The organism is Bilifractor sp. LCP21S3_A7 (genome assembly GCF_052118825.1).
In the GTDB taxonomy this organism is placed as follows: Bacteria; Bacillota; Clostridia; order Lachnospirales; family Lachnospiraceae; genus Bilifractor.
Map to the genome: position 1 here is coordinate 172,881 of NZ_JBQKGL010000001.1, position 115,343 is coordinate 288,223.

Consider the following 115,343-nt stretch of genomic DNA (forward strand, 5'->3'; position numbering starts at 1 on the left):
CAATCCTGCATCATCTGCCGTATCCGGAGTACCTGCTCCACTTCCATATCCGGGTTTGCAGTCAGATAAGGCGCACTTCCCTTATTCTCATAAGGGAAAAGAAGAAATGACGCGAAATCGGGAACGCAATGACCCTCCACACATTTTCCGTAAAATTCAGTATTAAACGCGATATCGTTGTCAATGACCGAGGAGATGCCTCCGATCTCAGCCTCCGGTATGGATGATCTGATGAGCCCATACAGGGTTTTCCATGCCTCGAAAAAATCATAATGCAAATCCTGATACAGCGCAGATCTTTCCTGATGAAAGCCATCGTATGAAAGCTCAAAAATCCACTTTGAAACCTCCTGCTGGCCGTACCGGTTTACAATATTATCGATAAATGAGGACAGAATATCCTCCCAGATCTCTCTCGATTCAAAAAGAATATATTCCTCATTATAATAGACCGTTTCTCCGCCGGTTCGGATAGCGGTATCCGGTCTTCTGCCAAAATCCAGAAACGGACGCAGATGATTCTTTACCAGAAAATCAAGGGCCTGATTGATAATATCAAAATTATACTGTCCAAGACTTTTTCCGTCAGACACCTGTGTCTTTACCGAGAAAATATTCCACAGCCGTATGATCGAAAAGTGAAGATGTTCCTGAAGATACAGGACATGAAACTGGATATTCGCATTTGTCATGCTGTACAGGGATCCTATGTTGACAGCCTTATCCCATACCCGTTCATACTCTTCCGGAATCACCTCCGTCTGGTCCAACGAAATATGGCACTTCCGTTCCCCGCTGCTCTCCTGATATCCCTTTTCCAGAAGCTTCTGCCGGATTTCCTGTTCTTCCTCTATCTGATGCTTTTCATCTTTTCTGGCGTTCTCTCTGTTTCTGTCACGATATTCCGAAGGTGACATATGCATGATCTTTCGAAAAGCCCTGCTGAAGGATGCAGAATTGGAAAAGCCGCAGTTCATGGCAATCTGCGTCAGATTCTGATCCGAATAATTCAGCAGTCTCAGAGACGACCTCACCCGCAGCTGCATGACATAATCCGCAAAATAGACACCCGTCTTTTTCCTGAATATTCTCGACAGGGTAGACGCTGAAACATACATCTGCTCCGCAAGCGCGGACAGGTTAACCTCCTCATTGATGTGGCTGATGATATACTGCATCATCTGCTGCATCCTTACATCTGACTCTCCTTCCTTCAGACCGTCATTGCTCTGGCGGACAGAATAGTTCTCAATCAGATGATCCAGCAGCTTAAGCAGAAGGCTTGCCTTCCGGGCATCTGTCTGGTGTCTGCGGTAAGTATAATCAGCCGTAAGGTCAATAAGAATCTCACGAATGTCCTGGTAGGAATGAAGGGTGTCATTGACCGAATCCGCGTACAGGCTCAGTGTTCTGCCTCCCATGATCTGTGCGGTAAGAGAAGCAGAGTAGGAAGCCACACCATACAGCGCGCTGTGCGCATGATCCATTACATATTCTGTGCCGGGATTTATCAGCAGAATATCATCCCGGCACATGTGAATTTCCTCTCCATAATACCGTACCGTCATTTCCCCATCCAGGAGAAACAGAATCAGCAGATCCGTCTGAAGATCCTCCTCTCCCTCCCGGGCTTTCCGTACAGTATAATCAAGATAGTTCAATTGATCTTATTCTCCATATCCGTCGGGATTTTTCACCTGCCAGTTCCAGGAATCCCGGCACATATCCTCAATATTCTTCTCGGCTGTCCATCCGAGAATTTCCTTTGCCTTTGTCGGATCCGAATAACAGGTCGCGATATCTCCGGGACGTCTCGGATCAATGACATACGGGATTTCCTTGCCGCAGGCCTTGGAAAACGCTTTGATGATGTCGAGAACAGAATACCCCACACCGGTACCAAGATTGAAGATCTGAACATCATCAAGCTTCTGGAATCCTTCGATAGCCTTCACATGTCCCTTCGCCAGATCTACGACATGGATATAATCACGAACACCGGTACCATCCGGTGTATCGTAGTCGTTGCCGAAGACATGAACCTTCTCAAGCTTTCCCGAAGCAACCTGTGCGACATAGGGCAGAAGGTTGTTCGGAATTCCCTTCGGATCCTCTCCGATAAGACCGCTTTCGTGCGCGCCGATCGGATTGAAATAACGAAGCAGCATGATCTTCCAGCTGTGATCCGCCTTCCAGATATCGGTCAGGATTCTCTCCTGCATGGCTTTCGTCTCTCCGTACGGATTCGTCGTAGTGCCGAGCGGGCACTTTTCAGTGATCGGAATTTCAGCCGGGTCTCCGTACACCGTGGCGGAGGATGAGAAAACAAACTGTTTGCAGCCGTGATTTCTCATAACATCGGTAAGCGTAAGCGTACTCAGCAGATTGTTTGTATAATATTCAATCGGTTTTCTCGTGGACTCTCCGACCGCCTTGTAACCGGCAAAATGAATTACCGCATCAATCTTCTCGGCGTCAAACAGAGCATCCAGTGCCTTGCGGTCACATACGTCAATCTTGTAGAACTTTGGTCTTTTTCCGGTGATTGTCTCGATCCGGTCCACCACAAGTTCCTTTGAATTGTAAAGATTGTCTGCAATCACCACATCATAGCCTGCGTTCAGAAGCTCCACACAGGTATGACTTCCGATAAATCCAGTTCCGCCTGTAACTAAAATCTGCATTGCTTTCTCCTTCCTGTCATCCTGAAGATGATGCATGACGCAACCCGCCCGCGGGTCACGCGATCTCCTGTTTCTGTCTCATTTTCATTCTTCGAAGTCTGTTTCTTCGAAATCTGTATCCCGCACTTTGTCTGTGCTGCGCGGTCACCATCCTGTGCTGTCTCAATTCTGTGTTCTTTCTGCAGCAGGCAATCTCTGCCCTGCGCGGTTCCTCTGCTGCGGCGTCTCAAAACGGTGCTTTCCCTCTGCAACGGCATCTCTATGCTCCGACGCTTCCGAGCCACGCTGCTCCTGATTTCAGCATATCTCCGACGGGCCGTCTCCGATGGATACAATATAGAAGGACGGCACAAGACCGGTCCTGTCCGTATAATTTCTGCCGACCTGATCGACAAATGTATCAATGGCATCATCCTTCACAATATTAACCGTACATCCGCCGAATCCGCCTCCTGTCATCCGGGCGCCAATCACCCCCGGAATCTTCCAGGCTTCTTCCGCCAGCACGTCCAGCTCTCTGCAGGAGACCTCGAAATCATCCCGGAGAGAGACATGAGATGCATTCATCAGCTTTCCGAAAGCCTGAATGTCTCCCTGATTGAGCTTTTCCACTGCCTCCGTGGTGCGGGCGTCTTCATAGACCGCGTGTTTCGCACGTTTCCTGCACACAGGATCCGCAATTGCGCTGCTCAGCTCTTCAAACTCTGCGGGCTTGAGCTCACAAAGCGCCTTGAGTTCCGGACGAACTTTCTGCAGATCCTTCAGCGCGGTTTCACACTCCCGGCGGCGGTCGTTGTACGCGGAATTTGCCAGCTCATGCGGCTTATTCGTATTCACAATCACAAGCTTCGCATCGCCGATCGGAAGGGGCGCGTACTGGTATTCCAGCGTCGCCGCATTCAGGAAAATAGCCATATCCTTCCGTCCCATAGCGGAAGCGAACTGATCCATGATTCCGCAGTTCATTCCGACAAAGCGATTCTCGGCGATCTGCCCGAGCTTTGCGTTTCGGATCTGATTCTCCTCAAAACCGTACAGCCGCATCAGTGCCTCCCCGGTAAGCACCTCAAGAGACGCGCTTGAGGAGAGCCCGGACTTCGGCGGAATGGTTCCGCTGCATACGAAGTCAAATCCTGTCGGTATATCCATACCCGCCTGACGGTAAGCCCACACGACGCCCTTGGCGTAGTTCGTCCATCCGTCTTCCTTTTTGTAGGTGAGATCGTCCAGATCCGCCTCAATCACGCCGTCCTCTGCGAGGTTCACGGAATAAAACCTCAGCTTCCGGTCATCTCTCTTCCGGACAGCCGCATAGGTGCCGAGAGTGAGCGCGCACGGAAATACGTGCCCGCCATTATAATCGATATGCTCCCCGATCAGGTTCACACGCCCCGGCGCAAAAAATACCCGTTCTCCGCTTCCGCCAAACTTTTCTTCAAATGTTTTTCTCAATTCTTCGATTACTTTCTGATCTGTCATACTTACCTTCCCCTGTATAATCCGCAGCTTGTTCAGTAAATCGTCATACTCCGCATGCGGGGCACCACAATATGATTCATCGTGCCACACACTATATCGCATGACCATCTGCTACCATCTCTATTGTGCACCATTCCCCATAACAGTACAATAGCATTTCGTACTATCCATATGTAATTTTGTTGCAGAAGAGCTTCATCCGGCATATACTGAACTCAGCAGTCACGGCAGCTGCATGTCAATGCCTGCTTCCGCGGAATCCTGCAGCCGGTCTGTAAGAAACGCATCTGAACCGGATATATTTTACCACATATTCCATGATTTTCCAAAGAGAGGTGCGGAAGAAATGAGTGAGCTTCCCATGGGATTCAAGCAGAGCAACAAGGTATCGGAAAAACAGAACATGATTTCTCTGTCCGTCTATAACGTCGGCAGACAGAAGTGCACTCCCGGATATAAATGGGGCCCCGGTGTCCGGGATCATTTTCTGATTCATTACATCAGCTCTGGTTCCGGGACGTACACCGCCGCCGGTCATACTTTCCGCCTTCATTCCGGAGATATGTTTCTGGCTATGCCGGAGACGGAAATTTTCTATCAGGCAGATGAAAGAGATCCCTGGACCTATGAATGGGTTGGCTTTGCGGGTGCAGATGCTGCCGCTCTCGTGAGCAGAACAGATTTTTCCAGCAGTCAGCTAGTCCTTCGCCAGCTTCCGTACGGAGCTGAGGTAAGAAAGCACCTCCGGCGGATTGACGAAGCTTTCGGGAATACATTCTGCGACGCTGTGCGAATGACAGGAGAGCTCTATCTGCTGCTCGGAATTCTGATCTCCAATGCGGCGCGTCAGATACGTCTTCCGGGAACCGCAGAGGATAATATCTCCCGCGCCATCGAATATATTGCCTCACGTTATTCCTACTCTCTTACCATCGGCGACATTGCATCCTACGTAGGCGTAAGCCGGAGTACTCTGTTCCGGGAATTCCGGGAAGGCATGAACATCTCTCCAAAGGAATACCTGGACCGCTACCGCATCCGCCGCGCCTGTCTTCTGCTGAAAGACACCAATCTCACAATCGCTTCTGTTGCGGCTTCCGTCGGTTACGACAATGGGCTTTATTTTTCGAAGGCATTCCGTCGTATGACAGGAATGACGCCCTCCGATTTCAGAAATCAGAGAGCGCCAGCGCATGGTTCCGGCTGAACGCCGGAACCGGATTCTAATTACATCTCATTGCATCTCATTCATTCAATTCCCACGAATTCGTATCCGGCATCCTTGACAGCTTTCCGGATCTCATCCTCAGGCACTTCCCTGCTGAGCTTCAGAATGGCCTGTTTCTTCTCATGGGACGCCTCCGCGCTCTCCACCCCGTCGAGTGCCTCAAGTGCCTTCTTTACATGCATTTCACAATGATTGCACATCATTCCATCAATTTTTACAGTTTCTGTCATCCTTTTGTCCTCCTTATTCATTTCCAGGGTATCATTCTTATCTTCAGCTGCGTTGCAGCAGAGATTCGTACCGGCAGCCGCATCCATCTCAGTCGCTGACGTTCCCGCATACATTTCCGTATGTGTCCCGGGCAGTGCTCTCTTCTTCATCGCTCTGTCGCGGGATGCGTTATGTACCTTGAACAGATTCAGACGGAGCGCATTCATGCATACCGTGAAGCTTGAAAGAGACATCGCAGCTGCTCCCCACATCGGGTTCATCTCAATGCCCGGGTAGAGTCCCGCCGCCATGGGAATCAGCAGCGCATTATAAGCAAACGCCCAGAACAGGTTCTCATGAATGTTGCGAAGAGTCGCGCGGCTCAGACGAACCGCCGCGGATACATCGGTCAGACGGGAATTCATCAGCACAATATCTGCCGAATCGATAGCGACGTCCGTGCCTGCTCCGATCGCAATTCCCGTATCTGCTCTTGTGAGCGCCGGCGCATCATTGATGCCGTCTCCGACCATTGCCACCTTGCCGCGCTTCTGGAGCTCGCGGATCACAGCCTCCTTACCGTCCGGGAGAACGCCCGCAATCACACGGTCCACTCCCGCCTGCGCACCGATCGACTTTGCGGTCGCTTCATTATCTCCAGTAAGCATAACAACCTCAATCCCCATATTCCGCAGTTCCTGTACGGCCTGTGCGGAATCCTCCTTAATAATATCCGCTACGGCAATAATCCCGAGAAGCTTCCCCTCCCGTTCAAAATAAAGCGGGGTTTTTCCATCCTTTGCAAGGGAATCTGCCTTTTTCAGCAGATTCTCAGGGACCGCGGCAAGCGTGGAGATAAAGCTTCCGGAACCTCCGTGAAGAACCTGCCCGTCTATCCGTCCGGTCAGACCGCTTCCGGTCAGTGCAGCAAAATCTGTCACTTCAGCCGCCTGCAGTCCCTCCTTCTCTCCCTCGGCCACAATTGCTCTCGCGAGAGGATGCTCACTCTTCTGCTCGAGCGCGTAAGCCACGCTCATCAGCTCAGTCTTACCGACTCCGTCAGCAGGGATGATATCGGTAACCGCAGGTTTGCCTTCGGTGATGGTTCCGGTCTTGTCAAGAGCCACAATCTGTACTCTTCCCGCGTTCTCAAGGGCCTCCGAGGTCTTGAACAGTACTCCGTTTCTCGCGCCCATCCCGTTTCCGACCATGATCGCCACAGGAGTGGCAAGTCCAAGCGCGCAGGGGCAGGAAATGACGAGAACGCTGATGGCCCGCTCAAGGGCAAATGCCGGTGTCTGTCCGAGAAGCAGCCAGATCACCATCACCGCAGTAGCGATCAGAATAACCGCCGGCACAAAAATTCCGGAAACTCTGTCGGCGATTCTGGCAATCGGAGCCTTTGTCGACGCAGCGTTGCTGACCATCTGAATGATCTGTGAGAACGTGGTGTCCTCTCCGATCCTCGTCGCTCTCGCACGAATATATCCGGAACGGTTTATCGTTGCGGCGCTGACCGGATCATCTGCCCCCTTATCGACCGGAACGGACTCGCCGGTGAGCGCAGATTCATCAACAGCTGTTGTACCTTCGATGATCACGCCGTCAACCGGAATGGATTCACCGGGTTTCACAACAAAAATGTCCCCGGGATGCACCTCATCAATCGATATCTCGACCTGCTGTCCGTCTCTCTCCACGACTGCCGTCTTCGGAGCCATCTTCATCAGATTTTTCAGAGCATCTGTTGTTTTTCCCTTGGAGAGAGACTCCAGTGTCTTTCCCACGGTGATCAGTGCCGGTATCATCGCCGCCGACTCAAAATACAGCTGATTATGATACAGCGGCATCAGGTCCATGTTCGATGTGCCGGCTGTCAGCAGATATGTCATCCGAAACAGGATGAACAGGGACCAGCCGAAGGATACGCCGGAGCCCAGAGCCACCAGTGTATCCATATTGGGAGAGCCGTGAAAGAGCGACTTGAAGCCGGAGATAAAAAATGCCCGGTTGATGATCATCACCACGATCGTAAGCAGCATCTGAAGAATCGCAAGACCGATGTGGTTATGTACCAGAAATTCCGGTACCGGCCAGTTCCACATATTATGCCCCATTGTGATATACATCAGCGCTATCAGAAATCCGACAGACAGAATCAGCCGCCGGACAAGCTTCGGCGTCTCGCGGTCCTTCAGTGCGTCCTCCTCTGCCGCAAGCTTTGCGGCAGAACTCTGCTTCTGAGCGGCAGCATTCTTCGGCTCGGCACCGTATCCGGCATCCTCCACCGCTTTTATGATTTCAGCCGGTCCTGCTGTACCGTCAACAGCCATCGAATTGGTCAGAAGAGAAACCGATACCGATTTCACTCCCGGAACCTTTGAAACCGCTTTTTCCACATGGGCCTGGCATGAAGCACATGTCATACCTGTTACAATATACTGATTCATTGTGACTTTGACCTTCTTTCCTCATGTTAAATCCTTCGATTTCCGCAATTCTTACTCAAAATGCATCCATCTCTGTATTCGTTTCTCAAAATACTTCCCTTTCCGCATTTCACGCCCGAAACGCTTTCCTTTCCGTATTCCACTTATTTCATAAGCTTCTGAAGCACACTGCACAACTCATCAATCGTCTCATCATTGCCCTGACGGATATCATTTGCCACGCAGCCGCGGATATGACAGCCGAGAACCACCTTGTTGAAGCTGTTCAGCGCACTTGTTGCGGCTGAAACCTGAATCAAAATGTCCGGACAGTAGGCATTATTCTCCACCATCTTTTCAATGCCTCGGATCTGCCCCTCCACCCTTTTCAGACGGGTCAGCAAAGCCTTCTGCTCCTCCGGCGTCCTCGCCTTATGCTTCCCCGATCCGCATCCGCAGGTCTTTTCTCCCGCCAGTACTGCTTCTTCGAGCGTTTCAGCGTCCTTGTCCGCCTGCCAATCTTCACCGTCCGAAGCGTGATCCGAACAACATGCAGGTATCTTTGTTTTCTTCTCTTCTAAATCTTTCATAACCGCCTCCCGTAATACCCCGGCCGGGTATCTCATCTGCTGTTAGCATATACCCTTACGGGGTATATGTCAACCATATTTTATCATTGGTGACTGGAAACATAGTTTATCCTTTGTAACTGGCAATCATCTGAAATATACTTCGCATTCGGCTGCGGCTCACTGTTCGTGTAAAAAAGGCTGCCGCACCTTTCATGCAGCAGCCTCCTCTTCATTTTCTTTTTCGGTTTTGTATCTGAAACAGAACACCCAGGATGACGAGCAGAAGGATTCCTGCAGCATCTGCTGCAGCGGCAGCCCGATAATCAAAGACTTCCCCTGTGAGCGAGAGATCTCCGCTCTCTGCCTCTGTAATCGTCCGAATCTCTCTTCCATTTTCATCGGTCCAGAATCCGAATGACGTCAGGAATGGCATTGCCGGATTTTTCAGCCGGAGCGGCAGATCCTCCACGATGTACGTCTCCGGAAGCCCTGCGGTACTGTATACCCCCGGAGTGTACCGGATATGATAGATGACAGGCACGGCACTGAGGGTGATTTCCACATCATGATCGGGCATCCGGAAGTCGGTGACGCCCGCCTCTTTGCCCGACAGCGCATCCGGCAGATCTCCGGTAATTATCAGATCTTTGTATCCCCTCTCCTCCGATGCGAGAAGACTGACCTCATCGCCGAACGTGCAGCGGATCGTAAAACTCCGCTCCCGATCGCCGGATTTTTGACTTCCCGGCACCGATCCCCCGTTGAGACTGACTCCCTTTCCGGCATGGATCGTAAGGCTGTATGTCAGCGGAGTATAATGGAAATCAAATTTTGTGGTGCCGTCAGCGGAAATGACGCCGGTCTGCGCATCGGGAGTCTTGTATCCGTCTTTTGCCGGCGCATTCACCGTTACCTTTTCCCCGGTCGTCCCATATCTCGTCTCCACATCATCCGCTTCGCTCCCGCAGTGAAAAATCACCTGATACGGTGTGTGATCCGATGCCTTCCACGATGCCGTAAGGGTGATATTCTCAGACGGCATATCTGTCTGATCCGTCATCCCGTTCCCATTCAGACTCCATCCGGAAAAAACATACCCTTCTTTTTCAGGCACAGGCAGATCCGTCAGGGATTCACCCTCCCGGATCTTTTTCTCTTTTACAGGGCAGGTGCCGCCCGCCGCGTCGAAGACAGCCGTATATTCTCTCTTTTCCGCCTCCGACACCGCATTCCGGATGTAATCATGAATGGCCTGATACGTGCCGCCGTCATAATGAATTCCATCCACTGTGGCGTAGCCTCCCGACAGAAGGCTGCTGTAGGAATCGATCCAGGTAACCTTGTCACTCAGCGCGTTCCTCAGCGTATCATTGAACGGCGCGCAGGTGCCATCATTGGAATAAACCGATGAGGACGTCTCCGCTCCTCCGTTCCGGTGGCCGACCGGATTCACGGAATCAAAGAACACACGGTTGCCGTCCCTGCTCCAGCTGTCTGCGTTCGCATTCACATATTCCGCATAACGGTTCGCACTGCTCACAGGGGATCCCATATCATTGCAGCCCATAAGAATGACAAGATCTGTATTCCCCTGTTCCATCCATGGCTCTGCCTCTGCCATGCCTGTTCCGGCAAACCAGTCAAATCCCATGGCTACACGTCCGATATAAACCTCATTTCCCAGAGATGCGTTAATGTCCTCACTGTAGCCGGCCCCGGAAAGTGTGATGTACATGCCGACCGTTCTGGAATCGCCTACAAAGACAATTCTTCGGTTCTCATCTGCCGCCCCTGCAGCCGCGCCATCCGTTTTAACCGTACGCACTGTCCCGGTGTTTTCCGCTCCGGAACTCTTTCCTGCGGTATTCACCGCCCCGGAATTTTCCGCTCCGGCGGCAGGAAGTGCAGGAAACAGGAACATGGCGGCACAGAGGCTGACAAATATGCTGGCAAACCGCAGATGTGGATAAGATCGTCTGTGACCGGATCCGTCATTTGAGTTTTGTCCGAATGTATGATTTCTCATCAATCCCTTGTCTCCATGACGATCAGAATTCCTTCCCTGCACTCGATGATACCCTCATCTGCGACAATCTCATTGCTTGTCGTAAGCCCTCCGTCGCCCTGGATAATGTCCGCGTCCGTCAGCGGATATCGGAATCCTGTGAGGCTGACCCCGTGAGCCTCTCCGCGAAACGGATAGACCGAGACATACTTTCCGTACTGCTCCGATTTTGGGATCACGATTTTCCGTCCCACCGGCATGGAGATCCGGTTCGTTCCATCGATGATACTGCCCTCAATCCCTCGCGCATAGAGCTTATACAGGTCAAACACACTGCTGAAGACATGATCCAGCCTCGAACCCGTAGCCCCGAAAAAGCAGACGGCATCCGCACCGGCTGATACAGCCTTTTCGAGAGCGATGTCGGTATCCGTCATATCCTTTTCCGGACGGTATTCATCGATCGGGACACCTGCCCTCCGGAATGCGGCAAGCTCCGGGGAAGCCTCCGCTCTCTCCTTCGATGACAGTGCCGTTCCACCCGCGGAAAGGCTGTCAAAGTCTCCCACGATATAATCCGGCGTGATCTGGTTCTGATAGCAGAACCGTACGCCACGGTCCGCCGCGATGCAGATCTCCGGTTTTTCCTTATCCAGATACTCCAGGGCAGCCCTTTTATCGATGCTTCCCCCGGAAAAAACAACCACTTTCCGCACGTTTTTCTTCTTTCCTCTCGCTCGTTCTTGTCCCCGCGTATTGTTCCGCTCTCATCGTCCCCTGCCGTATCACTGCAGGATTATTCCGGCTTCTTACCTTAAAAATTTATACCCGCAAGCCTCCTGCATTCGGTGCGCGTTTCAGCCCGCGATTCACCTGCCGGACATTTCCCTCTCATGAATCCGTTTCATCAGATCAGATGCATTTTTCGCGATATCACCGCGGAAAACAGCCGAGCCGGCCACAATCACAGACGCGCCGGCGTCCAGAACAGTATCAATCGTGGAAGCATTGATACCGCCGTCAACCTCAATGGGAAGATCCGGATATCCGGCTTCGTCCAGCTTCCGCCGCAGATCACGGATCTTCGCGGTCATCGTCGGAATATATTTCTGTCCGCCGTATCCCGGATTCACGGTCATGATCAGAACCATATCCACCTTATCCAGCACATAATCAAGCGCCTGCAGCGGTGTCGCCGGATTCAGAGCAACCCCGGCCTTCATTCCGCTCTCATGGATATGCTGAAGCGTCCGGTCCAGGTGCGCACAGGCCTCTGCGTGAACGGTAAACATATCTGCGCCCGCCTTCGCGTAATCGTCCACGAACCGGTCCGGCTCGGTCACCATCAGGTGAACATCAAAGAACATTTTCGAAACAGGCCGGACCGAACGGATCACGACATCGCCGAAGGAAACCGGCGGCACAAACTGACCGTCCATCACGTCAATGTGAAGCCATGATGCTCCGGCGTCTTCCAGGATGCGTACCTGTTCGCCGAGTTTTGAAAAATCCGCAGATAAAATAGAGGGGCTAAGTCGGTAAATTCTAGTCATGTCAGTATCTCCTTTTCTTCATCTCACGCAGTTCTTCATAAAACCTGCAGTAATTGTCATATCTCTCCTGAAAAATTTTTCCATTCTTCACCGCTTCCCGGACACCGCAGTCCGGCTCACGTATATGAGAACATCCCTGAAAACGGCAGTTTGGCTCATATTGTGCAAATTCCGGGAAATACTTCTGGAGCTCCTCCGGTTCCATCTCCGGAAGATCCAGCGAGGTAAATCCGGGTGTGTCACAGAAGTAGGTGTCCTCCCCCAGAGCAATGAGTTGCGAATGCCGGGTGGTATTTTTTCCTCTTCCGAGCTTCCGGCTGAGTTCCCCGGTCTCCATATGGACCTCACTCTGCATAAGATTGGTGAGCGTTGATTTTCCGGCTCCTGAGGGGCCTGCCACAACGGTCGTCCTCCCCTTCAGACGGCGGATCACCTCCTCCGTCCCCTCCTGCCTCTCCGCACTGATCAGAAGAACCTCATACCCGCAGGACACATAGATATCCCGCCAGTGAGACGCCTCCCTGCTGTCCGCAATGTCCTTCTTGTTGAAGCAGATGAGTACCGGAATATGCTGCCTCTCCATCGAGATCAGAAAACGGTCCAGCAGCCCGGATTCCGGATCCGGACTTTTCAGTGCAAAAAAAACCAGAGCCTGGTCCACACCCGCCACCGCCGGACGGATCAGCGAATTCTTACGCGGAAGGATCCTCACTACATTTGCCGTCCGCTTCGTCTCATCGAGCACCTCTATCTCCACCCGGTCCCCGACCAGCGGCTTCATCTTCTCTTTTCGAAATATTCCCTTCGCCTTGCATTCGTATTCGCCTTTTTCGGTTTCTACATAATAAAAACCGGCGATTCCTTTAATGATTCTCCCTGTCATTCCTCACATCCTGCCGATTCTCTGATTACCGGAAACAGAAAAAGGCTGTACACCGCCCGGGATCTCTCCCGGTCAGCGCATCAGCCTGTATCTTTTTCCTGTCAGTCAGCTCTCCTCCTGGAAGGTCACATTCGGATACTTCGCGATCAGCGTCCCATCCTCATACACATTGATCACACCGGTCTCACCGGATGTGCTCTCGATCGGAGTACTGTACGTTCCGCCATTCCATGGGTCCGAGCCCTCGTAAATTGTTGTGGTCTGGTCGCCCTGTACCAGCTCGAGCTTAACGGTTCCGCCATTGTATCCGGACGGCTGGGACAGCGGGCTGTAGCACACATACTTCTTCGCGGAAGTGCTGCTGGTGCTGCTCAGCTTATTGATCATCAGTGTCACACTCGATCCTGCGTCCACAGATGTGCCGACATCCGGGCTCACGGCAAGAACAACACCGTCCGCCTGTGTCTTATCCTCAGATTCCTTTTCCTTGTAAGAAAGCCCCATGGAATCCAATGTAGATTCCGCATCTTCCTTCGACCATCCGACAACAGAAGGAACCTGAACCTTGTTCGAGTCGTCCTCACCCTTGCTGACGGTCAGTGTCACCGTGCTTCCTGCAGCGACGCTGGTTCCCTCTGCGGGATCACATGAGATGACATAGCCCACATCAACGGAATCGCTGTAGTCAAGAGAAACCTCTACCTGAAGGCCTACCCCCGTCAGCAGATCGGTTGCCTGCTGCTGTGTAGCTCCGGTAATGCCGCTCGGTACCGTGACATCTGCCTTTCCTGTGCTGACCGTGACATTAATCGTTGTTCCGGGGTCAACCTTCGTACCCGCCTCAATCGACTGGGCCATGATCTGACCCTCGGAGTAATCCTCCGATGTCTGCTCATCGGTCTCACTCACGCCGATTCCAAGCTTATTTGTCGCCTGCTGTGCCTCCTCCAGTGTCATACCGAGAAGCTTCGGAACCTCCACCTGAGAATCCGAGGACGAAGAGGAGCTCTCCTCTGACGTACCCGCTGAGGTTGCCGCCGCAGAACTGCTGCTCTTGGAGGAAGATCCTCCGAAATGGAATACCCCTGCCATATTGCCGATGACAAGAATCAGAATCACGATAATGATCGCGCCGACGATAAATCCGCCGATCGTGATTGCCTTCTCCAGCTTCGTGCTTCCGGCATCCTCCTCATCGTCCTCATCGTCATCATCGTTATAATGATCCAGGTATTTCTTGCGGCGCTCATATCTGTCGTCGTCATCATCGTCGTCATCGCCGCGAAGCGTTCCATTGTTCATGCCGCGCCGTATCTCATTCATTTCATGGTCGGTCATCTTCACGGTTTCCGCGTGAGAAGCCAGCGGGGCGATCTGCACAAAATTGCCCTGCGGGTCGATCAGTGAACGCTTCAGATCATCGATCAGCTCACCGACATTCTGATAGCGGCGCTCCGGATTCTTCTGGGTGCACTTCAGGATGATCTGCTCCAGAGAATACGGAAGATCCGGCGTATAAATCGACGGCGGTACAATCTCCTCCTGAAGATGCTTGATCGCGATCGCAACTGTCGTATCGCCGTCAAACGGAACCCTTCCGGTGACCATCTCATACATCGTGATGCCAAGCGAATAGATATCGCTCTTAGCGTCAGAGTAACCTCCGCGGACCTGCTCCGGAGAGCTGTAATGCACCGATCCCATCACATTGGCCGTGATGGTATTCGAATTGATGGCCTTGGCAATACCGAAATCGGAGAGCTTCACCTTTCCGTCGGTTGAAATCATGATATTCTGGGGCTTGACATCCCTGTGGACGATTCCCACATTATGGGCAGCCTCCAGACCCAGAGAAACCTGAATCGCGATACTGGTTGCTTCCTTTACGCTCAGTTTTCCCTTCTTTGCGATGTAATTCTTGAGCGTGATCCCCTCGATCAGCTCCATGACGATATACTGAAGGCCCCTGTCCTCACCGACATCATATACATTTACAACATTCGGATGGGAAAGCTTGGCAGCCGCCTGAGCCTCCTTCTGGAATTTCGCTACAAAACTGCTGTCCTCACGGAACTCCGCCTTCATGACTTTGACCGCGACGAGACGATTCAGTTTTCTGTCCTGAGCTTTATAAACATCCGCCATACCGCCATATCCGATTCTGGACATGATCTCATAGCGTTCGCCCAGTATAACTCCCTCTTTTAACATAACACTCTCACCTCGTTTGCTCTGTTCATGCCTCTACCACAATGACAGCGATATTATCCCGTCCGCCGTTCGCGTTAGCCTCATCAACCAGAACCTGCGCCTTATCTGCTTCTGTATCTTCACCCTTCAAAATTTCGAAGATTCTCTGATCCTCGACCATATTGGATAAGCCGTCTGAACACATCAGGATCTGGTCCCCCGTATCCAGTTTTACATCGAAGAAGTCGATCTTGACATCCTCATTTGTTCCGACCGCTCTTGTAATTATATTCTTGTCCGGATGATTTCTGCCCTCCTCCGGTGTCAGTTCTCCAAGGCGAACCATTTCAGCAATCAGAGAATGGTCCTGCGTGATCTGTGTCATGGAATCGCTTCCCGCCAGATATAGCCTGGAGTCCCCTACATTTGCGATGTACGCATATCCGCCGACCACGGTGCATACCACCATCGTCGTTCCCATGCCAGCCATAGACGGATCATTTCTGGACTGAGAAAAAACCTCACGGTTTGCTGCCTCGATCGCATTCCTCATGACCTTTACCGGATTGAAATTCTTATCCTTGCGAACGGTCTCGACCAGCACCGACACCCCATATCGTGATGCAAAGTCGCCGGCATTATGTCCGCCCATTCCATCCGCAACCACAAAAAGATTCGGCAGATTGCCCACCGACTCCTCTGAGGTAAAGATAAAATCCTGATTCATATGTCTTTTCTGGCCGATATCGGTTGCAGAAAATACCTTCATGCCTAATTCTCCTGGTTACTGTCAATATAACTTTTTCGTAATTGTCCACAGGCACCGTCGATATCAGCGCCCATTTCCCTTCTTATAGTAACATTAATCCCGTAATTTTCAAGTTTATTTTGAAAATTCAAAACCGCCTGACGGCCGGAGCGCGCGAAATGGCGTTCTTTTACCGGGTTGACCGGGATGAGGTTCACATGACAATTGAGTCCTGTAAGCAAGCCTGCCAGCTCAGCGGCATCCTCCTCCGAATCGTTCTGTCCCTTCGCAAGCGCGTACTCAAACGTCAGCCTGCGTCCTGTTTCCGCAAAATAATAACGGCATGCGTCCATCAGCTCCCGGATGCTGTACTTGTTCGCAACCGGCATCAGCTTCCTTCTCTTCTCATCGTTCGGAGCATGGAGGGAAATCGCGAGGGTAATCTGAAGATCTTCCTTCGCCAGCTGACGGATTCTCGGAACAATTCCGCAGGTCGACACCGTGATGTTCCGCTGGCTCAGGTTCAGCCCCGCCTCTGCGCTTGCGAGACGTACAAAACGAACCACGCTGTCGTAATTCTCCATGGGCTCACCGCTTCCCATGATGACGACATTGGAAACCCTTTCTCCGGTAATCCTCTGGATCTGATAGACCTGCTCGAGCATTTCCGACGCTGTAAGCGACCGCACCAGGCCGTCCAGTGTGGATGCGCAGAAACGGCAGCCCATCCTGCATCCGACCTGGGAAGAAATGCAGACGGAATTTCCGTGATGATATTTCATCCAGACGCTCTCGATCACATTCCCGTCGTTTAATGCGAACAGGTACTTTCTCGTCCCGTCAATCGCCGAAACCTGCTCCTGGACCGCTCTCAGTCTCGTCAGCGGATACTCCTGTCCCAGTTTCTCACGGAGCTTCAGAGAAAGGCTGGTCATCTCGTCATAGCTCTCCGCCCGCTTCTGATGCATCCAGGAAAAAAGCTGCGCCGCACGGAACTTTTTCTCACCGAGGCACTGCATGCATTCCTCCAATTCCCCCGGAAGCATTGATTTAATATCTGTCACGCCCTGCAATTTTTCCTCACTGCTGATCATTTAAATCCTCCCGACCCTTATCTCTCCGCCGGCACAACAGGTCTCCCGGTTGCTATCTTCTCCGCCGGCACAACAGGTCCCCCGGTCACTGTCTTCTCCGCCGGCTGCAAATGTCTTCCCGGCACCTGCTTCGTTTGCGGCATTCGCAGCGTTCTGCTTCTTCTCCTGCTTCCGGCTTCCCTCCAGTTTGCGGAACCTCGCGAAGAAGAATCCGTCGCAGTGATGAATGCCCGGAAGCAGCTGCACAAAGCCTTTTTCTGCCGTTTTTCTCAAGCTCTCGTCTGCGAGCAGCTCGTTCGGCAGAATATCCGTAAGTCCGACGCTCTCCAGAGGAAAGCTGTCCAGAAGCCATCTTACATTGTCCTCGTTCTCGGTCCTGGCGATGGTGCAGGTGCTGAACAGCAGAATTCCTCCCGGACGCACATACGACACAGCGTTTGTCAGAATTTTTCTCTGAAGAGCAGCGAGCTCCATTTCCTTCTTATGAGAAGCACGGTATTTGATATCCGGTTTCTTGCCGATGACACCGTAGCCGGAGCAGGGCACATCCGCGATGACCACATCGGCTGTCCCGAAGCGCCCCGGAAGTGGAACGGAAGCATCCTGCACCTCAATTTCAATATTTTTTACCTGACAGCGATCCACATTCTCCCGTATGAGAGCTGCCTTCGCTTCCGTGAGATCACCAGAGATCACCTTCCCCGTGCCTTCCATCAGATCAGCCGCGAGCAGGCTTTTCCCTCCCGGAGCTGCACAGAGATCGAAAACCAGATCCCCCGGACGGATTCCTGCGCAGCGGACCGCAAGCTGTGAGCTCACATCCTGCATGAGAAACCCGCCATCTTCAAATGGTAAAAGCTCCGCGGGATTTCCCGCATTCTTGAGATACCAGGCATCCGGCACATAAGGAGCCTTCTCCAGCTCCACCCCCTCTGTCTTCAGTTCTCTCACGACATCTTCTGCCCCGGCATATAATCCGTCTTCCTTCTGTTTCCGGACACGGATAGTTACCTCGTTCTGCTCAAGAAATCCGCGGCAGATGTCCTCCGTTTTTTCAATGCCGAACGCATTGATCCAGTCTGACACCAGCAGCTCCGGCATCGAATACCGCACTGACAGACACCGGACCGGCTCTTCCATCGGGGGATAAACGACCCTCTCCGGATGCCTCGAAATATTCCGCAGCACCCCGTTCACGAATCCCTTCAGACCGGAAAATCCCTTTCTTCCCGCAAGGCGGACACTCTCGTTTACCGCAGCGGAATCCGGCACCGAATCCATGAACTGCAGCTGATACACGCCCATCCGCAGGATCTCCCGGATCACCGGCTTCATGCGCTCTGTCTTTGTTTTTGAAAAGAGATTCAGAATATAATCAAGACGGATCTGATATTCCAGCGTTCCCTCCGTCAGACGAAGATAAAAGGCACGCTCCTGATCCGACAGCCACCCGTAGCGCTGCAGAACGTCCCGGATGACGAAATGGCTCTGCCGGCCATCCTCCCGGATGGCGAGCAGAGTCTCAAGCGCCAGTTCTCTGATATTGATTCTCTCAGTCACGTCTCCGGCTTCCTCCTGACAAAATGATCATCCTCAGCAGATACAAAAGGGATGCGCATACTGCAGCAACATAGGTCATCGCAGCCGCGATGAGAACCTTTCTCGTATCGGAGAGTTCCCGTCCCTCTTCCATTCCCATTGTTTTCAGCTTCTGCATAGCCCGGTGAGACGCGTTGAATTCTACCGGAAGCGTCACAAGCTGGAACAGCAGTGCGAGGCAGAACAAAAGGATGCCAATCTCCGTCAGAATGCCGGACTGAAATACAAGGCCGATGAAAAACAGGATCCACGAAAAACGCGAGCCGAAATCAGCAGCCGGAACAAGTGCCGATCGGATACGCAGCGGTGCGTAGTCTCTCGCATCCTGAATCGCATGACCACATTCATGTGCGGCGACGCCAAGCGCCGCTACCGATGTACTTCCATAAATCGATTCCGACAGATTCACCGTTTTCGACCTCGGATCATAATGATCCGTCAGACTTCCTCTGACGCGGCGCACCTGAACTCCGTAAATACCCTCGCTTTCAAGAATTCTCTGCGCCACTTCCGCCCCTGTCATGCCATATGAGCTTCGAACCCTGCTGTATTTCCGGAACGTGCTTTGCATGGACGTCTGAACAATCAGCGAGAGTACAAACGCAAGAATGACAAGAATATAGGTCCAGTCAAAATACAATCCGTATCCGCCGTAGTACATAGGAGAGCCTCCTCTCTTGATGCGAATGAATCCCGGCTGTCTTCCGGGAATCGTCTCGTAAATAGGAATCCCGGCAGTTTTCCGGGAACCGTCTGTATCTGTATGAAACCCGGTTATTCCCCGGGAAAATCTGTCTCTGTATTATACCCGGTTATTCCCGGAAAATCTGTGTTTATAACACCCGGTTATTCCCCGAGAACGGTTCCCGTCTTCACACTGTGTCCGCGCAGAAAATCCGAAGCCTTCATGCGCTTCTTTCCTTCCAGCTGAAGTTCCGTGATCCGCAGTGCATTTTCACCGGTCTGAACGAGCAGGCCGCTCTCATCCGCGGCAAGTACTGTGCCGGGCTTTTCCCCGGATTCTCCTGTTTCAACCCGGGTCTTCCAGATTTTCAGCCCTTTTCCCTGCAGGGAGGTGTACGCGGCTGGCCAGGGATTCATTCCTCTGATGAAGCATTCCAGCTTCCTGGCCGGAAGCGACCAGTCAATCCTTCCGTCCGCCTTACTGATCATACGCGCGTATGCGGTCGGGCTTTCCGCCGGCTGTTTCAACGGATGAAGGTCACCCTTCTCCAGCTTCGCAAGCGTTTCCACCAGAAGCTCCGCGCCTGCCTTCGCGAGTTTGTCAAACAACGAGCCTCCTGTCTCCTCTTTCGAGATCGCCACCTCGACCGACGCCAGCATGTCACCGGTATCCAGTCCCTCGTTCATCTGCATAATCGTTACTCCGGACTTTTCTTCGCCGTCGATGACCGCCCACTGAATCGGCGCCGCTCCACGGTATTTGGGAAGCAGAGACGCGTGTACATTCAGACATCCGTATTTCGGCAGTTCCAGGATCTCCTTTGGAATAATCTTTCCGTATGCTGCCACCACGATGACATCCGGCGCAAGCTGCCTCAGCGTCTCCAGAAACTCCGGATTGTTCCGCAGCCTGCGCGGCTGGAACACCGCCAATCCACGCTTCAGAGCAGCTGCCTTGACGGCGGTAGGCTTCAGCTCCTGCTTCCTTCCCACCGGCTTGTCCGTCTGGGTGACAACACCCGCGATCTCGTAGCCCGCATCCGCGATCGCATTCAGTGTACCGACCGCAAAATCCGGCGTGCCCATAAATACAACTCTCATAAATCACCTCATCACTTTCTGTCTGCGTCATACACAGCGCAGATTGCAATTTCTCAATCCGCCGGCAGCCTGTTTAAAGCTCATCCTCCGGTGCTTCCTCTTCATCCTCTTCATCCTCTCCCTGATCCACCGGGTGAATCGGCTCGAGTGCGCGTGACGGATACATAATGCCGTCAAGATGATCAAACTCGTGACAGCAGGCGCGGGCGAGGAGGCCGTCAGCCTCCAGCTCAAACGGCTCCATATTGATGTCGAGCGCCCTTACCTTTACATGTTCGGGTCTCGTAACGAGCGCGCACATCCCGGGAATGCTCAGGCAGCCCTCCTCACCGGTCTGCTCACCGGACTGCTCAATGATCTCAGGGTTAATGAACACGTAGGGATGCTCACCGTCCACGTCGATGACACACAGCCGTCGCAGCACCCCGACCTGCGGGCCGGCAAGGCCGACGCCGTACGCGTGATACATCGTCTCAAACATATCCTGAATCAGAATCTTTGTCCTGAGATTCATCTTCTCAACCGGTCTGCATTTCTTTGTGAGAATCGGATCTCCCTCTTCTCTGATCTTTCTGATACCCATAATCTATTTCTCCTTCATATATATAAATCTGCTGTACTCCTGCCTCCCGCCGGCAGCCAGTTCATACATAAAAGCCAGCCCGGCTCCTGCCTCCCGACGGTGCGCAGTCAACGCATGATTACCGGAAAACGTGGTCAGATGCCCTGCGCCTACGCATTCAGATCATACTGAAACATCATCCGGTTAAAGCCGGAATTGATTTCAATGAACTTCTCCGCCAGTCTTCTGAGCCGGATAATCCGCTCCTCATCCGGTTCCTTTACGTAAAGCACCTGCCGGTAAATGTCCTGTATCTTCCGGATATTCTCGGGAGCAGGTCCGATAATCACCGTATCCCTGCTCTGATTGCGAATCAGATACCTCTTAAGGTGCCCCATCGCGACAACGAGTCTCTGCTCGTCCGCACAGGACCCGTGAATCGCCAGAAGATTGCATGCCGGCGGATAATGCATCATCTCCCTCGCGAGCATTTCTTCGTCATAGAACGCATCGTAGTCCTGCTTCGCCGCTGCCCGGATGCTGTAGTGATCCGGATGGTAGGTCTGGATATAAGCCTCTCCCGGAAGATCGCCTCTTCCGGCGCGGCCCACCGCCTGTACCAGAAGCTGGTACGTCCGCTCCGCCGCTCTGTAATCACTGACAAACAGCGAGAGATCGGCTGCGAGAACACCCACCAGAGTTACCCTTGGAAAATCATGGCCTTTCACAATCATCTGGGTTCCGACCAGAATATCCGCCTCGCCTGAGGCAAAGGAACGCAGTATTCTGGCATAGCCGTCCTTTTTTCTGGTGGTATCCGCATCCATACGAATGATACCCGCCTCCGGGAAAAAACGATGAAGCTCCGCCTCGACCTTCTCTGTTCCTGCCCGAAAGCCCCCGATATACGGAGATCCACAGGAAGGGCACCGGCTCACCTGGCTGATTTCATAGCCGCAATAATGGCACACCAGCTTACCGTTTGTGTGAAATGTCAGGGAGACATCACAGTGCGGACATTTGATCACCTCCCCGCAGGATCTGCAGGAAATAAAACCGGAATATCCTCTCCGGTTCAGGAACAGAATCGTCTGCTCCTTTCTCTCGAGACGCTCTTTGACCGCCTCGCGAAGAGCCTCACTCAATATGGAACGGTTCCCGTGCCTGAGTTCCTCTCGCATATCTTCTACATGGACCGCCGGCAGATCAGCATTTCCGTAACGGCTTTCCAGAAGAAACCCGGCGTAACGGCCCTCTCTGCACCGGAAGACAGAATCGACCGAAGGGGTCGCGGATCCGAATACCACATGGGCGTTCTCGATCCTCGCTCTCTCCAGCGCCGTCTCCCTCGCGTCATACCTTGGCGCATTCTCGCTGCGGTAAGAAGACTCCTGCTCTTCATCGATGATGATCAGGCCAAGCTTCGGGAATGGAGTAAAAAGGGCAGACCTCGGACCGATCACGATCTGCGCCTCCCCCTTCTTCAACCGTTCGAACTGGTCATACCGTTCCCCTTTTGACATCTTCGAATTCAGAATCGTAACGGCATTCCCGAAACGGCTGCGAAACCTCTTCACATTCTGCCAGGAAAGCGCGATCTCCGGAATAAGCAGAATCACCTGTCTTCCCTCTTTCAGCACTTTCTCCATCAGATCCATATAGACAAGGGTCTTTCCGCTCCCGGTCACTCCCCGGATCAGACACGGGCGGTTCGCACCCTCCCACTCTCTGAGAATACCATTGCACACCCGGCTCTGCTCCGCCGTCAGAATACAGGGTTTTTCCTTCTCCTCCGGCTCCTGCAGATCATCCGGCGTTCTCGTAAGATCTGCGCTTCTCACGGAAATCACGCCCTCACGTTCCAGGCTTCTCAGACTCTCCGGAGTGATCTTCAGCGTTCCTGTCACATAGCTCTTCTCAAGCTCGTTTGTCTTCAGCAGCGCCGTCAGCAGCCGGACCTTTGCCGCGTAATGGCGTCTTGTATACTGTTCCAGAAGAAGTCTTGTCTTCTTCTCCGGCCACACCAGCGAAACCTCTTCCCGTACCGCATGCTTCTCCTTCTCACGCACCGGAAGAACCGTCTTCAGGGCATTGTTCAGACTGGAGCCGTACGTCGTCTTCATCCAGAGCGCCAGCTCAATAAGCTTTGACTCAATCGTAACACGGTTCTCCGGCACTTCAAGGATCGGCTTGATCCGATCCCTTGCGATCCTCGGTTCAGTTCCGATATTGAGCACATATCCCTCCGCCGACCGCTTTCCGTTTCCGAAGGGAATCCTCACGACGCACCCGATCCGGATTTTATTCTCAAGCTCCGGAGGAATCCGGTACTGGTAGGAACGATCCATGCTCGCCTGTGTGACATCCACGATCACATCCGCGTATCTTTCCTTCTCTAAACTCACCTGCTGCTCCCCTTGATCAAACGTCTCAGCCCTGATGAATAGTATACTCTCTGTCCCTGATCTCTCCGCCTGCCTTCAGCGTTTCCGCATCTCTGTCCAGAATCTCCCGGATGATGACACGCTCGTCCATGGGGTATTTTTTCCCCTTGATGATCTGGTAGTCCTCATGGCCCTTACCCGCGAGGACGATGATATCTCCGGGTTCTCCGTGATGAATCGCCCACGCAATTGCCTCCCGGCGGTCAATGATCGTCACGTACCGGCCATCTGTCTTCCGGATACCGGTCACGATATTGTCGATGATCGCCTGCGGCTCCTCATTTCGCGGATTATCCGACGTAATAATCGTCAGATCCGCCATTCTGCCGGAAACCTCTCCCATGGAAAATCTTCTCTCGGGATCGCGGTTTCCGCCGCATCCGAACAGACAGATCAGTCTCGACGGATGATATTCACGCAATGTCGAGAGCAGACTTTCCAGCGCCATCGCATTATGCGCATAATCGATCATGACGGTAAAATTGTCAGATACATGTACCATCTCCACCCTGCCCTTCACTTTCGCATGGGTCAGAGCGTCCATGATTGCGTCCGGTGTCACGCCAAAATGATGGCAGACGGCGATTGCCGCCAGAGAATTATACACGGAAAACTTGCCGGGAATATCGATTTCCACCGGAATGTTGACGATTCCGCTCGCCTCATAGCGTATTCCCAGTCTTCCTCTTTTGCTGAGCATCATGGCATTGGAGGCTCTGAGCGAGGCATTGCTGTCAAATCCGTAAGTCTCCAGCTTCTCGCAGGTATTGCCCTCGACAATCTGCTCATAATGGCGGTCATCACGGTTGACGATACCGATCCGGCACTGCCGGAGAAGCTTTTTCTTGCACTCCATGTAGTCCTCAAAGCTTTTGTGCTCATTCGGGCCGATATGATCCGGCGCGATATTGGTAAAAATACCGAAGTCAAAATAGATTCCCGCCACTCGGTCCAGCATCAGCGCCTGAGACGACACTTCCATCACCACACTGTCAAACCCGGACTCAACCATCTCCGAGAAATACTCGTTGATCAGATAAGATTCCGGCGTCGTATTCTCCGAAGGAATCACACGCTTTCCGGTGATGCTCTCAATCGTTCCGATCAGGCCGCACTTGTGGCCGGCCGCGTTCAGTATCGACTGAATCATGTAACTGGTGGTCGTCTTCCCCTTCGTTCCCGTGATACCGATCGTCGTCAGCTTTTTCGCCGGATGATCAAACCACTCCGCGGAAATCAAGGCCAGTGCATACCGGGAATTCTCGACCCGGATCACCGTCACAGAAGACGGAACTTCAACCGCGTCCTCCGCCACAATCGCGCACGCGCCCTTCTGTGCAGCAACCGGCGCATACTTATGACCGTCAGATACTGCGCCCTTGATGCAGACAAACAGGAAATTCTCCTCCACCTTCCGGGAATCATAAGCGACCCCCATAATTTCTCTGTCTTCACTGCCCTGAATCACCTCATATTTCAGTCCAGCCAGCAGCTGTCTCAGATTCTTTTCCATTCTTCACTCTCCTTATATTAAACCAGCAATATCCGCGTGATGTTCCGGATATTTACCGCAATAAAAAAACACTTTTCATCTCACACCGGCAGGATTGCGAAAGTGCGGGGTACGAAGCAATCCGCAGCTTACACCATATGTGGCGTCCTTGCAAAGCATCCCGGTTTATGTGAAGGACACAAAAACTCAAAGTAAAGAATACCATATTGCGTCCGATACGTAAAGAAGCACCGGCGGAATTCCGTTTCATCAGAAAAATCCTGCCGGTGCTTCTTTAAATGAGGGGGAGATAGTGAGTGGTTAATCAACTATCTGTGTCTCATCATACGGAGCAGATGTGTACAATCTGTGATCGTCTTCATAAAAAAGTATAAACTCCACTCTCTATTTTTTTAAGCATAAGAATCGACTGATATCCCCATTGCCAGCGCAGGGGGCCGTACGGCGGCATCTGATAAACCGTATCATTGCGACTGATCTCCGCCGGAAAACGCATGGTTCACAACCACGATTCCAACGCTGACCAGCACAAGGGCCAGCAGACCGCGGAGGCTGAATGCCTGATTCGACTCTCCGAGAAGAACCGCTGACAGCAGGACACCGATGACCGGATTGAAAAAGCCAAAGACCGCGATCCGGCTTACCGGATTGGCCGCAAGGAGCATGCTCCATATGGTATACGCAGCCGCAGATATGAAAGCCATATACAGAAGCAGCAGTATTCCCGCCGGATGAACCCTCAGTCTGCCTCCCGCAAAAAATCCGCCCGCCGCAAGTACAACGCCTCCAAAAAGGAACTGATAGCCGGACATTGTAACCGGATTTTCTCTCCGGGCACATCTTTTGATATAGGAAGAAGAAAACGCGGCCAGGATGGTTGAAATCAGGATGAAGCCTTCTCCGACGAAGGTGAACCCAAGCCTCGCTCCGCCTCCCGACGGAAGCTGAATCAGCAGAACCCCTGCGAACCCAGCCACGCATCCCAGTATCTTATTCCAGGTGAGATGCTCCGTCCGGAAAATCAGCGCGGCAATCAGGATGGTAAAGAAGGTATTTGCCCCCTCAATAATAGAAGAACTCACTCCCGTTGAATGGGCGAGACCAATGTAGAAGAAGAAATACTGTCCGATGGTCTGCATTAGAGAGAGACCCATCACCGGCACGATCATCTTCTTTTTCGGACGCAGCGGTTTCTTCTGCTGCAGGCTTCCGGTCAGGATAACCATCAGCCCCGCAATGGCAAACCGTACTCCCGCAAAAAAAATCTGCCCCGCGGTATCCGAGGCGGCAATGTCAAACATCCGGTAGCCGATTTTTATACACGGAAAAGCACTTCCCCACAAAAAACAGCTGATAAATGCCAGGAGGATAATTGCCGGAACCGATATCAGATCCGGTCTTCTCTTTGTGTCAGTTGTCTTCATTCCGTCTTTCCTTCCTCTTTATCTCAGTTATCCTCATTTTGACTTTCCTTCCTCTTTGTCCCAGTTATCCTCATTTTGTCTTCTCTTCCTCTTTTTTATGGCAGTTATTCTCATTCTGTCTTTCCTTCCTCTTTTTCTCCGCTTCCGTCTCTGTCCGGCATATCCTCGCCGACCGGAAACTCGCGGAAGAAAATCCCCATCACCAGAAAGGAAACTGCCGGGGCTGTAAAAGCAAGCACATAGATCAGCCTGCCCGCCATGATTCCCGCAAATGCTCCCGCGATGCCAAGGCCAATTCCAACCGGGAGGAACAAGAGACTCAGCCGCCGCAGCTGCTGCGCGCGGGTCAAGTGATCCTTTTTTCTCTTTCCGAACTTTTTTTCTTTCCTGTTCCTCTGCATGGCTTACCTCCTGATACTTAAAGGCACAAAAAAGACATTCCCATCGCGGCATAATAAACCGTCGGACAGGACTGTCTGCTGCATATCATCTTCTGTTATTACAATTTCCCGATATACTTAAGTTCCACCTCTCCGGTATTCCGAAGATCGAGTCTCTCCGGTATTCTTAAGTTCGTGTCTCTCCGGCACTCTTAAGTTCGCATCTCCCAGATATTCTTAAGTTCATATCTCTCCGGTATTCTTAAGCTCTCATCCTTCTACAATCAGGAATCTGCCGTCACCGATATTGAAGACCTCCGCCTCTTCGAGCGGATCTCCCTCTAGATCAATGCCCTCCTCCTCAAAATACTGGCGAACCTCATCCCTGGAATCTACAACAACCGCGCAGACATCCTCCAGGAAGTACTCCGCCTCTTCCTCTGAGGAAGCTACCGGTTCCGGGAATAATCTGTCCTGATTTTCAAGAAAGCATTTCAACACTGCCTCATCATAATCCTGCATAGTAACCCCCCATGCCCCACAAGCGGGGCGCCACAGACTGTATCAGCTACGGATTGCTCCGTGCTTTGCGTTCCTGCAATCCTACATGTGACCGGCTTCGTCGGTCTGTCGCGGCGTTTGCCTCACTGCTTCACACCTTGTGTGAGCGGATGTGGCTCACTGCCCGCGCATATTCACGTTTTCGCCGTGTTTCACACGGCTTCACACTCATCCCTCTACCAGGTATGAACGGGATAAATTCCGTAACCTATCAGGGACGGATACAACATGTAATTTATAGCCGGATACAACACGTAATTTATAATACAAACGTATCGAATCAGACTCCTCATGTCAAGATTATTTCTGCCTTTTTATGGAAAAAATGCAGTTTTTTTCAGACAGAATGCGTGATCCAGAGGGCCGCTTCCCTTTCCAAGATCAAGCATGGCAGAAAGCGCGCCCGTCAGATAGTCCTTCGCCTTCTGCACCGCGTCATACATCGTGCTGCCTTTTGCAAGATTTGATGCGATCGCGCTCGACAGCGTGCAGCCGGTTCCATGGCTGTTCGGATTTTCAATCCGTTTTCCGCTGAACCAGTAAATCTCACCCTGATCAATCAGAAGGTCATCCGCGTTCCCCGCGATATGTCCTCCCTTCACCAGCACAGAGCAATGATAGCGGCTGTTGATCTTCCTCCCGGCACGGACCATATCTTCCCTGTTTTCAATGGATATGCCCGAAAGGATCTGCGCCTCCGGAATATTCGGCGTGACAAGGGAAGAAACAGGAAGCAATTCCTCTGTCATTGCCTTTACCGAATTCTCGTTCGTCAGAAGAGACCCGGTGCTTGCTGCCATGACCGGATCTACAACCACATTTCGCGCCCCGTAGTACCGGAGCCTGTCACTGATGACGTGCAGCAGCGCGGCCGACGGAACCATTCCGATCTTCACGGCATCCGGAAAAATATCCTCAAAAACCGCATCGATCTGTTCTTTCAGGAATTCAGGAGCTGCCTCCTGAACCGCTCTCACACCCGTGGTATTCTGTGCCGTCATCGCCGTGATCACACTCATGGCATAAACACCGTTTATCGTCATCGTCTTCAGATCCGCCTGAATGCCGGCGCCCCCGCTGCAGTCACTTCCCGCAATCGATAAAGCTGTTTTTCGTTTCATATGCTCACCCTCCACGTTAATGCGCTGTTTCTCCGCCAATGTCAGCCATCTCTTCGTCTTCCCCAGACTATCCAGAGAACCCCCAGACTATCCGCAGAACCCCTTATCGTAATGATCTCTGCATTATGCTATAATAGCAGTAGTTATACGTATCCGGACCATACCGCAGCAAACGGTCATGCTGGCTTTACCCAGGCATATCTATGCCACATTCTGTGTAAACTGTGTAAAACAAGGAGGTTACCATCATGGAATTGAAGAAGGCAATGAACAACAGAAAATCAATCCGCTCCTATAACGGCAAACCCATTACCGACGCTCAGCTTGCATCTATACTTACGGCTGCATATGAATCACCAATCGGAATGGGGAAATATGACAGCATCCACCTCACCATCGTGACAAACAAAGAGCTTCTGGACGCCATCGACAAGGCGGGCGCAAAATTCTTCGGGAATCCGTCCATGCACCCGCTCTACGGCGCACCGATGCTGATCGTCGTTTCCTCCAGCGATCAGGGCAATGTGGCAAGTGCCAACGTAGCCATGATTATCGAGAACATGTCCCTTGCCGCTGTAGAGGAGGGCGTTGGTCACTGCGATATATACGGCGCCACCTACGCACTCTCCCAGGATCCGGCGATCGTCGCGAAGCTGAACCTGCCGGAAGGCTTCACTCCCACCGGTTCCATTATTCTCGGCCAGACCGAAGCCGGATATTCCGACCGCGAAATCCCGGAGAAGCATAAGTTCTCCTGCAACACTGTCGACTGAAGCCAGCTGCCGGAAGAGAATCAAAGTCCGTTTACGTCTTTCGCAGTTTCCGCGCCCGCAAGATTCCGGATCCACGAATAGGTTGATACCTTGTGCGTCACGGTAAAGCATTTCAGGATCTGATCCATGTTCAGCCAGAGCACCATCGCCCAGAACGGCCAGCCGAGCACGAAACAGCCGACCAGGCCCATCGGAATCACGACAATCCAGCTGTATACAATATCGCTGATCATGGAATAACGGGTATCCCCGCCGGCGCGGATGATTCCCATCTGCTCCGGCATCTGGAAAGACATGCCGATCGCAATGAAGGCCTGTATCGTCATCTGCGTCAGCGCATAGGAATATGCCGTATCGGTCAGCTTATACAGAGACAGCACCGGGTATCGGAGCGCCAGAAGAATCACACACGATGTGCAGCCGACCACCAGGAAAATTGCCTGGAGCGAATGCACCATCTGTCTGAGCTTTCTGAGTTTCCCGCTTCCAACGGTTTTGCCCACATGCACGCCGGCGGCAGACGAGGCGCCGACCGGTATCATCTTGACATACTGAAAAAAGGTTCCGGCGACTCCGGAGGCTGCCAGCGCATCACTGGAGAGATGACCGAAGATCACGGTCTGAATCGCCACCGCACTGGCAAACACAATGGCGGAAACCACACACGGAAGTGCCACCTTCAGATAATTTTTCAGAATATCTCCGTTCACCAGCATCATCTTCCGGAGATCCAGACGAAGCGGGACGTTCCGGCTGAACCGGCAATAGAACACAAGCACCACAAGCCCCGTCAGATTCGCGATCAGCGTACCGATCGCCGCGCCATGAATTCCCATCTCCGGGAAGCCGAATTTTCCATAGATCAGGCATTGACATACTCCCACGGCTGAAGCCGTGGGATTCTTTAGATTCTCTTAACATCACCACAGTCGTATAGGAGGGATATAGTTAAGTCTTTCAAGATTTATCGTCTATAGGATTTCAATACCTGTGTACTTACTTTCCAGACGAAAGTTTTATGTCTGAACCTTTTTTATTTCTGTTTAGAATCCAAAACACTGTTTCATAGATATATTGTTTTCTTTCATTTTTTCGATCAGTTGGTCTTGTAGCTTTACAAATCGATCAAATTCATAGATGCATTTTTTCTGGTCCGGCTTGTTTAATTTCTGGTTACTGTTTCTCAAAAGAAAAGCACTATACAAGTCTCTTTGTACCTTATGACCGGCGATTATTTTTTCTCTCACAGACAAGTCCGTTTTTATGTACTGATCTTTCGCATGGTCGTACTGGCTGGCTTTATATTCTTTCGTACTTACTTTCGATACATTACCGCCGTAAAGTTTTGCCTTTTGTTCCAGAATCGTGACAAAACTTGCCGGTGCTCTGTCAGTTATCGACTTACCAAAACGTTTCCTGCGCTTATATTTATGAATCTTCTTTGCAGAACCATCCTTTTGCCTGATTTCAGATACCTGATCCCTGCGTTCTGTCGTTTTTTTCTCTCTTTGCAGACCTGTGAAAGACATATCCTCGACAATAAAACAGACAGATTCGTGCAAAAGTCTGTTGATCGTTTCTTCATGTGACTGTTTGACATAAGCTGCTTTTTGTCGATACAAAGATTTCAACCGATTCTGATTCTTTCGGTAGGCTTTGGAAAATTTCCACTTTTCATGATTGGCCGGCTCGATCGTGCCGTCTGCCCGATATTTATTCGGATTTAATATCCGTTTGGAACGATCCATGCGTCTTAATAAACGCTCAATCTTCTGATTGTATTCCCTGCATTTGGGAGCAAGTTCTTGTAATGTGACCGACCGGGAAGATACACAGGCTACGGTAGAAGTTCCGATATCAATACCGGCAACATCATCTCTTCCTACGGCTTTTATTTTATGCGGGGCATCGCCTTTCAGATACACAACAACATAATAGTGCCAGCCATTTGGAAACATCTTTCGTGCCATTTCGCAATAGGAGATTTCCGAATCCAAGGCTTCCAGAAGATAATCTTGATCTTTTGGAAGTTTACATTTGATATTCAGCCCAAGCCATTGAATGGAACAAGACTCTTTTTGAAATTTTGCGCCATTGGTATTCGTCTTTCCACAGATCGTATGAAAATCTCTGTATTTTTTGAAATGAAGTTCTTTCCCGTTTCCATAGAGGACTGCTTCGACGCCCTTCCAGACACGGGTGGCTTCTTTTTGTATCTGCTGTGAGGAAAGACATTTCCGAAACTGTTTTCCGCAGACTTTGATGTATGACTGAAAAGCATACTCAGACAAACTGTGAGTCCGAATGATTTCTGCCATTTGCCTGGAGATCAGTTTTCGCCTTGTCTTTTCCTCTATTGAGAGAGTATCCTTTTTCAGGAGCTTCTTATATTCTGCTTTTAGAGATTGATATTCGGCATCATATGACAGTCTTTTCAGACGTTTTTGGGCATGCTTGACGATTACGTTATGGATATGGCTAATGGCATGAAAACGCTTTTCTATGACCGTTTCGTCGTATCTGGTTGTGGCTAACAGTAATCTTACGGTGTGCATCTAATCCCTCGTCTTTTGCGTGTGGATGTACCATTCTATAGTTTCAGAACTTACATTTCCGGCTGTGCTTACAAAATAAGAACGTGTCCATAAGGACGGCATTTTTGCTAACTGGGGAAATTCCTCCCTCAGTTGATGGGAAGTCGCTCCTTTGATCTGTTTTACCACATCAGGAATGCTCTGCTGGGGATATACGCTAACAAACATATGAACGTGGTCAATGTGACATTCCATTGCAAGAATATCGATATGATGTTTTTGACATTCCGCAGAAGTTAATGCCTTGAAACGTTCTTCTATGCCTGGAATATTAAAGATCTTTCGACGGTATCTTGGACAGAACACCAAGTGATAGTGAATCAAGGATACGGTTGTTTTGGTGTGTTTATATTCATTCTTCATGTGTATATAATACAATATTTTGTACACATATTCAATCAAAACAATTTGCGCTTTGACGCTATCATCCCACGGTTGAAACCGTGGGCTTTCTCGCTAAATTATTTGTAATTGATTCCCGCATTGATCACAAGCTCCAGGCAGGAAAGCAGAAAAGCAATCCTTACAACCTGAACGCTGCGCAGCGTTGACAGGATCAGATTTGTCACAATAAAGATCAGATACGTGTACCGGATGATCGACAGATAAGAGACTCCCATCCGGATGATATCCAGATCATCGGCAAAGATACCGACCATACGGTCCGGCGCGACGAACGCAGCCGCCGTAAGGGCCGCTCCCGCGAGTATCCCACACAGCATCGCCGTGCCGGAGATTCTCTGAATCATCTCCGTGTTCTTTTTTCCCCAGTACTGGCTGGAAAGAATGACAATTCCCTCGCCGAGTCCCATAACCGTAAACTGCTGCAGAATGTACTGAATCTGATTGCAGGCAGCAGCGGCGGACAGCGCTGTCTGACTGTAACCGCCAAGCATGATGTTGTCAGCCACATTTACCGAATAGGTAATGATATTCTGGAAGACCAGAAGCGCCATCATGACAAAAAAAGATTTGTAAAACTCTCTGTTGTGCAGAAAGAAGCCCATATCCTTCTTCTCACCGCTCAGCGCTGATCTGCCTTCACCTCTCATGATTCCTCCACACCCCGTCAATCACATCAAATCCTGTCATTTTTGTCCTCCAGCCTTTCCAATTAACCTCTCATCTTCTTTATGTCATCACACTGATAATCAATGCGATCGCCCCGACAATCAGGATAATCGCGAACATAAACAGACCAAATCCGAATACTGTTGCCGCAAGTCCCGCCAGAACCAGCCAGCCGAAAATGCCCAGAACTCCGCCAAGGATCTTCCCGACAGCATGCAAGATAATGCCTGTCAGCTTAAAAAGTCCGATCACGATCAATATCAGCAGCAAAAGACCAAACATTTTTTCTACACCTCCCTGCTCCAGGAGAGCACACGATCCCGCATTCCTTCGATATCGAGCACTCCATACGCAAATCCCTTTCGGACCAGTTCTTCCGGAACGTATTCGTCATATTTTTCAAAAACCGGAACCTCCTTCGGATATACCAGCTCTAGCGGGTCGATATCTTTCCCGGCCTCCTCAGATACGATCCGGTAAAACTCCGTCTCGTCCGTTTTCATGGTAAACTGCATGTAATACGGTCTGGACGCATTCAGCCCTTTCAGCCCCAGCCGCCCTGCGCACCGGATTTTCAGGAAACGCTCCAGCGCAAGAAATGCGTAGCTTCCGAGCCAGGGAAAAAGCGCCCACATGTTTCCTCCGAGATGGACCAGCGGATGCTCCGCCATCCCGGATTTCCGAAATGTCTCTCTGGCATCGGAAAGTCTTCCCACGGCGTGACGCATGAGATACGGATATGATTTTTCCTCACAGAGCACCCCGTACATCCGTTCCAGAATGCGGGTGTGTATATCTCCGGCCACATCACCGAAATAGGCGGGGATATTTCCCTTGACGAGCGTACAGTACACCTCTCTGCGCTTATGATCCACTTCCTCCACCACCCAGACGCGGCCGGCGATGGCGATTTTGTCCCCTGCAGGCGGCGGTTTCACGATGGTCCCGATCTGCTCGGATCCGGAGCGCACGGTGTATTCGATGTTTTCCTGAAAGACGGCATAAAATTTGTAGTTGTTGACAATCCGCTCACCCGTTATTCCCACAATCAGCCCTCCGTTTTCGGTCCGGTTGATGTGGTCGATCTCCAGCAGATGCCGCAGAAGCACACGGTAATCGTCAGCCGTGATCCGATGAAAGGCCGAAAGCGTCAGCACACGCGATGCCAGCTCTCCGGGCGTCATCTCTCCGCAGGACGCAAGCGTGCTCATGGTCTGATGGTACAGCAGGCTGAACGGGAGCCGGCCGGTGCGGGGCGGCTCGACAAAGCGTTCCTCAAGATACAGCTGAACCAGGGCAATCCCCTGTATCAGATACCACGGGATCATCTCCGGCAGCATCGCTCTGGGTTCCGGGTGATCCTCACGCATCACGAACCACATCTCTGAAGGATTTCCCCTTCTGCCTGTCCTTCCCATTCTCTGGAGGAAACCGGACACCGTAAACGGCGCATCGATCTGAAAGGCGCGCTCCAGTTTTCCGATATCGATGCCGAGCTCGAGTGTTGCCGTGGCGCACACCGACATCAGGGAATCCTCCTCCTTCATCTCCTCTTCCGCACTCTCCCGATAGGATGCCGACAGGTTTCCGTGATGAATCAGAAAGCGGTCAGGCTCGTGCACCGCCTCGCAGTACTGCCTCAGATGCTGACAGACCGCCTCGCATTCCTCACGTGAATTTGTGAAAATCAGGCATTTCTTTCCCCGGGTGTGTTCAAAAATGTATCCGATTCCGGGATCCGCTGCCTTCGGCGCGGCATCGGTTGGCTCTTCCATTGCTGTGGCATTCGGCCCGGCACCGGCTGCCTCTTCCATAGCCGGAGCTTTCGGCCCGGCACCGGCTGCCTCTTCCATTGTCGAAGCCTTCGGTCCGGCACCGGCTGTTATTCCGGCAGCCGGTAGCTTCTCCGGAATCGTTTTCCCCTCATCCGCCTGCGGAGCGGTGTTAAAAAAATGCTCCATCGAGAGATGCCAGACCTCTTTCGCGCCCTCGAATTCCGGAATGATGCAGCCTCTTCCGCTGCCGGCAGACAGGAATTTCCCCGCTTCCTCCGGATTCCCGATAGTGGCGGACAGCCCGATTCTCCTCGGATTGCACCCAGCCAGTCTGCAGAGCCGTTCGATCAGACAGAAGGTCTGGAGGCCCCGATCCGCCCGCAGAAGCGAATGAATCTCATCAATCACGATGAATCGCAGATCGCCGAATAGAGAAGGAATCTCCATATGTTTATTGATCATCAGAGACTCCAGAGATTCGGGTGTGATCTGCAGAATACCCGATGGTTTCTTCAGAAGCCTTCGCTTCCCCGACTGTGCCGCGTCTCCGTGCCATCGGGTGACAGCAATCCCGGCTTCTTCACACAGTTCATTCAGCCGCCCGAACTGATCGTTGATCAATGCCTTCAGCGGAGCGATGTACAGAACGCCTACGCTCCGGGATGGTTCCTCATCCAGAAGAGACAGGACGGGAAAGAAAGCCGCTTCGGTTTTACCCGAGGCAGTCGGCGCAGTCAGAAGAACATTCTGGTCAGAGCCGAAGATCGCTTCTCCCGCTGCATTCTGAACACCCCGAAGCGTCTGCCAGCCGGAGCGGTAAATATAATCCTGTATAAATGGTGCATACCTTGCGAATACATTCATTCCCTGCTCTCTTTCAGATCGTAAAGGTCGCGTAGCTGCTGTCTGTCTGATCCGATACAGCTTCCGACTTCGTGTACGTAAATGCGTCCGATGCAAGCATCTTCTCCATGTCGAGGGACGGATTCTGATACAGCAGATCAAGCAGCTCGATAAAATCACGGATCACTTCTCTGGGCGTGATGTTATGATCCGCTCCGATCCGTCCATACTCAAGCTTGATGAAATCGCCAAGCTCTTCCGTCGTAACTCTTCTCTCGTACTGATACAGTCCGGCATGCATGTCAGACAATTTTTCACACAGGACCAGCATTTCCTCCGGAGTCAGAGGATCAAGCCGGATGACCGGCGCAAGAAGATCTCTCGCCCCCGGCTTCGAAAATTTCCCCTCCGCAAGTCTGGATCGAAGCGCCTCGTAGCTGTACACCCCTCGGCGCCTGTCTTCCACCGCCTGCGGCGTCGCTCCCATGATGATGCCAAGGTATTTTGCCTTCCCCTGCAGGGTGTCATTATACATAGTGAGCATCTTCTCATAGTTGTACTGCCGGGTGATGGCATTCGGAATCTTATACAGATTCACCAGCTCATCGATCATGATCATCATCCCCGAGTAGCCCGCAAGGCGGAAAAAAACAGCGAAGAGCTTCAAATAATCGTACCAGTCATCGTCCGTGATGATGATATTTACGCCGAGTTCCTCCTTCGCCTCGCGTTTCAGCGCGTATTCGCCCCGAAACCAGCGGACAACCTTTCCCTTTGTCTCGTCATCCCCATCAATGTAAGCATGGTAATAGCGCGACAGAAGGGAAGCGAACTCAAATCCGTGCACCAGCTCGCTGATCTGCGAGGTGACAGCAACGATTTTCCGGTCTACTGCCTGCGTGAGCAGCGGATCGCCCGGCATCCGTCCCGTCTCCCCTGAGGCCTCCGCCTGCACCGCGCTGATCCACCGATCCAGGACCAGCGTAAGAGCGCCTCCCTCCGGCTTTGTCTTCGTGGAGAGATTTCCAATCAGTTCCCGATACGTCGCGAGGCCCTGTCCACGCGTTCCCTGAAGACGGCGCTCCGGCGAAAGATCCGCATCCGCCACGATAAAGCCGCGGTCCATCACATAATTCCGGATCGTCTGAATCAGAAAGCTCTTGCCTGATCCGTACCTTCCGACGATGAACCGGAAGGATGCACCTCCCTCTGAGATAATGTCTACATCATGTAAAAGCGCCTCAATCTCGTTCTTTCTGCCGACTGCGATATAGGGCAGTCCGATCCTCGGAACCACGCCGCCCTTCAGCGAATTCAGAACCGTCTGCGCGATTCTCTTCGGTACTTTTCTGCGCTCATCATTCATAAGCTGATCTCCCCTAACGCCTGAATTATATCCTCTCTGTAATCCTCAACGACACAGATCTCATCCCCGTCGCATTCGACGACACTATCGCCGATTTCATCGAAAAACGCCTCGTTGATCGCATCCGCGACAACAGCAGGCATCAGATGACTTTCTCTTACCACATCGTTTATGGGCTGCCCGTCCAGAAGCATGACCAAAATCCGGCGGTACATGCTGTCCGCTCCGGTTTTCGTTTTTACTCCCGCATCTCCATCCGCTTCACCCGACGACGGCCGATCCTTCTTCACGACGGCCTCTGTATCCACATCACTCGACGATGGCCGCATTTTCTTGACGGCAGGCTCTATGTCTGCCAGATACAACGATGGTCGGATCTTGTTCACAACTACCTCTGTATCTGCCTCAGCCGACGACAGATCCATCTTCACAGCGGAATCCATCTCCTGTCCGCCCGTGCTCTCCGGCTCCCGGCTATGCAGTTCCTGTACCACATCGGTCTCCGGCTCCCGGCTTTCCTCTATCTCTTCATCGGTCAGAAGGCTGTCCCGCGTGATCGCGGCATCCTCCCGGATCTGCTTCAGACCCGCATAATCTATTTCAATCACGGGCATCGCTGCTCTTTGCTCTTCCGCCTCCATCTCCCGAAGCGCAGCTTCAATGTAAGGAACCGCCCATTGCTCGTCCTTTCTTTCCCGAAGATAATGTCCTGTTCTCAGCTCTCTGCGTATAATCCTGTCCGAGGCGCGAAGCAGGGAACGGAACCAGTCCAGATGCAAGCCAAGACCGCCGTACCGCTCCTCCTGACACTTCCCGTCCCGCAGATGAAATGTTCTGCATTCATCCATCTCGAAATCCATGTTCGGAAGTTCCCTTTCCTCCCAGTATACCGCATTTGAGAGCGGATGCCACGGATAACATTTCCGTGTGCCGAAACACACCGTAAAAATATCCCTCCCATTGTCCTCAAAATGTTCAGAGAGATATCTCCAGATTCCGGCGAGAAGTTGAATACCCTTCCCTCTATTGCGGGTCAGAACTGCGGATTTTTCAATCGTTTGTCCTGTGAAGCGGCTCATTGCATGAAAAATCTCCTCATTCGCATGATTCTCCGGGTTTTTCAGGATCACAAGAGAATGATCAAAATCCAGAGCTTCCGGATTTGCGTATGAGCGGACTCTCTCTGCCGGCAGGCCATGAAGCACCGCATATTCAAACATCCACCGGCGGATGTTTTTCCGCATCCCCGGATCACTGATGCCGGCATCTACATAGTTTTTCTCAAATGTCTCCATCTTCTGCAACACATCGTCAACCGATGACGCGCCGATGCCGCACAGAAGCTCGTACAGGTACATATATGCAAGCGACGTGGAGATCGGGCGGTATTCTCCGTTTCGTATTCCGGTTCTCCAGGTAAAGTAGCCGCGCAGCTGACGGATATTCAGATCATGATAGGTCGTGAAATAACGTCTGAAATCACCCTTCCAGTGGAAATCATCCTCATACTTCTCCATGAATTTTCCCTGCCTGCAGAACATCCTGGCACGGTGTTCGGGCGAACCGTCCCCGAACTCATACAGACGGATCATTTCCAGAATCTGTCCGGGTACATCAGAGAAGTATCCGTTCCGTTCCTCTGAATGACTTTGTTCCACCGAAGAACCCCGCCGCGCTGAAAGGCTTCCTTCCACCGAAGAACCTCGGCCCGCTGAATGACTTTCTTCCGCCGAAAAACCCCGGCCTGCTGAAAGGCTTCCTTCTGCTTCTGCACCCTGTTTTGCTTCTGCATTGCACCTGGCTGCTCTTTCCTTGCGCGGGAACTGCCCGGAAATGCTGCCCGCAAATGGAAGCGGTGTATCCCGGTATACGTCTTCTCTTTTATTTTTTCCCTTCCCTGTGTTGTCCACCACAATACTGGCAGTCAATTCCGACCTCTCCATGACATTTTCTTCACCAAATCAACAAACAGATACTTTTTCCAATTTAAAGATCCAGAAACCGTTCCGTTACAATCTCTAAATCCGGGATCCGTTTCTGTTACAATCTCTAATTACAGAAACCATTTCTATCACAATTCCAAAATCCGAAACACGATTCTTGTTCAATCACAAAATCCGAAATCCGATTCTGTTATATTCTCAATTATTATATCAGCTGCAATGGAAAAGAACAAATTTTCGATTATTGCGGGATCTGTTTTGACTCTGTGTGGTATTGTATAGGAGACGAGCAGACGCTTAAAGCTGATGAAAAGATAAGGGAAGTTGAAACGAATATGTGTACGCAATTTTTTATCGAACCTTCTGAAGAAATGAATCAATACACGGAGGCAGCGGGCAGCACGGCGCTTCTGCGCAGAATGACCGATCGGCTGGGAAGAGAATTCAGAACATCCGGAGAAATCCGTCCGACCGATATTGCCGCCGTAATTGCGCCCTCCGCTTCCGCAGAAAAAGCTGTGTATCCGATGATATGGGGATATCATATCCCCGGTGTGAAAGGACCTGTCGTAAATGCCAGAATCGAATCTGCGAAGGAGAAGTTCTCGTTCGCCTCTGACTGGAGACGGCATCGCTGCGTCATTCCCGCATCCTGGTATTTCGAATGGGAGCATATCCGGACGTCCGGCGGACGGGTACAAACCGGTGAAAAGTACGCAGTACGTCCCGAAGCATCCGATCTGACCTACCTTGCCGGGCTGTACCACATGGAAGAGACGAGCGGCCTGACGTATCCGGTCTTCACCGTTCTCACAAGAGAGCCGACCCCGGAACTCGCGCGTATTCACAACCGAATGCCTGTCATCCTTCCTCGAGAGGCAATCGGGGACTGGATTTGCCCGGACTCAGATCCGGAGAAAATCGCCGCAGAAATGCTGGACGATATGATTATCACCCCTGTTTCCCGGCATGCCCCGGTTCGTCCAGACTGATTCCATCTAAACCGGATCATTATGCGATTACCAGCGTTCCATCACAATCGGTTCGTTATGCGATTACCTGCGTTCCATCCGAATCGGTTCATCTATCCGGTTACCCGCGTTTCATCACGACCGGTTCATCTATCCGGCTTACACGAATCAGAAGATCACCGGCATGCCTCCTGCCCCTGACAACGCAGTTTCCTTTATACTCATCCATCACATAACAAAGCCTGGTTCCGAAACGTACTGTAGACTGCAGTCCGTCCTGCCCTTTTCCCTCCACGGAAAGATTCGTGACAATGATCCGGAAGGCTTCGTTTTTTGCCGGAAAAACAGTCGGGAAATTCAGTCTGACGCTTCGATCTTTTATCTTACCGGCCTGTATTGTTTTGTCCGCAATGACGTCCTCCGGGCGATAAGCGGCGGAATCGGCCTCTTCTCCGGAATCCCCGGAAACTACAAGGATCCGGTACTTGTCCTTCGTATTGCCCCTGCCTGCGGTTCTTGCCCGGATCAGAATGGTATTAAATGATCCCGAAGGATAGAAGCTCTGTGTCAGCGTCTGGCCTTCCGGAACGCTGACCCAGTCGGCCAGAGCCATACTGTCACTTACAATGGAGGGAACATCGAAAACGCCCGATTCCGCTGTAATGACGTACTTCTGAAACAGCCCGAGCCCGGTTACGACAAGCAGAACAACGAGTACGAGCCGACGTACGGTTCCTACGAAAGACAGCGTATCCTGATATTTTCCTCCATATATGCGGCAGGCCTTTTCCCACGCGGGCAGGCTGACCAGAATCAGATACGGCAGGAATGGATAGCTGTAAACCGGTTTGCCTTCCCAGAATGTATAGAAGACAAAACCCCCGAGCAGAGTGATGACGCATACCTGGAAGATAAAATTGCCGGCACGTCCCGATTTTCTCCCGGAACAAAGCCAGACCAGAATCCCGGCGAGAGCCATAAAAAGCATCACCATACGATAAGCCTGGCACCACAGATAAAGGATTCCGGCACCCGGCCCGTTCAGGAGCTGATACAGCCTCGGCAGACTGTTTTCTGAGCCCGTACTGCGGCTGAGATACTCCGCGGTTCCATCCGACCATGTCAGCCCTGTTTTTTCCAGATAGTGCTTCACATTGCCAGCCAGACCACGTTCCTTCAGAATCTGCCGGACTGCTGCAATGTCCGCTTCCCTGTTCTCCTTCTCGGTGTACATGCGCCGATTATAATTCATATCTTCCGAATTCACCCGTCCGGTCTCCGAAGCGCCAAGCATCAGCCAGTATACGGTCGGAAACTGTGTGTCTGTCACCGGATCCAGACGCAGGGAAGCGCTGCGGATCGCAGAAGATGTCACTGCCATCAGAAGAATCACGCAGACGGCAGGGATACCCTTTCTGACAAGATTCCGCAGTTTCCGGCTCTTTTCCCGTGTAAAGGAAGATGATTCTTTTAAAAGCTTCTGCACGCCTGCGCATACGCCGCACAGAACGAGAGCGATTACCGGAAACGCAGCTGTCGGACGAAAATAATATGCAGTCACAGCCGTCAGCCCGATCACCAGAAACTCCACAAAATGCAGTGCTCCGCTGTCCTTCCCCTTCAGAAGCGCCGCAGCCATCCACAGGCTCAGCATCATCAGCGGCATGCTGAGCGTACAGGTATAGGGCCAGCATATCAGAAGAATATTCAGCGGATTGAAAACGCTCAGCACAAATACCTTCAGCGCTGCCTTCGGCCCCCTCAGAAGAAAAACCGTCCGCCAGGTCATGAGAATGCCAAGATCGACGGCAGCCACATTCAGCACCGCAAACACCGTGCGATATGCATGAATATGCAGCAACATACAGACCCTGAAGACCTGAACACAGAAAATCAGATAAAGATCATTATTCCCATATTTGGCAAAATACGTGGATTTTGTATAATCGACGATCTGGTGAACGCCCCGCGCGATAGCAAGTGCCTGATCCTGAACCTCAAAGGCATCCGTATTCTGAATGGTATGCAGTCCGAAAGCGATGAAAAGCTGCATCATCAGAAATACGCCGCCGAGAATCAGAAACATCAGCAGCCTTTTCCTATGACCCGCACGATCAATCCAGGCAAATGCCAGGAAGACGAATCCCATAAACAGAAGAATCAGCGCAATCAGAAAGACACGGATCTCCCCAGAAGACCAGGTCTCCGGAAAGCGCTGTATGATTCCCTCTACCGCCATATCCGGAAGTCCCCTTCCGAACCCCGTGATGAGTGAAAAAAATAGTGCAAATCCCAGCATGCATGCGGTGATGCCTGAGAGCACGAAAGAAAACATACGTCCCAGAAATTTCATCATTATCAAGCCTCTTCATAAATGGAAGTCTACGTAATTTATACTGGCACATTGCACTATTTTGTCAAGTAAAATTTGTGTAATTTTATATTGTTTCTGGCATTCCTGAAGTACAGGAGTTGTGGATTGATCTGCAGGGAAAATGTGAACTTCCAGATATTTTGCAACTAAAACTCATATAACGGGCTTCTTTGCAGTCTCTGGATTTTACCTGTTTCATTCTTCGTCTTTCGACGGATCACCCTTGATGTATCGGAGGATGTCCTCATAGCTTTGTGAGCTTTCAGCGATTGCCTTCATCAGTTCTTCGCTCTGCAGTGGCAAGAACAGGAAAAGAAACCAGTTCGATAAAAGCATGAGCCACGACTCTTACTCCGATAGTGGAGAAGTCGTGGTTCTCTTTTTTATATTAAGGGAACGGGCAAATCAAAGGAAATCCAGTCCTTGCTTCAATGATTAGTTCATTTCACTGACTATGCGTTCCCAATCTGCCATGGTTAGACCATTTGTTATGTTCAGGGAATACGAATACTGACCATCATGCCAAGTTGCAAGCACATATCTTTCGGATCGACCTTTCAACGTAACAGCAAATGTGCCGACTGTAATTTCTTGTGTATCAGTGTATTCGGTATAATCGCCGGAGTTATCATCCTGACCTGGGGACTTTCGTAATACTGCCGTCTGCCCCTCTCCACGATATTCGATTTCCGCCAGCTCCTCCCCATAGGCTGTATATGTTCTTTCCTGCACTTCAAACGGTAAGCAAGTGATATCGGAAACTTCAAACCCCACTGCATCCGACAATTCTTCCAGAGTGGAAACCTCTGCAATATCTGCGCCGGGAGTCAGCACTTCATTCCCCGAAGGTTCATGATTCAGCATGTTCGGTAGCGTAAGGGCTCCGACAAGGAGAATTGCAAAGCAAGCGGTAACAGAACGATACTTCTTGATAGAAGGAAAGCGAACGACCTTATTCTGTGGCTTTTGCTCAAAATCAACAGATTGAAGATTCTGCAGGATGCGATTCCGCATTTCATCGGTCACTTCGATTTTATTCATGACTTTATCGTATCGATTCTTCAAAATCGTATTCCGCCTTTAGAAGTTTTTTCAGCTTTGCACGCCCACGATGCAAGTCAGAACGCACGGTGGCTTCGTTTTTGTGAAGGATTTCGGCAATCTGCTTCGTGGAGTATCCCTCGTGATAAAACAAGAGGACAACCTCACGATATTTCACCGGAAGGCTTTTTACCGCATCCCAGACAAAGGACAAATCTTCCCGATGCTCTGCAACCAGTTCATCATTCAATTCGTCCGTTTTCCGAATTGCATTGTATTCAATCCGGTTTTTGCTGAGATTCCCAGCCACACGCATCAGCCATGCTTTTTCGTGCTGCCTACTTTCAAAAACCGGTGCTGTTTTCAGAAATTGTACAAAGTATCCTGTAGGACTTCCTCGCCGTTCTGCCCTATATACAGATGGGAACGTAGATATGTTGCAAAGATTCAAAAAATTTTTATAGGGTTTCGATTTATGATTGAATTATACCGCAGGGGAAACATAATTTTGGATACGGTGTTGAATACCGGAAATTCCTGTTGGTGAGTAACGTATTGTATAGGACACACAAACATCCATTCTGAAAAGAGTGCTTGAAGCGCGGCAGATACATGCCGGTCGAGGAAGTCCACCACATCATTCCGATTTCAGAAGGTGGAACAAACGATGAAAGTAACCTCGAGAGTTTATGTGTAAGCGGTAAACCGCTTGTGGAATGAAACTTTCCAGATTGTAAAGGAGAACTGCTCAACTGAATTCTCTGGTTCAAATCCGGAGGATGACGTAATGGAGCGACTGCTGAGAGCAAGGCAGGGATGAAATATCTGATGGAAATAACAAGTGAAGAAACACCCGTTAAGATAGCCCCATCACTGTCGCACTCATGAGAAGGTTGCAATTATTTATCCGAACAAATAGTATGGACAGTTAACATCTATAATAGAAATCAGGTTATCCGTCAGATTCGATAATGACAGAAGATTGTACAAGGGGTATAATTGTAAGGTACAGGCACTTGATATAATAATCAATAAGATCATCTGTATGGTTTTCTTGCATATATGGCGCTGCACAGAAAGCATATGTATGTGGATAACATCTGTATATGGACAGCATCTGCATATGGATAATAGCTGTATGTTTACCGCACCTATATATGAATAGCATCTATATATCGATGACATATGTATTTTGGTATAAGGAGAATTTTAGATGGCACAGGCAGATCAGGAGAAAGTAATCGTCATTGATTTTGGCGGTCAGTACAATCAGCTTGTCGCGCGGCGGGTGCGTGAGAGCAATGTGTACTGTGAAATTTATTCCTACCGGACGCCTCTGGACCAGATCAAGGCAATGAACCCGAAGGGTATCATTCTTACCGGCGGTCCGAACAGCGTATATGAGAAGGGTGCCGCTACGGCATCGAAGGAACTGTTTGAGATGGGAATCCCGATTCTCGGCCTCTGTTACGGAGCACAGCTCATGATGTATGTTCTGGGCGGCGACGTGCAGAAGGCGCCCGAGCGGGAATACGGGAAAACCGGACTTATCATCGACCGGCCGGATTCCCCTGTATTTGCAGGAGTTCCGGAGAAGAGCATTGTCTGGATGAGTCACAACGACTACATCACAAGAATCGCCGACGGCTTTGAAGTGATCGCGCATACCGCGAACTGTCCGTACGCTGCTGTTCAGAACACCTCGAAAAAGCTCTACGCTTTTCAGTATCATCCGGAGGTGCTCCACAGCCAGTTCGGAAAAGAGATGCTTCGCAATTTCGTATGGAACGTATGCGGCTGCAAAGGCACCTGGAAAATGGATGACTTCGCGGAGAAGACGATCCGGGAGCTTCGCGAAAAGATCGGAGACGGAAAGGTTCTTTGCGGACTGTCCGGCGGAGTCGATTCCTCTGTGGCTGCTGTTCTCCTGTCAAAGGCAATCGGCAGGAATCTTACCTGCGTGTTCGTGGATCACGGACTGCTCCGAAAGGATGAGGGAGATCTGGTATCGAAGGTCTTCGGCCCTGACGGCCCCTATGATCTGAACTTTGTCCGTGTAAATGCCGGAGATCGTTTTTTTGCCGATCTTAAGGGAGTGACCGAGCCAGAGAGAAAACGTAAGATCATCGGAGAAGATTTCATCCGTGTCTTCGAGGCGGAAGCAAAGAAAATCGGAAAGGTGGATTACCTTGTCCAGGGAACGATCTATCCGGATGTTGTAGAATCCGGTCTGGGCGGTGAATCTGCTACGATCAAATCTCATCACAATGTCGGCGGTCTTCCGGAGTATGTCGATTTCAAGGAGATCGTTGAACCGCTCCGCGACCTCTTCAAGGATGAGGTCCGTAAGGTCGGTCTTCATCTCGGAATTCCGGAGGAACTGGTTATGAGACAGCCATTCCCCGGACCGGGATTAGGCATTCGTATCATCGGAGAAGTAACACCTGAGAAGGTACAGATTGTTCAGGAGGCTGACGCAATCTACCGCGAAGAAATGGATAAAGCCGGAATGAACAAAATTGCCAGTCAGTACTTCGCCGCTCTGACCAACATGAGATCGGTCGGTGTCATGGGGGATGAGCGAACCTATGACTACGCAATCGCGCTTCGCGCAGTCAGCACCGTTGATTTCATGACTGCCGATGCCGTGGAAATTCCGTATGAGGTATTGAAAAAAGTAACGAACCGGATTGTAAATGAAGTGAATCACGTCAACAGAGTATTCTATGACATCACCTCAAAGCCGCCGGGGACCATCGAATTTGAATAACGGAACGAGATAAAACACGCTGCGCGAGTTTTATCTCGCTATCGCGACGCTCGCCGCACACGAATACTTCGCATTCGGCTGCGGCTCACTGTTCGCGTAAATAAATCCCGGGAAGTCCTTCGTTTACTGGCTTCCCGGGATTTTCTGTTCTGTACGCCTGACGCATATATTAAGGGGCTGCCGCACTGCTCACGCAGTTCAGCAGCCCCTGCTTTTGGACGCTATGAATATCTGCTTATCGCAGAAATTCGGATGATCAGATTATCAATTGCCCTCTGATGATATCGCTCTCCGATCCGGTAAGGCTCCTGAATCCGGAACCGAACACATATCCTATCGGTGACATTCTCATAGCGTTAACCCGATCAGAGCTAAAATCACATCAGAACCGGATTACTTTGCCTGCTTGATAGCAGCCTGTGCTGCTGCAAGACGCGCAATCGGAACACGGAACGGTGAGCAGGATACATAGTCGAGACCGATCTCGTTGCAGAACTCAACGGAAGACGGATCTCCGCCATGCTCGCCGCAGATACCGATCGGAAGCTTCGGGTTGGTCTCACGGCCAAGCTTTACAGCCATCTTCATCAGTTTGCCGACGCCATCCTGATCCAGTTTTGCGAACGGATCGTTCTCAAGGATCTTATTGTCATAATAAGACTCAAGGAACTTACCTGCATCATCACGGGAGAAGCCGAATGTCATCTGTGTCAGATCGTTTGTACCGAAGCAGAAGAACTCAGCTTCCTTTGCGATCTCATCAGCAGTAAGAGCGGCTCTCGGAATCTCGATCATGGTGCCGACTTTGTACTTCATATCAGATCCTGCTGCCTTGATCTCAGCATCAGCAGTCTCAACGATGATGTCCTTGACGAACTTCATCTCTTTTACGATTCCAACAAGCGGAACCTCGATCTCCGGCTCAATGGTCCAGTCTTTGTGTGCGTTCTGAACCTTGATGGCAGCGCGGATAACAGCCTTTGTCTGCATAACTGCGATTTCCGGATAGGTGATCGGCAGACGGCATCCACGGTGTCCCATCATCGGGTTCGCCTCAACCAGTCCTGCGATTACAGCCTTAACCTGATCTACAGTCTTGCCTGTGTCATCTGCAACCTTCTTGATGTCCTCTTCTGTCTTCGGAACGAACTCATGAAGCGGCGGATCCAGGAAACGAATAGTAACCGGGTCTCCCTCCATAGCCTCGAAGAGCTGCTCGAAGTCGCCCTGCTGAAGCGGAAGAATCTTGTCAAGAGCTTTCTCACGATCCTCTTTGTTGTCAGCGACGATCATCTCACGGATAGCATCAATTCTGTTGCCTGCGAAGAACATATGCTCTGTACGGCACAGACCGATTCCCTCAGCGCCAAGCTCACGAGCTTTCTTTGCGTCAGTCGGGGTATCAGCATTTGTACGAACCTTCATGGTTCTGAACTCATCAGCCCAGGACATCAGCTTTGCGAAATCCTCATCCTCAACTGCGCCTTCCTGAACCTCAAGAGCGCCGTCATAGATGTTTCCGGTGGAACCGTCGAAGGAAATCACATCTCCCTCATGATAGGTCTTTCCGCCAAGTGTAAAGGACTTTCCGTCCTCAGCGAAGGAGATATCAGAGCATCCTGCTACACAGCATGCGCCCATGCCACGCGCTACTACTGCTGCATGGGAGGTCATTCCGCCACGAGCAGTCAGAATACCCTGAGCAGCCTTCATTCCCTCGATATCCTCAGGAGAGGTCTCAAGACGAACCAGAACGACCTTCTCGCCGTCCTTTGCAGCGTTCTTTGCTTCCTCAGCGGTGAAGACAATCTTACCGCAGGCAGCACCCGGAGCAGCCGGAAGTCCCTTGCCGATCTGTGTCGCGTTCTTTACAACGGACTTGGAGAAGGAACCGTGAAGCAGGGTATCCAGGTTACGCGGATCAACGTCAAGAACAGCTTTCTTCTTGTCGATCTTGCCCTCAGCAACAAGGTCGCAGGCAATCTTCAGAGCTGCCTTTGCGGTTCTCTTGCCGTTACGGCACTGCAGCATATAGAGCTTTCCATCCTCGATAGTGAACTCCATGTCCTGCATATCTCTGTAGTGATCTTCCAGCTTGTTGGAGATGGCGATCAGCTCGTCGTAGATCTTCGGCAGCTTTACCTTGATCTCGTCGATCTTCATAGGTGTACGTGCACCGGAAACGACATCCTCGCCCTGAGCATTCATCAGAACCTCAGCGTAGAATGCGTTCTCACCGGTTGCAGGATCACGGGAGAATGCAACACCGGATCCGGAAGTCGGTCCCATGTTACCGAATGCCATCATCTGTACGTTAACAGCGGTTCCCCAGGAATACGGGATATCGTTGTCACGACGGTATACGTTTGCACGCGGGTTGTCCCAGGAACGGAATACAGCCTTTACAGCCTCAACCAGCTGCTCTTTTGCGTCTGTCGGGAAGTCCTTGCCGATCTTCTCGTTGTAAAGCACCTTGTACTGCTTTACAAGATCCTGCAGATCCTCTGTGGTCAGATCTACATCGTCCTTAACTCCCTTCTCAGCTTTCTTCTTGTCGATGAGCTTCTCAAAGAGGCTCTTCGGAACTTCCATAACTACATCAGAGAACATCTGGATGAATCTTCTGTAGCAGTCCCATGCCCAGCGAGGATTTCCGGACTTTTTGGCCATTGTCTCAACAACCTGCTCATTCAGACCCAGGTTCAGGATGGTGTCCATCATACCCGGCATAGATGCGCGAGCTCCGGAACGAACGGATACAAGCAGCGGATTCTCGATATCGCCGAACTTCTTGCCGGTGATCTCTTCCATCTTGCCCATGTACTCTCTGATCTGTCCGAGGATCTCATCATTGATCTGACGGCCGTCCTCATAGTACTGGGTACAAGCTTCTGTAGTAATGGTAAATCCCTGCGGAACCGGAAGTCCCAGATTTGTCATCTCAGCAAGGTTAGCGCCTTTACCACCGAGCAGCTCACGCATGTCTTTATTGCCTTCGCTGAACAGGTAGACCCATTTTCTAGCCATTTACTTATTTCCTCCTAAAATATTGATGATAATGTAACCTTATGCCCACTTGCGGGGCATTACTTAACGAATATATTTTACATGGCAAACAGCAGGTAGTCAAGGTTGAAAACCCGCTCCTGCCCGTTTGCCCGTCTTTGATTTTCCACGGCTTGCGCAGAGGATATTACTTGCTGTAATTAACGATATCGCCGAAATCAGGTTTCAGGGAAGCGCCGCCGACGAGTCCTCCATCGATGTCCTCTTTTGCGAAAAGCTCCGCTGCATTTGCCGGCTTTACAGAACCGCCGTAAAGGATACGGATCTCCTCTGCGACCTCTGCTCCGTAAAGCTCACGGATCAGATCACGGATGCCCTTGCAGACTTCCTCTGCCTGATCGGATGTAGCTGTCTTTCCGGTTCCGATTGCCCAGATCGGCTCATATGCGATGATTGCCGTCTTTGCCTGATCTGCAGTCAGATCCTGGAATCCGACCTTAACCTGCTGACGGATCCAGTCCATGGTAATGCCCTGCTCTCTCTGTGTCAGAGACTCGCCGCAGCACATAACCGGAATCAGATTGTGCTCGAAGGCCTTCTTCATCTTCTTGTTGACATCCTCGGATGTCTCACCGAAATAGTCTCTTCTCTCGGAATGTCCGAGAATCACATATTTTGCGCCAGCGTCCACAAGCATTGCCGGAGAAATTTCTCCGGTGTATGCGCCGCTCTCCTCGAAATACATGTTCTCTGCGCCGATCTGGATGTTGGAGCCTGCAGCTGCCTCTACTGCCGCCGGGATGTCAATCGCCGGTACGCAGAGCAGAACATCTACGCTGTCAGAAGCGCATGTCTTTCTCATCTCCGCGATAAGTGCCTTTGTCTCGGAAGGTGTCTTGTTCATCTTCCAGTTGCCTGCTGCCAGAATTCTTCTTGCCATTGTAGTGGCCTCCTTGTATGAAAATATGTATTTTTCTATTTGCATTCTGTCGTAAACCGTGTAAGCTGCGGATTGCTTTGTGCTTCGCGCTCTCGCAATCCCACAAGTATGAATACTTACTTGTCGTTTGCCGCTGCTACGCCCGGAAGCTCCTTGCCCTCGAGGAACTCAAGAGAAGCGCCGCCGCCGGTAGAGATGTGGCTCATCTTGTCGCCGTATCCGAGCTGGTTGACTGCCGCCGCGGAGTCACCGCCGCCGATGATTGTGGTGGCATCTGTCTCAGCAAGCGCTGCTGCAACTGCCTTTGTTCCTGCCGCAAGGATCGGATTCTCGAATACGCCCATCGGTCCGTTCCATACAACGGTCTTAGCGGACTTCACCGCATCGCTGTACAGAGCGATGGTCTTCGGTCCGATATCAGCGCCCTCTTTGTCTGCCGGGATCTTGTCCGCGTCAACAACCTCTGTGTCAATCGGCGCGTCGATCGGATCCGGGAACTCGCTGATTACTACAGTATCAATTGGAAGCAGGAGCTTCTTGCCAAGCTTCTCTGCCTTGTCCATCATCTCCTTGCAGTAGTCGATCTTTGTCTCGTCAAGAAGAGATTTTCCAACCTCATACCCCTTTGCCTTCAGGAAGGTGTAAGCCATTCCGCCGCCAATGATAAGGGTATCACATTTCTCCAGCAGGTTGTTGATAACGTTCAGCTTGTCTGCAACCTTTGCTCCGCCGAGGATCGCCACGAACGGACGAACCGGATTCTCAACCGCATTGCCGAGGAAAGCGATCTCCTTCTCCATCAGATATCCTACCACACAGGTGTCAATATACTTTGTGACGCCTACGTTGGAGCAGTGTGCGCGGTGTGCGGTTCCGAACGCATCGTTTACGAATACATCCGCGAGAGAAGCAAGATCCTTGGAGAATGCATCCTCGTTCTTCGTCTCTTCCTTGCGGAAACGTGTATTCTCAAGGAGAATCACATCTCCGTCCTTCATCTCGTTTACAGCCGCTCTGACCTTGTCGTCAACGACAACCGGGCTCGGAACGAATTTGACTTCCTGGCCGAGAAGCTCAGACAGACGTGCAGCTACCGGAGCAAGTGTCTTTGTCTTTTTGTCTTCCTCTGTCTTTACCTTTCCAAGGTGAGAGCAGAGAATGATCTTTCCGCCGTCAGCGATCAGCTTCTTGATGGTGGGAAGTGCTGCTACCAGACGGTTCTCATCTGTGATCTTTCCGTCCTTCAGAGGTACGTTGAAGTCGCAGCGAACCAGGACTCTCTTGCCTTTTACGTTGATGTCATCAACTGTTTTCTTGTTTAATGCCATGATTTTTCTCCTTTTATCTAGATGTTTCTGCGTTGCCGGAAACCGGATATGCATATTACAGATAAGCGTATCGCACGGTCATGCATATTATATCGCGCGGATTGTTCCTCGCAGCGTTCCGGTTCCGCGAAAAAGTAAACGGGCCCGGTCCTTTATAGACCGGACCCGTTCAGGTCTTACGCATATAGCATACGAAATCCTCTGTGAGGATATTTCATATGATTCAATCGCGTCAGATTCTGTCAATTCAATTACTTGTTCAGAAGAGAACCGAAGTATTTGATTGTACGAACCATCTGGCTTGTGTAAGAATTCTCGTTATCATACCAGGAAACAACCTGTACCAGAGTCTTGCCGTTGCCCATCGGAAGAACCTTTGTCTGGGTAGCGTCAAAGATGGATCCTGCAGTGCTGTTGATGATATCGGAAGAAACGATCTCATCGGTGTTGTATGCGAAGGACTCAGTCTCCTCTTTCTTCATCTGAGCGTTAACCTGATCAGCGGTAACCTCAGCGTCAACTACAGCGTCAAGGATTGTGGTGGAACCGGTAGCTACCGGAACACGCTGTGCAGCGCCGTTCAGCTTGCCGTTCAGCTCCGGAAGAACGCTTCCGATGGCCTTTGCAGCTCCTGAAGATGCCGGAACGATGTTCTGAGCGCCAGCTCTGGATCTGCGAAGGTTGCCCTTTCTCTGCGGTCCGTCAAGGATCATCTGATCACCGGTGTAAGCATGAACGGTGGTCATGAATCCGGACTCGATCGGAGCGAGGTCATTCAGAGCCTTTGCCATAGGAGCGAGGCAGTTGGTTGTGCAGGATGCAGCGGAGATGATCTGGTCATCTGCTGTGATTGTCTTGTGGTTTACGTTGTAAACGATAGTCTTCAGGTCATTTCCTGCCGGTGCGGAGATAACTACGTGCTTTGCACCTGCATTGATGTGTGCCATGGATTTCTCTTTGGATGTGTAGAATCCAGTGCACTCCAGAACTACGTCGATATCAAGCTCTTTCCAAGGAAGATCTGCAGCGTTCTTCTCGGCATAGATGGTGATCTTCTTGCCGTTTACGATGATTGCGTTGTCTGCTGCTTCTACGGTTCCGTTGTAACGGCCATGTGTCGTGTCATATTTCAGAAGGTATGCGAGCATCTCCGGGCTTGTAAGATCGTTGATCGCAACTACCTCATATCCCTCTGCCTGGAACATCTGACGGAATGCAAGACGGCCAATACGTCCAAAACCATTAATCGCAACTCTTACTGCCATAATTAAATTTCCTCCTAAAAAATGTTGTTTGTTATGTTTAAAGTTTAACAACCTCGGATATATAATAACGAATGTACCTCTAAAATTCAAGTACTTTTGCCTGTCTGCCGCCGAATTTGTTCGGATTCATCATTATTTCCCGATGATGCCCCCTCCTGCAACATATCCGTCCCGATAATAGACCAGTGCCTGTCCGGGTGTCACGGCGCGGACAGGTTCATCGAAGGTGCAGGTAATCTCGTCCTCGCCCGTCCTCTTCACGAGGCAGCCGGTTCCTCTGTGGTTGTATCGGATTTTTGCCAGGAAGTGTTCCTCTTCTCCCATGGGAAGATCTTCAATCCCCATAAAGGTCAGATGATCTGCTTTCAGCGTATCTGTGAAAACATCACTTCCTGTGCCGATGACGACCTCATTTGTCTCCGGGCGGATTTCTGTCACGAATACTCTTTCGCCCATCGGAAGATCCAGGCCTCTCCGCTGGCCGATGGTGTAGTGAGTAATTCCGCGGTGACGCCCCAGCACTCTTCCGTCCTTCGTGACAAAATTACCCTCCGGCATCTTCCTTCCGGTATCTCTTTCGATAAAGGCGGCATAGTCCCCGTCCGGCACAAAGCAGATTTCCTGACTGTCGTGCTTATGGGCAACCGGAAGGCCGGCACGCTCCGCGATTTTCCGCACCTCAGGCTTGCTGTAATCACCGATCGGCATGAGGGTTCGCGACAGCTGCTCCTGCGTAAGCCCGTAAAGCGCGTACGTCTGATCCTTCGCGGCGGTAACAGAATTCGCGATCGCGTACCTGCCGTTGTCCAGATGGCGGATTCTGGCATAGTGACCGGTTGCTATAAAGTCCGCCCCGATCTCCAGACTGCGTTTCAGAAGCGATTCCCATTTCACGTAACGATTACAGGCGATGCATGGATTCGGTGTTCTCCCCGCGAGATATTCCGCGGTAAAATAATTGATCACCTTTTCCTGGAATATATCCCTGAAATTCATGACATAATACGGTATGTCCAGAACCTCTGCCACTCTTCTTGCGTCCTCAACAGCGCTGATGCCGCAGCACCCGCCCTCTGCCTGCATCTGGCACTCATTTTCCTCCTGCCAGATCTGCATTGTGACTCCGATTACATTGTATCCCTCTTCCTTCAGCAGATATGCCGCGGTGGATGAATCTACGCCGCCCGACATACCGACTACTACTGTTTTTCTATTGCTCATTTTCTTCCTGTCTCCGTCTCCGCCTGCAGCGTTCCGTTCCGGTACGCCTCATACCTTGGCGACATACCGCGCAGCCTCTCAACAATTTCCCGTATTGCCTCAACGGTAGTGTCGAGTTCTTCCTTCGTTGTCTCCGCGGACAGCGTCAGCCGCAAAGCGCCGTGCGCGAGGCTGTCAGAGAGCCCGATGGCCTTCAGTACATGAGACGGACTCAGTGAACCGGAGGAACAGGCGGACCCGCTGGACGCGCAGATCTGTCTCATATCAAGCATGATCAGCAGCGATTCTCCCTCTACAAATTCAAAGCTGAAATTCACATTGTTCGGAAGCCGTCCCGCCGAAGTTCGTGTATCTCCGTCCGGTGCCGATTCCGGATCCGGGCCGTTCAGCTTCACGTTCGGTATCTCCTCCCGGATTCTGCGAATCAGATAATCCCTGAGTTGGATTTCCTTCTCCATCTTCTGAACAAGATTCTCCTCCGCTTTTTTCGCCGCCGCTCCGAGTCCCACAATGCCCGGCACATTTTCTGTCCCGGCCCTCCGGTTATGCTCCTGCGCGCCGCCGTGCAGGAAGGACCGGATTCCGACTCCCTTCCGGATATACAGGAAACCGGCTCCCTTCGGGCCGTTAAATTTATGTGCGCTGGCGCTCAGCATGTCGATGTTCAGTTTATCCGCATTCAGCGGAATCTGTCCGAATGCCTGTACCGCGTCGGTATGGAAAAGCACGCCGTGCCGCCGGGCGATTTCACCGATTTCACGTATCGGCTCAATGGTTCCGATCTCATTGTTGGCCGTCATGACGGAGATCAGAATCGTATCGGGTCGGATCGATTTCTCCAGTTCACGAGGATCCACCATCCCGTCGGGGCCCACATCCAGCCTGGTAACCTCTGCTCCCCGCTCTCTCTCCAGATACTCACAGGTATTCAGGATTGCGGGATGCTCGATCTTCGTCGTGATGATGTGTCTTCCCTTGTCCTTATATGCCTCAAACGCTGCCTTCAGCGCCCAGTTGTCTGCCTCACTTCCACAGGATGTAAAATAGATCTCATCCGCTCTGCACCCCAGTACATGAGCTGTTCTTTCTCTCGCTTCAGTCACTGCTGCCCGGCTTTTCTGCGCGATCCCGTAAATCCCGGAGGGATTCCCGTAATCCTCGGAAAAAAATGGCAGCATCTCCTCCACTACCTCAGGATCTGTCCTCGTTGTCGCAGCATTGTCCAGATATATCATATCAAAGCCCCCGATTCTGAATCTCGCGTATGATCCGTGCGTTGATTTCGTCGCCGTCCCGAGCGGCTGAATTGCCCTTGTTTTCCTTCTGTGCCGTCTGCAGCTTATGGCTTTCCTCTACCAGCTCAGACAGCCATACGGAATCGACTGCCTGTGCTATGGCGTCATTGATCCTCTTCCATACAAACTTGGATACGCACGCATTTGCGCTGTCGCAGTCACTTCCCTCAATTGCCGGGCATTCCACCGCGTCAAGACTTCCCTCAAGGCACCGCAGGATGTCGCCGACCGAGATCTCGGATGCCCTCTTTGCCAGCCGGTACCCGCCGCCCGCTCCGCGGACGCTCAGGACGAGCCCGCCTTTTTTCAACATACGAATCAGCTGTTCCAGATAACTTTCGGATATGTTCTGTCTCTGAGCGATGCTCTGTGTGGAGACCGCGCCCTCATCCTCGTGGGCCGCAAGATCGATCAACGCACGCAGTCCGTAACGCCCTCTCGTCGATAATTTCATATATAAATCACCAAACCCTGTCTGATACTATTTTCATATACAGGCCCATGCCCCGCAGGCTGGGCTCCGCGAATATAAAAGCCTACTAAAACACTACAGTTTTTTGTCCTTAGAATAGCATTGCCTGCGCCCTGCGTCAAGCCGCGGATCATTCCTCGATAACATCCCTGAGCATTCCCCTGTAACAGCATCGGTAACAGCACCGCGCGGCAGACTCCTCCGTATCAGCAGCAGTGAATCATATTCTCCCGCATGAAAAGCAATGGTTCAGATTTGTTCGACATCACAGCCGGCTTGGTGTATTATGTTTTTGTTTTAAGTTGCTTCTCATGGATAATTTCTATTTTCTTTTGTAGATAATTTCTGTGAGGCCAGTTTTTTATGCTGGTTTTCATTGTAACGGCAGCTCTCTGCCGGCGAAAGGAAGACACTATGAGCTTTACATTTATGGAAAACCTTCCCACTCCAGAGGAACTTAAGGAACGGGTTCCGGTATCTGCGAATCTGAAGAAGATCAAGGCAGCCCGGGACGATGAAATCCGCAGAATCTTCACCGGAGAATCTGATAAATTTCTCCTGATCATCGGTCCCTGCTCTGCAGACAGCGAAGATTCTGTTCTGGAATATACCGAGCGCCTGGCAAAGATTCAGGACAAGGTTGCAGACCGTCTGCTTCTGATCCCCAGAATTTATACCAATAAACCCAGAACCACCGGCATGGGTTATAAAGGCATCATGCACCAGCCGGATCCGGAGGGCAAACCGGATCTTGAAGCCGGTCTGATCGCTGTCCGCAACATTCACATCCACTCCATGGAGCAGACCGGTCTGACTGCTGCCGATGAAATGCTCTACCCCGCGAACTGGTCCTATGTGGATGATATTCTCTCGTATGTTGCGATCGGCGCAAGGTCCGTAGAAAACCAGCAGCATCGTCTGACAGCCTCCGGCATTGAAATCCCCGTCGGAATGAAGAACCCTACCAGCGGCGACATGTCAGTCATGATCAACTCCTGCATCGCGGCACAGCACGGACATACCTTTATCTTCAGAAGCTCCGAATGCAAGACGGACGGCAATCCCCTGGCGCACTGCGTTCTCCGCGGCGCGACAAATAAACACGGTGAGTCCGTTCCGAATTATCATTTCGAGGACCTTGAACTTCTTCTCAGGCTCTATAACGAAACGACTCTGGCGAACCCCGCAGTGATCGTAGACACGAACCACTCAAATTCCGGTAAAAAATACGACCAGCAGCCCAGAATCACAAGGGAGGTTCTGAACAGCAGAAAGTATGATCCACGTGTGCGCGAGCTGGTGAAGGGCCTGATGATTGAAAGCTATCTCGAACCCGGATGTCAGCCAATCGGATCAGATAAACACGTCTACGGAAAATCGATCACCGATCCCTGCCTCGGCTGGGACGAAACCGAAAGACTGATCTACGAAGTCGCAGCTTTATGCTAAATCTGACGTGAGCGGATATACCCGGATTCTCTGAGGTCAATTGGCCTTACTTAAAACATTTCAACGAGATAAAACACGCTGCGCGAGTTTTATCTCGCTATCGCGACGCTCGCCGCACACGAATACTTCGCATTCGGCTGCGGCTCACTGTTCGCGTAAGAAAACAGGGAGGGAAGAACCGCTGATGCAGTTCCTTCCTCCCTGTTTTTCCCCGATACTTAAAAATTAATTTTGAAATCTCCCGGGATCATTTCTCTATTTCTTTCAGAAGCTCTCCTCAGGGATCCTCTGCAGATCATTCTCTGCTGTTTCCTCTGACCCGTATACTCTAGCCGATGATTCTGGAATAGATCTGTGTCGTTGAAATATCGGCATGTCCGAGCATCTGCTGAACCCTTTTCAGATCCGTTCCTTTCTGGAGCTGGTGCGCCGCAAAGGAATGACGCATCGTATGCGGTGTGATATCCTTTTCAATTCCCGCCCCCGACGCATAGCTCTTCAAAACCTTCCAGAATCCCTGCCGGCTCATCGGCGTGCCGGAGCAATTGCAGAACAGGTACTCGCTTTCCTTTCCCTTCAGCAGCTCCATACGGGCGGAATCCAGATACTCCTCGACAATAATCCTCGTTCCCTGCTCCAGCGGTATTCTTCTCTCTCTGTCATGATCACTGCATGTGAGGTAACCGAATTCCAGGTCCACATCCCCCATCTTCAGGTGAACCAGCTCGCTCACACGCATCCCGGTCGTATAAAGAAGCTGAAGCATAGCTCTGTCGCGCATTCCTTTCGCCGTTCTGCGATCCGGAAGCGCAAGCAGCCGGTCAACCTCATCAACAGTCAGTATCTCCGGCGCCTTCTTCTCCACTTTCGGCGGTTTCAGATTCTCCGTCGGATCCTTCTGGATTCTCCGGCTGCGCACCAGGTACTGAAAAAAGGAGCGAAGCGAAGCAATGCTTCGCGATACTGTGGCGGCTGATTTGTGATTTTCCTCCAGATAGAGCAGGTAGGAATGCAGGTTCACCTCTGTCACCAGACAGAAATCACAGATTTCATTTTCCGAGAAGTAATCCGCCGCTTTCTTCAAGTCTCGTTCGTAAGAGATCTCTGTATTATAGGAGGTCTCTCTCTCATTGTGCAGATACGAAATATATTCCTCTATCGCACTTTCCTGAATTGCATTTATCATAATACTTCAACCTTCTGTTTTAAAATATTATAAAAGCAATTCACCCTTCAAAATAAATCAATTATACGCAAAAATATTTTTAAATGCAAACGCGGAAAACCGCTGAAGCAGGCATAAAAACAGCTTTTCCTGTGCCTTCGTACCAGATGTACGCACGCTGTTTTGTTATGTCTACCATATCTTGTGCCACATTATTTTTTCACAAAAATTTTATTATTTTCTTGTGCGAAAACTACACGCACGTGCCCTTATTCTGTACGATTTTTATCCGCCTGCTCTGATTCGGCATCTTTCTGTTCCGCCTGCTCTGATTCGGCGTCCTTCTGTTCCGCCTGCTCTGATTCACCATGCTCCGGCGCTGCTGCGTCCGCTTCGATCCTCTCCGGATCTTCCTTCGCGGTCACAGATTCCGAATTCTCTATATTGCGGTCATTTTCCTCCGTCCCGGATCCGTCGTCTGATTTTTCCGCTTCCTTTAACAGGCTTTTCACCGACCAAAGTCCGATCCAGATTCCGACAGCAATAAACACAATTCCGAAGATCACAAAAAGGATCTGGCGGCCTTCGGTCACCCCCTTCATCACATCACCGATTACCTTCACACCGAGATAGATCAGGTACGCGGCAGCCGCGATCCGTATCCCGTCCTTAAATTTCGAGCCCCTGCTCATATCCATGGATAAACACCTCCGATTAATTCTAAATCATTTTATGCTGCATCGCTATTACAATGCACGGTAAGCCACCATGCTCCGCGGGATGGGCGCAAACGGTATAAGCCGCGCGTCACTTCGCCGCTTCGACACTTCAACGCCTCGCCGCTTCTAAGCTTTATATCCCTGCTGTTAACATTGTAAAACGTTTCGTTCTTTTTTGCCACCTTTAAACGAGATAAAACACGCTGTGCGAGTTTTATCTCGCTATCGCGACGCTCGCCGCACACGAATACTTCGCATTCAGCTGCGGCTCACTGTTCGTGTAAAAAAATACCTCGAAGATCACCAGAGCTGCGCGTGTATCCGATATTCTCCCCTGGCTGCAGAATTATTCTGCCGCAATCAGGGCGGCACCAATGGCTCCGCAGAGCTGCGCATATTCCGATACGCGGATTTTCTCACCGATCCGCCCGCTCAGAGCCTCTACAATTCCCCGGTTTCGCGCAACGCCTCCCGTCATCATGTACGCGCCTTCCCCGTGCACGCGTTTTACAAGGCCGGCAGTCCGGTTCGCCACTGAGACATTCAGTCCGTGAATGATGTCAGCAGTCGGTGTATTGCGGGCGATCAGCGATACGACCTCGGATTCGGCAAACACGGTGCACATACTGGAAATCTGTGTTTCATTCCTCCACTTTAATCCGATTCTGCTCATATCCTCCATGGAAAGCTCCATGGTTTTGGCCATCATCTCAAGAAACCGCCCGGTTCCCGCCGCACATTTATCATTCATCACAAAGCTTTGAACTGTTCCGTTTTCGTCGATCCGGATGACCTTGGAATCCTGCCCGCCGATATCGATAACCGTGCGGACCTCCGGATCCAGATAATGCGCACCCCTGGCATGACAGGTGATTTCTGTGACGGAAGCGTCACCGATTCCGATGGTCTCCCTTCCGTATCCTGTAGAGACGATGCCGCGCAGATCCTCCCGGCTCAGGTGCGCCTTCCGAAGAGCCTCGTCCAGTGCCTTCTTTGCTCCGGATGAAGCGCCAGCCCCGGTGCTCACAATCGCCCATCCCGCGATCATTCCGTTCCGGTCCAGAATTACGGCGTCCGTGCTCGACGAGCCGCTGTCCACTCCCGCCGTATAATTTCCCGTACCCTTCATATTCTTCCTCTCCGCCTTCAGATGAAGGCTCTCTGCAAAAGCTTCAAGCCTGGTAGAAATCTGTCCGCTGTTCTGCCCGGTTCCGTCAGTCTCGATCTTCAGGATCGGTTTCTCGGAATTCTTCTTAAGTGCGGCATATTCAAAGCCGTAATAATCACAGAACTTCATGGTATGATACACAATACCGAGCGAATTTCTGCCGAGTTCCCCGCGCGATTTCACATCTGCCATCCTCATGCAGGGCATCTGATGGAGAAGCGCATGTGCGTACGCGCGGATCAGGATATTCTCCGCGCCGGTCTCCGACTCTGTCCCGTTCTGTTTTTCCCTTCGGCAGGCCGCGAAAATTTCCTCAGGAAGCTCTACATTCCGGTTTCCGGTGCAGGTGTCGTCACGAACGGAAATCCCCGTTACTCTTCGGATCATCTCGGGGAACTCCTCCCGGCTGTGCGCTCCCTGCAGGCTGATGTATGCCTGTTCGGATTCGACATGCTCCTGACTGTTCTTTCTCTGAGACTCCGTCTTTACCGTCCCGCACATGCCGCATCCGGCAGCAGAGGGCCACTGCGAAAGCACTGCCTCTGCGTCAAATTGCCTTCCGCTGTACGCCGCGTATGCGGATATCAGGCCGCGGATCTGCCCTTCCATATATCTTTCTTCCGCCGCACCGGTCTTGTGCGGAAGATCGACAAGATATAAAAATCTCTGTTTTCCCTGCCGCTTTAAAATGTCATAGATTCTCTTCACCACGTCGCAGCAGCTGACCAGCACAAGTTCCTGAACCTCAGGTTTCTGGGCGGCCTCCAGGATTCCCTTTCCGTATCCGCACATATTCGGATGTCCGAGACTCTCGGCAGCTTCAAAAGAATCCCCCATCGGGGCGAGTCTCTGCGTCTGCTCGCCAAACCCCGCGAAAATCTCAAGCGGGGTGTATTTACACATATAATATATCATCTGAATGTCCTGTTATCTGAAATTCTGCCCTATCTTTCATCCGACTGTCCTGTCATCCGAATTTCTGCCTTATTTTTCATCCGACTGTCCTGTCATCCGAATTTCTGCCTTATCTTTCATCCGGCTGTTCTGCCATCTGAATTTCTGCCCTATCTTCCATCTGTACTTCCGGCTTTTCTGGCTTCCAGCATTTCGATAAACGCCTGCATCCGCGTCGCAATCTGTCCGTTGCTCGAATTTCCGGAATCGCATCCGTCACCGTCCAGAATCAGGGTCGGATACCCGTTTTCCTCCAGAATTGCTCTGGCATTCTGCGCTGCTGCCTGCGTCTGCTTGCAGCCCCAGTGACAGAAATACACGACGCCGTCCGCGTCCAGCTTCCGGCACATACCGAGACTTCTTCGGATTCTCCGGTCCGATGGTCCGTTAAATGAATCATAAACCAGCCGTTTCGCCATACTTTCAAACGGTTTCTCCGGATCCGCCTCGCAATACTCGTCGTAGTTCATATCACATGCCACGACCTGACACCGGTCGCTGAAATTCAGCATTTCGCGGAGCGGCTTCTGATAAAAGGGAATGGTGTGCATCCACAGAATGCGGATTCCCCTTGACGGCTCCGCCTTCTTCAGATCCCGAAGAAGCGAATCCGCAAACCGCTCGACCTCCGGCATCCCGAGCAGAACATGATTTCCGAATACCTCATACAGCTCATCCGTGATGTCATTCGACAGATAGCGGTCATGCTTCAGCGTCTGACAGGCGGCAATCTTCTTCATTGTCCTTCCTCCTGCCGCGACTCTTCGTTTCAGTTCTTCCATGTCAAGAGGCTTCTTCTGATCTTCCTCGAGAAACTTCGCGAATTCACGCAGCTGGTCCGCCGTGTACCGGACAGACTCCTCCGAGCACTCATACGGCACATCGATGTAGAAATGCGGCACATGGTAATGCTCCGCTGCCATGCGGAATGTCAGATTGTTGGCATCGCAGGCGAGAGAGGTGTTGACGATGAACCGCGGTCTTCGGATCACCTCCGACAGAATACCTCCCAGCAGAATCTTGTGATAGGAGCAAAATGTCTCCGGCACGCCCTCCTCACCTGCATAGTCAATGAATCCTCGTTCCGCGTCCGCACCTGTAATATAACAGGACATCGCCTCTGCAACCATAGGATAGATTCCGTAGGTCTGAAGAAGTTCGCAGGGGGTAAAAATACTGACCAGCCCTGTTTTTTCCGGATGTACCAGAGGATGAATCACCGCATTCATCGATGTAACCGCCATGTCGTTTCTTGCCGGGCTGAGTTCTTTCGGCGGAAACTTCTTCAGCTGAACTCTTTTCGCATAATATGCGGCAAGGAGCAGCCTCCTTGCCGCATTGGGATGATCGGGAATCTGTGCGTCCACAAGATTGCCGAACTTCTGAATCATGTCTGCCATTACATTTCCTTCCTGTTTCCTCTGAGATCACTCGAATGTCCCGGGTTCTGAAAAAAAAACTGTCACTGGCTGCGTACTCTTCTGTTCCACTTGAAACAGCTTGAAACAGCTCATGTACGTCGGGTTCATCCAATCTTGTCCTTCGGGTTCACCCGGTCCTCACAGTTCCTCCATAAAGTCTGACCCTGTATCTTCGCCGCTCATCAGATCCATATTGCAGTCGTAAACCATACCGTTCACCGCGTCCCCGAGCCATTTTGCCATGGTTTTCCCCGATTTCGTCAGAAAATAGAACCTCTTGTGCCGGACCGTAGTGTGAACGGTGCCCCCGAGGAACCATCTCAGATTCCGAAAATTGTATATAAACATCCCGAATTTCGGTGTAATCTCCTTGAGAGAGCGGATCATCCGCTGCATCTCGCGGTAATACTCCTCCTGTACTTCCGCATTGGTTCCGTACTGATGAGTCAGCACGTCATTCAGGTAGGAGCTGAGCAGATAATCTCTCGGCGACCCGGCATACAGGTAACGGATCCGGTCGCCCCAGAGCCGATACAGCTGCCGGTACCAGTCCACTGTGATATTGCCGGAGGCAAGCGGCTCCCAGTACACCGGATCCGTCTTCCAGACCTCTTTCGCTGTCTGTTTCCATTTCTTATAATTCAACTGGCCGCTGTCCGAAAATACTGTCACATCTTTGCATTCCGGGTAAAAATCCTCGAGGATCGGTGTTGTGACGGCGGGAACCGCAAAGGCGCCTGCGCTGTCCCCTGCAATCAGAAGCTTGTCCGGCCTTGGAAAAAAAGCGGTCCCCGCTTTCATGCCTTCCGTGAAGTTCTCGTATCCATGAAAATGGAGGATCTGCTCTGTTCCGTCCTCTGCGATATAATGAAAATCGTTTTTCCCGACGTGGAAATCACCGGTCGCGTATGTGATGACGATGAAATTCCAGTCGTTGAAGGGATTGTGCTGGTTACCGATTTCCGTGATTCCCGTATTGATGTTCATGATCTGCGTGAATGGCCGCAGATTGTTCCAGTAGTAATTCGGAAGCCCGGCTGCCACTTTCCCGCCCGTAACGGGACGCGCCGCGGTATATTCATTCCACGCAACTCCTCCGCCCGACAGAAAGACGCAGGTACAGTTGACTCTGCCTTTCTTGATATAGATGTGGTACTCGGAGCCATCTCCGGACTTTCCACGGGGTATCGGGATCCGGTACCAGACATCCGTCTCCGGTTCCCCTTCGAGCACCGGAGATTCAAACCGCTTCTCGATCTCCGCGCCGATAACATTTTCCGCAAGGTCCCCGAGCCGTCCCATCGCACTTAGGCTCCGTTCTTTCTGTTCACCGTGATGTTCTTCCGGCTTCCCATGTGCTGAGATTTCCTCACCGAACGCTGTCTCGTATTCGCTTATCCACGATCTTTTTTTCTTTCCGCTCATCTCTCTGAATACCCGTGCCCGCTCCGCCGTTCTGAAAACATACCCGGGAAGCGGCTTTCTGCCTGAAGATCTTATCGATATCGCTATCATATCATTTCTGACCGTCCGCGCACAAGAAGAAAGCGCCACATACTCTCTAAGTCCCTGCGTCACTTGTTGCTGTTCACCAAACTATGTTCGGCAAGGATTTTCCAGTCCTGTTACCCTTCGCATCTTCCGTGCTGCGAATGTTCCTGCCCTCTTGTGAACCAGCTTCCTGCGGACCAGAGACATTGCGGCCGGACTGATACACGAACATTGCGGTTCGACTGATACACGAGCATTGCAGTTGGACTGATACACGAGCATTGCGGTTGGACTTATAGACGACGAGATAAAACACGCTGCGCGAGTTTTATCTTGCTATCGCGACGCTCGCCGCACACGAATACTTCGCATTCAGCTGCGGCTCACTGTTCGCATAAAAAAAGCACAGGCCGAAGCCCGTGCGTACAAAAAATATGGGACCTACAGGGCTCGAACCTGTGACCCTCTGCTTGTAAGGCAGATGCTCTCCCAGCTGAGCTAAGATCCCATACACATATGAACTCCGAATCTGCCGTGAAGCAGTTCAGAACGAGATAAAACACGCTGCGCGAGCTTTATCTCGCTATCGCGACGGTCGCCGCACACGAATACTTCGCATTCGGCTGCGGCTCACTGTTCGCGTAAATAAAGCGACCCGGATCGGGATCGAACCGACGACCTCCGCCGTGACAGGGCGGCGCTCTAACCAGCTGAGCCACCGGGCCACAAACTATTTTCTTATAATCAGGTAAGCAGTGAACACAAGGCTGTGTTTAAAATGGACCTTCAGGGACTCGAACCCGGGACCGATCGGTTATGAGCCGACTGCTCTAACCAACTGAGCTAAAGGTCCATAGAGCCGATGATCGGACTCGAACCGATAACCTGCTGATTACAAATCAGCTGCTCTGCCAATTGAGCCACATCGGCATAAGTCTTACCCGATTCATAAGAAGTGACCCGGACGAGAATTGAACTCGTGTTACCGCCGTGAAAGGGCGATGTCTTAACCTCTTGACCACCGGGCCTTATGTTATGCGTGCTTTACGGCACGCATGAAATATTAACATATTCTAAAGGCAAAGGCAAGGACTTTTTTAAAATTTCCTGCCTGTTTTTTTTAATTTCCTGCCTGTTCTATGTTTGTTTTTGTCACGGCTGCGCTACCTCTTCCAGAATGCCTCTGTCAATCACAATCGTGCATTCATAATCCGGATTGATCTCCTTCATCAGACTGACAACCTGCCTCGCAACCTTGTGTTCCTGTTCCTGTGAATACGAGTAAGGAACGACCAGATCAAAGGAAATCAGAGCTTTTTCGCCCTCGAAATTCACCCTGAAATCGTGAAATTTGAGTTCCTCATCCAGGATGTTCAGAACCCGGGTGACCTCTTTCCGGATCTTCAGCACTCTGCTGTCACTGAGTTCCACCGGGTCGACATGGACGACGAGCACAACTCCCAGCTGATCCAGCACCTTCTTCTCGGCCTGGTCCGCAATATTGTGTCCCTCCTCCAGAGTGTGCTTCACAGACACTTCCACATGTATAGTCGCAATATAGCGGTTTGGTCCGTAGCTGTGTATGATCAGATCGTGCGCGCCCGCCACTCCGTCGACACTCTCGACGATTTTCCCGATCTTATCTGCCAGCTCGGGATCCATGGCTTCTCCGAGAAGGGGTTTCACGGTATCCCTTACGATTCCGACGCCCGCATAGATGACTACAAATGATACAATGAGCCCCGCAATACCGTCGATGTTGATATCAAAGAGAAAATACACGCCGATGGACACCAGTGTCAGAGTCGTGGTGATCGCGTCGAACAGAGAATCCATCGCCGTCGCGTTCATTACCTCCGATCCGATTCTCCTGCCGATTTTCCGGTTAAAAAAGTACATCCAGAGCTTGACTGCCACCGATATCAAGAGAAATACAATTGCTGCGGCGGAAAAGTTCAGTGCCTCAGGATTTTTGATTTTTTCAACGGAGCTTTTCAGAAATTCCATACCGACAGCTACAATCAGAACGGATATGAGCAGGGCGGCGATATACTCCATTCTTCCGTGTCCGAAAGGGTGATCCTTGTCGGCGGGTTTTCCCGCCATCCGCATCGCAACAAGACTGATCACGGAGGAAACCGCGTCCGACAGGTTATTGAAAGCGTCTGCGATAACCGCCATCGACATCATGAAGAGTCCTACGCTCAGCTTTACCGCAAATAGAAAAAAATTACAGACGATTCCGGTGATGCCCGCGAGAGTCCCGTAAGCCGTACGCACCCTGGTATCATCTGTATTCTGATAGTTCTTTACAAATTTCCGAATCAGAAATTCCGTCATCCTGTCCCCCTTTGCCCGAGCATATTTGCATTCTCGTGGTTCTTCGATTCTACTCTGTCAGAGTATACCGTGTCAATCTGTCATTATAATTCTGTCTTTTCAATCTGCCCTTTTCCATCACTGTTCATTATTCATTTGAAGGAACGCCCGGTTGCCGCGCCCCGGAAGCGCATGTGGCCTGTGCCGGTTGTGATATGCAATTTTTATGCCAGAATGCGCGCCGCAGCATAACCGGAATTCAGCACTGGCACCGCTTTCGCCGGTTGTATTTTGCTTTCCGGAGTGTTATACTTCTTGCAACTTACATCTGACAGAACATCTTTGTTTTTAGATATATAAAACCGGACTTCGTCAGATTCTGGTCATTACATCAACAGAATAAGCGGAGGTTTGAATAATGGCAGATAATCGAAATTTGACGATGATGACCGATCTCTATGAACTGACCATGATGCAGGGTTATTTCAAGAATCCAACCGATCAGATCGTCGTCTTTGATGCTTTTTACCGCAACAACCCATGCAACGGAGGCTATGCCATAGCCTGCGGCCTGGAGCAGGTAATCGACTACATACGCAATCTTCATTTTTCTCCGGAGGATATCGAATACCTGAGAGGTCTCGGTCTGTTCGACGACGATTTTCTGGAGTATCTGAGAGGCTTCCATTTTACCGGGGATATCTACGCAATTCCGGAGGGAACCGTTGTCTTCCCGCGAGAGCCGCTCGTCAAGGTCGTTGCGCCATTGATGGAGGCCCAGTTTATTGAGCCTGCACTTCTGAACATTATCAACCATCAGTCTCTGATCGCCACAAAGGCGTCCCGTGTCGTTGACGCCGCAAAGGGCGACGGAATCATGGAATTCGGTCTCAGACGCGCCCAGGGTCCGGACGCCGGCATCTGGGGCGCCCGCGCCGCTGTGATCGGCGGATGTATCGGCACCTCTAATGTCCTGACCGGCGAACTCTTCAATGTGCCGGTGAAGGGGACGCATGCCCACAGCTGGATTATGAGTTTCCCGGATGAGCTGACCGCTTTCCGTACCTATGCAAAGCTGTATCCTTCCGCATGCATCCTCCTGGTCGATACCTATGACGTACTGAAGTCCGGCGTACCGAACGCAATTCAGGTATTCAGGGAGATGCGCGACGCAGGTATACCGATGAAGGGATACGGCATCCGGATCGATTCCGGAGACCTCGCATACCTCTCTAAAAAAGCTTATGAAATGCTTGACAGGGCAGGCTTCGGAGACGCGATTATCTCCGCCTCCAGCGACCTTGATGAATATCTGATCACGTCTCTCAAGCAGCAGGGCGCCCGGATCAATTCCTGGGGTGTCGGCACCAACCTCATCACCTCAAACGGCTGGTCTGCTTTCGGCGGCGTATACAAAATGGCTGCCATCAAGAACAGAAATGACAGGGATTTTGTACCGAAGATCAAGCTTTCCGAGAATGTCGAGAAAATCACGAATCCGGGCAACAAGACCATCTTCCGCTTTTATGACAAACAAACCGGAAAAATCCGTGCAGATCTCATCGCCCTCGCCGATGAGAAGTTTGATCCCGAAAAGGACATCACGATCTTCGACCCGAACGCAACGTGGAAAAAGACAACGCTCAAGGGCGGAACCTACCGGATCCGCGAACTGCTGATTCCGATCTTCCGAAACGGGCTTTGCAGCTACGTTTCTCCCTCCACAATGGAAATACAAAAGATCTGTACAGACGAGAAGAACACGCTCTGGGACGAGACAAAGCGGCTCACGAATCCACAGGAGGTCTATGTTGACCTCTCGGACAGGCTCTACGCGATGAAGCAGAAGCTTTTTCACGAAATGAGCAGAAAATAACGCATATCTGTCTGGTTTCGTATGCTCTGACTAAGGCACAATATACCTATACACGGACATTTGCTATGTTCAATAATCATCTGCCCGGATCACCGTTTTGCAGAAAAATACCTGCCCGGATCCATCAGACCAAACCTATGCCAAAGGGGCTGCCGCACGAATTCCTTCCGTGCGTCAGCCCCTCACTTTCTGCTATTCACTGGGTTATGTACCCTTCGGTCACTTTTCTACAAATCCCCTCTTCTTCTCCTGCTGTTTCAGGAAAAGGATCACAGCAATCAGAATTGCAATTCCACACGGAAGCGAGATCCATGCCGATTTTGTAAATCCGGCAATAATATATGTCACAAATGAAATCGCCGCGCATGTCATAGCATAGGGCAGCTGTGTCATCACATGATTCAGATGGTTTGACTGTGCTCCTGCCGAGGACATGATTGTGGTATCCGAAATCGGCGAGCAATGATCGCCGCACACAGCTCCTGCCATGCAGGCGGACATCGCAATGATCATCATTCTGTAATCCGATCCCTCAAATACATTTACCACAATCGGAATCAGAATACCAAAGGTTCCCCAGGAGGTTCCGGTCGCAAAGGACAGGAACACCGCGATCAGGAAAATGATACACGGCAGCCAGTTCATGAAGCCTTCCGCGGAATTCTTCACGATGGCAGCGACAAATTCCTTCGCGCCAAGGCTGTCTGTCATCGCCTTCAGGCTCCATGCAAAGGTAAGAATCAGGATCGGAGAGATCATCGCCTTGAAGCCCTCCGGAATACAGTCCATGCACTCCTTAAAGGACAGGACCTTTCTTACAAGATAGAGAATCAGTGTAATCACAAGTCCGACAAACGAGCCGAGCACCAGGCCTACCGATGCGTCACTGCCTGCAAAGGCGTCTATAAAATTTTTGCCGCTGAAAAAACCGCCGGTGTAGATCATGCCGATTACACAGCAGATCACCAGTGCGACAACCGGGATGATCAGGTCAAACACGGTTCCGCGGGAGCTGATCTTCTGACTGTCCGAATCCGCGTACGGACGATCCGGCGTTGTGTACAGATCATTGTTCTCAATCGCATTCTTCTCGTGTATGGCCATCAGACCATAGTCCGTTTTAGTTACGGTAAGCGTAATCATCATGGCAATCGTCAGCAGCGCATAGAAATTGTACGGAATCGTCTGTACAAACAGAGAAATTCCGTTCTTTCCCTCCACGAAGCCGGAAACCGCCGCTGCCCAGGACGAAATCGGAGCGATGATGCAGACCGGAGCGGCAGTCGCATCGATCAGATAGGCCAGCTTCGCTCTGGATACGTGATGCTTATCTGTGACCGGCCGCATAACCGATCCCACCGTCAGACAGTTGAAGTAGTCATCAATGAAGATCAGGCACCCCAGGAGAATCGTAGCCAGCTGTGCTCCTACTCTCGTCCGGATGTGCTTTCCCGCCCATTCTCCGAAGGCTGCCGATCCTCCGGCGCGGTTCATGAGCGCCACAAGGATACCAAGCATCACAAGGAATACCAGGATTCCGACGTTGTAGGAATCAGCGAGAACGGTAATGATCCCGTCCTGAAACACATGATTCAGTGTGCCCTGAAAAGAGAACCCGGAAAAGAGCAGGCCGCCCGCAAGGATTCCGAAAAACAGGGAGCTGTACACTTCCTTTGTGATCAGTGCCAGAACAATCGCGATGACCGGCGGGAGCAGAGCCCACGCCGTCTCCTTTACGGAATCCGCGGTTGTCGTAACCGCGGCGACAACCAGCAGAACAATCATTGCCGCAATAATCATAAACCAGATCATTTTCCTGGTTTTTGAAGGTTTCTTGTCCATTTTTATCCCCCTCAGACTTGTCTGTTATTTATATTCTCCCTCGGCATTTTCCGAGATCGTCTGCTCCCTCATGGCTTCCTTGGTGTCGCCCTGGAAATCCCTGGAGATTCCCATTTTCTTCCGTTCCTTCTCTGTATACATGAATCCCGGAAGTCTTCTGCCCTCTTTTAGCCACACTCTGTATTCCGCGATGGCGGCAAACACAACATCTCCGGACGAATTCAGCATCGTCTCAACCGAATCCTGTACTACCCCGATGATGAATCCGACAGCAACCACCTGCATGGCGATATCATTGGAGATTCCAAACAGTGAGCAGGCCATTGGAATCAGCAGCAGGGACCCGCCGGCTACACCGGAGGCGCCGCAGGCCGCAAATGTGGAGAGCACACTGAGAATCAAAGCGGTCGGTATATCAACAGGGATCCCCATCGTATGTGCGCACGCAAGTGTCATCACGGATATGGTGATCGCTGCACCGTCCATATTGATGGTCGCTCCAAGCGGGATAGACACCGAATACATATCCTCATCCAGGCCGAGGCGTTTGCAAAGTGACATGTTGATCGGGATGTTTGCCGCGGAACTTCTGGTGAAGAACGCCGTAATACCACTTTCCCTGATACACTTCCAGATCAGCGGATATGGATTTCTGCGCAGATGAATCCAGGCAACAATTCCATTGACAATCAGAGATTCGAAAGCCATGCATCCCACAAGCAACAGCAGCAATTTTCCATACGTTGTGAAAATGGAAAGGCCGTTCTCATGCACCGTGGTGAACACCAGACCCATAATTCCGAACGGAGCGAAGTTGATGATCCAGCGTACCACCTGTGACACTGCCTCAGATACATTTGACATGAATTTTTTTGAGGTATCGGCGGCAAATTGCTTCATCGCAGCTCCAAACAGCGCCGCCCAGAACAGAACGCCGATATAATTCGCATTTACCAGTGCGTCGACCGGATTTGACACGACATTCATCAGCAGATTTTTCATGACCTCTCCGATTCCCTGCGGAACGGTATCGGCCTGTGCCGCTTCCACACCGGTCAGTACCAGGGTCTGCGGAAAGGCGAAACTGGCAGCTACTGCCACAAAGGCCGCCAGGAAGGTTGTCAGCATATACAGAAACAGTACGTTGCCGAACCTTTTATCCAGCTTGCCGGATCCCTGCGCAAGAGCTCCGCTGACCAGAACAAAAACCAGAACCGGGGCTATCGCTTTCAGTGCGCCGACGAAGAGATTCCCCAGAATCTCAAGCCAGCTCCAGCCGGGAAGCAGAAAAGCGAGAGCAATACCAATGATGATTCCGCACAAAATTCGCAGAATCAGGCTGGTATCGTTATACTTCTTCGCAGCCCTCTTCAGAAAATTCAAAAAATCCATACCGTGTTCCTCCTCATTTCAGGGAGCTGGCATAAGCGCAGCCTCACCTGTGTATTAACCTTGCATCATTTTACCACAGTGAAGCATTGAAGAAAATACTTTTTATTAATAGAGCCTTAAAATACGATTATTGTTTATTAACGCATCATTGCCGTTCGATATATTGTTTCAGTTCCCGGTATATTTTGTCCTCGTCGGGAGGACATCCCATCACACAATAATCGAATTCCCGGGTGCACTTTCCGATCCCAAGCTTTCCTTTTTTCCCCTGCTGACCCTGACCAATGGCAATCTTATCCTTCAACTGATCCAGGAGACCTTCCTCCTTCAGACGGATCAGCGCCGGCACCAGACTCCCATAGCAGGCGCTGCAGGAATCCACCTCATCCACAGCATAGGCGACCTCAAGAACCCGGTTCTGCTCCGTTCTTGCCTCTTCCTCACCGTCTTCTTCCGGCCCGCTGATCCTGAAGGCACCGTCTGCGCCCTGGATTGTCACGATCTGCGCATGTGCAAGATCCGTGCTGCCGATTCCCAGCCGTCCGGCTTCGATTACATAAGGAACCTCCTCCGGACGCAAGCCGAGCAGATAGCAGGCATAGCAGTCGGTCAGCACAGGATCCGCGGATGCCATGATGCAGTTCTTCACAAGCGGATTCCCACCCTCCTCAAAATCAGGGTCGCCGCAGATATGATCAATCACTATAAAATCCTGATGTATGCCCCCGGACAGATGAGCGATCGGATCATGGAGCCCCATTTTGTGAAAGCGCCGCTTCTCCGAATTTGGAAGAAGCCCTTTCAGATTCTTCAGCGCACACGTCATCTTCGTCTGACAATGTCCCTTCAGAACCGGAACGTTGATCAGAAAATCATACTCATCCACGACATCCGTGACACGGAGCTGCATACCGCAGCAGTCAATGACATGTGATTTCAGTTTCTGCGTATCAATGAAAGGCACACCATACGTTTCCGATATCGAGCGGTAACCGCAGTATTCATATGCCTCTGATGTCCGGTCCCCCACCCAGGAGCCCTCCGCAATCATCAGGCTGTCAAATCCGTTTTCCCGCAGATACTCGATGATTCCCGACACAATTTCCGGATGCGTTGTTGCTCCGAAATCCGCGGGAGAGGGGCATACCAGGTTCGGCTTGATGCAGATCCTGCGTTTCCGGTCACGAATCCGTCCCGCGAGATCCGTACTTTTCAGAAGCCGGACCGTCATCTCCTTATACGCTGTCCCGTATATTTTCCAGATCTGGTTGTCCTTCATAAATAACATCCTTTCATTTGCCGAAGGCGGATGCACACGATCTTCATGTTGTGGATAGCCAACTCACCTGACTCCTTTTTTTAATTGGCGGATCATATCCTCGCAGATCTCAGATGCGCTCCGTCCGTCCGTCGCAATGCGGATATCCGCAGCCGCCTCATACTTTGGCCGGCGCTTTTCCATCAGCTCGGCGATGTATTCTACATCTTTATGGTTCTCAAGCAGCGGACGGTCATGGCTGTCCTTCACACGCTCGAGGATTGTCTCCGGTTTCGCGTCAAGAAGCACAACTCTTCCGTTTTTCTTCATGGCTGACACATTTTCCTCCCGCATCGGAACGCCTCCCCCGCAGGACACAACTGTATTGCGCTGATTCTTCATTCCGACCAGCAGAGAGGTCTCAAGCTTCCGGAAATACTCCTCTCCTTGCGTCCGAAATATTTCAGGGATGCTCATGCCCTCCTGCTCTGCAATCATCCGGTCCATCTCAATCACCTTCATCCCATAGGTCTGATTGAGATATTTCGCGACGGTTGACTTCCCGGCGCCCATAAAGCCGATCAGGAAAATGTTGTAATCAAATAATTGTTCCATATCCGGATCCCCTATCTGTCTTATTCGTGTGGTTCCTGCTTAGTTACGTGATTCGTGCGTGATTGTGTGATTTATACGCACTTACGTGATTCGTGCGCAGTCATGTAGTTCGCGCGCGGTCCTCTTCAATATTTCTACGACATCAGTCAGAAAAATACCGTTCCTTCACTTCCTCTACCGGCATATTCTCTCCGGTATACAGCTTGAATGCCGCCACGCCCTGCCAGAGCAGCATGCCTTTTCCGTTTATGGTCTGAAGGCCGTGTTCTCTCGCCTCACGCAGGAGTTTTGTCTCCTCCGGATTATAAACAGTGTCGGCAACCACAAGTCCTTCATGAAAAGCAGAAAGATCCTTGACGACACTCTGGTCATCGAGCGGTTTCATCCCGACAATCGTCGCGTTAACCATGATATCGCTGTCCTGAATCTCTTGTGTCATCTTTGCCACGTCCGCAAGATCATAGACGTTGATCTCACAGGTCGGAACCTCCGCCCTGATTCTGGCGGCCATGTCCACCGTTCTCTGGAAGAAGTTATCCTTGATGTTGAAAATAGAAATCTTCTTCGCGCCATCGAGTGCGAGCTGCACCTGGATTGCGGTTGCAGCTCCGCCTCCTCCGGCTATGGTCACCTTTTTCCCCTTCACCTCAACGCCATGATCCCGGAGATTATCAACGAATCCGACGCCATCGGTCATATGCCCGATCAGTTTTCCATCCTCGTTGACAATTGTGTTCACTGCTCCGATAATACGGGCAGCCGGCGAAAGCTCATCCATACACTTTGCCGCCGCAATCTTGTCCGGCATGGTTACGTTCATGCCGCGCATGTGGAAGAGCCGCATGGCATCGAGCGCCTGCGGCACATCCTCCTCCTTCACATCAAAGGCTGTGTAGACATAATTCAGCCCAAGTCTTTGAAAACTGTAGTTGTACATGGCAGGCGAGCCGGAATGGCCGACCGGAGAGCCGATCAGAGCAAGCAGCGTCGTATGACCATCAATCTTATAATCCATGATATATTCCTCCTGAGGTTGTAAAATATTCTGTCGATATATTCTCCGGGCAGATAAATTTTGTTTTATTATAACTTTGCTCCAACACTGGCGCAAGATGGATTGTTCACATCGATGCTCCCGCCTGCTCTGCATTTGATGATTTACCGCTGCACACAGCTGCTCCGCATTTCTTTCCGAATCAAGACATCTGCTAATATCTGTCTGACGGCAATATGTCATTCCTGCTCAGCAACTTCAGAACCGGTAGTTTAACACCTCATCCATGACAGGAATGGAGGGTGCCGCTCCCGGTCTTGACACCGTGACCGCGGATGCCCTCGCTGCCAGATCCAGCGCTGCCTCAGGTGTTCTTCCGCCAATGACGGATGCAAGAAAGTAGCCTGTAAACGTATCTCCCGCAGCTGTTGTGTCCACTGCTTTCACTTTGTAAATGCTCTTTCGGATAATTTCACCTTGATAAATGTATGCCGAACCGGCAGATCCCAGCGTCAGTATCGTATGTGCATTCGGGAAAATACTTCTGAGGCCCTCCATCAGCTTCTCCGGATCGTCAGACGGATAACCTGTGATCTGTCCTGCCTCGATTTCATTCACAAAGAAATAGTCCACATATTCGAGCGGAAGGTCATTGATTTTTCCGTTCATCGGAGAAGGATTCAGCACGATTGTCATCCCCGTTTCATGCGCTTTTTCAATAATATACTTCAGATTGTTAATTTCATTCTGAAGGACGATCCAGTCACCCCTTTCAAAATGACAAAGGGTCTGATCCACCTGTTTCTCCGTCACCGCCTGATTCGCACCCCCGAACAGAATGATGCAGTTGTCTCCGTCATCCGTATTCTGTATGATCGTATGCCCGACCGGTATGTCATCCAGGCACCGTACAAAATCTGTATTCACGCCTGCATCCCGTAAAACCTGAAGAAGAATTTCCCCTCCCTTTCCGATGCATCCCGCATGGTAAACCTCAAGTCCCGCGCGGCTGAGTGCCACGGACTGATTAAGCCCTTTCCCGCCCGGAAAAATATTCCTGTCTGTAGCAGAAAGTGTCTCTCCCCTGACAATCACGTGCGGCACTCTGTACACATAATCCACATTAAGTGAACCGAAATTTACGATCTTCATAAATAATATCCTCCTGAATGATCACATGTCATCTTACGATGGCCCATCTTTTTCTTCCGATGTTCCGGCAATAGAGAAATTGCATGGCAGTCTGACACATCTGCCGGTGCAGATACACTTCGGACATCGGACAGATGTTCGCTGGCTGCACTGTCAATCCGTTATTCATATATTCAATATAGCATATCCAGAGACTATCCTAAATCTGCATTTGTTTTTTGCTTCTTACGAAAGCATTGAAAGAGTTCTGTACAGCCCTAATATTACGAACCGATAACGCACGCATTATCCACACTTAAAATAAAATCATCTAAATTTAAAGGGAGATAGTAGAATTCGTCAGACATCTGCGTTAAAATACAATTACAAGAAACAATTGTATTCCGGACAAGAAGATTCCGGAGCCTTTGAATGGAGGGATATGAAATGAAAGCTATGAAAACAAATCAGCTTCATGCCGAAAATAATACAGCTTCCGCAAATCACCATCTGTCGCTTCAAAGGAAGCTTGCCATCGTGATTATGGCAATCGCACTCGCAACAATCGGCATTTTCTATTTCGTCTGCTACATCAACGGCGGCGATATGCGGTCCGTATACGAGGCGGTTCTTCCGTATCTGATGTCCGGAATTCTGGTCCTGAGTCTCGCAATAATGGGGATCAGTCTTCAGAAATGACCCGCGAGCATGCCGGCACCATTATCATGAATTTCTCTAAGCGAGATAAAACACGCTGCGCGAGTTTTATCTCGCTATCGCGACGCTCGCCGCACACGAATACTTCGCATTCGGCTGCGGCTCACTGTTCGCGTAAATACCGACAGGAGGCTGCCGCAGCAGCCTCCTGTTCTATATCGCGTTTTATTTACTCTCTGCAAAAATCAGCAATCGACTCTACGAGATATTTTCCAGCAACCGCGCCCTGGTCACAGATTCCTTTTGCCGCATCCTTGTGCACAGCAGCTTTTCCGTATTTCGGAATCATATTCTTTGTTGCTTCTGCCCCTGATTCAGCTCCTTTCGCCGCAGCATCCGCGACTGCTTCCAGTGACGCATCCGGACAGGAACGAAGCAACGCTTCCGCCGCTTCTGCAGCCCCATCCACGGCATCAAGGATAGTCCTGTCTCCTGGTTCGCACTTTCCTCTTTTTTTTATTCCGTCCGCATACCCACGTAAAAACGCTGCCATACCGGAACCGGAAATCTCAGCTTTTCCAGCTATAGCCTTTCCGCCTCCCATCAGTCCGGAGCCCATGAGAAAGCCCATCGTAGAAGGAATCAGAGATGACATTTTCATTCCGCACTTCATAATTGCTTTTCCTATGTCTGGTTCCTCCAATTCCGTCACTACCTCCGGCAATGCGCCGAATCCCTTCTTCATGGTAAGCCCGAGATCACCATCTCCAAGCTTTGCGTCCATCTCACATAATTCATCTGCATGTTTTTCAAACATATCCGCGATCTTTCTAAAAAAATCCGGAAGATCCTCTCTTCTTATGCTTTTCACTTGTTTTACCCTCTTCCATGCATCCTTACACAATTGTAATAAATGGTGTATGCACCGGATAATCAAGATACTCCTTCATTTCATCATCCACCCTACAGATTGAAATAGAAGCTCCAGCCATCTCCATCGAGGTGGCGTATTCTCCTACAAAACTTCTATAGACTCTGATTTTTTTCTGATTCAGAAGATCCAGAACATCACCGCAAAGAATATATAATTCTTCCTTTGATGTAGCCCCAAGACCATTAATCAGAAGACTTACTTCTTCTCCTTCCTCTACCTTCATATCCTTGAAGATGGTTTCCAGCGATTCCTCTGCAAGTTCTTTGCTGGTCTTGATCGGACCGTTCCAGATTCCCGGCTCACCGTGAATCCCCATCCCCATTGCCATTTCATTTTCCCCAAGAGTAAAATTGGAATGACCAAGCTCAGGAATCACACAAGGCGTAAGCGCAAAGCCGACGGTCCGTGTCGCTGCCTTTGCTTTTTCAGCTGCTTTCAGCACCTCATCAAGATTCCCCATCTGTGCCGCCTTTGCTCCTGCCGCTTTATACATAAAGAAAATCCCTGCGACTCCACGACGGACAGACGGATCACCGGAACAGACGTCATCTGCTCCGACGATGGAAGCTGTTTTAATATCCTCCATCTCACACATATCCGAGGCCATATCAAACGCCATGATATCCCCTGTATAATTTCCATACAGGTAAAGCACTCCGGCGCCGCTTTCAACCTCCTTCGTAATTTCAAAAATCTGCTCCGGTGACGGAGACTGAAATACGCTTCCGACACCGCATCCATCCAGCAGTCCATCTCCCACATATCCCAGAAACAAAGGAAGATGTCCTGTTCCTCCGCCCGTTATGATGGCAACCTTTCCAGGGGTTTTCTTCGCGGTACAATAGCATCGAAGATCTCCAGCAGTGTATTTTACCTCCCCCCTATGTGCTGCATAGATTCCCTTAAGCATATCATCTGTATATTCTTCCGGCTTATTCAGTATCTTTTTCATCCTCACAGGCATCCTTTCTGTAAAATAATGCAGGCATAATATGCATGCTCCGTCGTCGACACTACAGCGTATGACTTTTTTGCAAGATCATAGAATGTGAACCGGTCTGTATAGGAAACTGCAGAATCTCCTCTGCTGTCATATTTCCCGACAATCCGTGAAAATTCGCCCCACACCGGGGTTGGAAGATCCGATTGTTCTGCCGGCTTATCCATGATAATCACCGGATGTTCTACAAATGTATCAAGCGGAAACAGCTGCAGCACGGCGTCGAGCACCTCTGTCGCCCTGTGTCCGTCACAACGGATATTTCTTCCTCCGTCTGCAATAGACGCCGCCGGAAAATTGCAGTCACCAATGACAAGTCTGTCACCATGTCCCATTTCTGCAAGTATTTTTAAAAACTCCGGAGATAACAGATCCGGTATCCCTTTCAGCATATTTTTTCCTTTCTGACAGCAAAGATCTCAAAAGAGCCAAAATTGGTCTAAACGGCGCTGTTCATAGATACAATCAGGAATCCTCTTGATTCTTTGGAGTAAAATCTAACTCACGTTGGCCTGCCGCCCCTGTGGATTCCCAGCTTCTCACGAATCTCAATCAGCTGATTTACCTGCTCGTCCGTATATTGATTTACCTGGTCACCAAAGAACAACTTCGAATACAAGATAATCTCTGCAAAATATTCTACGGTTTCCAGACGGTAATATGCCTGTATGATGCTTTCTTCACTCCAGGTAAGCACCCCGTGATTTCCCAGCAGTACAGCATTGTACTCATTCACATAGGGAGCTATGGAATCCGGCACGTCCTGTGTACCAGGAATTACTGTTTTGGCACAAGGAACTACTCCAAGCTGAACAATTCCTTCTGGAAGAAGACGACTGTCGATCGGTTTGTTTGCGATTGCGAACAGAGTTGCAAACTTAGGATGTGCATGTACAACCGATTTTACCCGCTTGTCCTCCTGATAAACTCTCAGATGCATACGGATTTCACTGGAAGGTTTCAGGGTTCCCTCCAGAATTTCTCCATCCAGTTTCATTTTAATCAGGTCTTTCTCCTGCATAAATCCTTTACTGACTCCTGTCGGAGTGACCCAGATGGTATCTTCTGAAACCTTACAGGATATGTTGCCATCATTAGCCGCAACATATCTGTTCTCATACATTCTCCTGCCCACCTCAAGAATCATATTCCGTGCAGCAGAATCATCCGGATACCCGTTCTTTACTTCCAATATCACTTCATATCCCTCCATCATCGAATAGCATTATTAGTTCTCCGCATCCCTGCAGCCTCCGGTTTTCCGTGTCACATGAACGCTGGAAATATCAGAATATCTGATAATCTGCAGAATACGCCGATAATGATTAATGGATACCAAGTTTTTTGAACGCTTCCTCATAAGGTGCTTTGCACAGGCCCTTTTCTGTGATAATTCCAGTAATAAGTCTGTGATCTGCAACATCAAACGCCGGGTTAAAAGAAGCGTCTACCCCTGCCGGAGCCATCGGTTCTTTATACCACATGCTCTTGATTTCTTCGGGATCTCGCATCTCAATCGGAATGTCGTCACCGGTGGGTGTTGCCATGTCGATCGTAGAACTTGGCGCACAGATATACATCGGTATACCATAATGATGTGCCAATACTGCCAGGGCAGAGGTCCCGATTTTATTTGCAGCATCGCCGTTTGCGGCTACCCGGTCACAGCCTACAAAAATTATCTTTACCTTTCCAGTCTTCATCAACAGCGCTGCCATATTATCACACTGAACGGACGTTGTAATCCCTGCATTGCAAAGTTCAAAAGATGTCAGTCTTGCGCCTTGCAGAAGAGGCCTTGTTTCATCGCAATATACATGCATGTCAGTGCCACTCCATCCATGCTCCAGCGCCATATACATCGGTGCAGTCGCCGTGCCATATTTCGCAGTTGCCAGAGTTCCGGCATTACAGTGTGTGAGGATTCCCAGCTCCTTTCCATCTTCTTTCAGATCCTCCAGTAAACGGAAACCGATCTCTCCGATATTTTTGCTGATCTGAACATCCTCTTCCCGGATTTTCTCTGCCTCATTATAAAGAATCTGTTTAATTTCCGGAACCGTCCTGGAGCTGTTCGCAGTCACAGTATCTTCCATTCGATTCAATGCCCAGAACAGATTAACGGCTGTCGGTCTGGAACTGGCCAGATAATCCTTGGAAGCTTTAAACTGTCTGTAGAAATCCTCATAATTCTCCGCCTGAATCTCATTCGCCACTACTGCTATTCCATATGCGGCTGAAACGCCAATGGCTGGCGCCCCTCTTACACGAAGTTTCTTTATTGCTTCCCAGATCTCCTCCTGTGTCCGGATCTGAATCCTCTTGATGGTATTTGGAAGAAGAGTCTGATCAATGATATCTACACTTTTTTTCTCAGGTCCCCATTTAACAGTAATTACTTTCTCAAAAAAATCATTCAAAGATGACATATTTGTATATCTCCTTTCAGCCCTTCGAATCGGAGCTTTCCCACTTCCATTATACCCGTATCGATGTATGGAAGCGGGAATTCACCTGATGCAGGCTATTTCTTCTCACTTTTCCTGCCGTTCTGATCACAGCGTCTTTACCGCAGCCTCCCTGGCATTAAGAACAGCGTCAACGAAGTCTTTCCCGGTCTTAAAGCGTCCCTGATGAAGTATATAGTCTTTTCCGGCAAGAATATTGATCCTTTCTGCCAGAAGACGTTTTCTTTCGTCCTTTATGGATGTCACATCCACTACATTCGCCATACCAACCGTTCTTCTGTGCAGCTCCGTTCCTGCATATCCGGCAGTATCACGAAGAATGCTGTCAATGTAATATTCTTTAAAGCCTGGTACCTTTGCCATAGGCTCTGTTACTGCTTCATCATAAAGGGTGCTGAATTTACTGATGAAAAGATCAATTGTTTTCTCAACAGCATCCAGACACCAGCTGCAGAAAACATCGTCGTCGGCAGACAGGCCATTATCATAGGCAAAAATCATATTTGCCACAACATTTCCGATATCATATCCCATAGGGGCAAAAGTTCCGAATTCGCAGTCAAAAATCTTTGTAGCGTCCGGTTTAATGAAAACCGATCCGGTATGAAGATCTCCATGCAGGAGCGCCTGCGCATTTGTCATAAAGTTGAACTTTAATTTGGAAACCTCAAGGTGTAACGCATCATCCCTGTACAGCTCTTTCTCTACAAACTCTCTGTTAGGTGGAAATACATTGTTCCTTGAAGAGCCCAGATACGGCTCCATAAGCACCAATTTTTCAGTGATATCGCAAAGATCCGGTGTGATGAATCGCCTGGTAAGTTCCTTTTTCTCTTTATGGTCCATGACAACATCACTGGACAGAAGCAGCGTTCTCGCCATGAATGTAGAGATATCTTCAGCGAATCTCGGGAATGTCTTGTGCTCCAGCATTGCATCCCGCATCACCTCGAAATCACTGCAGTCTTCCATTCCGGAAGCACACATAACTGTATCAAAGAAATAGATGTGCGGCACCATCCCGGGAGCCATTTTCTCTTCCAATTCAAGAATTTCGCTCTCCTGCCGGTTCCGATCCAGAGAAGCAGTCATATCTTTTGATATCCGTGTCTCCAGTCCTGCCTGCTTGATATAAATAGAATGTCCCTTCGCGTCATATACGCGGCAGACATGATTGAGATTACCATGCTCGGACGGAATTTTCGCTTTCATCGTAGCGGTATCCCAGTCAATTTTCCCGGCATCGGTCCCCTGTGTTTTCAGAAGTGTGTAGGCAATAACCGTCTTCTCGGTCCCTTCCGGGTCATCCTCGTTAATCATTAAAAAATATTTTGAAAAATCGCTCATGATTTACCTCTCTTACAGAAACAGTCTTAATAAATATCATCATTATTTCCGATCAATCCTGACACTACTTCAAGTCAGATCAATTTTCCTTCTTGGATGCATATGCAGCGATCAGAGCGAGCGCAAGAACCGCACCCTTAACAGCCGGAAGTACATAGTAAGGAACCGCCAGAATGGTAAGCCCGTTTTCAAGAGTAGATACCAGTGCCGCACCGATCAGCGTTCCAAGCGCATTTGGTTTCTCAGCGCCTCCTACCGTACGTCCTACAAATACTGCTGCCAGAGAAGGCATCAGATAGTTATCGCAGCACATTACCTGCGCGGAGCTTCCTCTTGAGGAAACCAGAATTCCGGCAATTGCGATGAAAACTGCCGTAATCATACCTGCCAGATAACGATATTTCTTAACATTGATTCCGGACAATTTTGCAGCTTCTTTGTTGCCACCCATAGCATACAGAAATCTGCCATGCTTTGTATATGTGAGAAATACATGTGCAGCACCAACGCAGACCAGCATAATGATAATAATCCACGGCGCGCGTCCGATTGCCTGGAAACCATTGGATAATGTCGTTCTTGCCGGATCCGCTCCCCAGGAGGTCTTCATACCTGTTGATACAGCACCGCCGCCAATGTACCATTGTCCAAGTCCCTGATGCACGAACATTAATGCGCAGGTCGCCAGCATATCCGGAATCTTGCAGACCAGAATCAGGAACATCGTCATCTGATACATCACCAACGTCACAACAATACAGAACAGAATGGACACCGGAACGCTGAACCCGAACCAGAGATATCCGGACACAAACGCATAAGCGGAACAGCTCGCCAGCGTCGCTGCGGACATATCGAATCCATCAGGAGCCATTGTGATCGTCGCCGCAATACCGAAGACGGTATTGATCGCCATTGCACGGAGAATATTCACGACATTGCTTCCGGATGCAAACTTACTGCCGCTGATAATTGAAAAAGCGATAAAGCACAGAAAGAGTGCCAGAACCGCAGCCCAGTTTACAAAGAACCTAATGATTTTCTTACTATCGATACCAGCTTTTGTATTCACAGTTGTTTCCTCCAGTTATAATTATTTGCGGCTTCAGGACTCTGTTCCGCCGACCGCGAAGTTCATAATCCGGTTGTCCGTTGCTTCTTTTGTATCTAATTCGGCTACGATCTTCCCGCTATACATGACATATATGCGGTCTGTCAATGACAGCAGCTCTGAATCCTCACAGGACGCGTACAAAACTCCTTTTCCTCTTTTTGCGATATCATTGATCAAACGGAAAATATCCTGCTTTGCTCCTACATCCACACCTTTTGTCGGTTCATCAAAGATGTAGATATCACAGTCTGCGGAGAGCCATTTGCCTACAGCAACCTTCTGCTGATTGCCACCGGAAAGATTTCGAACCTGCTGACGGATGGACGGTGTTTTTATTTCAAGATCTTTGACTAGCTTTCTGGCATTCTCATTGACCTTTCTGCGGTTAACAAAGGATGCCGTGCAGAAATCTCCAAGGCTTGCCGCAGATAGATTGAACGCAACGGTCTCATTTACCAGAACACCTTCTTTCCTTCTTTCCTCTGGTACAAGGGCAATTCCCTGGCGCACCGCATCGGATGGTGTTCTTATCTTCAATTCCTTTCCATTTAACGTTACCGTTCCGCCGGTTTTCTTATACGCGCCGAAGATTGTCTTGCACAGCTCTGATTTTCCCGCTCCAACCAGTCCGGCGATTCCGACAATTTCTCCTCTTCTTACATGCAGCGTAACATCATCTACTTTTCCATCTGCTCCGCTCAGATGATCTATTTTCAGCAGATCATCACCGATTTCACAGCTTTCCTTGGGAAAATTTTCTTCAAATGAACGGCCAAGCATTTGCTCAACGATTTCTTTTGTAGTTGTTGATGGCGTGATCGTCGATGTTCCGACAATCTGACCATTTCTCATGACAGTGTATTTTTCACAGATTTCAAGAATTTCATTTAGTCTGTGGCTGATAAAAATAACCGCAATTCCTTCCGTTTCTCTTAACCTTCTGACGATATGAAACAGCTCCTCTGTCTCGGAAGTACTTAATGGGGCTGTCGGTTCGTCCAGTATCAGGAACTTGCAGTCCATGCGCACTGCCCTGGCAATCAGAACCATCTGTTTTTGTGCCAGGGACAGATTCTGAACAAGCGTCCTGACATTTATATCTTCGATGTTCAGTCTGGCAAGTGCCTTTTTTGCCTCATCCCTCACATATTTCCATCTCATCACTCCGCCACCATGCATAACCATCTCATTAAGCATGATATTCTCGGCAACCGAGAGAGTAGGTACAAGTGCTGTGTCAACCTCTTGATATACAATCTGTATTCCCAATTTCTTGGCATCTACCGGCTGCCGCAGCTCAATTTTTTTGCCGTCCAGCAGAACTTCTCCTGTATAAGTCGGATTTGCTCCTGCCAGAACCTTCATCAAAGTAGACTTGCCTGCTCCATTTGCGCCAACCACTGCTCTTATTTCCCCGGTTGTCACTGAAAAATTGACGTCATCCAACGCTTTTACGCCTGGAAATTCAATGGAGACATGTCTCGTTTCTAGCGTAGATTTTTCCTTCATCTTTTGCCCTTTGTCCTCCAGCTGACCATTTCATCCAGGATAGCTGTCTTCTCAGACAGCGAGGGCGCCGGGTTTCTGAACCGACGCCCTCTCCTCAAGATCACCGTGCTATTTACAATTTAAGGTTCCAATACTATTGAATCACTTATGAAGCAGATCCTTCGGCATCCAGCTTGCCTCGGAGAGATAATCCAGATTGCCGTAGGTTTCTCCTGCAATGTCGCCCAGATTCTCAACGGTCGAATCGGACTTCAAATTCTTGGCAAGAATGGCAGTGCCTGGAACTTCTACGACATCAACGCCCTTCTTTCCTGTTGCCGGATCATAGATATCATCATAATCATCCGCCATCTCAAGGAAGAGGATACGCATCGCGATTTCACCGTTCATTGTCCAGTCTGTTGTTCCGGCGGCTGTCCAGATGTCCGGTCTTGTCTGCATGTTCGTTACATCGACATTATCGATATCAACTGATGCCATCGGAAGTGCATCGCCGTTGTTTCCATTCATATTGTCGTTTTCAAGAATTGCGTTATATACGCCCTGGCCATAAAGATCATAGAAGGAAATGATACCATCAACATCATCCCGATTGACTGTCTGCAGATACGCTGCCGTTACAGTATTTGCAGAATCAACGGAGTCCTCCAGCGGCTGTACCTCGCCAACCGTCTCGATCTTGCCTGCTTTTTCATATTCTTCCCAACCCACTTCACGGCGGTCAAACGGGCTATTATAGTTCGGACCTCTCCATACCTTGATCAGACGAACCGGTCCATCTTCTCCCTTTTCCTTCTTGGCTTCAATCATCGAATCCAGAAGAACCGTTACCAGAGATTTATCCTGCTGGAACATCTGTGTCACACCATCAATCTTCTGATACTCACCATCGGTATAGAACTGAGTATCAAAGGTAACGATCTTCATATCTGGATACGAGTCGTGGATCTCCTTCAGGAATACATAAGATCCGTCCTGATTTCCGTGGCTTACAACCAAACCGTCATAGCCTGCCTCTGCACAGGTCCTGATCGTATCCTGCCACTTATTGAAATCTCCGTCACAGAAGAAGAAATCAAAATCCACTCCCATTGCCTTGCAAAGATTTGCACAGGAATCTTTCCACATCTGGAAAATTGTAGCCGACGGAAGAAGCATGATGTATGCAACCTTCTTACCTGCTACGGGATTGTCAGTATTAACCGTAACTGACGTGGCAGCTGTGCTCGTTGATGCCACTGCCTCCGATTTTGCAGAAGCAGAGGATGATCCGGAACCAGAACCGCCGCCTGATCCGCAGGCGGAAAGCCCGGCTATCATCGCTGTTGCAAGTACAGTAGCAAGGACCTTTTTCAAAGTTTTTGTTTTCATAGTTCTCCTCCTTCGTTATACACTTGCGAACTCACATTCATTTTCCTGCATTTCACAGTATTCGGTGATCTTTGTATTTTTACTGTATGGTTGAGCTTTAATGTTATTCCCAACTACTGTTATTTGACCTGCATAACACTTAGCTGATATCCGTTCCCAAAATATGAAGCATTCTTTTATATTTTGTAACAAATACTAACATACTATAAGCTTTTCCGTTTGGATAAATGAACGATTTTGTTCTTCATTGGCCTCATAATACACGACTGCTTTTCTTTTGTCAATCATTTTCACAAATTAATGATAATATTTGTTAGATTCACACGATTATCAGGGTTTATTTTTGTTATTTATTACCGCTTGCAATAACATTATTTCTCATTTACTATCATAATTAATGTGAGATTCTATCATTTTTATCATTTCACAGATTTTCAAGTATTGTTTCTTGTTAATTCTTTATCGATGTGTTACACTCATCGCGAAGATTTAGAAAGACGAGGATTCAGAAGGAATACAACACTTTCTTAACATCCTTTCTATCTATGATCAATCAAGCAGAGACAGGAGGAACAATCATGTTAAAGAAAAAAATGAGGATTCAGGCCATAGCTCAGGACATGGTCCAGAACCCCACCTATACTATAAGAAATCTGGCTGATAAATATCATGTTTCAGAAATGACAGTCCGAAGAGATATCCGTTACATTGAAGAAAACGGATTTCCTGAACAGTCCGTTCCATTGCCCGGACAATATGCAGCGGCGCCTGTCTCCCCGCCGCAAAACTGTTCTGTAGAAACACCAGTCAAAAGCGGTTATGAATTTTCTGCAGCGAACGCGCTGAACAGCGACAGCAAACGCAGAATCGGAGCCTATGCAGCCACTCTGTTGAAACCAAATGACGTAATCATTCTGGATACAGGAACTACCATAAACTGCATGATGCAGGCGCTTCCTGAAGACATACCGCTCACCGTTATCTGCTATAATTTCAATGTCATGCAGGTGCTGTACAACCGCCAAAATATCCAGATCATTCTGGCGGGCGGTTACTTTCACCGTTCCTCACTCTCCTTCGAGTCCACAGAAAACACAGAACTGCTGAAACGACTTCGTGCATCAAAGATATTTATTTCAACATCCGGTGTAGAAAAAATGGGGCTGACCTGCTCCAATCAATACGAAGTCACAACCAAATCCACTGCGCTCCATTCCTCTCGCACCAAAATTCTTCTGGCAGACTCATCTAAATTCGGCGTTGTCCGCTCAAGTTTGTTTGCCCCACTCGAGGAAATGGATATGATAATCAGTGACACCGGACTCTCCTCAGACTGGAGGCAGTACCTGGAAGAAAAAAATATTCCGCTTGAACTGGTCTGATCACCTCTAAACAATCGGTCCTGTACAAGGACAGCTGCCTTAACATTTAGCTCGAGCAACAAAAAACCGCACCCTTATTTTCCTGAAATGGATTTGAACTTTATCCATTCCCGATCATAAAGGTGCGGCTTTTTCTGCCGGTTATATTCTTAACTTTATATTTTCTTAGATTCCTCTGAAGGAGAACTCGATCTCCATCGGCTTCGTGTTGTCCAGATGATATTCCGGATGAACCTGTGCGCCCCAGGAGTCATCTCCTCCGACGCCCATCTGAAGCCCGACTCTCACGCAGGTATGAACCGTCTTCGGAAGCTCGTTCGGATGCGATGCGCATTCCAGCTCCTCGGGCGTATACGGAAGCGCAGAGAACTGCAGTCCGTTCACCTTGAAACGAAGGCCTCTTCCAAGACTGTCGGTAACCTCGGCCCATCTGACATCTGTGTGATTTCCACACTCCTGCGGGCGAAGATACCCGGCCATACACTTATCGACAGTAGTCCGATAGACTCCGATTTTCGCGTTGCGGCGGTCCAGGTAGGTTTCCTCGGGGCCCGCGCCGTACCATTTCAGATGATCCTCGTCAGCGTCCAGAATAAACAGCATACTGAACTCCGGGAGCTCTCCGATTTCCCGGGATGCATCCATCTTCATACGGACAGAAACCTCTCCGTCCGGCTTCACGGAATAGATCACCAGGCAGTTCTTCGCCGGCATAGTCGCGAGATGATATGTGTACGTGACGGATACCAGATCCTCCGAAATGTCGATCTTGTAGTCAGTCACCTGCCTCTCTTCCTGCGAAATCGTGGTTGCGAAAAGTCCAGCCTGTCTCCACTGTCCCGCGCGCATCGGGAAGAGGCATCCCATATCATTGTCTGTCATTGCTCTCCAGAAATTCGGGCGCGGATTTGCCTTGAGCATTTCTTTTCCTGCATATACGTAGGAGACGAGACCGCCGTGGAGGTTAGAAAACAGAACGCGGAAATGCTCACCGGAAACGCCAAGATTAACTGCGCCCTTTACGACCTTCATCCTGCTGCCGGATTCCGGTTCCGTCCGGATATTATTAATTTCGGAAACGGAGTCTGTCTGTACATCCTTCTCATCATAAGCGATCATCTTCTGCGCCCACGCAATCTCGGTGCCTGCCGGCGCCCAGGGTGTCTCTTCCTTCGTAACGAATGATACTGTGAGGGCTGCCTCTCCTGCCAAAACCGGTATCTCAAACGGCAGAGAAATTGTTTTCTCCTCCTGCGGTCCGACCGACACCGAAGTTTTCACACGGCAGATCTCGCGGTCCTCCCCGGTCAGGGTAATTACGCAGTCAAACCGGTCTGTGTTCGTAAACAGGAACTTGTTCTTTACAACAGCGGTGATTCCCGTGGCTGCGGTTCCGGCTGATCTGTCTGCAGATGCCGGCCCCGAGGTTCTGACAGGTTCCGCTCCAATGCTTACACAGATACTTTGATATCCGTTCCGAACCTCCTGCATCTTTGGAGATGGCGTCCTGGTATCTCCATAGACGATTCCGTTTCCAGAGAAATTCCCGTCATGCGGACGGTCGTCAAAGTCACCTCCATAGCCCAGATATGTTCTGCCGTACCGATCCTTCCGGAGGATCGCCTGGTCGATATAGTCCCAGATGAATCCGCCCTGATACAGCGGATCGTCTTCCGTAAGCTCGATATATTTCAGAAACGCCCCGCAGGAATTGCCCATGGCATGCGCATATTCACAGCAGATATAGGGTTTCTCCCTGTGCTCTGACAGGAATTTACGAATCTCCTGAACCGGTGTATACATGGTACTGACCACATCTGTCGTATCCGGATAACGATCATCGTGGGCAACTCCCTCATAATGCACTAGTCTCGAAGCATCCTCCGCATGGAAGAAGCGGGACATTTCGTAGAGATCTTTTCCTCCAAGCGACTCATTTCCGCAGGACCAAAGCAGCACGCAGGCATGGTTTTTATCCCGCTGAAGCATGCTGTTCGCGCGGTCCAGAATCAGATCGAGGTACTCAGGTCTGTCCCCGGGAACTGTCTCCTCGAGTGTGATATTGCCCCGGAATACCATGTCCCACAGACCATGCGTTTCCAGATTCGTCTCGTCGATGACATAGAGACCGTAGAGATCACAGAACCGGTAAAAGGCGGTCTGGTTCGGATAGTGACTCGTACGGACCGCATTGATGTTGTTGCGCTTCATCGTCAGAAGATCGGTGCGAATCGTCTCCGCATCAATCGCCCTTCCCCTGTCCGCGCTGAACTCATGGCGGTTCACTCCGTTAAACACGATGCGTTTTCCATTGATATGCATCATGTGATCAATCATCTCAAAACGGCGGAATCCGAAGAGCTCAAGGACGGTCTCACAGCGAATATTTTTATTGTCGAAGGCACGTATTCTCACCTGATACAGGAAGGGATCCTCTGCGCTCCAGAGCCGCGCCTCACCGGCATCCAGAAGAATTTCCGCCCGATATACGGATTTTTCATCTTCTCTCGTATGAGCAAAGCGCTTTCCGGCGCCATTGATGGAATCCTTTGTCATCAGTTCTTCTGTCTGCGTCTCCACAGATCCGGTTTCTGATCGGTGAAGTTCCGCCTTCTTCACCGCGATTACATTGCCCTCTCTGTCTTCCAGTGAAAGCTCGACACTTCCCTCTTTTGTGGCGCAGATCTCTGCTTTCAGAGATGTGCGGCGGTAATCATCTGCCACCACCGGTGTGAGACGAAGGTCGCTCACATGAAGATCCGGTATCATAATCAGGTACACATCCCGGAAAATGCCTGAGAACCGGAAGAAATCCTGATCCTCACACCAGCTTCCCGCCGTGAACCGGAACACACGGACCGCCAGCTTGTTCTCTCCATCCACGAGATATGGTGTCAGATCAAACTCCGACGGCGTGAAGCTGTCCTCACTGTATCCGATATAACTGCCGTTCAGCCAGAGCGCGAACCCGCTCTCGACGCCTTCAAAGCAGATATGCAGCTCATGATTTTTCATGCCCTCGGGGACTGTAAAATACCGGACATAACTCGCAACCGGGTTGAACTCCTCCGGGATCTGTCCCGGAAGGATATCCTCAATTCCGTCCCACGGATACTGGGTGTTGACATACTGCGGATGTCCGTATCCCTGCATCTGGATGTGTCCCGGCACCCGGATGTCCGCCCAGCCTCTGCAGTCGTAGTCAGCCGCCTCAAATTCCTTAATCGCTTCCCGGTAATTCTCCGCATAGGAAAACTTCCACACTCCGCTCAGCAGATAACGGCAGTCAGACTCTTCCCATGCTTTTTCGGGCTCACACTCATAGAACATGTGATCCGAATGCGCCGGGAGACGATTCTGGCTGAAGATCCGTGGGTCTTTTACTATGTTATAATCAAATTCTGTCATTTTCTTATTCCTTCCGTTCTCACACTGTATTCGGATTATTTAACGGCGCCGGTAATACCTTCCGCAAACTGCTTCTGCAGTACGAAGAAGATGATCATCGTAGGGATGGAGCAGAAAAGTACACCGAGCATCAGCACGCCATAGTCTGTCGTATAACCGCTTGCCAGATTCGCAATCAGCATCGGCATGGTCTGTGCTTCGTTTCTGGTCATGACAACCTTCGGCCACAGATACGCGTTCCACGCGTTCATGAATGTGATTACCGCAGCTGCCGCGAAGGTGGATCTCATAACCGGCATGTACATGCGGAAGAAGATCTGAAATTCGCCGAGGCCGTCAATTCTCGCGGCTTCCATGATGTCGATCGGAAAGTTTCTGGAGTTCTGACGGAACATCATGATCATAAACGGTGTGGAAATTGTCGGAAGAATGAAACCCCAGACGGTGTTCAGCAGGTTTCCCGCGGAAATCATGCGGAACAGCGGAATCATTGTAGCAACCTGAGGGATCATCATTCCAAGAAGCAGAACAGCAAAAAGCTTATCCTTCACCTTGTCGTGATACAGCTCGAACCCGTATCCGGCAAGCGAGCAGATGAACAGACACAGCAGCGTCTGTACCACTGCGTAAAGGAAGGAATTGCCCATGGAGGTCCAGAGGGGCTCCGTTCCTGTCAGATTCTTGAAATTCTCTACGAGATTTGTTCCGAACCAGATTTTACCCTGCGCGACCTCAAGCGATTTGTTGGTCGCCGCAGTAATCATCCAGTACAGCGGAAATACCGAGAAGAAGGATACGATGGCAAGAAAAATGTATGTCGGGATCAGTCTTCTCTGAATCGCCGATTTGTTTTTTGTTTTTTTACCTGCAGGTACTGCTGCTGTCCGATCAGTCACGTGTATCACCTACTTTCAGATTGATTGCGGCCAGGATCGCGACCAGAATAAATACGAAAAAGGACATGGCGCAGGCATAGCCAAAGTTCGCGACGCCCTGTCCAAAGGAGTTGTTGTAGATATAATGGGACATCGTAATAGTGGTGTTTGCCGGGCCTCCCTTTGTCAGGTTTACAGACTCGTCGAAAAGCTGGAGGGTACCATTGATGGACATGATGAATGTCATGACGATAACCGGTTTCAGAAGCGGAACTGTGATGTACCAGAAAGACTTCCATCCGTTTGCGCCGTCGATGTGTGCCGCCTCATACACGGAATACTCAATGTTCTGAAGTCCTGCCAGATAGAACACCATGTTGTATCCGGTCCATCTCCAGATCAGGGCCAGTATGATGACAAACCGGGCAGTTCCCGGTGTTCCCAGCCAGTTGATGTTTTCGTGAATCAGTCCGAGATTTGTCAGCACGGTATTCACAAGACCAGTGGTGGCAAACAGGGACTTGAAGATCAACGCGTAAGATACCAGTGAGGTCGCGCAAGGAAGGAACACACAGGTCCGGAAGAATCCCTTCAGTTTCAGATTTTTGTTGTTCAGAAGCTGTGCCAGAAGAACGGCAAGAACAAGCATAATCGGAACCTGAATGACCAGATAGAGGAATGTATTCCCTACGGAACGCTTGAAAAGCTGGTCCTTGAACATGCGGGCATAGTTAAAGGTAATAGGATTTGCCCATTTCAGATTTGCCGAGGAGCCCGTCTGCAGTGACATGACGAACGCCTGCACCATCGGATAAAAACTCATCACAAAGATCAGAATCGTTGCCGGGAGAAGGAAGACCCATCCGGCTGCTTTCTGCTTTGCGAGAAGACTCATACCTTTTTTCTTGTTCAAAATAATTACCTCCTGATCCGGCGGCTTTCCTCCTGCCTTGTGCCGCCTTTTTTCTGCATCCGCATCCGGAAACAGGGGCTGCCGCACTCCCTGAATGCAGTGCAGCCGCCCCTGTAGAAATTTCCGTTACTGAATTAATTCGAAGTAGAAGCGGAAGCGTCTTCCATCTGGAATTCAATCTGATCCTGAGCATCCTTCAGCGAAGAATCCACATCAGCGCCGCCGATAATATTCTGGATTGCCGCAGCAACCTGCGTACGGGTCGGATAGTGGAAATCGGACTGCTCAACAACCGGTACATGAGTTCCCATCTCAACGATCTGTGAGTAGATCGGGGTGTCATTGAAGAACGCCACGCCCTTGTTGTACACATCTGATTTGCTTGCCGGAGCATAAGTGGTGATAACGCCGCCGTTCGTCAGCGCATCGTCGTAGGTCTCGGCTGCGCCGTCTCCGCCGCCGAAGGTATAAGCGAGGAAGTCCTCTGCAAGATCCTTCTTCTGGCAGTTCGATGTGATATAAAGAGAAGAACCGCCGTTGGATGCGTATCCGTCGCCGCCCTCAAGAGTCGGCATTGTGGTGATCTCCCATTTTCCGCTGTTATCAGCAACCTGCTCGATTGTCGGAATGATCCAGTTTCCGTTGATGACGCCGGCAACCATGTCTCCCTGAATTGCCTGGTTGGTGTAATCGGACCAGTCATTTGCCAGATACAGTACATTATCCTGCTGGAGCTTTACGATAGTCTCAATCACCTTCTTGAAGGTTTCATTGTCTGTGAGATTAACCTTGCCGTCCTTGAACTGGGACTGTCCCTCCGCCTGCATCATTATGTAGGGCAGATCGTTTCCGTCTCCATCCATGCAGAGGAGATATTTTCCGGTTGTCTCATAGACCTTCTTGCCGATCTCATCGAACTTGTCCCAGGTGCATCCCTTGAGGTCGTCGATGGTGTAGCCCGCCTGCTCCAGAAGATCGGTTCTGTAAGCCGCGATAACGGTTCCGTTGTCTACCGGAACACCATAATGCTTGTCGTCGATGGTGGAGTAGGAAACCTTCTCCTGAGAGAAATCATCCCACTTGATGTCGATATCATTGATATCCTGCCATGCATCCGGATAATCGGTCACAAATTTGTGGATGTAATGGTCCTGGAAAAGGACGATGTCGGGCAGAGTGCTGTAATCACCGGCAGAAGCCGCAAGAGTAACAGCGTTCTCTACATCCGAGGACTGGGACTGCTCGATGATGTTCAGCTTGAAATCCGGGTTCTTCTTCTGATATGCCTTCTCTGCCGCTTCCAGAGCCGGGATGTTGAAGTTCTTATCCCATGCGTATACAGAAAGCGTATTCTCGTCTTCACTGGAGACATCAGCCGTTGCCGCCGCGCCGGAGCCGGATTCCACCGCTGCATCTGAAGTAGCCTTTGCTGCGGATGTGCTGGTTGAACTGCTGCCGCAGCCCGCAAGAGTTCCGATAATCATTGTGCCCATGACAAGAGCAGAAACAAGTCTTTTTTTCATATTATCCTCCATTCCTTTCATTGCGTCGTGCGTATGTGCCGGCATTGTGCACAAAAAAATTGCTAGAATTCCTTTGTCTGTGGTAATTCTACCAATTAGCGTTCACATAATGTTAACAAAATCAATCTCAAAAATTGCAATTTCAATCATTCCTTGATTCTTCCCGGACAAATCCTCCGCAGGGCATTCCGGAAATCCTCGTCCAGATCCAGCAGAAGCTTGATCTTCTCTCCTTCCCTCCGGATAATCATCGTGTAATAGGGCACAGAATCCTCGTAGGAGGTGTAATCAAATTTCGGAAGGTCCCCCTCCGGTCCGCCCTTCCGGTACTTTGCCACAAACTCCGAATCATGCGGAGCCACAATCTCCAGATCATCCAGATTCAGCATCTGTCGGGTGACCCTCCGGGTACCGCCGTAGATCACATCGATCTGCAAGGTTCTTTCATCCAGTATATACTCATAATCCCTGCCGGACAGAAACCCGAACAAGAAATAGAGCCCTGCCATAAGAAAGCAGGGCAGCATAAATCCCCTGGAGAGGAAAATTCCGGCAGCCAGGAACAGAACCGCCAGAACAAGCATGAGCGTCTTTAACGTCCCCGCCGATGACTTTCTTCTCCGATGAACCGCCAGAACTCTTCTGTCATTCATAATCCTTATCACCTCCGCCGGTCAGCTCATCCGGCATGATCTTTTCGTCCGCATCATCCTGATGCAGTCTGGCCCAGATATCCTTGTACTTTTCCGTCCATTCACTCGCCTGCCATCCCTTCTTTGCGCTGATGTGCAGACGATCGGACACATTTCCGGTCGTCGCATTCTTCTTCCACTGGTAGGGCGACATTCCCATAAACACCTTGAAGTTCCGGAAAAAACTGGAGGCTGTCTTGAACCCGACCCTGTATCCCGCGTTCTCCATCTGTACATCCTCCTTGCTCACGATCTCACACGCCTTCTCGACGCGGACCATGTTCAGATAGTTCAGCGGGCTCATGTTTGTGCTCTCATAGAAAACACGCCGGAAATGGCTCTCCGAGAGCTGACAGACCGCCGCCAGATCCCGGATCTGCAATTCCTCGGCGTAGTGCTCCTCGACATAGCGAAACACTGCTTCCAGGTAATGGTTGTAGGCAACATTCCGGTACTGCAGCTGCTCGTGCTCCTCCTTCAGACGGATGATCTCAAACACAAGCGCGCAGAGGTATCCCTTCAGGATCTCCCTGTAATGGGCTTTTTTGTCTCTGCACTCCTCCAGAATGCATTGGATCAGCCGCGCCATATGCGGATGCCCCTTCTGGGTCTTCAGCGTTCCTCTCTGGTTCACGATACGCACGACCTCATGTACATCGAAACCAAAATTCTGCATCTCATGACGGATGAAATTGTTGATATCGATGAACAGAAACTCCCACTTGCAGATGTTCCCGGGATCACTGTTCGTCGTGTGCAGGATATTCGCCGGAATTACCGTAAACATCTGGTCCCCGTAGCGGTATTTTCTGCCTGAAATGATCAGTTCTCCCCGTCCGTGATAGCAGTAGCCGATCTCTAAATAATTGTGAAAATGCAGGAGTCCGTCCGGCATATCAACCCCGTAGCTGATCTCCCAGCCCTGTCCGAGAAGCGGCAGTATATATTCCCCCGCCGGAATCTCGTAATAACGGAACTCCGCATTTGATCTGGTCTGAGTCATACGTATAAATAACCCTTTCCGGTCTGAAATATCTGCTCTGACCGCATAGTTTCTGATCGCAGAATGCCCGAGTGCACAACCTCTGACCGCAGAATATCTGACCACGGAATATCTAACCACAGAATATCTGACCACGGAATATCTTGACCGCAGAATGTCTGAGCTTTCACGCTGGTGACCCGTCATCACCTCCGTCTTCTCAGTTTTCTTCCTTTCCGTGGGTTCTGTTTCCGACCCACTGGTTCTGGATATTCCAGAGCCTGTCGAAAGACATTCCCGTCACCTTCTCACATACGCGGATCTCCTCCGGTGTCGCCTTTGAGCTGTCCTCTCCTCTGCGTCGGCGGATCTCCTTCTTGACAATATTGAATTCCTTTTCTGTCATCGGGAAAAGATACCCGAATACAAAGAGGAGCACGCAGAGAATAACCGGCATGAGTACAAAAATCGCCGCGATTCCCTTCTGTGTGAACGCGGACTGCCTCGCCCCTTCGTTTGCCAGCTTCTCACTGTAGCCGACAGCGGTGAGCAGAATACCGATCAGCCATGCAGAGAGCCCCGAGGAAATCTTTCTGGCAAAGGTTGACATCCCGGATACCACGCCGGGGCGGTGAATTGAAGTGATCAGCTCGTCTACATCAGGCATATCCGCCATGATAGCAAAGATACTTGTAAGCGTAGCCGCATTGCCGATTCCGATTCCGACCGCAAGCGCGAGAATCGGATAAATGCTGGCGCCCTCATAGGAGAACGGTATCAGAAGCAGTGTGCAGGCGACACGTATCGGAGCACCTATCAGGATCGTTGTACGCTTGGAGGTCTTCGCCATCACCGGGCCCCAGATCAGCATGCCGATCAGCTGCGCTACAATCAGAGCCGCCATCAGATAGGTGACATAGTGATTCTGATAGCCGTTAATAACGTCATCCACATAGTATACCGCCATTCCGGATACAAAATCCATGCCGCACTGCCCCGTCAGGTAGATTCCAATAAAAAGGCGGAATGACCGGCTGCGGAATGCGCTTGCCGCATGATCGAAGCTGCTGATCATTTTAGAGCGAACCGGCGCGTGATAATTCTCCCAGGTTCCCCCAACCGTGATCAGGCAGGTCACCAGGAACAGAAGTCCGAAGAGAACGCCGCAGCGAAGATACATGGTTGTCTTTGTCGTATCTGTAATCAGAAGCGTCGGAACCACTCCGCAGACCATTGCTCCAAGCGTGGACCAGATCATACGGACATTGGAGAAACGTGATCTGGTGTCGTAATCATCCACCATGTCCGGCAGAAGCCCGTTATAAGGAACCATCAGGATCGTCGATCCGGTTGAGAACAGGCAGTACATAATCACATAGAAAATGAACATCGTGACCGGTCTGTCTGTGCGGAACGGTACCCACAGCGTGGCAAAGGTCAGCGCCGTCGCAAAGGAACCGATCAGCATATAGAAACGCTTGGCGCCCATCTTCGCACTGGTCCGGTCCGCGATATTTCCCATGACCGGGTCTGTGACCGCGTCCCAGAAATGTCCGATCAGGGGAACCGTTCCGGCGAGCGCCGCCGGCATCCCGATCGCCTTGATCAGAAAGACAGAGAAGAACGCATTAATGATGACGAAGGCTCCTCCGTTGAAAAACTCACCCGCCCCGTACATGAACTGGGACGATAATCCTGTACTGTGCTTTCCTGACTGCATGTGTCACTCCTTTCTCATGGAGTCAAGCTCCTGGAACAGCTTCTCGTAGTAGTCCTTACGCACATCCGTCGCTGCATTGAAGATCTCATGCCGCGATGTCGGAAACTCATAGCGGTGCGTCTGCGGAAGTGCCCGGAAGAGATCACGGTATCCCTCAGGATCAACCAGATGATCCTGTCCCGCCATGAAGACAGCGAGCGGTGTCCGGATCTTCTGCGCGTCACGTATCAGTCTCGATGTCGCGTCCAGACTGGCAATTGACCAGCCGAACGTAGCTCCGTAGGTCTGGTAGTTATCATTCGCGCACCGCATCTCAAACATGTAATCATAACGGGAACGCGACTGACAGCTGGACTGTTCAAAAATATTGACCCCGTCGAAACGGCTCTGTCCCGCCGAAAGCTTTTTCTTCATATGGAACAGCGTCACCAGAAACCGCATCGCCCGTATCTGCGCCTCAGAATAACCCTTTGTCTTCAGCTTCAGCATCGGGCTTGAAAGCACAGCCCCACTGAAGTCTTCCGGATAATTCTCCAGATACAGAGACGCGATCGCCCCTCCCATAGAATGGGCAAACAGGAGCCTTTGATGGCTGTCCGCCGAAACGACCTGATCATAGAATCCCTTCATATCTGAGACATACGTATCATAATTATCAATATGGACCAGATCCTTCTCCTTCAGTTTTCCACCGGACAGTCCATGTCCACGCATCTCCGGAAAATAGAACCCGAACCCGTGCCTGTAAAAATACCAGGACATCTCATGATACTTGCCGTAAAACTCACAGAAGCCGTGAAACATCACCACTACAGCCGCTGCATTTTCCGGTATCGCATAATAGTAATGGATCCTTGTCCCATCGGAGGAGATAAAATAATCCTCCTTCACGCACTCCTCCCGCCATCGGCGGCAGGGCCCGTCCATTGCCTGTCTGTAATCATCTTCACCGAGGAATTCCATGATTATTTCCTCCTGAACAACTCCAGCGCCTTCTTCGGATAATTTGTAATGACCGCATTCACGCCGGCATCCTGGCACATCTTCATGTACTTCTCATCGTTTACCGTCCAGACATTTACATCGATGTCCTTCTCCCTGCACTCCTCCATGAATCCCGGGAACTGAAGATTATAGAGCGCCGGATGAAGTGCGTCCACTCCGTGATTTTTTGCGTAGGAAGGCATGTCGAGTGTTCCGTCCGCATACAGGAATCCGGTCCTGGCATTCGGATCCAGTTCCTTGATCTTCATGACGGAATAATGATTGAAGGAGGAATAAATGACCCTGTCCTCATAGTGATTTTCCTGCGTCATTTTGACGATGGCATTTTCAATGTCCTTATAAAAAATGATTCCGGTCTTCAGCTCGATATTAATCACAAGACCGGTATCCCGGAGCGCGTCAAAAACCTCCTGCATCGTGGGAATACGGGCTCCCTCATACGCCTTGTTGCCGTTGTCGAAATTCATCTTTTTCAATTCTTCCAGCGTATAATCCTTCACCCATCCTGCTCCGTCAGAGGTACGGTCAATCTTTTCGTCATGGCATACGACAATCTGATTGTCACGGGTCAGCTGAACATCCAGTTCCACGCCATCGGCGCCCATCTCTGCAGCCAGTCGGAATGCCTCCAGCGTATTCTCCGGAGCATATCCGCTTGCCCCTCTGTGTGCCCAAACAAAAGGTGTACTCATAATAAGCCTCCATTCAAAAGAAATGTTCTATCTCGCTGCATCTCAACAGAATATGATTCATACCCCCATTGTACTGCAACGAGAAAAAATTTATATCTCATTGTACCGCAACACCAGATAGAATTCCAATATTTTTACCTAAACTCCGAATTATGTTTATGTAAAAATTATACGTTTTCTACAAAATACCGGTCTCTCCGGCAAGTATTTCCCTGTTGATTCCTTGTCTTTTCGCACGCACTTATGATATAATAGCGTTAATTGAGAGTTAATCTTAAAGCGCAGAATGAGGGGACACCGCTGCAGTATTAAATTCTAGCGAAATGGAGTGACCGATCATGGATAAGGAATCAATCAAGGCAATTATCGATGCCATTCAGGCAAAGAAGAACAGCACAACGATGAAGAAGGGTTCTCTGCTCAGAATTATTGCGATAGCCGTCGCCGCAACCGCTGCGGTCTGCGGAATTGCATACGCAGTATACCGCTACTTCACACCGGATTATCTGGAAGATTTCGATGACGAAGACTTTGACGATGATTTTGACAGCTATTTTGATGAGAACGACAAAGACGAAGAAGAGAAATCCTCCGGAAAGAGTTCCGATGAATCCGGCGAAGACTGACAGCATCCGCTGAATGGATCGCCTCAGACCTGCGGATATCCGGCCGAAGAACCGGTATTCAATCATAAGCGACAGGCAAATGCGCTTAACTGCGATTTTGTTCCGGCGTGACAGCCGGTATTCAATCATAAGCAACCGGGCGATAAAGCGAGATAAAACACGCTGCGCGAGTTTTATCTCGCTATCGCGACGCTCGCTGCACACGAATACTTCGCATTCGGCGGCTGCGGCGCACTGTTCGCGTAAATTATGCAAAGCTCCGACACATGATGTGCCGGGGCTTTTTTGAGGAGAAGTTATTTTTTTATCCGTTCATAAGCCGTTATCATTAATCCACGTTATTATTTATCCGTTTTTACCATATTCATCCGTTATTACAACCGAAAGGATTTTATTTATGAAAAAAGGTGAGATCTACGAGGGCACTGTCGACCATATTTCCTTCCCGAACAGAGGGCACGTCCTTGTCGCCGGGGAAGATAGTGAGGTAATTGTCAAGAACACCATCCCCGGTCAGACCGTACGTTTCCGCATCAACAAGAAGAAGGCCGGACGCTTAGAAGGACAGCTTCTGGAGGTTCTTCAGCCATCCGTTCTCGAGACAGCCGACCCCGGATGCAGTCTGTTTCCGCGCTGCGGCGGCTGCACCTACCGCACACTTCCTTATGCGGAACAGCTTGCGCTGAAGGAAGGCGAAATCAAGTCTCTGATCAGCAGAGCGCTGGCCGAGGGCGGGCAGATCCGGAGTGACGGCTCCCCGGACTATGTATTCGAGGGTGTCAAACCGAGTCCCGCAGAAAAAGGTTACCGCAACAAGATGGAATATGCCTTCGGAGACATGGAAAAAGACGGCGAACTGACCCTTGGTCTTCACAGGAAGAACAGCACCTACGATATTCTGACGGCTGATCACTGCCAGATCGTGCACGAAGATTTCAACCGCATTCTCTCCTGCGTACTTGAATTCTGCCGGGCGCACCACTGGCCGTATTTCCATAAGATCTCCCACGAAGGATATCTGCGTCATCTTCTGGTGAGACGCGCATCCATAACCGGTGAGATACTGGTCGATCTTGTCACAAGCTCTCAGCATCCGGAGCAGGAAGCTCTTCAGGAACTGTGCGCGAAGCTGAGAAACCTTGACCTGGAGGGAACGCTAACCGGCGTTCTGCATACCGTAAACGACTCCGTCGCGGATATCATCCGTAACGATCGCACCGATCTGCTCTACGGAAGAGACTATTTCTACGAGGAGCTTCTCGGTCTCCGGTTCCGCATCACTCCTTTTTCCTTTTTCCAGACAAACTCCAGAGGCGCGGAGGTCCTTTACAGCACCGCCAGAGAATTTCTGGGAGATGTCGGGAATCACACTGTCTTCGACCTCTACAGCGGTACCGGAACCATCGCGCAGATCATCGCTCCGGTGGCGAAAAAGGTCGTTGGTGTGGAGATCGTAGAGGAGGCCGTGGAGGCAGCCCGGGAAAATGCCCGATTGAATCATCTCGACAACTGCCATTTTCTCGCCGGCGATGTTCTGAAGGTTCTCGACGAAATTCCGGACAAGCCCGACTCCATCATTCTCGATCCGCCCCGCGAGGGGATTCACCCAAAAGCCCTGCCCAAAATCATCGCCTACGGCGTCAACAAGATTATCTACATTTCCTGCAAACCCACGAGCCTTGCCAGAGATCTCCCGGTCTTTCTGACGCATGGCTACCGGCTGGAGCGAATTGCCTGTGTTGACCTGTTCCCCGCGACCGTGCACGTGGAGACGGTTGTCCTGCTTTCCAAGGGCGAGATCGACTAGAAGAATATCCGGGTTGCGTTCTCTTTGGAAGATACGGATATGTCGGAGTTTCAGGATGGCGCAACCTATCCCCAGATCAAGGCGTATGTGTTGGAGCATAGCGGGTTAAAGGTATCCAATCTTTATATCTCACAGATTAAGAGGATATGTGGGATTGGGGTTGGTAAGAACTATAATCTGCCGAAGTCCGAGGATTCCAGACAGCCCCAGTGTCCACCGGAAAAAGAGAAAGCAATCCGAGAAGCATTCAAATATTTTGGGATGATCTAGCATCCAGCAAAGTGGAGGTTTCTTATGGATAGGTTGATTTCTTGTGAGTTCAACATGGATAATGCCTGTGTGGAACTGAAATTCTTAGATGGCAGTATGATTGCTATTGATACAATAGCCGTGGAGAATGAGGTTGCTGACAATATGTATCAGCGGTCAGAATTGGACTATCTGATCTACAATGATCCGATTGGATATGCAGACTTGATATTGAACGGAAACCCCGAAATTTATCTAAAAACTGTAACTGAATGTAAACCCTTAGATTAAAACGCAGCCCTCTGCCTTTTCATTGGCAGAGGGCCGTTTTTTGCTTAACAGTTATTGAGCATCCCTTAATTGCTCTACAACACTGCATTTCGCTGCGTTGTCATACATCATGCAAGGAATCAGCCACCCCAGCAGAAGAAATACCGGAATTGTCAGCAGGACAGGCAGAATGGTGAATCGATACTCAAAGAACCAGAACATACTGCCCAGCATTTTTCCCGCAAGAGGTCCCACCGCCAGCGACAGAATAAAGGCCGCCGCTACAGAAGACATTGCGTAAAACAACCCCTCGTAGATCAGCATGGTTTTGAGCTGCCGGTTTGTCATTCCTACAGCCTGAAGCACAGCAAATTCACGGCGGCGGGAAAGAATACCGGTCATCATGGCGTTGAAGAAATTTAAGAGTCCCACCAGCCCAATGATAGCACAGAGGATACCACCTATCAGAAGGAACATCTGCCGGAACTGAGCAAATTCAGAGCGAGCCGTGACCTTGCTTTCATACATCAAGGGCGAAAACTCACCGGCAGTGAGCTTCGATAGATATTGCTCTGCTTCGGCCTCGTCAACTTCGTCCGCTGTGTCGAACAGGTAGAGCATCGGAATGGCTGCACCACCGCTGTCCCTCTGTGCGGTGTCCACAGACAAAACTACGTCATATCCAATACCACCATAACGATAACTCATGGAATTCGGAAGTTCTACCAAGGCGCAGACCGTGTACTCTACATCTCTGGCTCCATACAATTTTGCCTGAAAGTACTCCTCCGGTGTATCTTCGGTGCAGAGTTCCCCGGTGCGGCTGTCGATATATTTCACATCATCCGCATAGGTAGCGGTAATCGTGTCTCCCACCTTGGGGTAGTATTCAGGATTGGGCAGATTGCCGTAATCATCCAAAGAAACCGCAATGGCAATGGCGTTATTGTCCGGCTCCAGCATAGGAGAAATATCTCCGTCGAACACTTGCAGCTTGTCAAACAGGCTGTTATCCAGAGCCTCGATTCTGGTATCTCCCATCACCATATTGCCCCGGTGCTCCAGACGGCTCATATGGCTGTCCAACTGCTCGGCGCTTTCGTACTTTGCATAGTCCTGCCGCAGAGCATCCTCCGTCATCCACAGATATGCGGGTTTTCGCACAGCATATCCCGTGCCGGAAAGACTGGCCCTTGTGTTTGCTGCGATCTCTTCGATCTGTTCCGGCGTGATTAATTCATCTGCCGGGTTGTAACGGAAATAGTCGGGCGTGCTGACGATAAAATCGGCGCAGGTCATGAAGGATACATACTTCTCCATGCTGAAGCCGCCCACAAAGGCACACAGCGCATTGAACAGCGTCACCGACAGTGCCAGAGACACCACCACCAGCACCGTCTTTTTTTTGTTTCGTCCCAGATTGGCAAAGGCCATCTGATGGAGCTTCGCTCCCCGGGTGTTGCGCCGTTTTTTCTTGGTCTGCATCACATCCGTATATTTGGTAGCCTCCACCGGAGAGACCTTAGCTGCTATTTTTCCGGGCTTGGAACAGGACAAGAGCACCGTCAACAAGGCGAACAGCATAGAACCAAGGAAGATCACAGGCGATGTGCTGATGGTGGTGATGCCTGCATCCAACCGGGTGGAGCGCAAGACAACAGGAACCAAAACAGCGCCAATGCCGTAGCCCAGCAGCAGCCCCGCCGGAATACCGATCAGACAAAGCAGAAGTGCCTGCAGGCGAATGATGCGTTTGAGCTGCCGGGGCGTTGTGCCAATGGTTTTCAGAAGTCCGTAAAACCGGATATCCCCTACAACAGAGATCTGAAAAATGTTATAGATGATAAGATACCCCGTGAAAATCACCAGCAGCAAAAAAGCTGCTATGGCGACCATCAGCTCTGGATCGAGCTGTGACTCCAGCTGGGATGAGGTATATCCCCAATTGACGCCGATTCGGACGCTGTTGGGATCGGTATAGCTGTCCCATGTGTAACCAAGATCGGTATCCACCTGCTCCATCTGCCCTTGAATGTTTGTGCCGGAGGCCAGCATGACATTCAAATCGGTGCGGAAAGGCTGTAAACCTGTTTTCACTGCCTGCGCTTCGATGTCATCTGCGTAATCACGGCTGATGTTGATGTAATGAACAGGCATTAGTTCATCATAGTCCCAATAGCCCACCAGCGTAAAGGTATCTGTTACAGTAAAGGCGGTTTGATCCTTGTCCGTAATGGAATAGGAAACCGTGACCTCGGCGCCCAGCTCCGGCGTTACGCCAAGCAGCTGCAACGCTGCCGTATCCATGGCTACCTCTTTGCCGCTTTCGGGCATCCGTCCGGTAGTAGGGGTTGCATAGCTCCATTTAGTGCAGTTGGCATCCATGTAGCTGATCTCTGCCGGTATTTTGGCAAAGACCCCCTCCGCAGTGATACCGATTACCTTCCGTGCCCCCGTAGCCTTCACCTTTGGGTGGGCAGCGATGCGTTCCGCCTGCTCGGGGGAAACATCCTTAAAGGTGCCATGCGCATAGCCGCCTACCTGCCGAAACTGGTAGGTTTCATAACTGGCGTTCAACGACAAGACAATGGTGAACATGGAAGTAAATAGCAGCGTTGTCAGCGCAATGGCAAAAATAGCGATCAGATTGCGGCGACGGTTCGCATAAAGAGATTTTAAGCTGAGCTTTCGAATACATTTTCTGTTTTTGACATTCATCGTAGCCACCTCCCGTTAGTTCTGGGAGACGATCCGACCATCTTCGATACGGATAATGCGGTCTGCCATCTGCGCAATTTCTTCGTTGTGAGTGATCATTACGATTGTCTGGGCGAACTTTTGACTGGTGACTTTCAAAAGGCTCAATACATCCTGGCTGGTTTTGGAATCCAGATTGCCGGTGGGTTCATCTGCCAGAATGATAGCGGGTGCTGCCGCCAGCGCACGGGCAATGGCTACTCGCTGCTGTTGACCGCCTGAGAGCTGATTGGGCAGCGCATCCAGACGATCATCCAGCCCAAGTGTCTGTACAATTTGCTGTACGAAATCCTTATTGACCTTGCCACCGTCCAGCTCAATGGGTAGAACAATATTTTCATACACATTCAGCACCGGAACAAGATTATATGCTTGGAACACAAAGCCGATTTTCCTGCGGCGGAAGATGGTCAGTGCTTCCTCCTTCAGGGAGAAAATATCCTGTCCGTCCACCATGACCGTGCCACTTGTAGGGCGATCCAGCCCGCCCAGCATGTGCAGCAGCGTGGATTTGCCGGAGCCGGATGTGCCGACAATTGCAACAAATTCGCCCTTCTTTACACTTAAATCAACGCCATCCAACGCATGAACTGCGTTATTGCCGGAGCCATAAATCTTTTTCAGGTCTTTTGCCTGTAAAACTTCCATAAATGAGTACCTCCATGAAAAAATCTGTATGTATGAAAAGAAATGATCCTTTGATACATACAGATTATCGCATAGGATTCTTTCCACATTCTTTCCGGCGGAAAATGAAATCTAACAGTTTTGATAGAATTGTTGTTATTTCGGCAGAAATATGGAAAACGTACTTCCTTTTCCCGGAACGGAAGCAACCTTGATATAACCGCCCTCGCCGGATATGATCTGTCGGGCAAGGTATAAGCCGATGCCGACCCCTTCTTGTTTCTGCACACTATTTGAGCGGTAAAAGCGAGCAAATATCTTCGCTTGCTCATTTTCCGGGATGCCTGAACCGGTATCCGATATATCGATCCTTGCAAACATTTCATAGCTTACAGCAGAAATAGTAATGGTGCCATGCTCTGTATATTTGATGGCGTTGTCTACGATATTAGCCAGCGCTTCCGCTGTCCATTTGAAGTCGAATACAGCAAAAGCATCTGTATCCTGCATTTGCAAAGACAATCCTTTTTCAGAAGCCTTGGCAGTATATTGTTCTACCACACTTTCAAGCAGAGGCTGCAGCGCTGCTTGCTGAGGGGAGAGTGAAATGATCCCGTTTTCCAGTCTGGAAAGCTTTACGAGAGAATCGGTCAGAAATCGCAGCTTTTCCGATTGTTTGTACAGCGCCTCCACATTTGCCTTCGCCGACGCAGGCAGAGTTTCCTCCATCAAAAGTTCGCTGTATAACAGCAGATTTGCAATCGGCGTTTTCGTCTGGTGGGAAATGTCCGCAATCAAGGTTTTGATTTTGTCTTTTTCCTGCGCTATATTTTGAGAAGATGCTTCTGCTGCGGAAAGATAGTGCGCAAACTTCGTTTCCAATGCAGACAGCTGGCTTTCATCAAAATTGGTTTCAGAAAAGGAGCCGATCATGGCAGCGTCCAGCATCTTTTCGATATCTTCCATCGTTTTTCTGACCTTCCTCCGCTCCCATAATACAGCAGCTATCGCCGCCAGAAAACATAGCAGTATGATCACAATGCCGGTTTTATTCATCTTTTATCACCCAGCTATAACCGATTCCATAGACAGTTTTAATGTATTTCTGTGCACCAAGCTTATCCCTCAGACGCTTGATCGTAACAGACAAAGCATTTTCATCCACATATTCTGCGCCATCTGTCCAGATCCGGTCGACAAGGTCTCCACGGGTCATGGTTCGACCACGATTTTCAACAAGCAGACGCAGTAATTTTTGTTCTGTTTTACTCAATTCCACTTTTGAATCTCCCACATAAAAAGTCATAGCCTCAAAGTCAAAGTGAAATAGATCCATATGGAACGGCGCATTTTTATGATTTAACGCTTGCTTTCGCAGTTGGGTATTCACCCTTGCCCGCAAAACCGAAAGAGAAAAGGGTTTGGTAATGTAATCATCAGCGCCCCGCTCCAGTCCGTCTACAATATCCAGATCGGTGTCATTGGCAGTCAGCAGAATAACAAGAACTCCGGGCAGGTTTTCCTTGACCTCCCGAAGCAGCTCAAGCCCACTGCCATCCGGCAGATTGATATCCAGCAGGATCAGGGATACACTCCCGCAAAGCAATTGTTCTCTTGCCGCTTTTAGATCATGGCAGGATATAATCTGACGGTCATCTGCTTTCAGCGCTTTGCATAAGCCTTGATTCAAACCGATATCATCTTCAATTATCAATAATTGTTCCATGTATCTCACTCCCTCATTATTCAAATGCCACCATCATTTCCTTGGGCAATTTTTCGTTCTCACAGTTCAGAAGATAGGCTATTGCTCTGATTGCAAATTTGTTTGTTTTCACTGTATCCCAGTCGGCAAGACGAACTATTTCTGCTGTGCTGTCCTCAAAATTCAAAGAAATCTCACCCAATTCGCCGTCGCAGTCTGCTTGGTATTCGTAGATTGCGGCGACGATTTTCTTTTTTCGCTTAGTTCTGGACACCTGTTTCAACCAGACAGCATGGAGCGCACCTTCGGCAACCAACAGTTCCGCCAGCTTATCCACTGCTCTGCGGTAGGCTCTCTCTGCACCGCTGGCAGTGCTGCCCTCAAACTTAACCGCCAGTTCTTCAAAAGTGGCGCGGTCTTTCCATGAGCTGACACGCCCACAGGCCATGTAGACCGCAAGACGCTTTTCAAGCAAGGTCTGTTCCCGGTAATTCAGTTTCTCAAATGCCCGCTGCACCTTTTCTGCTTGTATGCCGTTCCAGAGGATGTCGGTATAGTTCCAAGTATCATCAAGGGCAACATCTTCGCCTGTTTCCTCCCCGTTCTCATCCGTGACGTAGAACGGCTGCTGATTGCGGATGCCACGGACTACTTTCAGGTATTCTTCCGCAAGGGCAAGGTCGCAGTTGTATTTCTTTGCAAATTCACTGACCGCATCCTTGGTGTTCTGGCACAGCCAAGCCATTGAACGCACCATTTTGTAATTGGTCAGAGAGGACACCGACCATTTTTCTTCGCCCATGCGAAAACGGAGCATAGCATCCCGGATGAATGGGAAAATGTAGGTAGCATACTCCGCACCCTTGGCAGGATCATAGTCCATCAGCTTTTGGAGCATTTGCTCCCGACAGGAGAGCTTAATATCCAGAAATCGGTCTGTGTCGTACAGATCGCCGCCATCCATGCCGAGAAAGGATTTGATACGCTTATTGAGCTGCAGCTCGTAGTGGTGTAGGAAGAACGAAAAATAAAGCAAATTCTTTTCCTGCAAGGCAGACAGGATATATTCGTTCAGGCTGTCTACCTGCGGCGGCTTCGGTTCAAGTTGGAAGATGCGCTCTGCCACATAAGGAGGGATACCGTCACCGTGCAGGTTTACCCGGTGTTTTGGTATGTATCCGGTCATATTCCATGTAAAATCATTCAGCATAGCGCACCTCCCTTCTAAGTAATCAGCGGGAATAATTAACCATAATTCCAGGTTTGTCTTGCAGCATTTATATTATCCAGAAGAACAGATGCAGGATTTGCCTCGTAATAGTACGTGCTCATATCCAAAACGCCTTCTTCCATTTCACCCCACTCTGCTGTGCGAGAAACAAAGATTCTATTATATACACACCAATCGCATGTGGTGGTGAAAGCAGCAATATCTGCAAAGTCTTTTGGAAATACAATTCTTCTTCCATTTGATGTTGGCTTAAGATAGTTCTCCATTATTTCTTTGAAATTCTTCAGATCGTAATCCGTAGCATTTTCCAAAGCTTTACAGACAATCAATTCTTCGTGCGTGAATTCTGTAAGTGCTTCTAAATGGTTTGCAAGAATTAGACCATAAATAACGCAAACCTTTGGGCATTCTGCATTTACAGTTTGTTTGAACAGATTGGCTACGATAATAGCCTTTTCCGGGCTGGAGTTTACATAGTTGTAAAGCTCATTCAATCTTCTTTCGAGACTAAAGCCAGATGCAAGACCGTTCAGTAGATGGCCGAATTTGAAGGTATTGTATTCAGATAGAAGATCATTTCCTATTCCGCTTACAATTCCCGCAACTGGGTTTACTACGCCCAACACACCAATAGAGCCAGAACGGATTATTTTGGTCATAGGATTGTCCATAACCCGGCTAAGCACATTCCCAATATCAGTTAAATCATATTTCTGTGCCATTACATATTCCTCATTTCGTCCGTAATTTTGCTTCTTTCTTCAAAGCAGCCTGTCCCATTTCCTTTTCGTAATCTCCCTTGGCATAGGCAACATTGCTCAGCGCCCGGAGCATCTTGTCTTTCGCCAGTTTCTTCATAACCTCTGCAAGATCAGCGTCCAGAGTGCCACGCTTCACATAGCGGTTTATGGTATTCAGTCGCTTCTCATAAATCTGTTTCAGCGGATGATCGTCCGCAAGCTCTCTCTGTTCTCTGCCTTTCAGATTACCGATCTGCCGACAGGTGCGGCGCAGCTTGTCGCCCGGTGCAAACCCACCACAGTATTTGGTGTGCCTTGCATTGGTAGTCAGAAACCACTTGCCGCAGATTTTGCATTTCTTCGGTGCATGACCCACACACAAGCCCTCAAAGAGATCAGACCGGAACATCCCCACAAAGGATAAATAGTGCATCCGCTTGACCAGCTTTGCTACATCCTCGCCGGGACGGATGACGGATACATACTGAACGGAATTGTTCAGGGTAGACATCCAGGCATTGCCCTCCGTGATGGAAAACTCCGGCGGGAAATAATTGCCGAACATTCTGGCAAATCCCTCTGCGGTGCGATCAGCTTCGTTGCCGTCTGATTTTTCTGCAAAATCAAGCATGGCCGTTTGGTATTCCCCAAGGGAGTATGCCAGATGCCCGAACACAGCAGTATAACGTTGGAGCATCACCGCATCAGCATATTTCGGAACTTCTTCGAACGGTAAAGAATTGGTTACGGCTTTTATGGCGAACTCCACATATTTCAGAGCATTGTCGGCAGTAAAGACCCTTTCTATCCGTTCCCGGTGCTTTGGTATATCCATATAGGAGAACGGCGGGGTTTCGCTGAGAATATCCAACATCGCCAGAGTAGATTCCTTTGCAATAGGACAGAGTGCAGAAGCATCCTGTCCGGCATTCAGCATCCCGAGCAGCAGATTGATTTTCTGGCATTGCTCGTTCATCTGGGCAAGAGTATCTGCCGAAACATTCAGCGCATCACAGGCAAGAGTGCCGATAGGTAATGTTCTGTCCTCATATATGACCGTATCCTGCCAAAAATCCAATGTCATCAGTTCTTGATTCATGCTTGCCCTCCTGTCCTGTTTTTTTATTTTTCTAATTGTACTATGCAAATGTGAAGAAATCTACATCCTCCGAAGCGTTGTCCTGTTTTTTGATATGGGATTGTCCTGCTATTAGCCTGTTTTTTGAAAAATCCGTCATAACCATAGTAGAAAGAGCGAAGCACCTGCCAATCACGGCGGGTGCTTCGTGCTTTCCAGACTATTATGAACGGAGATTTTTCTATGACAATTTATGAAACCATCAAGGCGGCGATCAACGTGAAGCAAGCCACCGAACACTACGGGCTGAAAGCAAACCGCAACGGTATAGCTTGCTGTCCGTTCCACAACGACAGGCATCCGAGCTTGAAGCTGAATGAGGACTATTTCTTTTGCTTTGGCTGTGGATCAAAGGGAGATGTGATCGACCTTGTGGCAAGACTATTCAACCTGAGTAACTATGAAGCAGCGCAAAAGCTGGCTTCGGACTTGACCCGAAACCGCCCATTGCCGCAGCTATGGTCAAGCCAAAGCGTCCTTATATCCGCCAGTTCCGGGAGGATGAAATGCTGTGTTTCCGGGTGCTGACGGATTATCTGCATCTGCTGGAAGATTGGAAAGTACGATACGCACCCAAGACACCGGAAGATGCTCTGGATGACCGCTTTGTGGAAGCCTGCCAAATGCACTGCCGCATTGAATTTATGGCAGATGTGCTGACCGTGGGTGCTCTGGAAGAGCGGGTGGCATTGGTGGACGAGCTGATGAAGGAGGGAAAAATTACTTTTCTGCAAGAGTACATCACACGAAAGAAAAAGGAGGTGGCACACCATGGCGAAGAACCGGAAAACGCTTGATATGAATTTGCCTGTCTGGTTTGATGGGCAGAACATCAACGAAGCTCTGTTTTGTGAAGAATTTCTGCATGAGCGCAGAATCATCTTCGCAAACGGAGCTTTTTTCATGCCCGATGGTCGAGTGACGGACGATCTCCCACTGCGTGGGGAGATTTACGGCAAACTGAATTTCTGTGCCGTGAACAACATTCCCCGAAAGATCACCAACATTCTGGAAGTGCTGAAACTGGAAGCACAAGTGCCTGACTTTCCGCCGGAACAGGATCGGATTCATGTGTCCAACGGTACGCTGCTATTGAACGGCACATTTACCGAGGGCAGACCGGCTATCGTGCGAAGCCGTCTGCCTGTTGTCTACAATCCCGATGCTCCTGCGCCCATGATCTGGCTGAACTTTTTGAATGGACTGCTCCATGCGGAGGACATTCCCACCTTGCAGGAGTTTATCGGCTACTGACTGATTCCATCCAACAAAGGTCAGCGCATGATGGTGATTAAGGGCAACGGCGGCGAGGGCAAATCCCAAATCGGTGCGGTGCTGTCCGCTATATTCGGCACAAATATGAAAGACGGCAACATCGGAAAAATTTCCGAAAACCGCTTCGCCCGTGCTGATCTGGAACACATCCTGCTGTGCGTGGATGATGATATGCGGATGGAAGCTCTGCGCCAGACCAACTATGTAAAATCCATCGTGACTGCACAGGGCAAAATGGACTTGGAACGCAAGGGCAAGCAGAGTTATCAGGGCTGGATGTTTGCTCGGCTGCTTGCATTCAGCAACGGCGATCTGCGAGCTCTGTATGACCGCAGCGACGGTTTTTACCGCAGACACCTTGTGCTGACCACCAAAAAAAGCCCATGGACAGAGCCGATGATCCTGACCTTGCAGAGAAGATGAAAGCTGAAGCCGAGGGTATCTTCCTGTGGGTATTTGAAGGCTTACAGCGGCTTGTTGCCAACAACTTTAAGTTTACGGAACGAGATGCACGTGGTTGAGCAGTCGGAATTCCCGGTTTATGAAGGACAACACGAAGCTATCATTTCCGAAGAGGATTGGTATCTGGCACAGGAAAAGCGCAAGATCAATTCCTTTAAGCGGGAAAAGGTTAACAATCCAGACCACGCACACATCCTGTCCGGTATCTTGAAATGCCCATGCTGCGGAAAGAGTATGTACGGCAATATCGCCAAGGCGCACAGCAAGGACAAGAAAACCCGGTATTATTACTACTGCAAAAATACGGTTACACCTACCGGGCATGAGTGCAGCTTCCGTCTGAATATCGAGCAGACGAAAATCAACAAATTTTTGGCGAAGGTTATCTCCGCTACGGTCAATAATCCACGGTTTGTAGAAGCGATTCAGGCGAAAATCGGAACAGCAGTTGATACAGAAGATATGGAACGGCAGATTGCTGTCCTACAAGGGCGGCTAAAGCAATCCTTTGGCACGAAAAGCCGCTTGGAGCGTCAAATGGATACCTTGGACATCAACGATGCCCACTATGACAGAAAAATTTTGGATTTGCAGCGCCGCTATGATGAGCAGTATGATACGATAGAAGAAATTGAAGTTCAGATTGGCGAATTGCAAAGTCAGATCCGCAGCATCCAGCAGGAGAAGATTTCCGGTGACAATATCTATCGCTTGTTGTTGGCATTTGATGAAGTCTACCATTCCGCAACGGAAGCGGAGCAGAAGGAGTTTATGAAGGCCTTTATCGAGCGAATTGAGATGTTTCCGGAGAAAAGGAAAGACGGAAGCTGGATAAAGAAGATCGTATTCAATTTTCCTGTGCCTGTTGGTGGTGAGGAAGTAAAAGAACTTCCCTTGGAAACCAAAACAACTGTCGAGACGGTTGTCCTGCTGTCGCGGACCGGGATTTGATTCCGTTCACTCCTTCTGGTGCGCGAGGCGCTTGTCTTCGTAAAGCATGCGGTCCGCCGCGGCAGTCAGCTCTTTTGGCTGCATTGAAGAAGATATACACAGCGAGTATCCGACGCTGATCGAAAGACGATATGGAAGGTGGAATCTGTCTGCATCCTCCTCTACCTGCTGATGCAGCAATTCCACAAAGCTGCTGACCGGCTCCAGCGCACTCTGCATACCAATGATCAAAAATTCATCGCCGCCCCAACGGGACAGGAATACCGGATATTTTCCCGAGACCTGTGTCAGAGATGATGCTATGGTCTGGAGTGCGCGGTCACCTTCCAGGTGTCCGTACTTATCATTGATCAGCTTGAACCGGTTCACATCAATCATAAAAAGATAGAAGCCATTGGCTGCATCTGCCTTCTCGATATATTCCTCAAGAATCTGATCGGAACGTCTGCGGTTGTTCAGGCCCGTCAGCGCATCGGAATAAATCTGCATCTCCTGTACATTGACAAAGAACAACAGCAGCGCTGAGAGGATACTCGGTGCCATTGACGGTGTGTCCGGCACAATGCTGTCCAGAATGCCCGCGGCAAAAGGGAACAGAACGAATGTAATCATCGTGAAATATCCCTTCTTTATCGATCTGGACTTTGCACGTATGGATTTGATGACCGCATGTATTGTCACCAGCAGCAGGTAGATAAAATCAAATACCATGACCAGGTCATACAACGGTCCGTGATATTCGGATACAGCATCGCTGTAGAAGATCAGGCCCGTCTGCAGGGAACTGAAAATCAGTATCACAGAGATAAGCATCGGTGCTGCTGTGACGGGCAGGAACCATTTTCTGCCAAACAGCTGGTGCTTCATCCGTACCTCCGAAAATAAATACCAGATAAAACACATCACCGGCTGACACGCAAGCCCGACCGCGTTCAGCACACTGCGCGCATGCCATGGCATATAAATCATGTGACTGGCACCGATTTCCCACAAACTGTCATCGATCATGAAGATACAGAAAACAGACAGAAGGAGTCTGAACAGATGAATCTCAAGCACTCCTGCCAGGTCATCTCCTGTATGGAACAAAAGAATAGCAGCACATATAAGACAGCTCAAATTTATAATCAGATAATTTACCGCAGCCATTTGTATCCGGTCACCGCCTTTCCACTCCCCTCCTGCCGGGAGATTCAATTAACAAAGCATTAACAAGCTGCAACAGCCAAGTGTAAAAGCAGAACGTGTTGAAATAGAACGTGTAATACGGAAAAAAGGAAGTCAGGCAAAAACCTGACTTCCCAATTATACGTAGCGAGAGGGAGACTCGAACTCTCGACACTGCGGGTATGAACCGCATGCTCTAGCCAACTGAGCTATCTCGCCATATTAAATTACTGCGATATGAGTAAAGATATGGGACCTACAGGGCTCGAACCTGTGACCCTCTGCTTGTAAGGCAGATGCTCTCCCAGCTGAGCTAAGATCCCATTTGCTTTGTTTCTTTCCTCAACTCGCTTTGCTATTATAACCTGATATTGTTTCAATTGTCAACACTTTTTTGAAAAAACATTTATGGCTTTTTTGAAAAAACATTTATGGCTTTTATGCACAGTTATGAAACATTTATGAAATGCCGAACCCAATGGGAAAGGGCTGCCTGATCGTCTCATTCAAATCAAGCAGCCCTCTTAATGAATATCCTGAAGTTTCACTGTATAACCTCACTTTCTATTCATTACACCATATTCACTTTTCTGGCAGATCTTCCGGATCAAATGTTTCTTCGCCTTCCGACTTCTCAGATCTCGTTCTTCGCTCATCGCACTCCTGCGATTTGATTTTTCTGTGAGTATTTTTTTAGCTTTATCAGTTAAATCCTATTGAGCTCGCATAACATTCAACTGCTTTCCCGTTCTCTGATTATCCGGCTTTCACTTTCCCATCGGACCATCCTCCTGAAGTAAATATATTCGAAAGAAAATCGGTAACTTTTATTCCTTATTGGTTATCTCTTTTCTTGAGTCTATAATACAGAACTAATTGAGATTTGTCAACCGTTTTTTGTAAATATTTTTATTAAAATATATTTGTCAGAGTATTCTGCACACTTAGTAATTTACCTGCTCTCACAAACAAGGCGCCCACGAGATAAAACACGCTGCGCGAGTTTTATCTCGCTATCGCGACGCTCGCCGCACACGAATACTTCGCATTCGGCTGCGGCTCACTGTCGCGTAAAAAGTGCGGAAGCCCACACCATACTGCCGTGTGAGCTTCCGCGCAATATTTTTATAATGTTTTCCACAACAGCTCTGCTCTAATCTGCCAATCTGCCATTCTGCAGTGCCGCTGTCTGTTCAGCCTCTGAACGCATTGATTGGACGAGGCGGCCGCAAAGGGGATTGTGAAGATGCTGTCGTCTCCTCAGCCTTTGAACTCATCGATTGCGTGACCGATATCATGACGGTAATACTTATTCTGGAAGTCAATCCAGTCCACGGCCTTGTAGGCGTTTGCTCTTGCTTCCTTCAGATCCTTACCGAGTGCCGTGACGTTGAGCACACGTCCGCCGTTTGTCACAATCTCACCCTTGTCATTGAATTT

98 protein-coding genes, 7 tRNA genes and 1 pseudogene (2 of these 106 cut by a window edge) are annotated in these 115,343 nt (G+C 50.1%); 19 read left to right on the forward strand and 87 right to left on the reverse strand.

What is annotated here, in order from left to right:
• The 3 genes from ACTQ1O_RS00770 to ACTQ1O_RS00780 all read right to left on the reverse strand — a co-directional run.
• Nucleotides 1-1,661, reverse strand: partial view of a GH39 family glycosyl hydrolase gene (locus ACTQ1O_RS00770; RefSeq protein WP_441485694.1) — the 5' portion only. It extends 730 nt beyond the left edge of the window; 1,661 of the gene's 2,391 nt are visible here — the first part of the coding sequence; the start codon lies at nucleotides 1,659-1,661; its stop codon lies off the left edge, out of view.
• A gap of 6 nt (nucleotides 1,662-1,667) precedes the next feature.
• Nucleotides 1,668-2,684 carry a UDP-glucose 4-epimerase GalE gene (gene galE / locus ACTQ1O_RS00775; RefSeq protein ID WP_441485695.1) on the reverse strand — a complete coding sequence of 339 codons (1,017 nt, stop codon included), beginning with the start codon at nucleotides 2,682-2,684 and terminating at the stop codon, nucleotides 1,668-1,670.
• Nucleotides 2,685-2,981: 297 nt separating this feature from the next.
• Nucleotides 2,982-4,163: a galactokinase gene (locus ACTQ1O_RS00780; protein ID WP_441485696.1), complete on the reverse strand. Its 1,182-nt coding sequence runs from the start codon at nucleotides 4,161-4,163 to the stop codon at nucleotides 2,982-2,984.
• A gap of 346 nt (nucleotides 4,164-4,509) precedes the next feature.
• Between ACTQ1O_RS00780 and ACTQ1O_RS00785 the strand changes: the two genes are divergently transcribed.
• Nucleotides 4,510-5,370: an AraC family transcriptional regulator gene (locus tag ACTQ1O_RS00785; protein ID WP_441485697.1), complete on the forward strand. Its 861-nt coding sequence runs from the start codon at nucleotides 4,510-4,512 to the stop codon at nucleotides 5,368-5,370.
• Between the two features lie 41 nt (nucleotides 5,371-5,411).
• Here ACTQ1O_RS00785 and ACTQ1O_RS00790 read toward each other — a convergent pair whose 3' ends face one another.
• From ACTQ1O_RS00790 to thiD, 19 genes are all read right to left on the reverse strand, one after another.
• Complete coding sequence (locus ACTQ1O_RS00790; RefSeq protein ID WP_441485698.1) at nucleotides 5,412-8,051, reverse strand: heavy metal translocating P-type ATPase; 2,640 nt, start codon at nucleotides 8,049-8,051, stop codon at nucleotides 5,412-5,414.
• Between the two features lie 143 nt (nucleotides 8,052-8,194).
• A complete protein-coding gene (locus ACTQ1O_RS00795) occupies nucleotides 8,195-8,506 on the reverse strand; it encodes a metal-sensing transcriptional repressor (RefSeq protein WP_441485851.1) in 312 nt (103 codons plus the stop codon).
• A 325-nt stretch (nucleotides 8,507-8,831) separates the two neighbouring features.
• The gene (locus tag ACTQ1O_RS00800) at nucleotides 8,832-10,628 is read right to left on the reverse strand and encodes an InlB B-repeat-containing protein (protein WP_441485699.1); all 1,797 of its coding nucleotides are present in this window, start codon (nucleotides 10,626-10,628) and stop codon (nucleotides 8,832-8,834) included.
• Entirely contained in the window at nucleotides 10,628-11,323 is a 696-nt protein-coding gene (locus tag ACTQ1O_RS00805) for a thiamine diphosphokinase (protein WP_441485700.1), read from the reverse strand. Before ACTQ1O_RS00805 ends, ACTQ1O_RS00800 begins: the two co-directional genes overlap by 1 nt.
• A 153-nt stretch (nucleotides 11,324-11,476) precedes the next feature.
• On the reverse strand, nucleotides 11,477-12,160 hold the full coding sequence (gene rpe, locus ACTQ1O_RS00810) for a ribulose-phosphate 3-epimerase (protein WP_441485701.1): 684 nt from the start codon (nucleotides 12,158-12,160) through the stop codon (nucleotides 11,477-11,479).
• A gap of 1 nt (nucleotide 12,161) precedes the next feature.
• Nucleotides 12,162-13,043: a ribosome small subunit-dependent GTPase A gene (rsgA, locus tag ACTQ1O_RS00815; RefSeq protein ID WP_441485702.1), complete on the reverse strand. Its 882-nt coding sequence runs from the start codon at nucleotides 13,041-13,043 to the stop codon at nucleotides 12,162-12,164.
• Between the two features lie 105 nt (nucleotides 13,044-13,148).
• Entirely contained in the window at nucleotides 13,149-15,254 is a 2,106-nt protein-coding gene (pknB, locus tag ACTQ1O_RS00820; protein WP_441485703.1) for a Stk1 family PASTA domain-containing Ser/Thr kinase, read from the reverse strand.
• Between the two features lie 25 nt (nucleotides 15,255-15,279).
• A complete protein-coding gene (locus tag ACTQ1O_RS00825) occupies nucleotides 15,280-16,002 on the reverse strand; it encodes a Stp1/IreP family PP2C-type Ser/Thr phosphatase (protein ID WP_441485704.1) in 723 nt (240 codons plus the stop codon).
• A gap of 2 nt (nucleotides 16,003-16,004) precedes the next feature.
• Nucleotides 16,005-17,075, reverse strand: a complete 1,071-nt coding sequence (gene rlmN / locus ACTQ1O_RS00830; protein WP_441485705.1) for a 23S rRNA (adenine(2503)-C(2))-methyltransferase RlmN — start codon at nucleotides 17,073-17,075, stop codon at nucleotides 16,005-16,007.
• Entirely contained in the window at nucleotides 17,076-18,635 is a 1,560-nt protein-coding gene (rsmB, locus tag ACTQ1O_RS00835) for a 16S rRNA (cytosine(967)-C(5))-methyltransferase RsmB (protein ID WP_441485706.1), read from the reverse strand.
• On the reverse strand, nucleotides 18,628-19,335 hold the full coding sequence (locus ACTQ1O_RS00840; RefSeq protein ID WP_441485707.1) for a zinc metallopeptidase: 708 nt from the start codon (nucleotides 19,333-19,335) through the stop codon (nucleotides 18,628-18,630). Before ACTQ1O_RS00840 ends, rsmB begins: the two co-directional genes overlap by 8 nt.
• 185 nt (nucleotides 19,336-19,520) lie before the next feature.
• Nucleotides 19,521-20,459, reverse strand: coding sequence for a methionyl-tRNA formyltransferase (gene fmt / locus ACTQ1O_RS00845; RefSeq protein ID WP_441485708.1), 939 nt, complete (start codon nucleotides 20,457-20,459; stop codon nucleotides 19,521-19,523).
• Nucleotides 20,460-20,532: 73 nt separating this feature from the next.
• Nucleotides 20,533-21,042, reverse strand: coding sequence for a peptide deformylase (gene def / locus ACTQ1O_RS00850; protein ID WP_441100956.1), 510 nt, complete (start codon nucleotides 21,040-21,042; stop codon nucleotides 20,533-20,535).
• 149 nt (nucleotides 21,043-21,191) lie between these two features.
• Nucleotides 21,192-23,426: a replication restart helicase PriA gene (priA, locus tag ACTQ1O_RS00855; protein WP_441485709.1), complete on the reverse strand. Its 2,235-nt coding sequence runs from the start codon at nucleotides 23,424-23,426 to the stop codon at nucleotides 21,192-21,194.
• 25 nt (nucleotides 23,427-23,451) lie between these two features.
• On the reverse strand, nucleotides 23,452-24,978 hold the full coding sequence (locus tag ACTQ1O_RS00860; RefSeq protein WP_441485710.1) for a UDP-N-acetylmuramoyl-L-alanyl-D-glutamate--2,6-diaminopimelate ligase: 1,527 nt from the start codon (nucleotides 24,976-24,978) through the stop codon (nucleotides 23,452-23,454).
• A 464-nt stretch (nucleotides 24,979-25,442) separates the two neighbouring features.
• Nucleotides 25,443-26,402 (reverse strand): DMT family transporter, encoded by a 960-nt coding sequence (locus ACTQ1O_RS00865; RefSeq protein ID WP_441485711.1) that lies wholly within the window; start codon nucleotides 26,400-26,402, stop codon nucleotides 25,443-25,445.
• Between the two features lie 110 nt (nucleotides 26,403-26,512).
• Nucleotides 26,513-26,803 (reverse strand): hypothetical protein, encoded by a 291-nt coding sequence (locus tag ACTQ1O_RS00870; protein ID WP_441485712.1) that lies wholly within the window; start codon nucleotides 26,801-26,803, stop codon nucleotides 26,513-26,515.
• A 249-nt stretch (nucleotides 26,804-27,052) separates the two neighbouring features.
• Entirely contained in the window at nucleotides 27,053-27,304 is a 252-nt protein-coding gene (locus ACTQ1O_RS00875; protein WP_441100963.1) for a glyoxalase, read from the reverse strand.
• 353 nt (nucleotides 27,305-27,657) lie between these two features.
• Complete coding sequence (gene thiD, locus ACTQ1O_RS00880; protein ID WP_441485713.1) at nucleotides 27,658-28,464, reverse strand: bifunctional hydroxymethylpyrimidine kinase/phosphomethylpyrimidine kinase; 807 nt, start codon at nucleotides 28,462-28,464, stop codon at nucleotides 27,658-27,660.
• Nucleotides 28,465-28,712: 248 nt separating this feature from the next.
• On the opposite strand from thiD, the gene ACTQ1O_RS00885 reads away from it, so the two are divergent.
• Nucleotides 28,713-29,237: a nitroreductase family protein gene (locus tag ACTQ1O_RS00885; RefSeq protein ID WP_441474716.1), complete on the forward strand. Its 525-nt coding sequence runs from the start codon at nucleotides 28,713-28,715 to the stop codon at nucleotides 29,235-29,237.
• Between the two features lie 20 nt (nucleotides 29,238-29,257).
• On the opposite strand, the gene ACTQ1O_RS00890 is transcribed toward ACTQ1O_RS00885, so the two are convergent.
• From ACTQ1O_RS00890 to ACTQ1O_RS00925, 8 genes are all read right to left on the reverse strand, one after another.
• Nucleotides 29,258-30,121 carry an MATE family efflux transporter gene (locus ACTQ1O_RS00890; protein WP_441485714.1) on the reverse strand — a complete coding sequence of 288 codons (864 nt, stop codon included), beginning with the start codon at nucleotides 30,119-30,121 and terminating at the stop codon, nucleotides 29,258-29,260.
• A 159-nt stretch (nucleotides 30,122-30,280) separates the two neighbouring features.
• A complete protein-coding gene (locus tag ACTQ1O_RS00895) occupies nucleotides 30,281-31,792 on the reverse strand; it encodes a hypothetical protein (protein ID WP_441485715.1) in 1,512 nt (503 codons plus the stop codon).
• A complete protein-coding gene (gene tnpA / locus ACTQ1O_RS00900; RefSeq protein WP_441485852.1) occupies nucleotides 31,793-32,194 on the reverse strand; it encodes an IS200/IS605 family transposase in 402 nt (133 codons plus the stop codon). It lies immediately after the preceding gene.
• A 98-nt stretch (nucleotides 32,195-32,292) separates the two neighbouring features.
• A complete protein-coding gene (locus tag ACTQ1O_RS00905; RefSeq protein ID WP_441485716.1) occupies nucleotides 32,293-32,883 on the reverse strand; it encodes an MATE family efflux transporter in 591 nt (196 codons plus the stop codon).
• 79 nt (nucleotides 32,884-32,962) lie between these two features.
• Nucleotides 32,963-33,184, reverse strand: coding sequence for a hypothetical protein (locus ACTQ1O_RS00910; protein ID WP_441100967.1), 222 nt, complete (start codon nucleotides 33,182-33,184; stop codon nucleotides 32,963-32,965).
• Between the two features lie 5 nt (nucleotides 33,185-33,189).
• Nucleotides 33,190-35,541 carry a DEAD/DEAH box helicase gene (locus ACTQ1O_RS00915; protein WP_441485717.1) on the reverse strand — a complete coding sequence of 784 codons (2,352 nt, stop codon included), beginning with the start codon at nucleotides 35,539-35,541 and terminating at the stop codon, nucleotides 33,190-33,192.
• A 13-nt stretch (nucleotides 35,542-35,554) separates the two neighbouring features.
• Complete coding sequence (locus ACTQ1O_RS00920) at nucleotides 35,555-36,886, reverse strand: ATP-binding protein (RefSeq protein WP_441485718.1); 1,332 nt, start codon at nucleotides 36,884-36,886, stop codon at nucleotides 35,555-35,557.
• The gene (locus tag ACTQ1O_RS00925) at nucleotides 36,883-38,814 is read right to left on the reverse strand and encodes a TerB N-terminal domain-containing protein (protein ID WP_441485719.1); all 1,932 of its coding nucleotides are present in this window, start codon (nucleotides 38,812-38,814) and stop codon (nucleotides 36,883-36,885) included. Before ACTQ1O_RS00925 ends, ACTQ1O_RS00920 begins: the two co-directional genes overlap by 4 nt.
• Nucleotides 38,815-39,164: 350 nt before the next feature.
• On the opposite strand from ACTQ1O_RS00925, the gene ACTQ1O_RS00930 reads away from it, so the two are divergent.
• Entirely contained in the window at nucleotides 39,165-39,821 is a 657-nt protein-coding gene (locus ACTQ1O_RS00930) for an SOS response-associated peptidase (protein ID WP_441485720.1), read from the forward strand.
• Nucleotides 39,822-39,921: 100 nt separating this feature from the next.
• Here the strand turns inward: ACTQ1O_RS00930 and ACTQ1O_RS00935 are convergent, their stop codons facing one another.
• The 4 genes from ACTQ1O_RS00935 to ACTQ1O_RS00950 all read right to left on the reverse strand — a co-directional run bounded on the left by ACTQ1O_RS00935 (nucleotide 39,922) and on the right by ACTQ1O_RS00950 (nucleotide 43,525).
• Nucleotides 39,922-42,156 carry a hypothetical protein gene (locus ACTQ1O_RS00935; protein WP_441485721.1) on the reverse strand — a complete coding sequence of 745 codons (2,235 nt, stop codon included), beginning with the start codon at nucleotides 42,154-42,156 and terminating at the stop codon, nucleotides 39,922-39,924.
• A gap of 213 nt (nucleotides 42,157-42,369) precedes the next feature.
• Nucleotides 42,370-42,510 carry a hypothetical protein gene (locus ACTQ1O_RS00940; protein ID WP_441485722.1) on the reverse strand — a complete coding sequence of 47 codons (141 nt, stop codon included), beginning with the start codon at nucleotides 42,508-42,510 and terminating at the stop codon, nucleotides 42,370-42,372.
• Between the two features lie 99 nt (nucleotides 42,511-42,609).
• A complete protein-coding gene (locus ACTQ1O_RS00945) occupies nucleotides 42,610-43,239 on the reverse strand; it encodes a hypothetical protein (protein WP_441485723.1) in 630 nt (209 codons plus the stop codon).
• A complete protein-coding gene (locus tag ACTQ1O_RS00950) occupies nucleotides 43,220-43,525 on the reverse strand; it encodes an RNA polymerase sigma factor (protein WP_441485724.1) in 306 nt (101 codons plus the stop codon). The genes ACTQ1O_RS00945 and ACTQ1O_RS00950 overlap by 20 nt, the downstream gene beginning before the upstream one ends.
• A 284-nt stretch (nucleotides 43,526-43,809) precedes the next feature.
• Between ACTQ1O_RS00950 and ACTQ1O_RS00955 the strand changes: the two genes are divergently transcribed.
• From ACTQ1O_RS00955 to guaA, 3 genes and pseudogenes are all read left to right on the forward strand, one after another.
• Nucleotides 43,810-43,935, forward strand: a complete 126-nt coding sequence (locus tag ACTQ1O_RS00955; protein ID WP_441485725.1) for an HNH endonuclease — start codon at nucleotides 43,810-43,812, stop codon at nucleotides 43,933-43,935.
• Nucleotides 43,922-44,035: pseudogene (locus tag ACTQ1O_RS00960) on the forward strand (terminase); the annotation flags it as partial. The gene ACTQ1O_RS00955 and the pseudogene ACTQ1O_RS00960, both read left to right, overlap by 14 nt.
• A gap of 393 nt (nucleotides 44,036-44,428) precedes the next feature.
• A complete protein-coding gene (gene guaA / locus ACTQ1O_RS00965) occupies nucleotides 44,429-45,985 on the forward strand; it encodes a glutamine-hydrolyzing GMP synthase (RefSeq protein ID WP_441485726.1) in 1,557 nt (518 codons plus the stop codon).
• A 393-nt stretch (nucleotides 45,986-46,378) separates the two neighbouring features.
• On the opposite strand, the gene ppdK is transcribed toward guaA, so the two are convergent.
• The 7 genes from ppdK to ACTQ1O_RS01000 form a co-directional block, all read right to left on the reverse strand.
• Entirely contained in the window at nucleotides 46,379-49,012 is a 2,634-nt protein-coding gene (ppdK, locus tag ACTQ1O_RS00970) for a pyruvate, phosphate dikinase (protein WP_441485727.1), read from the reverse strand.
• Between the two features lie 166 nt (nucleotides 49,013-49,178).
• Nucleotides 49,179-49,931: a triose-phosphate isomerase gene (tpiA, locus tag ACTQ1O_RS00975; RefSeq protein ID WP_441100978.1), complete on the reverse strand. Its 753-nt coding sequence runs from the start codon at nucleotides 49,929-49,931 to the stop codon at nucleotides 49,179-49,181.
• Nucleotides 49,932-50,047: 116 nt separating this feature from the next.
• Nucleotides 50,048-51,259, reverse strand: a complete 1,212-nt coding sequence (locus ACTQ1O_RS00980; RefSeq protein ID WP_441485728.1) for a phosphoglycerate kinase — start codon at nucleotides 51,257-51,259, stop codon at nucleotides 50,048-50,050.
• A gap of 251 nt (nucleotides 51,260-51,510) precedes the next feature.
• Complete coding sequence (gene gap, locus ACTQ1O_RS00985) at nucleotides 51,511-52,524, reverse strand: type I glyceraldehyde-3-phosphate dehydrogenase (RefSeq protein ID WP_441100980.1); 1,014 nt, start codon at nucleotides 52,522-52,524, stop codon at nucleotides 51,511-51,513.
• Nucleotides 52,525-52,656: 132 nt separating this feature from the next.
• A complete protein-coding gene (gene mnmA, locus ACTQ1O_RS00990; RefSeq protein WP_441485729.1) occupies nucleotides 52,657-53,745 on the reverse strand; it encodes a tRNA 2-thiouridine(34) synthase MnmA in 1,089 nt (362 codons plus the stop codon).
• On the reverse strand, nucleotides 53,742-54,980 hold the full coding sequence (nifS, locus tag ACTQ1O_RS00995) for a cysteine desulfurase NifS (protein WP_441485730.1): 1,239 nt from the start codon (nucleotides 54,978-54,980) through the stop codon (nucleotides 53,742-53,744). The genes mnmA and nifS overlap by 4 nt, the downstream gene beginning before the upstream one ends.
• Nucleotide 54,981: 1 nt before the next feature.
• Entirely contained in the window at nucleotides 54,982-55,494 is a 513-nt protein-coding gene (locus tag ACTQ1O_RS01000; protein ID WP_441485731.1) for an RrF2 family transcriptional regulator, read from the reverse strand.
• Between the two features lie 432 nt (nucleotides 55,495-55,926).
• On the opposite strand from ACTQ1O_RS01000, the gene ACTQ1O_RS01005 reads away from it, so the two are divergent.
• The gene (locus ACTQ1O_RS01005) at nucleotides 55,927-56,961 is read left to right on the forward strand and encodes a 3-deoxy-7-phosphoheptulonate synthase (RefSeq protein WP_441485732.1); all 1,035 of its coding nucleotides are present in this window, start codon (nucleotides 55,927-55,929) and stop codon (nucleotides 56,959-56,961) included.
• Nucleotides 56,962-57,289: 328 nt separating this feature from the next.
• On the opposite strand, the gene ACTQ1O_RS01010 is transcribed toward ACTQ1O_RS01005, so the two are convergent.
• From ACTQ1O_RS01010 to ACTQ1O_RS01060, 11 genes are all read right to left on the reverse strand, one after another.
• Nucleotides 57,290-58,147: a tyrosine recombinase gene (locus ACTQ1O_RS01010; RefSeq protein WP_441100984.1), complete on the reverse strand. Its 858-nt coding sequence runs from the start codon at nucleotides 58,145-58,147 to the stop codon at nucleotides 57,290-57,292.
• A 248-nt stretch (nucleotides 58,148-58,395) separates the two neighbouring features.
• Nucleotides 58,396-58,824 (reverse strand): hypothetical protein, encoded by a 429-nt coding sequence (locus ACTQ1O_RS01015; protein WP_441485733.1) that lies wholly within the window; start codon nucleotides 58,822-58,824, stop codon nucleotides 58,396-58,398.
• Between the two features lie 367 nt (nucleotides 58,825-59,191).
• The gene (locus ACTQ1O_RS01020) at nucleotides 59,192-60,928 is read right to left on the reverse strand and encodes an acyl-CoA dehydratase activase (RefSeq protein ID WP_441485734.1); all 1,737 of its coding nucleotides are present in this window, start codon (nucleotides 60,926-60,928) and stop codon (nucleotides 59,192-59,194) included.
• A gap of 149 nt (nucleotides 60,929-61,077) precedes the next feature.
• Nucleotides 61,078-62,367, reverse strand: a complete 1,290-nt coding sequence (locus ACTQ1O_RS01025) for a 2-hydroxyacyl-CoA dehydratase subunit D (protein ID WP_441485735.1) — start codon at nucleotides 62,365-62,367, stop codon at nucleotides 61,078-61,080.
• A gap of 159 nt (nucleotides 62,368-62,526) precedes the next feature.
• Nucleotides 62,527-63,813, reverse strand: a complete 1,287-nt coding sequence (locus tag ACTQ1O_RS01030) for a pectin acetylesterase-family hydrolase (RefSeq protein ID WP_441485736.1) — start codon at nucleotides 63,811-63,813, stop codon at nucleotides 62,527-62,529.
• A 501-nt stretch (nucleotides 63,814-64,314) separates the two neighbouring features.
• Nucleotides 64,315-64,387: transfer RNA gene (locus ACTQ1O_RS01035), tRNA-Val, on the reverse strand.
• 143 nt (nucleotides 64,388-64,530) lie between these two features.
• Nucleotides 64,531-64,604, reverse strand: a tRNA-Asp gene (locus ACTQ1O_RS01040).
• Between the two features lie 54 nt (nucleotides 64,605-64,658).
• Nucleotides 64,659-64,732: transfer RNA gene (locus tag ACTQ1O_RS01045), tRNA-Ile, on the reverse strand.
• Nucleotides 64,733-64,736: 4 nt separating this feature from the next.
• A tRNA-Thr gene (locus ACTQ1O_RS01050) sits at nucleotides 64,737-64,809 on the reverse strand.
• Nucleotides 64,810-64,835: 26 nt separating this feature from the next.
• A tRNA-Glu gene (locus ACTQ1O_RS01055) sits at nucleotides 64,836-64,907 on the reverse strand.
• A 124-nt stretch (nucleotides 64,908-65,031) separates the two neighbouring features.
• A complete protein-coding gene (locus ACTQ1O_RS01060) occupies nucleotides 65,032-66,219 on the reverse strand; it encodes a cation diffusion facilitator family transporter (protein ID WP_441485737.1) in 1,188 nt (395 codons plus the stop codon).
• Nucleotides 66,220-66,616: 397 nt separating this feature from the next.
• Between ACTQ1O_RS01060 and ACTQ1O_RS01065 the strand changes: the two genes are divergently transcribed.
• Nucleotides 66,617-68,074 carry a nicotinate phosphoribosyltransferase gene (locus ACTQ1O_RS01065; RefSeq protein ID WP_441485738.1) on the forward strand — a complete coding sequence of 486 codons (1,458 nt, stop codon included), beginning with the start codon at nucleotides 66,617-66,619 and terminating at the stop codon, nucleotides 68,072-68,074.
• Between the two features lie 219 nt (nucleotides 68,075-68,293).
• Here ACTQ1O_RS01065 and ACTQ1O_RS01070 read toward each other — a convergent pair whose 3' ends face one another.
• From ACTQ1O_RS01070 to ACTQ1O_RS01095, 6 genes are all read right to left on the reverse strand, one after another.
• Nucleotides 68,294-69,916 carry a Na+/H+ antiporter NhaC family protein gene (locus ACTQ1O_RS01070; RefSeq protein WP_441485739.1) on the reverse strand — a complete coding sequence of 541 codons (1,623 nt, stop codon included), beginning with the start codon at nucleotides 69,914-69,916 and terminating at the stop codon, nucleotides 68,294-68,296.
• 24 nt (nucleotides 69,917-69,940) lie between these two features.
• Nucleotides 69,941-71,290: a serine/threonine transporter SstT gene (gene sstT, locus ACTQ1O_RS01075; protein ID WP_441485853.1), complete on the reverse strand. Its 1,350-nt coding sequence runs from the start codon at nucleotides 71,288-71,290 to the stop codon at nucleotides 69,941-69,943.
• 163 nt (nucleotides 71,291-71,453) lie between these two features.
• Complete coding sequence (locus tag ACTQ1O_RS01080) at nucleotides 71,454-72,587, reverse strand: DUF362 domain-containing protein (RefSeq protein ID WP_441485740.1); 1,134 nt, start codon at nucleotides 72,585-72,587, stop codon at nucleotides 71,454-71,456.
• Between the two features lie 63 nt (nucleotides 72,588-72,650).
• Nucleotides 72,651-73,181: a shikimate kinase gene (locus tag ACTQ1O_RS01085; protein ID WP_441485741.1), complete on the reverse strand. Its 531-nt coding sequence runs from the start codon at nucleotides 73,179-73,181 to the stop codon at nucleotides 72,651-72,653.
• A 142-nt stretch (nucleotides 73,182-73,323) separates the two neighbouring features.
• Nucleotides 73,324-74,196 (reverse strand): shikimate dehydrogenase, encoded by an 873-nt coding sequence (gene aroE, locus ACTQ1O_RS01090; RefSeq protein WP_441485742.1) that lies wholly within the window; start codon nucleotides 74,194-74,196, stop codon nucleotides 73,324-73,326.
• 237 nt (nucleotides 74,197-74,433) lie between these two features.
• The gene (locus ACTQ1O_RS01095) at nucleotides 74,434-75,327 is read right to left on the reverse strand and encodes a ribokinase (RefSeq protein ID WP_441485743.1); all 894 of its coding nucleotides are present in this window, start codon (nucleotides 75,325-75,327) and stop codon (nucleotides 74,434-74,436) included.
• A gap of 426 nt (nucleotides 75,328-75,753) precedes the next feature.
• Here ACTQ1O_RS01095 and ACTQ1O_RS01100 point away from each other — a divergent pair, with 426 nt between their 5' ends.
• A complete protein-coding gene (locus ACTQ1O_RS01100; protein WP_441485744.1) occupies nucleotides 75,754-76,005 on the forward strand; it encodes a hypothetical protein in 252 nt (83 codons plus the stop codon).
• 187 nt (nucleotides 76,006-76,192) lie between these two features.
• Here the strand turns inward: ACTQ1O_RS01100 and ACTQ1O_RS01105 are convergent, their stop codons facing one another.
• From ACTQ1O_RS01105 to ACTQ1O_RS01145, 9 genes are all read right to left on the reverse strand, one after another.
• Nucleotides 76,193-76,834 carry a dihydroxyacetone kinase subunit L gene (locus tag ACTQ1O_RS01105; RefSeq protein WP_441485745.1) on the reverse strand — a complete coding sequence of 214 codons (642 nt, stop codon included), beginning with the start codon at nucleotides 76,832-76,834 and terminating at the stop codon, nucleotides 76,193-76,195.
• A gap of 25 nt (nucleotides 76,835-76,859) precedes the next feature.
• Nucleotides 76,860-77,849 carry a dihydroxyacetone kinase subunit DhaK gene (locus tag ACTQ1O_RS01110; RefSeq protein ID WP_441485746.1) on the reverse strand — a complete coding sequence of 330 codons (990 nt, stop codon included), beginning with the start codon at nucleotides 77,847-77,849 and terminating at the stop codon, nucleotides 76,860-76,862.
• 2 nt (nucleotides 77,850-77,851) lie between these two features.
• Nucleotides 77,852-78,289, reverse strand: a complete 438-nt coding sequence (locus ACTQ1O_RS01115; RefSeq protein WP_441485747.1) for an RbsD/FucU family protein — start codon at nucleotides 78,287-78,289, stop codon at nucleotides 77,852-77,854.
• A gap of 110 nt (nucleotides 78,290-78,399) precedes the next feature.
• On the reverse strand, nucleotides 78,400-79,095 hold the full coding sequence (locus tag ACTQ1O_RS01120) for a class II aldolase/adducin family protein (protein ID WP_441485748.1): 696 nt from the start codon (nucleotides 79,093-79,095) through the stop codon (nucleotides 78,400-78,402).
• 127 nt (nucleotides 79,096-79,222) lie between these two features.
• Nucleotides 79,223-80,326, reverse strand: coding sequence for an S-methyl-5-thioribose-1-phosphate isomerase (gene mtnA / locus ACTQ1O_RS01125; RefSeq protein WP_441485749.1), 1,104 nt, complete (start codon nucleotides 80,324-80,326; stop codon nucleotides 79,223-79,225).
• A 126-nt stretch (nucleotides 80,327-80,452) separates the two neighbouring features.
• Entirely contained in the window at nucleotides 80,453-81,712 is a 1,260-nt protein-coding gene (gene mtnK / locus ACTQ1O_RS01130; protein WP_441485750.1) for an S-methyl-5-thioribose kinase, read from the reverse strand.
• 79 nt (nucleotides 81,713-81,791) lie between these two features.
• Complete coding sequence (locus ACTQ1O_RS01135; RefSeq protein WP_441485854.1) at nucleotides 81,792-82,766, reverse strand: ABC transporter permease; 975 nt, start codon at nucleotides 82,764-82,766, stop codon at nucleotides 81,792-81,794.
• Nucleotides 82,767-82,817: 51 nt separating this feature from the next.
• A complete protein-coding gene (locus ACTQ1O_RS01140; RefSeq protein WP_441485751.1) occupies nucleotides 82,818-84,335 on the reverse strand; it encodes a sugar ABC transporter ATP-binding protein in 1,518 nt (505 codons plus the stop codon).
• 141 nt (nucleotides 84,336-84,476) lie between these two features.
• Nucleotides 84,477-85,706, reverse strand: coding sequence for a substrate-binding domain-containing protein (locus ACTQ1O_RS01145; protein WP_441485752.1), 1,230 nt, complete (start codon nucleotides 85,704-85,706; stop codon nucleotides 84,477-84,479).
• Between the two features lie 578 nt (nucleotides 85,707-86,284).
• Here ACTQ1O_RS01145 and ACTQ1O_RS01150 point away from each other — a divergent pair.
• Nucleotides 86,285-87,088 carry a DeoR/GlpR family DNA-binding transcription regulator gene (locus tag ACTQ1O_RS01150; RefSeq protein ID WP_441485753.1) on the forward strand — a complete coding sequence of 268 codons (804 nt, stop codon included), beginning with the start codon at nucleotides 86,285-86,287 and terminating at the stop codon, nucleotides 87,086-87,088.
• A 165-nt stretch (nucleotides 87,089-87,253) separates the two neighbouring features.
• Here the strand turns inward: ACTQ1O_RS01150 and ACTQ1O_RS01155 are convergent, their stop codons facing one another.
• The 9 genes from ACTQ1O_RS01155 to ACTQ1O_RS01195 all read right to left on the reverse strand — a co-directional run bounded on the left by ACTQ1O_RS01155 (nucleotide 87,254) and on the right by ACTQ1O_RS01195 (nucleotide 98,898).
• A complete protein-coding gene (locus tag ACTQ1O_RS01155) occupies nucleotides 87,254-90,496 on the reverse strand; it encodes a glycoside hydrolase family 2 TIM barrel-domain containing protein (RefSeq protein ID WP_441485754.1) in 3,243 nt (1,080 codons plus the stop codon).
• A gap of 35 nt (nucleotides 90,497-90,531) precedes the next feature.
• The gene (locus ACTQ1O_RS01160) at nucleotides 90,532-91,335 is read right to left on the reverse strand and encodes a carbohydrate ABC transporter permease (RefSeq protein ID WP_441485855.1); all 804 of its coding nucleotides are present in this window, start codon (nucleotides 91,333-91,335) and stop codon (nucleotides 90,532-90,534) included.
• 49 nt (nucleotides 91,336-91,384) lie between these two features.
• Nucleotides 91,385-92,287, reverse strand: a complete 903-nt coding sequence (locus tag ACTQ1O_RS01165) for a carbohydrate ABC transporter permease (RefSeq protein WP_441485856.1) — start codon at nucleotides 92,285-92,287, stop codon at nucleotides 91,385-91,387.
• A gap of 131 nt (nucleotides 92,288-92,418) precedes the next feature.
• Nucleotides 92,419-93,807, reverse strand: a complete 1,389-nt coding sequence (locus ACTQ1O_RS01170; protein WP_441485755.1) for an ABC transporter substrate-binding protein — start codon at nucleotides 93,805-93,807, stop codon at nucleotides 92,419-92,421.
• Nucleotides 93,808-93,953: 146 nt separating this feature from the next.
• Nucleotides 93,954-94,460, reverse strand: coding sequence for a hypothetical protein (locus tag ACTQ1O_RS01175; RefSeq protein ID WP_441485756.1), 507 nt, complete (start codon nucleotides 94,458-94,460; stop codon nucleotides 93,954-93,956).
• Nucleotides 94,453-95,502, reverse strand: coding sequence for a helix-turn-helix domain-containing protein (locus ACTQ1O_RS01180; RefSeq protein WP_441485757.1), 1,050 nt, complete (start codon nucleotides 95,500-95,502; stop codon nucleotides 94,453-94,455). Before ACTQ1O_RS01180 ends, ACTQ1O_RS01175 begins: the two co-directional genes overlap by 8 nt.
• Nucleotides 95,503-95,701: 199 nt before the next feature.
• On the reverse strand, nucleotides 95,702-97,201 hold the full coding sequence (locus ACTQ1O_RS01185) for an MFS transporter (protein WP_441485758.1): 1,500 nt from the start codon (nucleotides 97,199-97,201) through the stop codon (nucleotides 95,702-95,704).
• Nucleotides 97,202-97,204: 3 nt separating this feature from the next.
• Entirely contained in the window at nucleotides 97,205-98,164 is a 960-nt protein-coding gene (locus ACTQ1O_RS01190; RefSeq protein ID WP_441485759.1) for an alpha/beta fold hydrolase, read from the reverse strand.
• 2 nt (nucleotides 98,165-98,166) lie between these two features.
• Complete coding sequence (locus ACTQ1O_RS01195) at nucleotides 98,167-98,898, reverse strand: glycerophosphodiester phosphodiesterase (RefSeq protein ID WP_441100658.1); 732 nt, start codon at nucleotides 98,896-98,898, stop codon at nucleotides 98,167-98,169.
• Between the two features lie 338 nt (nucleotides 98,899-99,236).
• Here ACTQ1O_RS01195 and ACTQ1O_RS01200 point away from each other — a divergent pair, with 338 nt between their 5' ends.
• The 4 genes from ACTQ1O_RS01200 to ACTQ1O_RS01215 all read left to right on the forward strand — a co-directional run bounded on the left by ACTQ1O_RS01200 (nucleotide 99,237) and on the right by ACTQ1O_RS01215 (nucleotide 101,871).
• Nucleotides 99,237-99,524: a hypothetical protein gene (locus ACTQ1O_RS01200; protein ID WP_441100659.1), complete on the forward strand. Its 288-nt coding sequence runs from the start codon at nucleotides 99,237-99,239 to the stop codon at nucleotides 99,522-99,524.
• A gap of 397 nt (nucleotides 99,525-99,921) precedes the next feature.
• Complete coding sequence (gene rlmD, locus ACTQ1O_RS01205; protein WP_441485760.1) at nucleotides 99,922-101,331, forward strand: 23S rRNA (uracil(1939)-C(5))-methyltransferase RlmD; 1,410 nt, start codon at nucleotides 99,922-99,924, stop codon at nucleotides 101,329-101,331.
• 39 nt (nucleotides 101,332-101,370) lie between these two features.
• A complete protein-coding gene (locus ACTQ1O_RS01210) occupies nucleotides 101,371-101,601 on the forward strand; it encodes a 23S rRNA methyltransferase (RefSeq protein WP_441485761.1) in 231 nt (76 codons plus the stop codon).
• 24 nt (nucleotides 101,602-101,625) lie between these two features.
• Nucleotides 101,626-101,871, forward strand: a complete 246-nt coding sequence (locus ACTQ1O_RS01215; protein WP_055199743.1) for a DUF6061 family protein — start codon at nucleotides 101,626-101,628, stop codon at nucleotides 101,869-101,871.
• A gap of 51 nt (nucleotides 101,872-101,922) precedes the next feature.
• Here the strand turns inward: ACTQ1O_RS01215 and ACTQ1O_RS01220 are convergent, their stop codons facing one another.
• From ACTQ1O_RS01220 to ACTQ1O_RS01250, 7 genes are all read right to left on the reverse strand, one after another.
• Nucleotides 101,923-104,568: an ABC transporter permease gene (locus ACTQ1O_RS01220; RefSeq protein ID WP_441485762.1), complete on the reverse strand. Its 2,646-nt coding sequence runs from the start codon at nucleotides 104,566-104,568 to the stop codon at nucleotides 101,923-101,925.
• A 15-nt stretch (nucleotides 104,569-104,583) separates the two neighbouring features.
• A complete protein-coding gene (locus tag ACTQ1O_RS01225; RefSeq protein ID WP_040648329.1) occupies nucleotides 104,584-105,255 on the reverse strand; it encodes an ABC transporter ATP-binding protein in 672 nt (223 codons plus the stop codon).
• A 135-nt stretch (nucleotides 105,256-105,390) separates the two neighbouring features.
• Nucleotides 105,391-106,200 carry a sensor histidine kinase gene (locus tag ACTQ1O_RS01230; RefSeq protein ID WP_441485763.1) on the reverse strand — a complete coding sequence of 270 codons (810 nt, stop codon included), beginning with the start codon at nucleotides 106,198-106,200 and terminating at the stop codon, nucleotides 105,391-105,393.
• Nucleotides 106,201-106,282: 82 nt separating this feature from the next.
• On the reverse strand, nucleotides 106,283-106,960 hold the full coding sequence (locus tag ACTQ1O_RS01235) for a response regulator transcription factor (RefSeq protein ID WP_441485764.1): 678 nt from the start codon (nucleotides 106,958-106,960) through the stop codon (nucleotides 106,283-106,285).
• A gap of 16 nt (nucleotides 106,961-106,976) precedes the next feature.
• Nucleotides 106,977-108,149, reverse strand: a complete 1,173-nt coding sequence (locus ACTQ1O_RS01240) for a hypothetical protein (RefSeq protein WP_441485765.1) — start codon at nucleotides 108,147-108,149, stop codon at nucleotides 106,977-106,979.
• Between the two features lie 35 nt (nucleotides 108,150-108,184).
• Nucleotides 108,185-108,892: a hypothetical protein gene (locus ACTQ1O_RS01245; protein WP_441485766.1), complete on the reverse strand. Its 708-nt coding sequence runs from the start codon at nucleotides 108,890-108,892 to the stop codon at nucleotides 108,185-108,187.
• A 10-nt stretch (nucleotides 108,893-108,902) separates the two neighbouring features.
• A complete protein-coding gene (locus ACTQ1O_RS01250; RefSeq protein WP_441485767.1) occupies nucleotides 108,903-110,009 on the reverse strand; it encodes a DUF6076 domain-containing protein in 1,107 nt (368 codons plus the stop codon).
• 222 nt (nucleotides 110,010-110,231) lie between these two features.
• Here ACTQ1O_RS01250 and ACTQ1O_RS01255 point away from each other — a divergent pair, with 222 nt between their 5' ends.
• From ACTQ1O_RS01255 to ACTQ1O_RS01275, 5 genes are read left to right on the forward strand one after another with little or no spacing between them, the layout of a single operon-like run.
• A complete protein-coding gene (locus tag ACTQ1O_RS01255) occupies nucleotides 110,232-110,576 on the forward strand; it encodes a CHC2 zinc finger domain-containing protein (protein WP_441485768.1) in 345 nt (114 codons plus the stop codon).
• Nucleotides 110,555-110,845, forward strand: a complete 291-nt coding sequence (locus ACTQ1O_RS01260) for a hypothetical protein (RefSeq protein WP_441485769.1) — start codon at nucleotides 110,555-110,557, stop codon at nucleotides 110,843-110,845. The genes ACTQ1O_RS01255 and ACTQ1O_RS01260 overlap by 22 nt, the downstream gene beginning before the upstream one ends.
• On the forward strand, nucleotides 110,820-111,302 hold the full coding sequence (locus ACTQ1O_RS01265; protein ID WP_441485770.1) for a hypothetical protein: 483 nt from the start codon (nucleotides 110,820-110,822) through the stop codon (nucleotides 111,300-111,302). Before ACTQ1O_RS01260 ends, ACTQ1O_RS01265 begins: the two co-directional genes overlap by 26 nt.
• A 27-nt stretch (nucleotides 111,303-111,329) precedes the next feature.
• A complete protein-coding gene (locus ACTQ1O_RS01270; RefSeq protein WP_441485771.1) occupies nucleotides 111,330-111,746 on the forward strand; it encodes a DUF5906 domain-containing protein in 417 nt (138 codons plus the stop codon).
• 33 nt (nucleotides 111,747-111,779) lie between these two features.
• The gene (locus ACTQ1O_RS01275; RefSeq protein WP_441485772.1) at nucleotides 111,780-112,736 is read left to right on the forward strand and encodes a recombinase zinc beta ribbon domain-containing protein; all 957 of its coding nucleotides are present in this window, start codon (nucleotides 111,780-111,782) and stop codon (nucleotides 112,734-112,736) included.
• A 6-nt stretch (nucleotides 112,737-112,742) separates the two neighbouring features.
• Here the strand turns inward: ACTQ1O_RS01275 and ACTQ1O_RS01280 are convergent, their stop codons facing one another.
• From ACTQ1O_RS01280 to purD, 4 genes are all read right to left on the reverse strand, one after another.
• The gene (locus ACTQ1O_RS01280) at nucleotides 112,743-113,795 is read right to left on the reverse strand and encodes a diguanylate cyclase domain-containing protein (protein WP_441485773.1); all 1,053 of its coding nucleotides are present in this window, start codon (nucleotides 113,793-113,795) and stop codon (nucleotides 112,743-112,745) included.
• 253 nt (nucleotides 113,796-114,048) lie between these two features.
• Nucleotides 114,049-114,122: transfer RNA gene (locus ACTQ1O_RS01285), tRNA-Met, on the reverse strand.
• Nucleotides 114,123-114,153: 31 nt separating this feature from the next.
• Nucleotides 114,154-114,226, reverse strand: a tRNA-Val gene (locus tag ACTQ1O_RS01290).
• Nucleotides 114,227-115,163: 937 nt separating this feature from the next.
• Nucleotides 115,164-115,343 carry the 3' portion of a phosphoribosylamine--glycine ligase gene (gene purD, locus ACTQ1O_RS01295; protein WP_441485857.1) on the reverse strand. Its footprint extends 1,104 nt past the window's final position, so the window shows 180 of its 1,284 coding nt (coding positions 1,105-1,284); the start codon falls outside the window, past its right edge; the stop codon is at nucleotides 115,164-115,166.

Excerpts from the sequence above, each read along its gene's own strand:
- ACTQ1O_RS00840 (WP_441485707.1), bottom strand. The coding sequence starts at position 19,335 with ATGTACTACGGCGGATACGGATTGTATTTTGACTGGACCTATATTCTT.
- ACTQ1O_RS01140 (WP_441485751.1), bottom strand. The coding sequence starts at position 84,335 with ATGAAGGAAAAATCTACGCTAGAAACGAGACATGTCTCCATTGAATTT.
- ACTQ1O_RS01260 (WP_441485769.1), top strand. The coding sequence starts at position 110,555 with ATGCTGTGTTTCCGGGTGCTGACGGATTATCTGCATCTGCTGGAAGAT.
- ACTQ1O_RS01185 (WP_441485758.1), bottom strand. The coding sequence starts at position 97,201 with ATGCAGTCAGGAAAGCACAGTACAGGATTATCGTCCCAGTTCATGTAC.
- ACTQ1O_RS01220 (WP_441485762.1), bottom strand. The coding sequence starts at position 104,568 with ATGAATGTCAAAAACAGAAAATGTATTCGAAAGCTCAGCTTAAAATCT.
- ACTQ1O_RS00910 (WP_441100967.1), bottom strand. The coding sequence starts at position 33,184 with ATGTTTGGTCTTTTGCTGCTGATATTGATCGTGATCGGACTTTTTAAG.
- rsgA (WP_441485702.1), bottom strand. The coding sequence starts at position 13,043 with ATGACAGGGAGAATCATTAAAGGAATCGCCGGTTTTTATTATGTAGAA.
- mnmA (WP_441485729.1), bottom strand. The coding sequence starts at position 53,745 with ATGAGCAATAGAAAAACAGTAGTAGTCGGTATGTCGGGCGGCGTAGAT.
- ACTQ1O_RS01145 (WP_441485752.1), bottom strand. The coding sequence starts at position 85,706 with ATGAAAACAAAAACTTTGAAAAAGGTCCTTGCTACTGTACTTGCAACA.
- ACTQ1O_RS01150 (WP_441485753.1), top strand. The coding sequence starts at position 86,285 with ATGTTAAAGAAAAAAATGAGGATTCAGGCCATAGCTCAGGACATGGTC.
- pknB (WP_441485703.1), bottom strand. The coding sequence starts at position 15,254 with ATGTTAAAAGAGGGAGTTATACTGGGCGAACGCTATGAGATCATGTCC.
- ACTQ1O_RS00860 (WP_441485710.1), bottom strand. The coding sequence starts at position 24,978 with ATGGAAAAGAATCTGAGACAGCTGCTGGCTGGACTGAAATATGAGGTG.
- tnpA (WP_441485852.1), bottom strand. The coding sequence starts at position 32,194 with ATGAAGAATGAATATAAACACACCAAAACAACCGTATCCTTGATTCAC.
- ACTQ1O_RS00915 (WP_441485717.1), bottom strand. The coding sequence starts at position 35,541 with ATGAATGTATTCGCAAGGTATGCACCATTTATACAGGATTATATTTAC.
- ACTQ1O_RS01270 (WP_441485771.1), top strand. The coding sequence starts at position 111,330 with ATGATGGTGATTAAGGGCAACGGCGGCGAGGGCAAATCCCAAATCGGT.
- ACTQ1O_RS00865 (WP_441485711.1), bottom strand. The coding sequence starts at position 26,402 with ATGAAGACAACTGACACAAAGAGAAGACCGGATCTGATATCGGTTCCG.
- ACTQ1O_RS00905 (WP_441485716.1), bottom strand. The coding sequence starts at position 32,883 with ATGAGAGGTGAAGGCAGATCAGCGCTGAGCGGTGAGAAGAAGGATATG.
- def (WP_441100956.1), bottom strand. The coding sequence starts at position 21,042 with ATGGGTATCAGAAAGATCAGAGAAGAGGGAGATCCGATTCTCACAAAG.
- ACTQ1O_RS01250 (WP_441485767.1), bottom strand. The coding sequence starts at position 110,009 with ATGAATCAAGAACTGATGACATTGGATTTTTGGCAGGATACGGTCATA.
- ACTQ1O_RS00790 (WP_441485698.1), bottom strand. The coding sequence starts at position 8,051 with ATGAATCAGTATATTGTAACAGGTATGACATGTGCTTCATGCCAGGCC.
- ppdK (WP_441485727.1), bottom strand. The coding sequence starts at position 49,012 with ATGGCTAGAAAATGGGTCTACCTGTTCAGCGAAGGCAATAAAGACATG.
- ACTQ1O_RS00930 (WP_441485720.1), top strand. The coding sequence starts at position 39,165 with ATGTGTACGCAATTTTTTATCGAACCTTCTGAAGAAATGAATCAATAC.
- ACTQ1O_RS01170 (WP_441485755.1), bottom strand. The coding sequence starts at position 93,807 with ATGAAAAAAAGACTTGTTTCTGCTCTTGTCATGGGCACAATGATTATC.
- ACTQ1O_RS01070 (WP_441485739.1), bottom strand. The coding sequence starts at position 69,916 with ATGGACAAGAAACCTTCAAAAACCAGGAAAATGATCTGGTTTATGATT.
- ACTQ1O_RS01225 (WP_040648329.1), bottom strand. The coding sequence starts at position 105,255 with ATGGAAGTTTTACAGGCAAAAGACCTGAAAAAGATTTATGGCTCCGGC.
- ACTQ1O_RS01175 (WP_441485756.1), bottom strand. The coding sequence starts at position 94,460 with ATGAATGACAGAAGAGTTCTGGCGGTTCATCGGAGAAGAAAGTCATCG.
- ACTQ1O_RS00785 (WP_441485697.1), top strand. The coding sequence starts at position 4,510 with ATGAGTGAGCTTCCCATGGGATTCAAGCAGAGCAACAAGGTATCGGAA.
- aroE (WP_441485742.1), bottom strand. The coding sequence starts at position 74,196 with ATGGATTATAAGATTGATGGTCATACGACGCTGCTTGCTCTGATCGGC.
- ACTQ1O_RS01000 (WP_441485731.1), bottom strand. The coding sequence starts at position 55,494 with ATGAAATTATCGACGAGAGGGCGTTACGGACTGCGTGCGTTGATCGAT.
- ACTQ1O_RS01230 (WP_441485763.1), bottom strand. The coding sequence starts at position 106,200 with ATGGAAGATATCGAAAAGATGCTGGACGCTGCCATGATCGGCTCCTTT.
- ACTQ1O_RS00940 (WP_441485722.1), bottom strand. The coding sequence starts at position 42,510 with ATGCTTTTATCGAACTGGTTTCTTTTCCTGTTCTTGCCACTGCAGAGC.
- ACTQ1O_RS01065 (WP_441485738.1), top strand. The coding sequence starts at position 66,617 with ATGGCAGATAATCGAAATTTGACGATGATGACCGATCTCTATGAACTG.
- guaA (WP_441485726.1), top strand. The coding sequence starts at position 44,429 with ATGGCACAGGCAGATCAGGAGAAAGTAATCGTCATTGATTTTGGCGGT.
- ACTQ1O_RS01030 (WP_441485736.1), bottom strand. The coding sequence starts at position 63,813 with ATGAGCGGAAAGAAAAAAAGATCGTGGATAAGCGAATACGAGACAGCG.
- ACTQ1O_RS00885 (WP_441474716.1), top strand. The coding sequence starts at position 28,713 with ATGGAATTGAAGAAGGCAATGAACAACAGAAAATCAATCCGCTCCTAT.
- ACTQ1O_RS00875 (WP_441100963.1), bottom strand. The coding sequence starts at position 27,304 with ATGCAGGATTATGATGAGGCAGTGTTGAAATGCTTTCTTGAAAATCAG.
- fmt (WP_441485708.1), bottom strand. The coding sequence starts at position 20,459 with ATGAGAGTTGTATTTATGGGCACGCCGGATTTTGCGGTCGGTACACTG.
- ACTQ1O_RS00935 (WP_441485721.1), bottom strand. The coding sequence starts at position 42,156 with ATGATGAAATTTCTGGGACGTATGTTTTCTTTCGTGCTCTCAGGCATC.
- ACTQ1O_RS00780 (WP_441485696.1), bottom strand. The coding sequence starts at position 4,163 with ATGACAGATCAGAAAGTAATCGAAGAATTGAGAAAAACATTTGAAGAA.
- rpe (WP_441485701.1), bottom strand. The coding sequence starts at position 12,160 with ATGACTAGAATTTACCGACTTAGCCCCTCTATTTTATCTGCGGATTTT.
- rlmN (WP_441485705.1), bottom strand. The coding sequence starts at position 17,075 with ATGATCAGCAGTGAGGAAAAATTGCAGGGCGTGACAGATATTAAATCA.
- ACTQ1O_RS01025 (WP_441485735.1), bottom strand. The coding sequence starts at position 62,367 with ATGGCAGACATGATTCAGAAGTTCGGCAATCTTGTGGACGCACAGATT.
- thiD (WP_441485713.1), bottom strand. The coding sequence starts at position 28,464 with ATGAAACGAAAAACAGCTTTATCGATTGCGGGAAGTGACTGCAGCGGG.
- ACTQ1O_RS01215 (WP_055199743.1), top strand. The coding sequence starts at position 101,626 with ATGGATAGGTTGATTTCTTGTGAGTTCAACATGGATAATGCCTGTGTG.
- ACTQ1O_RS01100 (WP_441485744.1), top strand. The coding sequence starts at position 75,754 with ATGAAAGCTATGAAAACAAATCAGCTTCATGCCGAAAATAATACAGCT.
- ACTQ1O_RS01180 (WP_441485757.1), bottom strand. The coding sequence starts at position 95,502 with ATGACTCAGACCAGATCAAATGCGGAGTTCCGTTATTACGAGATTCCG.
- ACTQ1O_RS01115 (WP_441485747.1), bottom strand. The coding sequence starts at position 78,289 with ATGCTGAAAGGGATACCGGATCTGTTATCTCCGGAGTTTTTAAAAATA.
- ACTQ1O_RS01195 (WP_441100658.1), bottom strand. The coding sequence starts at position 98,898 with ATGAGTACACCTTTTGTTTGGGCACACAGAGGGGCAAGCGGATATGCT.
- ACTQ1O_RS01190 (WP_441485759.1), bottom strand. The coding sequence starts at position 98,164 with ATGGAATTCCTCGGTGAAGATGATTACAGACAGGCAATGGACGGGCCC.
- tpiA (WP_441100978.1), bottom strand. The coding sequence starts at position 49,931 with ATGGCAAGAAGAATTCTGGCAGCAGGCAACTGGAAGATGAACAAGACA.
- ACTQ1O_RS00895 (WP_441485715.1), bottom strand. The coding sequence starts at position 31,792 with ATGCACACCGTAAGATTACTGTTAGCCACAACCAGATACGACGAAACG.
- ACTQ1O_RS01005 (WP_441485732.1), top strand. The coding sequence starts at position 55,927 with ATGAGCTTTACATTTATGGAAAACCTTCCCACTCCAGAGGAACTTAAG.
- ACTQ1O_RS01265 (WP_441485770.1), top strand. The coding sequence starts at position 110,820 with ATGGCGAAGAACCGGAAAACGCTTGATATGAATTTGCCTGTCTGGTTT.
- gap (WP_441100980.1), bottom strand. The coding sequence starts at position 52,524 with ATGGCAGTAAGAGTTGCGATTAATGGTTTTGGACGTATTGGCCGTCTT.
- ACTQ1O_RS01085 (WP_441485741.1), bottom strand. The coding sequence starts at position 73,181 with ATGGAACAATTATTTGATTACAACATTTTCCTGATCGGCTTTATGGGC.
- ACTQ1O_RS01245 (WP_441485766.1), bottom strand. The coding sequence starts at position 108,892 with ATGGCACAGAAATATGATTTAACTGATATTGGGAATGTGCTTAGCCGG.
- ACTQ1O_RS00800 (WP_441485699.1), bottom strand. The coding sequence starts at position 10,628 with ATGAGAAATCATACATTCGGACAAAACTCAAATGACGGATCCGGTCAC.
- ACTQ1O_RS01020 (WP_441485734.1), bottom strand. The coding sequence starts at position 60,928 with ATGATATATTATATGTGTAAATACACCCCGCTTGAGATTTTCGCGGGG.
- ACTQ1O_RS01080 (WP_441485740.1), bottom strand. The coding sequence starts at position 72,587 with ATGAAGGACAACCAGATCTGGAAAATATACGGGACAGCGTATAAGGAG.
- ACTQ1O_RS01010 (WP_441100984.1), bottom strand. The coding sequence starts at position 58,147 with ATGATAAATGCAATTCAGGAAAGTGCGATAGAGGAATATATTTCGTAT.
- ACTQ1O_RS00870 (WP_441485712.1), bottom strand. The coding sequence starts at position 26,803 with ATGCAGAGGAACAGGAAAGAAAAAAAGTTCGGAAAGAGAAAAAAGGAT.
- ACTQ1O_RS01060 (WP_441485737.1), bottom strand. The coding sequence starts at position 66,219 with ATGACGGAATTTCTGATTCGGAAATTTGTAAAGAACTATCAGAATACA.
- ACTQ1O_RS01210 (WP_441485761.1), top strand. The coding sequence starts at position 101,371 with ATGTCGGAGTTTCAGGATGGCGCAACCTATCCCCAGATCAAGGCGTAT.
- ACTQ1O_RS01240 (WP_441485765.1), bottom strand. The coding sequence starts at position 108,149 with ATGCTGAATGATTTTACATGGAATATGACCGGATACATACCAAAACAC.
- ACTQ1O_RS01200 (WP_441100659.1), top strand. The coding sequence starts at position 99,237 with ATGGATAAGGAATCAATCAAGGCAATTATCGATGCCATTCAGGCAAAG.
- rlmD (WP_441485760.1), top strand. The coding sequence starts at position 99,922 with ATGAAAAAAGGTGAGATCTACGAGGGCACTGTCGACCATATTTCCTTC.
- galE (WP_441485695.1), bottom strand. The coding sequence starts at position 2,684 with ATGCAGATTTTAGTTACAGGCGGAACTGGATTTATCGGAAGTCATACC.
- mtnA (WP_441485749.1), bottom strand. The coding sequence starts at position 80,326 with ATGTCATCTTTGAATGATTTTTTTGAGAAAGTAATTACTGTTAAATGG.
- ACTQ1O_RS01235 (WP_441485764.1), bottom strand. The coding sequence starts at position 106,960 with ATGGAACAATTATTGATAATTGAAGATGATATCGGTTTGAATCAAGGC.
- ACTQ1O_RS01110 (WP_441485746.1), bottom strand. The coding sequence starts at position 77,849 with ATGAAAAAGATACTGAATAAGCCGGAAGAATATACAGATGATATGCTT.
- nifS (WP_441485730.1), bottom strand. The coding sequence starts at position 54,980 with ATGATATATCTGGACAATGCTGCGACAACGAGGACAGATCCTGAGGTA.
- ACTQ1O_RS00825 (WP_441485704.1), bottom strand. The coding sequence starts at position 16,002 with ATGAAGGTATTTTCTGCAACCGATATCGGCCAGAAAAGACATATGAAT.
- ACTQ1O_RS01095 (WP_441485743.1), bottom strand. The coding sequence starts at position 75,327 with ATGAAGATCGTAAATTTCGGTTCACTTAATGTGGATTATGTGTACAGA.
- ACTQ1O_RS01255 (WP_441485768.1), top strand. The coding sequence starts at position 110,232 with ATGACAATTTATGAAACCATCAAGGCGGCGATCAACGTGAAGCAAGCC.
- ACTQ1O_RS00920 (WP_441485718.1), bottom strand. The coding sequence starts at position 36,886 with ATGAATGATGAGCGCAGAAAAGTACCGAAGAGAATCGCGCAGACGGTT.
- ACTQ1O_RS00980 (WP_441485728.1), bottom strand. The coding sequence starts at position 51,259 with ATGGCATTAAACAAGAAAACAGTTGATGACATCAACGTAAAAGGCAAG.
- mtnK (WP_441485750.1), bottom strand. The coding sequence starts at position 81,712 with ATGAGCGATTTTTCAAAATATTTTTTAATGATTAACGAGGATGACCCG.
- ACTQ1O_RS01015 (WP_441485733.1), bottom strand. The coding sequence starts at position 58,824 with ATGGATATGAGCAGGGGCTCGAAATTTAAGGACGGGATACGGATCGCG.
- ACTQ1O_RS01155 (WP_441485754.1), bottom strand. The coding sequence starts at position 90,496 with ATGACAGAATTTGATTATAACATAGTAAAAGACCCACGGATCTTCAGC.